We start from the raw sequence: 112811 nt of genomic DNA on the forward strand, positions 1-112811 counted from the left end.
TGTTGCTGCTTTTCTCTTTGGAGCTGCTTTGCGTGTTGCTGCTTTTCTCTTTGGAGCTGCTTTGCGTGTTGCTGCTTTTCTCTTTGGAGCTGCTTTGCGTGTTGCTGCTTTTCTCTTTGGAGCTGCTGCTGCTTTTAGTGCTGCTGCTGCATTCCTCTTTCGAGTTCTTGCTGCTTTTTTAGCTGCTTCAACTCTTTTGGCTTTTGATGTTACCATAACTTTTTTCAAAAATCATCCATGTTATGTAGTAAAAGTCATACATTACTATGCAAACTCTAATAAAATTTGACACGTTTTTGAATTTTCGATCAACAATTTCTAATACACATAACAACTGTATCTGTTGTTAATAGATCTTTTTGTGGTCGGATAATTATTTTGTATTGTTTTTCTTCGTCAAATGGAATATCAAACTGTGTTGTTCTCTCAATTGGTTTGTTTGGCTCTAGAGTAGGGCAATTTTACATTGTTGATGACAAAGAACAAAAACATGAAGCAGTATTTGGAGAATTTTCATCAAAAGATTTGTTTTTAGCTCCTGAAATGATTGTTTTTTCATTACTGATGTTTTTTGCAGTAATTCCTATTTTTACAAATGTGTTTTCTGGTGGAACTTCTTTACTTCCTTTATGAGTTCCTTCAAAAGTAATAGTGTACTCGACTGGTCCTACGATGACTGGCTTTCCTCCGACAGCTTCAATATAGTTTGTTGTATATTGTGTATACATGTAATTTGCAAAAACTATTGATGCTATTATGGCCCCAATCACAATAATTATACCCATTCCTGCCATGAATCAGCTGATTTTTTTTGGTATATAGTTGAAACGGCAGCATTATGCACAAATTTTTGCTCAAAACCCTTCATATTTTGATGAAATATGAAGATAAATTTGAAATCATTACCTATGTCATTATAATAATTTCTATGAGAAAAATCATCCTATTCATTGCGTCAAACTTGGATAGATACATTACAAAAAATAATGGTAATGTAGGTTGGCTTCAAGTAACCACATCTTCTGGATATTGGTGATTTTTACAAATCCATAGACACTGTAATCATTGGTAAAATGACATACGAGCAAATGCTAACATTTGGTACATACCAATATCATGATAAGAAACAATATGTATTCCCTCAAAAAATGATCAAAAAAAGATGAAAATGTACTGTTTGTAAATGATTTTGAGATATTAGTAAAAGATCTTATTTCTAATACTGGAAAGGGATTTTGTTGGTTGGTGGTTCAAAAATAACTTCTAATTTTCTGAATATTGGATTAGTGAATGAAATAATCATCACTATAATCTCAGTTGTCCTTGGTACAGGGACTCCACTATCCATGAATATACCAAAAGAAACAAAATTTGAACTGATCAAAACAACGGATTATAGTATTTAATTGAATTATATTATAAAATTTTGAAATAAATTCTTCAAATAATTTGATAATTTTTTATTGAAATACAACTCTTTTGATCAATTTTTAGGGGGTTTAGCTTTTACGCATGATAAAAATAGTTTAGATGTGTTTAGCTGGGAGATCTTGGTGGTTTGATGTTTGCATTTTATATCTAGGCACAAGTGTTACACCCCCCCCTAAAACAACTGTTTTTGAAAATATCACATTATGCCTAAAGACCATAATTTTGATGGGGGGTTTAACTTCTAGGCTCATTTTTGTAACATTGTTCAGTTTGGAAGATTCTACAATTAATGTAATCTAATCAAAAATTTCAAAAAAATAAACTTAATGTAAACAATCTAAATTTTTCAAATAGCCTATTTGAAACTCAAATGATTTATTTTTTAAGATTTATCTATCTGCAAAACAACATGTCTTACATTCTATTTTGGAAATATTGTGATTAACAATATTTGTAATGTATGACTTAAATTTCACACAGATGAATATTACCTATAAAAGACATGTTTATGATATCTGATGGGCATTATTTAACAAATAACTCTCTCAGCATGTGATTATCTGTTGTTTATGCTCACTGTTGCTTCAATTCTTTTTGAACTGTTTTCACAATGAAATGCACTGCCAATGCTAGTCCCATCACCTTGAAGAAATTATTCATGTGTCTGGACCTCTTTTTTGTCGTATGTGTCGAGAATCTCATCTATTATTTTGATGATGTTCAATTTCTAATTACCTCGAATTTTGTAGTTGTATCTTCTAGTCTGAGTTTGTTAACATTGATGCTAACCCTAATCTCAAAATTCTTTGTCGCATGCCTGAATAAAATATTGCAGAAATTCATTTCACAAACACCATCAAAGTTGCAATCATTGTCAAAACAAAGACTTTGTTTTTTGAAGCTTTGAATTTGAGAGTTTGGTTTTCAATGAAACTTGTTTTTGTTGTAATTTTTATTGTTTTCATATTCTGTGATAGTGAATTTTCGATATAAGGTCCGCGTAGAACTGATAAATCATCTATTTTTCTTAAAATGTTTTCAACAAAAATCTAGCTGTTTTGTCGTGTTTCTCAGATACACTATTAAGAGCATCTAACATTGTTTGTTGGTTGATGTTCTCCTTATCATCTAATACTACATAAACACCAACTTTTTGTTTTCCATCTTCCGTGATTATCTTACTAATTGCTTGAATTGAATAGCAAAAATCTGACACTTTTTTTCCAAATTTCTCTTTTTCACCATCATTAAATCCCATATACCTTGCAATTTGATTATTTTTCATAATTACTTTGGAACCTAGTACTAGAATTCCCATTTGTGCTTTTGGTTCAAATATCTCTACTGGAACTCCAAACTTCCCTGCATGTTTTACTAATATCTGAAATACATTTTCGTCACTCTTGACTCCTTCAAACGATAACCCCTCATGAATTAACCATCTTTCAACATTATCTCTCATTTTTGATGGAGCCATATTTGAATTCTCAAATTAGTTCTATATGATTCTAAATTCAAAAGATCGTACCTCTAAATTTCTATTATTTCTAAATTCGAATTTAGAAATAATAGAAATTGTTATCTGAAAAACAAGAATGTCTGAGCTAAATATTGACATTGAAACCTGAATCTATACCTGGAAAAGATGTGGAAACCAATACGTTTACAATTATTCCTATAATCATAAACATAATGCCTAGATAAAGACAATTTCTTGCTTTGCGTTGGTCGTCATGACGTAATACAAAGTAGGCAATTATTCCACCTATTATTCCAAAAAATATGGGCAACAAAAACCATGCATTACTTCTTGATTTTTCTGAATATGTCATTGCTCACCATATTATTGTTTTACAGTCATTGCTTTTTTCTGTAACTGTGTTATTTCAATTTCTACTGTTTCTAATGGATCCTCTACTTGATTGCGTCTAATTGAGAACATTTTTGGTTTTTCAAAGTCTTCTGTACAATCAGGGCATGCATAAACAAGTACTCTATGCTCGTTAGGAGCCTTTGGATTAGATAATCTAGGATAATACACTAATCTTGCACCACAATCAACACAATACCTATTGGCCCTTCTAGTTCTGACCAATGTAAACCACCTGCATTATTCTAAATATACGATCATCTATTAGATCTATGTTGTCTAATAGAGTAAACCAGTTACTATCAACCGATCAATATTTCTAAATTCGAATTTAGAAATATTATAAACTCAATATGTGTATTACTAAATTTCTTTGATATTATGATATTTCAAAATATGCTTACACATAGTATGCGCCTCCCATCAGACTTGAACTGATGACCATCCGATTAACAGTCGGATGCTCTACCACGCTGAGCTAGGGAGGCACAAGATTTTACCTTGATAAAAGTGATTTAATCCTTGCTGTATATTCACAAAATAGAATAATCGTTATGCTGGCACTGATAAATCTAACATCCAGATATTCCACTCGTAGGTATTTTTCAATCAAAATTTCCAACTAATCTATCCAGACATGGATCTGTATATGAAGAGAGGGTTGATTCATGAGCAGCACCTTTTGATTCCCATCTTTTGTGATCGTCTTGTCCATTGCTTGAATCGAATCACAAAAAGACCATTAAATAAATTTGACAAATTTGGATTGTTTATAGTGTAATTCTATTTAAAAAAAAATAATTCCTTTGAGCATAAAATAAGCAACATATCTAGTCAAACACTGGACAAAAATAATAGCCATCAAATTTCTAAGATTGTGGTAGTGGAGGTGTTGTATTTTCTTAAAAAAAGATAAATCTGTTTTACCATACAATAACCCTAAAAACAATAATTCTTACACAATGTGTATTGGAATCTAATACCATCAATCCAAAGATTTTGTTATTAATTTTGTCACTGGCAATTACATTTCAAATCATGCTTTGGCTAAATTTTGACATTAATGATGAATTTGACATGATTGATTTGTTATATCTTTTGGGCCTGATCTCTTGTTTTACGGCAAGTTTTGCAGTTTCAAAAAAATTTGGAAGCTCAAAGATTTTTGGGAAGGCATATATGATTTTGGGGTTAGCGTTTGTATCCTTTTTCGTTGGAGAAACACTCTATTTGTATTTGAATATGCTAGGAGAAACTCCATATCCTGCTATTCATGTTGATTTATTTTTTTTTATGTTTTACCCATTGGTTACATTATACTTGATCATAAACATAAGATTCTTCAGACCCACGCTAAGTTTGAAACACAAGATTTTGCTAGTGATAATTTTTCCTAGCTCTGTTCTTTTCTATTCTTATATCACTTATTCTGCTGATGCAATAGATTCCTTTGAATATTTTTATGGTTTGATTTTTATGATCTTTGCATCAGTCCCACTCTCTTTTTCAATATTGGGTGCAACCATTTTCAATCAGACAGTACTGAGTTCAATTTGGCGACTTTTGACACTAGGGATTGCAATAAGCACAATTGCTGATATTTTATATTATTCTCTAGAAATTATTGGAGAATATGATAGCATGCATCCTGTCAATACACTTTGGATGATTTCATACATGATAATATTTTATGCTCTGTACAAACATATCAAAACGTTCTAAAAAATCTTGATGCCACTTTCAATTATGTTATTATATTATTTTTGAAAATTCATTATCTGCTACTTTTATTTTTCATACGATCTTGATTTTGTCACTTTTCTACAAAATTCATGTACATTGGGTGGTTCTGAATGATTTGACTTTGCTTTAAAAAGTCATTGTTTATTTGTACTTTGAGATCTAATTTCCCTCCAACTACGTTAACCTGCATGTTCTCAAATAATGAAACATATTTGTTCATCTTTCGCCCATCACTTGTAAGAGAATATCCTATCTCAGTTAGCAATCCGTTATTTGTTAATTCTTTGATCATTCTATATCCTGTAGATTTTGTTAAATTACACATTTTCACAATATCGCTAATCAGAGTTGGTTCTTTTAGTAGTAAATTATTCAGAATTTTACGCTTATCAGAGTCTGAAAACGATGCCATTATAAGATTAGCAAGTGACTGATCATGAATTGTTATCCATGTTTTATTTTTTGATGGTGCTGGTTCTATTGATATAAAATTATTCAGAAATTTTTTTTCGATCTCATCTGCCCCTTCTTGAAAGAGCTCTCTTAGCGTAGCATCCATCTTGCTAAAATCACGTATAGATTCTAAGACTGTAATTTTGTATCTGTCTTGTAATCTACTCTCAATCTTTTTGTATACTGGCTCGCCAAGATTATCTTTGATTACTGAATGTAAGGAATCTGCAAGTAAATTATCAAGTCCAGACGACAACAAATTAATTAGACGTTTCTTACTAATATACCATTATGAGAATACCGTTTACGTATTGAATAAATTATTATAATGTTGTTCTTACCCTGTGACAATATATACGTCTTAATATATTTAAGATACTATAATTTATAGCAAAAATGATCAAATTTTAATCAAAATGATAGATCATCTTTTATATTAGTTAGTCACTATTCTTACAGAATGAGAACAGTAAATGATTATTGTGAACAGATACGTGAAGAAATTATCAATGTTAGTATAAAACGTGGTATGAAACGTCAATGCACTGAAATGGGATGCAGAGTAAACTTTAGGGATGATCCTGGGTTTGATGTTAAATTACTTTTCAAAGATCTTTCAAAACATAATGCTCTGAATTGGAAAGACGTGGCAGGGTTACCCTGGATATTTGATGAGGACTGGTGAGATTGGCAAAAAAATATCAACTAGTTGCACGATATGATGATCATATTGTTGTGATGGACAAAAAAGGAATTCCTGTTGCAATGGATAAAGATGGACACATCATATAACAACTGCTTTAAATGATTTTTTAATACTTTGAATTTGAAGCCTGGTTTATATGGATTCAAGTATCAGAAGGAGTAAAATCCAATGCAGGTTGATAAAAAACGATCACATATGGAAATCAAAAAAATTTACTACATTGTGATTTACCAATTAAATTAACCACTGTTTTAATTTCTCAATTTTTTGTACCGGTGAATCTCATTGTTGCATTAATAATTAACATTTATGATGACGTTCTAAAGTTCGGAGAAACTCATTTTTTTGTATTTTTATATATTTTTTACATTTTTACTGAATTATATCTTCAACTCTAGATCCATCAGAACAAATTCTACGTATTAGATCTTTCATTATAATTTTAGATTAGATATTTTATAAGCAATCACCAATTATACATATCCATACTTTTGGAAATTTAATGAATTGGCTATAATCATTATGAAATGATTTTGATTTTTCATTTATTGAATTTAGCAAAAAATTCTCTAATTTCTTTTGAATGACTCTCAACAAGTTCTATAATTTCAAGATGCTCCTCTGCTGTAGGTTCTCTTTGATGGACAATTTGAAACGCGCTAAGTGCGGAACCAACCATCTCTCCTACAAAAAAACCGCATAGAAAATCTCCAATGTTTTCACAATTCCAAGTTTCTCCAATTCTTGGAGAAGCCCCTGCTGATTTATACAACTTTAATGTTTGTTCTATTAAATCAGTAGTTTGTTTTGAAAATTCAGGATCAAGAGTCATTAGAGAATAGAAATCTTATTTTTCTAATCCCTTTTTCTTATCAAAGGTATATACCCCATCTAAAAATACTCTATGATCTTTGTTTTTGACTTTAGTTTTTAGTTCAATATTCGCAGCTGTTTGTGTGATGTCTGTCCATACTTCTCCGGTAAGTATGACGTCTTCTCCTTTTGGAACCACTTTAGTATTTCCAACAATATGTGTTACTCTTGATGCACGCTCTCCTTGGAAATTCTCAATCAAAATTTTCTTTCCTTCAACTTTTACTGTAATTGGAAAGTGAGCATACACAACTTTCATTTTAATTGTATATCCATCAATTAGACCTTCACAAAGATTTCTAATGATTGATCTTGCAGTGTGTAAAATCGCATAATCTTTTTTTCTATTCCCAATTGATTTTAACAACACTTTACCTTCTACTATCTCTATGTTGACTGGAATATTGCGGAAACTTTTGTGAGTTTTGCCTAAGGGACCAACAAACATCAACATATGTTTGTTCAATGTGATTGTTACACCTTCTGGTATTGCTACCTCGTCTTGAAATTTCTCGAGTTGATTAGTAGACATATCCTATCAAAAATCCTCCAATTCCTTTTTCTGCCGCTTCATGGTGAGACATTACTCCTTGATTTGTCGTAACAAGAAGCATTCCTCTATCATATGCTGGCAAGTATTGTTGCTCCCAATTATTATATTCATCATTTTTCACTTTAAATCTTGGTGAAATTGCTCCACATTTTGTAACTTTAGCCAATAATTTGATTTTAAATTTTCCACCTCTTTTGTCGTCAATATGCTCAAATTCTCCAATATACCCTGACTTTTGGAGTGTTTTTAATACCTCAATTCCAAGTTTTGATGTTGGAAGGATTATACATTCTTGTTTTCTTCGTGCTTCATTGTTGTAAATTGTGACAAATAGATTTGCTAAAATGTTAGTTGCTGGCATGATATCTCAATTATTTTTCCTGAACCCTAAAGATGTTGCTACTTCTCTGAAGCATCGTCTACATAACATTAAATCATATTTTTGAATAACTGCAGTATAATCTCCGCATCTTTTACACCATTTTGATCCTCTGCCGAAATCATGTTTTTTTCTTCCCGTAACCTCATATGATCTGTCTTTTGCCATTATGTTACTGTCACTCCAAACTCTTTTGTTAGATAATCTTTTGCTTCTTTACTTGAAATGACATGTGTTTTACCAACTCTTGCTTTATGTTTACTTCTACTTCTAATGTTATACCCAGGTCTGGTTAGTGTTATTGAAATTCCTAATCCTAGTATTCCTATTTGGGGATCATATTTTACACCTGGAATATCTATGTGTTCTTTTATGCCAAATGAAAAGTTTCCAAAATTATCGAATGATTTACCGTTGACTGTGTTTCCTTTAGCTTCTAGTAATCTTTTCAATAATGCAACTGCATCATCTCCACGAATTGTGACTGCTACTCCTATTGGCTCTCCTTTTCTTACTCCCCAGTCTCTCTGTGTCTCTTTTGCATTACGTGCAGAAGATTTTTTTCCTGAAATCTCATCTAGTGCTTTTCTTGCAATATTTATGACATCTCCAGATTTTCCAACACCCATGTTGAGAACAACTTTGTCTAATGATATTTTTTTCATAGAGGATTCTGTTACTTGAGACATATTATCACTTTAATTGAATTATTGGTTCCTCTTTACCTATTGGCATTATGATGTCAGCTGGGATTTCGATTTTTTTATCACTTAGAGCAAGAATTATTCTTTTTGGAAGGTTAAATGTTCCTTCTTCTATGGTTTCTATTTTGCCAATCTGACCTGCATTATTACCTCGTGTAACTAACCCTTGACTACCTTCTTCTAATTTTATTATTTCAAGAATTTTTACATCTGGAATTCGTATCAAACATGTATCACCAACATTGACTTTATTTTCTGAAATTATTGAACGACCATCATGGAACCCTATTTGTAATCTTCCTTTGTTGATTGTAGTCTTACTAACAACCCTAACTAGTTTTTTTAATTTTTCTGATTCTTTAATCTTTATTGGTTTTAGAAGCTTTTCTTCTGTTGGAACTAGACGATAAATATCTGAAACATTTTCTAATTCAATAACATCCATTAATCCAATTGCATGGTGAAGTGATTTCCTTACTACTCCGTCAATCTTTACTTTACCTGTGTAAATTGTACTTTTTGCTTCTCTAAGACTTGTTACAATTTTTAACATATCTCTTAGAAATACTGCTGCTGGTACGGCATGACTCTTTTTGTGTGGGCCTGGTTTTACTGTAATTACAAATCGTTTATCTTTTCTGGTGATTCCCCAGAACTGTGGTGCCATTTGGCGTTTGAGTTTTTTACTTCCTGCGATACTTACCATTATTTATTTACCTCATTCTTGTCTTTATCTATAGCTTTTGTCTGTTTTGTTGGATCTTTTCGTTCTAATCTTGAAATTCGCCATTTGTCATCTGTGTTTAGTGACGTAACTACTAAATTAGATGTATGAATATGTACATCAAATTTATCCCCTTTAGTTTTTTCTTTCTTTACTCCTTCTATTGCAACACTGTTTTTCTGTGTTGATACTTTAGATACTTTACCTTCCACTCCTTTGAATTCACCTCTAAGTATCTTTACACTATCGCCCTCAATTACACGTATACTTCTTTTTCCATATTTTTTATAAAGTTCTTTTGATAACGCACTACCTAATTGTTTACTTCGTGTTTGGAAAGTTGCTTGATAAATCAAATTGTTACGCATTTTTGTTGGCTTCATTTTTTATACCACCATTGATGCCAAGTTAGCTACTCTTGGCCATTTTTCTGAAGCTTCTGCAGCAACTGGTCCTTTAATGTCTGTTCCTTTAGTTTCTCCTTCTGGTGTAATCAAAACTGCTGCATTATCCTCAAAACAAACTCTCACGCCATTTAGTCTTCTAACTGCATATTTTTGTCTAATTATTACTGCACCATAAACCTGTTTTCTAAGCTCTGCTGGTCCTTTCTTGACTACAACATTACAAAAGTCGCCTACTGATGCAGCAGCCAATCTTGATGTTCTAGTGTGATGTCTTGGAACATTGATTATTTCTAAAATTTTAGCCCCTGAATTATCGGCACACACTATGTTTGCGCCTATTGGAATTGATCTTGTCACATATGGTCTAAATTCTTCTACTCCTTTACCTGCCTGCTTTGCCATTATACTTTAACCTCCACAACTACATATGACACTGATTTTGATATTGGTCTGCATTCTGCAGTCAATACATGATCTCCCGACTCAACATCTATGCAACCTGGAACATGTGCGTGAATTGTACTTGTACCTCTTGCATATCTTTTGAACTTACTAAAATAGATTGGTGAATCTTTCTCTAATGTAATAGTCTGCCTTGCTTTATTTCCAGTTACTTTACCGTCAAAAAGTTTACCTCTTATTGATAGACCGCCATGGAATGGACAATGTTTGTCCTCGCATTCTCTTGATGGTTCTTTAACCTTTAACCCTATATCTCTAGTCATGTCTTACTCCAATCCTGTCAAATGGCCTTTTTGTAATTTTGGAACCATTTACAACTACGTCATTTCCATCTATTGAAAACTTCCAATTGTTGGTCTCTTTTGCAATTAATTTTATTCCCTTTTGTGTATTTATTGTAAACATTGATTTTGTTTCGTTGATGATTCTTCCATTTAATCCTATGACTTGAGGATTAGTTGACTTTACGATCTCTGTGTTCAATCCTATGAATTCATGTGCTGTAATGTTATCTGCTGTGATCATTTTTGCTTGCTCATCTCGTTAATTCTAGTTAGCATTCTTGCGATGTCACGACGTAATGGTTTTAGTTTACCGCTTTCTTTTCTTAATGTTCCTTTGGCTGCATCTACTCTAAGCTTTGTGAGTTCACCACGTGTATCTTGAACTTTCTTCTTTAGATCTTTTTCATTTAATTGTTTGATTGTTTTCATACTAATCCTGGTCATTTGAATCTAGCCTCTTCTTCTTCCATTGTTTCAAGCTCTTTCATTTTTTCAGCTTCAATTGCAATTTGTTCTGATTCTGTTCTTGCCTTTACCTCTGCTGCTGTTTCATCTCTCATTTTACCTGTATCTTTATCTTTGATTTGCTTCAATTTCTTTACTTTTGCTACTTTCATTTCAAATTCTGGAACCAATTTTTCATTCCTTGCAATTCTAATTCTAATCCCAATTAACCCCATAGCAGTTTTAACATGTGCAATATCTTCGTCCACAATTACTTCCGCATGATGCCCTGCTCTTGGTAAAATTCCTGCGGTATGTTTTTCAAACGCCGAACGATCCCCTCTAAGTTTTCCAGAGATTGTTATTTGAACTCCCATTGCACCACCTTCCATTATTTGTTTTAATGTCCACATTGTTGCTCTTCTAAATGCAGTACCTCTTTCTAGATGTGATGCCATTCTATTACACATTACGCTAGGAGCTAATTCGGGTTTATCAATTTCAACTACTGATATCTGGGGATTTTTTAATCCAAAGTCTGTTGTAAGTTTATCTGTAAGAGATCTGATTCCAGAACCTTTTCTTCCGATTACAATCCCTGGTCGTGTTACATGTAATGCAACTCTTGTTCCAACTGGTGTTTTTGAAATCTCTGCATGTGAGAAACCTGCATCTTTGATTGCTTCTCTGAGATAATCTCTAAGTAACATCATATTGTAGTTATCTTTAATTACATTTTTGACTGCTGACATTACTAAATCTCCTGTGCCACCAATTCTAAGTGTGTTAAAACATTATTCTTGGGTGTTGCTCTGCCCATTGCCCTTGGTGTAAATCTTTTTACAATCACACCTTTGTGAACTGTTGCATTAATGATTCTTAATCTATCTAAATCCATTCCTTTGTATTCTGCATTTGATTCTAAATTGTCTAAAACCTTGATGAATTCTTTTGCTGTCTTTTGTGGATAACGTCCAGACATCATACCTGGATCTGATTTATGTCCTACTTGGTTTTTATATCTTCTAAATGCAACAGCTCTTCTTTTGTTGATTACTGCATGAAGATAATCTCTTGCTTTTTCAATATGAAGTCCTTTAATTGATACAGCTACTTCACGTGCATGTTTATGTGAAATATTCTTCTCTCTCACTGAAGAGCGTACATGACGAGTTGTATCATAGTTTTGGAATGCATAATTGAATCTACCCATAATGATCACTTTAGTGGCACATAGAGACTGGATCTTGATGCACCTACACCTGGTGCACCATGTGAAACTCTCTTGTTTGTTATGACATATTCTCCCAGATAATGCCCAATCATTTCTGATGTAATTGCAACTGGACGAAATTCTTTTCCTGAGAAAACATTTACCGTAACACCTACCATGTATGGCAGAACTATCAAATCTCTTACATGTGTTTTGATAGGATTTTTTACTTTACCTGCTTTTGCAGATTTTATTTCTTCAATCAATTTTCTTTTTCCATCATTAATCCCTCTAGTAAGTGATCTTCTTTGTCTTGAATTGAATAATAAGAATAACTTCTCTAATGATAAACTATCTAATTCCTCTTTTGGAATACCTCTGTATAAAAATTCTTTAACCATTTCTCTTCTTCTCCTTTAATGTACTTCGAGTTTTATGGTCCATATTATAGCATTCCTATCTTAGTTGCTAAGTCTCTTGCTTTTTCTGTATTCTCAAACTGAACAAATGCTTTTTTGCCGTAAATTGTTCTTGCTGTGTTTACTTTGATTACTTTTTCTTTGTATAATGTACTCACTGCTTCTGCAATTTCTGGCTTTTTCGCTGAAATTTCTACAATAAAACAAATTTTACTCTCGTTTTCTACCATCGCAAATGTCTTCTCTGTGATATATGGTTTGACTATGATCTTCATTGCTTGATCTATATTCATTTTGTTTTCACCATAACTTCTAGATGTGTTGACTTAATTTTTCCAATTTCTTCTAGTGCAGATTTGGAATATACGGTTAATCTAATTGGATGCGAACCTGGGGCAAGATCCAATACACTCAGATCTTTTGCATTCTTGACTTCCACTCCTGGAATTGCACCTATTGCTTTGTTTAATTTTGAAGAATCTGATGTTACAAATAAAACGCTTTTTCCAACTTTCTTACTTCGTCCTCTCAATCTTGATTGCCCTGAACGTGATTTTCTAGATTCTAATCTGTTAATGTCTTGTGTTAATTTTAAAGATTCTAATATTTTAAACATTTCACTTGTTTTTGAAATTGATTCTATATCATTGGATATTATAATCGGGAATGATTCTATGCCCTCTATTTTGTGGCCTCTTAATTCTATTAGCTCTTTTGATGCTGTTGCTGCAATTGCAGAACATAATGCTAACTTGTTTTCTTTTCTGTTTAATTTTTTATGAATTACTTTATCTACAATTGGTGGATGTGCTTGTCTTCCTCCTCTAGTTGATGCAACCTCTGCACCTTGACCTTGTCTTCCACCACCACCACCACGCATTCTAGCAACACGTGAAACACCTTGACCTGTTGGTGGATCATTAGAGTCTGCCACTACATCCATACCGGCATTTGGTTTTCTTCCTTGTGGTTGAAATTTATGTGATGTTAAATTAGTGAATGCTTTATGAATTAAATCTCTTCTAAACGGTGTTGCAAATATTTGTGGGAGTTCTATTTCGCCATCTTTTGTTCCAGTTGTTGTGTATACTGACGCTTTCATTAGATAACTACCTCTAAAATATTTGGTTTAGTAATTTTTGCTGGTGCATTCCTGATTTGACTCCTAAGTTTAATTAATCTTCTATATGTTCCAGGAACTGAACCCTTTAAAATAATGAAATCTCCTTTAACTAATCCGAAGTGCTTGTATCCGCCATCGGGGTTAATTTTGATTTCACTGTTATCTGTATTTCCCATCACCATGATTCTTTTATCATATTCTGTTCTTTGATGGAATCCCATTTGTCCTGCTCTTGGTACTGTATACATGACACTTTGTGGAGATATTGGACCAAGTGAACCAACCTCTCTTACTGTCTTTCTTGATTTATGTTGTTTCTTTTTTACACCCCACCTTTGAATTACACCTTGCCATCCTTTACCTTTAGTAATTGCTGCTACATCAACTGTTGTGCCAGTTTCAAAAATCTGATCAATTTTGATTTCTTTTCCAAGTAATTCTTTTACATGAGTGAATTGTTTTTGAATATTTCCACCACTTACTAAAGCTTCAAAAATATATGGTTTTTTCTGTGCTAATCCTGCTGCGCGTGGTGATACTGCAACTATTGCAAATATCTCTTTAATTTTGCTCAATCTTTTTTCTGCATTTTCAATTGAACCTTCTATGTTTTTAATTGTAATTTCTTTTGCAATGTTTTTTGGAATATCTTCTGCATAGACATTAAATTCTGCATGTGCACCGTAATGGTCTTTTGAATATCCTCTTACTCCTAAAATTAGTACAGGTGGTGTTACTAAGACAGTACCTAGACTCACAAGTTGTTTTCCTGCATTAGGTACTTTGTCACGATCATCAATGGTTACCAATTGAACACATCCTGCTTTGAATCCACAATGTGCTAAAATTTTTGGCTCTTCTACATCTAGTTTTGGCCATGATCTAATTCTTGCTTCCATACTCTTTGCACGTATTCTAGGAGAATATGCAAGACTTCCTCTACGTGGTTGATGATATTTTCTAGCACCCATGAATAAAATCGAACACCGATTTCCCTCTATTAAACTATGTGAGACATCGTTAACCTCTAAAAAAATACTAGTTAACCATCTATCTCTAATTTATCAAGGATTTGTAAATTCTGAAATTGAATCCCAAATTGTTATTGCACCAAGGATGATTCCAAAAACACCAAGACCAATAGCAAATAGTAGGAAATTTTTTTTTTCTTGCATATTATGATGTATTTTGAGCATTAATAATTGCTAATGTTCCAAGTAAAGCTTCTTCTAAACGAACAGTTTCAGTAGCCTGATTGGGGAAAAAATTTAATGTTTTTGCGTTTTGTATGTTTCTCATTTTCCCTCCAATAATTTCATGGACTCCTTTCTCAGGAGATCCAAATACTATCAGTACTGGTTGATCTGACTTTGTATATTTGGCAATCTGTTCCTTCGTTGCAGTTTTTCCTTTTCTAGATGTGATTATTATACTTCCTTTCCAATCTGCTAAAATGGAATATAGGTTTGATCTCTCTTTAACTACATACCCCCAATATTTTGGAGCTTCATTCCTGTCAATTTCTTTTACTGATAATTTGGGATATCCTTCTTTGAATTGCAATGTAACTCTTTTTCCAATTGGAGTTTTGCCAAAAAATGGTATGAGTTGATTAATTCCAACATCAACAAATTTTTTCCCTTTTATGCTTATCACAATTCCTTCTCTAACATCTCCTGCGATAATTTTTTTTGGATTTGCTGGAGTGATATGGCTAGGAATTTTTAGTGGATGTAATACTCCTGCAAATTTTAAATCATTCATCTTTGTAAATAATCGTCTTCTCAAAAATTGTGGCGTTTCTAAATATTTTAAAATCATAACCATTAAACTTCCATCATTTTTGTTACTCCCTTCTTGATACACATAGATTGTATCGATTTTAAAAATTGCACAAGATCTAGCAAGAACTGAAATTTTTCTTGTCTTATCTATCTTTAGTGATTCATCTGATAATGCAGAATCAGGAATAGCTACAGATAATTTCAATGTAATTTAATCTCCTTAAACACTCCACGATTATTTTTTATCGTGTGGGTATTTTTCTTGCGCAGATTTTGCATATTTTATAATCTGTTCATTTGGAACTAATTCATACAAACCTGTTTCTATTTTGATATGTGCCATTCGGATATGGCTTGTTCCTTCTTTATCCTCACTTGAAAGATAAATTCCACCAGCAGCTAATATTCCAGCATCATCCAATGAAAGATCATTTTTATAATTTTTTTCTAAAAAGTCAGTCACTTGATCAGAGCCCGAACCGATTGCTATGGCATTATATGAAATGTATGTTCCACTAGGATCAGTTAGATACAATTGGGGTGTTTTGTTTATGACTCCCCCAAGAATTAATGCTACACCATAAGGTCTCACTCCAGCATATTGTGTGTATTGTTGGCATTGATCAGCTAAGTGCTTTGCAATTGTTTCAACTTCAACTGGTTCATCATAAATCATTTTGTTACTTTGAGAAAAGAATCGTGCATTGTCTACTTGACTCCTTGCATCTGGTATGTATCCTGCTGCTGCAACTCCAACATGATCATCAATTTGGAAAATCTTTTGAGCATTATCTGAGATTTGTAATTTTCTTGGTTTCTCTTCAACTGCTATTACAATTCCTTCTTTACATTTGATCCCTACTGCAATCGTTCCTCTTCTAACTGTCTCTATTGCATACTCAACTTGGTATAGTCTCCCATCTGGTGAGAATACAGTAATTGCTCTATCGTAACCTTGTTGTGCAGGAAGCATGTGATTCCAATGCTTTGAAAGTTTAATTTAAGTCTAGCCTATCAAACTTGCTATGAGATTCGAAATTCAATTTTCAGGACATGAAAATATCAGATCAAATCATCAAAAAACTATAGAGATTACAAAAAAGTCTCATTTGACCCCTCAAGGTGATTGTATCGTAGGTGTGAATGCTAGCGCAAGCTGTTTTGATTTGCCTCAAGTATTGAAAGACAAACTTAAAAACTCTGATTCAAAAATAACCTTTTCAATTTCTGTGCAAAACCATGAATTTATCATAGAAGGTAATGGACATCAAGATCTTATTCTTACACATGAAGAAGATATCGTAATTAGAAAAAGTGATTTTATATGTCCTAGAACTTTGGCAGTTAAATGTGATAAAGCATCTGATCTATTACCACGAAGTATGGTTACATTATTACGTGATCCTGATACTAGGGGTATTTTTAGTATCATTGTTGATTAACAATGTGACAATTTTATAGATCTTTGATGTTGGTATATCTTATGGGGTTTAAAACTAATATTTTTATTTTAATTCCTTTGGTGCTATTTGCGGTTGTAATATTTGGGTTTGGAATGTATAATACACTATGTAAAAATGTAAACATCCCTTTACCCTGTTGAAATTGTTCAAATCATTTCTAGTAATTACCTATTTTAGTTAATTCTGATTTAGCATGAATCTCTTAAAGTATGTCTGATTAAGTTATTCATGATAAAATCTACCATAGAACTACCTGTTTCTAAATCGCCTACTGATACCGAACTGAAAAAACTAAAAGAATATTTTAAAGAGATGCCAATCGAAGATATTCTTTCTGGATTAAAATTTGCTAAAAACAGATGGTCAGCAAAAGATGCTGGAACTCTCAAAGTAGGTAGAAAAAGCATCATTCAAAAAGAAGTTCATTCTGTTACTGCTGAGCAAGCTCAGTGGAGATTAAAAAACTGGAAGATGATGATTGCAAATTATCGTCGTCGTGGGTATAGCTACCCTACAATTTCAAGAATAAAGAAAATTTTAATTCAAAAAAGCAAAAATAAATTCAAATCTATTTGATGATGATAATGCCTTTCATATCATTTCTAGATTAAAACATCTGTTCTTCTTTCAACTATTTGATGTTTGAGTGAATCTGGAACATCCGGAATTGTTGATTTTGTACGACCTGCAATTACACCATGTGCTTCTTCAAGAATTGCTAATGTGTCTGCATTGGTAGTACTTCCTATGTCCAGACTCTCTCCCATATCCATTGATGAGCCAGTCATCACATCTCCCAGTATTTGTGATAAATCTTGCATTGATGCGTTTGCTTCTGGCATGATGCCATTTAATGATGGGCTTAATCCCTTGATAATTGACATGCATGGGCTAAGTGTTACTACAACATCTCCCAATTCAGAAACCGTATCTAATCTTAGTTTAACTTGTTCCATTGATAATTTTGCACCACTTACCATGTTCTTCATTTTTCTAACTTGAGATAATTCACCTGCATAAGCTTGTGCATAACTTGGTTTATTGTTTCTTTGAGCATTTACAATCTTTTCAAAGATTGTATCATGTTTTTTCTTTAATTTTTCATCAATTACTTCTAATTTTGAAATTTGAAATTGTAATTTTTTTTGCGCAAAATCAATTTTGTTTTTAAGTGGTTCATCGGGTCTTACCTTGCCCATTACTCTCTGTGCTATACTTTCTCCTTCTGCTTTATTCCAAGAATTACTGATCATACCTTAACTTCCTCAAACTTGATTGATTTTTTTGTTTTAAACTGATTTGTCACTTCAAGTTGTGTAACTCCAGTTACACAAGTGCGTGGTTACACTAACCAAAGGTAAATGTAAATATTTGGAATCCTTTACCTGACACTTTGATTTCTATTATATGTGATGAACTATTTTCATTACTTATGATGTTATACAATCCTGCTTTGGATACTTTGAGTGTGCCGTCTGATGAGATGTCTCTTCCAGCATATTTTGCAGGTAGTATTTGCCCATCTAAAAATATCTCTAGTTCTGCATTATTCTCAGTTACGATGTTTACTTCTTTTGCATTGTAAAGTAATTTTATAGAACCTGTATCTGAATCTAATTTCATACTGTCTTCATAATTTTTCCAATATCCTATTGGATAGAATTTATGTAACTCTATGTTTGTTGGTTCTGAATATGAAATAGTTTTTTCAGGGTGGAACCCTTCTTCACTTCCTAGTTGATTTCTATTCTGTGCAAATTTATATCCAAAATACAATTCGGGTGTTCTGAACATCGAATGTTCAAACTCTTTGATATCCACAAGTGATTGGCTAGTTGTTGTTTGAATTCCTAATGATGCTGCTCTTTCTTCTAAAAGATTCTGAATAACTTTCTCCGTTTCTTTATATCCTCCCTCTCCAATATGATCATATCTTAGATATCCTTCATGATCGGCAATGTATTTTCTTGGCCAATATCTATTTTCAAATGCTTTCCATGTTTTCATGTCATTATCTAATACTATGGGATAACTAATCCCGTATTTTGCAATTGCCATCTTCACATTTTCAGGATCTTTTTCAAATTCAAATTCAGGTGAATGAACTCCTATGATTAATAATCCCTGATCTAAATATTTTGCATTCCATTCAGTAATGTATGGAAGTGTTCTGATACAATTTATGCAGCTGTAAGTCCAAAAATCATAAAGAATAACCTTGCCTTTGATCTCTTTTGATAATTCTTCAGGAGTAGTATTTAGATAGTATGCTATTCCAACCAAATCAGGTGCCATTTTAAATCCAGATTTATTGATTTTCTCAAATGAGTTCATTTCAAATGATTTGTCTGATGATTGTGTATGCATGTCGAGTGTGGACAACACAATGCTAATTGTGCTTATACCTATGACGATTATTATTGTTAAGATTAACGCTGTCTTAATTTCTGTTTTCATTTAATCACCCTAAGAGTAACAATTCGTTAAGAAGTGGAAAATTTGCTATATATGCTAATTGATTTGTAAAAACCAAAATTCCTAAAATTATGATGAATGATCCTAAAAATACATTGTAATATCTGAGATGTTTACTCATAGAACGAATAATTTTAGTCGCCCTTGAATAAAACACTCCCATCAAGATAAATGGAATTCCTAACCCTAATGAATATGCTAATAATAAATTAAAAGCAATAGATGGAGTTGTTGCTGCAAGTGTAAGTATAGTTCCTAAAATTGGACCTACACATGGTGTCCAACCCACAGCAAAAGCCAAACCAAAAACAAATGACATTGGGTAACTTGCACTTGATCTTTTTGGAATAATTTTTTTTTCCATGTTTAGCTTATTGAACTTCATTGAAAGTAGAAGAAAAATTCCAAATCCTATGATTATCACTCCGCCAATTTGATTTAACCCACCTACTAATTCACTTGCTGATGTTGCAAGAACACTGTTGATAATTACACCTAATGTCGAAAATATTACTGAAAATCCCAAAACAAAAAATACTGAATTTAAAATAATGTTGGTCCTGTTGATAGATAGTGTATTGGAGCCTCTGTTTTGGCTTAACTCTGATAATGTAGTACCAGAAATATATGCTAAAAATGCTGGAATCATTGGTAAAATACATGGTGCAACAAATGATCCCATTCCTGCTATTACTGCAACTGCAAGCGTGATCTCTACCATGAATTAAAAATGCAATTTTTACTTTAAAGGATTATTCCATATTGTTCTCATGATATAATACACTCCCTTTTTAACTGGGATTTTGGAATTTTTAACATGAACAAACGTTTCATAATCGTCGGAATAGTTTTAGGTATTGTAATTACTTTAGCCGTAATTATTGGCTCGCCAGCATTAGGTGGCTTTGATTCAATGCGTTAATTACATGAATTTCTTATATGCCTTATCTAAAATATTAAGCGTTTTTTCAATATCTGGATATGATAGCCATGCAGTAACTGAAATTCGTAATCTGGCTTGATTTTTTGGAACTGTAGGGTATCTGATTGGTTGTACAAATAATCCATTATTAAATAATAAATCTCCGAACTTCATTGCTGCTTTCTCATTCCCAATTATGATTGGTATGATATGCGTCTTGGAGTTTATCTCATACCCAATCTGTTTTAGTCCTTTAGAAAGATGGGTGATATTATTTTCCAATTTTTTTTTATATTTTTCTCTATTTGATTCAAATCTTTTTAGAGAATACGCCACCAAGAATGAAGGGAGTGCAGATGTGTAAATAAATGATCTTGATTTGTTTATGCATAAATCAATTACGTTATTCTGTGATGCAACATATCCTCCAAATGATCCTAAACCCTTACTAAGACTGCTAATATACAAATCAATTTTTTTTGCAATACCGAAATGATTTGGAGTCCCACTTCCATCTTTTCCTACCACAAAATCCCCATGTGCATCATCTACAATAGTAATCGCATTTGCTTTTTCCGATATCTCTACAATTTGCTTCAGTGAAGCAAAATCCCCATCCATACTGAATACTCCCTCTGTAATTACAAATTTGTTCTTTCCATTTTGTTTTATTTTATTTTTTAAATCATCCATATCATTATGTTTGTAAATCAAAACTTTAGCATCTGATAATTTGCATGATTCTATGATGCTTGCATGATTTAATTCGTCACTTAGAATTAAATCTCCTTTTTTTGCAATGGCGGAAATTGCTCCCAGATTTGCCATGTAGCCTGTAGGGTAAACCAAACTGCTTTTTTGCGATTTATGTTTTGCAAGAATATCTTCTAATTTTTTGTATGATTCATCATTTCCAGATACAAGTCTTGAACTTGATTGAAGTTGTTTGATTTGTATTTTTGTTGTTGGTATTCCTAGATAGTCATTAGAGCATAAATTGAGAAGTTTTTTATTATTAATTGTAATATTAGCTCCATCTGCATACCCATATCGTAATTTTCTGTATAGGTTATTTTGTTTTATTCTTTCTAATTCTGCATCAATAAACTGCAGTTTATGTTTCAAGACCAATTTTTTTAATCATTTCTAAGTCTCTCTCAGCCTCGTTTCCCCCCATTGTTAGATACCCTGCAGTGATAATTCCGTTTGCACCGCTTTGTAGCAATTCTTCTCCTGAATCATCCAGATTTGTTTCTCTTCCACCAGAAATCTTGATCACTGATTCTGGTAAGAGAAATCGGATTACAGAAAATATTCTAATGATTTCTGAATTAGGAAGTTCTGTTTGCAATTCAAGAGGGGTCCCTGGAACTGGAACTAGTATGTTTATTGTTACCTCCTCTGGATATATTCTAGCTAATTCTAATGTTAATTCTAATCTCTGTTTTCTTGTTTCTCCAAGACCTATTATCCCACCAGTACATAATTCAAGTCCTGCATTTCTTGCGATTTCTAATGTTTTTAACCTATCTTCATATGTATGTGTTGTACATATTTCTGAGAATTTAGATTTTGAAGTTTCTAGATTGTGGTTGTATCTTTTTACATTAAGATCTTTTAGTTTTGTAGCTTGTTCTTTAGTTAAAAAACCTAAACTACACTCAACACTAATTCCAACTTTTTTGTTGATCTCATTAATAATATTACAAACTTTATCAAAATCTCTTGCAGAAGGTTCTCTCCATGCAGCTACAAGACAATATGATTCTGCCCCTTGTTCTTTTGCACTTTGAGCTTTAGCCACTACTTCTTCTGGAGATGGCAACTGGTATGTTTCAATTCCTGTATCAAAAAACGCTGATTGTCCACAAAAAGTACAATCCTCACTACAAGCATTTTTTTTAATATTGTTTAATTGCTCTACATCTACTTTGTTTCCGTTAAAATCTCGGGTAATCTTGTTTGCGCATTGTGCTAAATATTTTAAATCATCATTTGGAATATTAAATAATTTGTCTGCTTCGTCGGCTGATATTTGTATTCCTGAAAATACTTTTTCCTGACACTCTTTGATGAATTTCTTGCTCATAACTAGATGATCTTATATTCCATTTATAACAATACTGGAAAATCTAATCCTGTATGTATAGTGGATCAACACTCAGATAAAATGGTGTTTTGCAGCCTGAATAGTCTTTATTGTATTGTTTAGCAGTAAGTCTAGATCTTTTTCTGAAATTGCAAGTGGTGGTACAAGCATGACTATATTTCCAAGAGTTCTAAGATAGATTTTATTCTTTTTTCCTTCCTCAAAAAATATCTTATTGATTGATTTTATTGATTGGATTGGTGTTTTTTTAGTTTTATTTGATACTAGTTCTATTCCCATTAACATTCCTTTATGTCTGATGTCCCCTACAATATCAATATCTAAGATCTGTGTGTAGTATTTCTCAAAAATTCTTGCAGTTTTCTGAATTTTTTTAATAAGATGATTCTTTTGATACATTTCGATGTTTTTGTTTGCAACTGCAGCTGCTATCGGGTTTCCTGTATAGGTATGACCATGAAACAAATGTTTCCAATCATTAAATTTCCCCAAAAATGAGTTATAGATTTTCTTATTTGTCAGAGTTGCAGCCATTGTTAGATATCCTCCTGTCAACATCTTTCCATATGCTACAATGTCTGGAATACTTTTTTGCTCCTCATACTGTAGCATGGAGCCCATCCTGCCAAATCCTGTTGCAATTTCATCTAAAACCAATAATACTTCATGTTTTTTACATAATTGGCTTATTTTTCTTTGAAATCCTTTTGGATAAATAATCACTCCGCCCGCAACTTGTGCACCACTCTCCATCACAAAAGCTGCAATGTTGTTATTTTTTGATAATCTATTTTCAATTTTTTCTAAACAATAATTCTGGTAATCTAAAAATGTAAATCCTTTTGGAATTCGGTATTTGTTTGGCACTGGAAATTGTATTGTTGAAAATAATTGCTTTTTGAATTTACTGAAAAATTTGGGAACATACCCTACCGACATTGCACCAAATGTATCTCCATGATATCCGTTTGTTATTGTAGCAATTTCTGTTTTCTTTTTCTCTCCTATGTTTTTCCAATACTGTAATGCAAGTTTTATGGAAATCTCCATTGCAGATGAACCGTTATCTGAATAAAATACTTTATTCATTCCTGGTGAGATTTTAATCAAATTAACTGCTAATTTTTCTGAAGGCTCATTTGTAAGATTGAACATTGATGAATGCTGTAGTTTTCTGCTTTGACTTCTAATCATATTTACTAATTCTGGATTTGAATGTCCCCAGACATTACACCACATTGATCCTACTGCATCAATCATCTTATTGCCTTTAGAATCAGTTAACCATACCCCTTTTCCACTTTTTATTTGTGTAAATGAATCCCATTCACTCATCTGTGTATTTGGATGCCAAACAAAACTAGTATTCTTCAACTGGTAATAGTGATGTACTTGTTCTTAATAATTAAACGATTGATTTAGAGATATTCTCTTTTTCTTCTATAAGCCCCACATTTATGACATGGTTTTTTTTTCTGACCTTTAAGAGTTAATTCCAAAGGTGTTCCACAATCAAGACATGACTCTGTTGGATTTATTGACATGGTTTTTCTGAAATTATGTAAACTTAAGCGTATTGGTATGTTTGCTGTTGTTTTTGATATTTTTAGTCTATTTTTATTACATCTGTTACCGAGTTTGAATTTTTTTACTAATTTTTTAGATTATATTTACAATATTTCTATTTTTTGAACATATAATGGACATACAGATAATTTAAAATCTATACTTTTGGCAAATTCCCTGTCTTATCTAAATTTGATTTACAAACTTTACAATATAATCTAATTTCGGCTGATGGAAATTCTGCCCCACAGTTCTTACAAGTATAAAATTCTGTTTTTTCCACAACCTTATTTGATAGTTTTATGAACTTAAGCATATTGCTAATCTCCAAACTCAAATATGGTTTTGAGTTTACAACTAGACATGTTATAAATTATATAAAATATGATACATGTGTGACTGATTACAAAGTAAAAAATCTAAAAGTTTGTAGTCGATACTTTTGAAATTCTTATAATAATTGTATTACGAAATATGTTTATTCAATTCTATTTTAAATATAAATCTGAACTTTTTCAAATATGTCTAATCATTCAAGTTAGAAAGTATTCTTTCAAGATCTTGTTTTTCATATCTAAGACTTTTTACAGTAATCCCTTCTTGTAATGTTAGAGCAAATTTTTCCAACATTGATTTATTTTTTTCAGAAATCTCAGATGCATGAATAGCTTCATTTAGGTTATTTGTTTGATTAAAGAGATTTTTTGAATTTACCTGTTCTGAATTTCCCTCCAAAGAGATTAGCATAGTTAACTCCTTTTTGATCTCATTTAGAATCTTGGTTATGGTATTAAGATTTGTAGACATACAATATTAGTCATTTACTTGTTAATTAACCTAAAACAAATCAGAATTATCACATATAAAATGAAATTCTTACTCATAACCCGTTTATGGGTTTACTTGAATAACAAGATTAATCAATCGCAAATTAAGAAGCAATTTACTGAAATCTCTATTCATATCTGGCACTGATACTGATGTTGGAAAAACATATGTTACTGCAGGCTTAGCAGTCACACTTCGAAGAATGGGAGTTGATATAGGTGTAATGAAACCATTTGCTGCAGGCAAGGCACAAAAAAAAGGTTTCAAGTCTGAGGATGTAGAAATTCTTGCAAATGCTGCACAGGTAAATGATTCTGAAAAATTGTTAAACCCACAATTTTTCCCAATTGCAGCATCACCATACACTGCTTGGATGAATCTTAAGATAAAACCTAGAATCAATTTCACTCTTTCGAGTTTCAAAACTCTTTCAAAAATACATTCTATGATGTTAGTTGAAGGAATAGGTGGTATTATGACTCCTATTCTTAAAAATTATTTTGTTATTGATTTGATCAAAGATATGAAAATCCCAGCAGTTCTTGTAACTCGTACCAAAGTTGGCACAGTTAATCATACTATAATGACTGTACAAATGTGTCAAAAATACAAAATTCCTCTTAAAGGGATAATCATCAATGATTTTGATTCTGATGGATATAAAATCCGAGAACTTACTCGCGATTTGAAATCACTGACACGGTTACCAATTTTAGGCTCAATCCCGTTTATCAAAGACATGAGTGATGAATCCATGTACCGTGTGTTCAAAAAAAATCTAAATCTAAAACTGTTTTTATAATAATTTGTCTATACTCTTAAAATTTTAAATTTATTTGCTCCACCTACATTTGTAAATTGGGCAATTTCAAATATAATTTTTGAAAATGTATTGTTTTTTTTAGATAAGATAAAGGATTTCTTTCCAACTGGAATATTTTTAGATAATACTAACCAAATGTTTTCTTTTTCAGGTTGAATCTTTTCCATTTGAGTAATTTTTTGATTAATTACTTGAATGTCTGACGTTTTGGGTATGCAAATTAAAAGTGTTCTTTTTGGATCTTTTTCTAATGTTTTCAAATCTGGAACAATAATATCAATTTCAACTCCATTATGATTTATCTTTCTTTGACTTGCAATTAGAGACTCAGTAAGAAGATAATGTAATAATCCTGTCGCTAACATTCCTATGCTTTTATCTTTTTCATCCATTGAAATTATTTGATCATAACAATTAGATGTGATTTCTTCAATTATCTCGTCAAACTTTTTGTCTGCTCTTAGTTTAGGAATTGTCTGTGAATTTTTTATATATTCAAACAAATGATCTTTGATTGGATTTATCTCTTCTTCCATCCGTTACTTTTCTTAATTTTTTGATATGATAATGTTTCGCCATACAAAACGCTTAAGTTGATATAACAATTTCAATTATGTATTATGAAAATAACTGTACAAGAAGGTTGGAGTGGAAAAAGCAAAATGGCAATTGTAGCTATGACGGTAAGTTTGCTTACCATTATGGCAATTATTTTATTTGACTAATCTTTTTTGATTTTCAGTCTTTTCTTAAATTAAGATTTTATTGACATTAATCGTGTCTAATCTTTCGTTACTGATGATTCTTTTCTAGATGTGAACAATATCACATCGTCTTGATTTAAAATAAAAAATAATTATCATTCAACATTATTGATAGTAAATCTACAATGACTGCATGAATCATGGTCTTTTACAGAATAGGTTAAACCACAGTTTGCACAAACAACAAAATCCGCCATGCCATCTAGGTTAATTCATACTATATGTATGATTGGTATGTATTGACACAATGTGATTTTTTTTAAGAATTGCAATCTATTGTAATATTGAGAAATTTCTTTGATTAATCATTTGAATATGTGCTATGTATTCAAGGCTATAAGATATTTTTTGAGTTAATATCAGATTTTGTTCTAGTATAGTGTATCATAATAATCTTAGATTAAAAAACACCTGAAAATGTTTATAATGATTTCTTGGAATCAAAAAATTTGAGAACTACACTATTCGTTAAAGATGTATCGTCTTTCGCCTCTAGTTTCAGTTTTGGTCTGTACATCTACTAGAACAAATTCTTTTTTTGAATGTAACATTGATTCTTCAGGTGAAAGTTTGTTCTCGTGTAATTCTTCATACTCATCCCACGTAAGTTTTCTTCTTTTTCCTATCTCTATTTCTAAATTCATATTCTTTACCATTTGTTCGTACTCTGCTTGGATCACTCCGCTAAATACCATTGCACTGCTTCCACTACCATATGATCCAAACCCAACTCTTTTTCCTGCCAAATCAATTCCTTTTTGATATTCAAATTCCAAACTACTTCTAAATCCTAAATATAATGATGCAGTATACAGATTACCAATCATACTTGATGCAATAAGCGAACTTGAGAGTTTTGATTCATAAACTTCTTGGTATTCTTTAGTTTTAGTAAAAAGTTTTGTAAACTCATGATCTTTTGCCATAAATTCTTCGTCTGCTAAAACAGACTCAATTGTTCCACGTGGATCTTTAGGCTTAGGTTCATCCATTCCTATGCTCTCCAAAATTTTTTTCCATCGTGGAAGCTGTCTCCATTCATGTCTCACAAGATATGCTAATGCTTTTTTACCCATGTTACTGTATGGTAGGTGCATGTTGATGTAATCCATATGATCTAAAATTGTTTCATCGGATTTTAATTTGATTAGTCCTGATGAAATTACTTTTTTCTTGTATGATTCAAGTGCTTTTCTTACTTGAATCATATATAATAAATTTGAATATTGTCCATGAACTATCGGTGTCTCTTTTCCAAATGGTCTGTAAAAATCATATTCATCTTTAATTGATGTAGCTGTAACTTTAGGATCAAATGCTAATAATCTTGGGTCATCATTAAGCAACATTGCAACTGAACCTGCGCCTTGTGTCATTTCACCGCTAGAACCCAGGTCATATTTTGCAATATCTGATACAACTACTAGAGCATGTTGTCCTTCAGCTTCTCCAGCTCTAATCCAGTTTGCATTATCATATAATGCATATGAACCACTAACACAAGCAAATTTGGTTTCAACTCCCCCGCAGTGCTCAAATGCACCCTGACCATATACTTGCTCTAACATTCCAATAACGTATGAGTTCATTGCTTTTGACTCATCAAACGCAGATTCAGTCGACACGTATAACCGCCCAATGTCGTCTGGAGACAATTTATTTTTCTGCATAATTGTTAAACATGCATTGGCTGCTAGACATGCAGGATCTTGATTCGCATCTACAATTGCCATTTGAGATATTCCTAGACCCTTTTGTAATTTGATTGGATCTAAACCTCGTGCATTGGCAAAATCTGCTGCATCAATATACAATCGTGGTATGTATATCGCAATGTCATCTATTCCAGCTGCCATAAGCTTGCCTGAAATATTTCACTAATAAGGATATTGTGTAAATTCTAACTATCTAGGAATAAAATTTTAGTACTTTTTTTATGCTTTAAGTAGGTTTTTGATCGGTATTTATTATTTTTTTAATTCCGCTTCAAAAATATTCTCAAATACTTCAAATGGTTGGGCTCCAAAAATTTTTGTTGTTTTTCCATCTGGACCAATAATGAAAAATGCCGGCGTTCCAGTCAATCCAAGAGATTTTGCATCGTTATTACTTGCCAAAATTACTTGTGAGTGATTTGCACCAACCATGCACTCCGTCCATTCATTCATGTCTAATCCGATCTCTTGTGCAAACTTTGCAAGATTTTCAGATGATGCCCATCCATTATTCTCACCAGTCCAATTTGTATACAAAATATCATGATATTCCCAAAATAACTTCTGATCATTAGCACAATGTGTTCCATGTGATGCATTAATTGAATCTGGACCTATGATGTTAAAGTCTTTGAATATCATTCTAACTTTTCCAGTTTCAATATAATTTTTTAAAATACTGTCTTCAGTTGAATGGAAGAATACATTACAAAAATGACATTGATAATCCCCAAATTCAACTAGGGTTACAGGTGCATTTGGATTGCCAAGTATTGGTGAACCGTTATCTAAGAATGTATTCATTGTGATTTTTGGAGGTCCAGCTTCTTGAATAGTTGGAGTCTGTTCAATTGTCAACTCCTGCTGATTTGTAATTTCTTGAAATCCAAAAAATGCAATGATGATTACTAATGATGCAATTCCTGCGCCTATTCCAAGAGAAGGTGCATGTATCAATACTTTGTAAAATTATTTAATACATTTAGTCTTTTGTGATGTTCTGGTGATTTCTCATTATTTGGTATTTTATCAATACTAAATACCCGTATATTTTTTAGATTTTAAAACTTTATTCTATACTATGACCATACCAGTGAGATTCATCTTTTTGGATTATCTCGAGTAAGATATTTTATTGGGCAGTTTTTATTCATTTCTACTTGTATTAATGAAAAACTTGTTCATTTCTGATATTACTTGGATGACTACCTTGATAGCATATCCAATTTTTAATTACAATTATTGAATTTTTTTTGTCATCGGACATATGTTTGAACGTGTACTAATGTTGATTTTGGATATACTTGTAAAATACAGGTCATTGATATGATACACTTGAGTCTATACCGTACAAGTAGTATCGTAATAGAAATAATTGTAACCTAGCAATTTTTTAATTTAACAAACTAAGATCTGAATCTAATCCTATGATACGCACTAATAAAAAAGTCATCACATCACGTTTTTGTTTATAATTACTATAGAGTATGTGTATAATTTCTTGCTTATTATAGATGATTTCCAATAACGCTTATTCAGAATCTAAATAAATAGGTGAAATATATGAAATCTATGAAAAAAGTTTTTGTTAATGGGTATGGCTCTATAGGCAGTAGGATCACCGCATTTCTCAAAGATGATCCTGAAATCACGGTAGTTGGAATTGGTAAGTATTCACCAGATGAAAAAGTAGAAACTGCTATTTCTAGAGGTCTTAAGGTATACGTTCCCGAAAAAAAATTGGGCGATTTTTCAAATTATGATATTTCTGGAACTATTGAATCTGTACTTGATGACTGCGATTTGGTAATTGATGCCGCACCTGGAGGGCACGGATACAAAAATAAAAAAAGTCTTTATGAGCCAAAAAACATTCCTGCAATATATCAGGGTGGAGAATCCACTATGGGTTCAGAGGCGGTTTCAGATTTACTGTTTAACTCCAGAGCAAATTACGACCAAGCAATAGGCAAAAATCACGTCATGCAAGGAAGTTGTAATGTAACTGGAATGGGCAGAATTTTAGAGCCACTACGCGACAAGTTTGGTGACAAATTAATTCGATTCGATGTTACTCTTGTTAGAAGATGGGCAGATATTGAACAAACTGAAAAAAAGATCACAGACACTATAGAAATGACAGAATCACCGCATCATGGTGATGATGTAAAATTGTATTTTGGAAAAGATGCGCCACTTTATGTACGCGCAATTAAAGTGCCTACAAGACAAATGCATTTGCATATTATGGATATTCGATTCAAGGATGTTGCCCCTAAACCTTCTGAAATTCATGATATTTTTACAAATGAATTTGGAGTAGCTACTTTGTGGACTGCAAAGAGCACTAAAGATGTAAGAGATTGTGCTCAAAACATGGGCTTTAATTTTACAGATACTAACATGATTCACATTCACGCAAACATGACTACATCTATTGGAGACACGGTCCAAATGATGTATTCTGATGATCAAACAGGAATTGTAATCCCTGAAAACCACATGCTTATGCAAGCAATGTTGTTTGAAAAATCGTACAAAGAATCATTTACTCATACTGAATCTATTTTTCATATGAATGAAAAAAAGCAAAAGTTACAAGAGTTCTTTGCTAAAAAATAATTTTAATCATAATATTAATCGATAAGATTTTTTTATTGTTGATAGTTTTCTTTTCTATATGTTTCCAGTGTATAATTTACTAGTCTTATAATCCACGAACTTCTTGAACTGCCTTTCTGATACTTTATCATGATATGTATAAGGTATGAATGGATTAATTGGTTTTTTATTTTAGTACTTCAATTTATATCAGGAATTTTCCACTCTTCAAAGTTCAACTCAACGTTTCTAGCATATTGTTCCACAATGGGTTTCTCATTTAGTAACGTATGAGACATTGAAAAAGAATCAAAACAAGGCCCTAAAAGTAATGCATCGCAAGATGCATAAGTATTAGGAATACCCAAGGATAAAATAATTACAGTGATGATGATGAGTGAAAGTATAGTTTTCATTTTCTAATTTTCCCATATTCAAGTTTTGAAATATCTGTGATAAAAAATCTTCAATCAAATGACAAATACGACCATCATCAATTTTGACATAATGTTCTACATCTGATGTCTCATAGTAAAAACAGGCGAAATCTTTATCATGACGTTGAACTGTTTTCCAGACGGGATTTTTAATGCATGCACATTCCAGTATTAAGCAAATTTGTAATGCAATTATATCGTTGATTTTAACTAGACTGTAACCAAATACTGGACTCCACCCAATCTATCTCCCACAATCAGGAAATTGTCTTAAATTCTATCTTTGTAGGTTGCACCCCTAACAAGATAATTTTTACCATATGTGGAATTGACTTTTACATCAAATCCAATACAAGTTTTTGATGAATGTCTAATGCCATTCCAGTCAATTACTCCTTGTGAAATATCGGATACTCTTGAATCTTCTGAGATGATTTATTATGACACCCTGATTGTTCATCTGTTTATTTTTGTTCTGATTCTTCAAATATGTTTGATAATGGAAAAATACAATATATGGTGTTGCTAATATTTAGAACATAATATGACAGTTTTAAGTACAAAACATATACAAGAACTAGAAACAGCCTGTCAAGAATTATCCAAAGAGGACCAAGTAAGACATGTTGGAGTGATTAATTCATTAGGAAATCTTGTGGCTGGAGGTTTCAAAAAAGGTATTACCCGTTACTGGATGATGGAAATATGGACATGTTGTACATGCAGATGCAATTAGACTTTAAGATGAGAAAGGAACTTGATGATCTGCTAGGATCCGTGGATTATATTGCATCTAGAAGAACAAAAAATTTGGTTATCAGCGTACCTATAGGAGAAAACTTGGTTTTGATAACTGCAGAGCCTGGTGCTGATGATAAATCAATTATTAAAAAGGCAGAAGAATTATTTGATGAAATTACAATATCTACGATTTAGAACTCTCTGGGTTCCATCTTTTTCTGCTTAGATCTATTCTGAGTTTATTTTTATGGATTTATTGTGGAAGAACACATGATTTTATTCAGTCTTCAGTTAGCAGTCATCTTTGTTAGATATGACTCTAGTGTGGGATCTTTGTTTCCATTCTGCAATAGAGATTAAATTCTCAAAATAATAGATGTTTTTATATTTATTTGATATTTTTACTCTATGTTTTCCTAAAGATATTTTTTTATGTTTTCAAAAATTTGCCATGAATCTTAAAATCCTCATAAATCATAATTTTCACATTTGAATGAGTTTAAAAGTTTCATTATTTGTATCGTATAAAATTATTTGTTAATTCTTTCTATTCTAACTTTTTCTGGAATGTTTTTCCTTACTTCCTCAACTACAATTCTTAAATTGTCAATTTCTAGTTTGTCTCCTTCTTGTGGAATGTCTTGTAATCGTTCATGAAGTAGACCGTTAAGAGTACTATAATCATCACCTTCTGGTAACTCTACTTTAAAAATTTCATTAATTCGTTCTATTTCTATCTCACCATTTGTTTCAATTGTATTTTTATCTATGACATAATGATCATCTTTTGGAGATGCATCTGTTTCGTCTTCGATGTCCCCGATAATCTCCTCGATTAGATCTTCTAAAGTAACTAACCCTTCAACTCCACTATGCTCATCTATAACTATAGCCAAATGTGTTTTTCTTCCCTTCATCTCTTTTAGTAATGAACTCACCATCTTCTCTTGAGATACAAATACTGGTTCTCTTGAAACTTGTTCTAATGTCTTCATTTTATTGTCTGATTCTAATTCTTTTAGAACATCTTTAACATGAATAAATCCAATAATGTCATCATTTGTATCTCCAAAAATAGGGATTCGTGAATGGACATTTTGATTAATTAACGGTAATGCCTCAAACAATAGCATTTTCGCAGGAAGGGTGAACATTTTTGTTCTTGGAGTCATTACAGCTCGAATTACTGTATCATCAAACTCTAATGCACTGTGAACAAGATCACTCTCATCTTTTTCTAGTGCCTTATCTGCTAATCCTTGTTCTACAATACCTTTGATCTCTTCTTCTGTGATTGGAGGTGCATGATAACTACTTCCAGTTAATTTTACCATACTTCTGCTGATAATTTCAAATAATTTTACAAGTGGCCAAAAGATATAGCTAAAAATAAGTAAAACACCTGCAAATCTTAAGCTAATCTTTGTAGCATTTGCATTACAATATGTTTTTGGAGTTATTTCACCAAAAACCAAAATTAAAAATGTCATAATTCCAACTGCAATTCCTAAACCTTCATCTCCAAAAATTCTTAATGCAATACTGGTGGCAAATGCTGATGAACCTACATTGACAAGATTATTTCCAAGATTTACACTGGACATCATCCATCCTGGGTTATGTTTTAATTTGTAGAGTGCTTCAGAACCTTTTATTCTCTGTTTTCTTAACTGATTAACTTTGGAGTTTCTTGTACCAACCAAAGCTACTTCTAAACCGCTAAAGAAACCAGACAACCCAATTAGCACAGATAATATTAAAATTTCAATCCAAAGATCTACCATGATCTTCTCCAAGAAATTTTCTTAACATAAAAATAATTTTTCATTTAGTATTTTTGCACCATCTTTTGGTTGTAATGTTTTTACAAATCTTGAATTTAACTCTTAATGTCTTAAAAATATTTAAAATCAATCATGTCTAAAATCATGACTAAGTTTTTGGAGGAATTGCAAATTTGTTTTGTGGGTTCTGGTGATATTCTACTGGTAATAGGGCATCTTTTTGTCTACCCGTAAGAATTCCTACCACAACCTCATCCTTCTTTATAATACCCTCGTTCATTAATTTCCTAATTCCTGCAACAGATGCTCCTGATGCCATCTCACAATCAAACCCATTCAAACCTACAACAGACATACCATCCAACATTTCTGAATCTGAAACCGTAGTTACAATGCCATTAGTAAAGTCTAATGCGCGTAGACCCTTCAAAATATTGGCAGGTCTGCCGATTTGAATTGCAGTTGCTTTAGTTTTTGGCTTCAAACCTTTTTTATCCAAATGATCATAGTATCTTGAAATTAATTCTGTATTGGGATTTCCTTTATTCCATCTAAGTTTTTCACCTTCAAATGCACCATTATACAAATCAGACAATGTACTTGCACCTTCAGAATTTATGACTGCAATTCTCGGGATTTTTTTAATCCATCCCCATTCATATAATTCTGTTAATGCTTTACCACAACTTGAAATGTTTCCCAAAGCCCCTCCTGGATAAATAATCCAATCTGGTACTTCCCAGTTAAGATACTCTAATGCTCTAAATGGAATTGTTTTCTGTCCTTCAATTCTAAATGGATTAACAGAGTTTACTGTGTATCCTTCATGATTTTGTGCATCATCTAATGATTGTTTTAGTGCATCATCAAAATTCCCATCAACTTGTATTATTTGAGCTCCAAACTGATATGCTTGACTAAGTTTTCCTGGAGCGATTTGTCCTGCAGGGATATACACATCACAGTTTATTCCTTCATTTGCTGCAAACATACCTGCTGATGCCGAAGTATTTCCTGTTGATGCACAAACAATTTTTTTTACTCCAATCATTTTTGCATGTGTAACTGCTGTTGCCATACCGTTATCCTTGAAAGATCCACTTGGATTGTATCCTTCAGGTTGTAACCATAAATTATTATTTGGAATCCCTATAAATCCTGCAACTTTTGACATTTGGTATGGCTTTGATTGCCTTCCTTCTGCACCATCTAATGATACAAGATATCTTGAACACTCTTCAAGATTCTCCGTGTCAATTTGACAAAAATTTAATAATTCTCTAAATCTCCAAACTCCACTTTCATTGAAAATACTACCTTGAGGATTTCTCCTACTGTAAAATACTTCTTTTAGAGTTACTGGAGGTTTATTCTTATATTTTACATCTAATAGATGACCCTTTTCGCATTGTACGTTTGTACTTTCAATCGAATATTCTAACCCACATTGAGGTTCAATACACTTTAGATAAGCATCACCTTGCATTGTCATTATGTCTAATATGTGATAATTTAAAGCAAATGTGCAATTTTTCCACAAGCCATCCTGCTCTTCCTAAACTTTAGATTAGATAAATCATAAAAAAACTTCATGATTACTCATAATGAACATCTTAAAAATATCCTTTCACACGTATTAGTTTCTTATAACAATCTTAAAGAAATTAAAGATAAACCGGGAGATCTTGAAATTATTAAGAAAGAATTGCTAAAAATCAATGGATTCATCAAAGTAATGACTAATAATATGAATTCCAAAAATATTCAATCCTTTGATTTTGAGTCATTAAAATCTAAATTCAAACATTATTTAGAAAATTATTTATTTGAAAAAGAGATCGAAACAATGGCTCCTTTATATTCAAATGATCTACATAGGGTAAAAAATATGCGGTTAAAGATACTTGAATCATTAGAGGATAAAAAAATGATGGAAAGTGTTGGAGAATTGTTTGAAAAAATATGACTGGTGAGAAAAAATGTATCTTGTGCGGGTGTAAAGATCATAAGTTATTTGGTTGCTCTAGACACATTTCAAAAAAGTGTACTTGTTATGATCAAAACAAATGATTTCTTAAAATTATTTTCGTTTAGGGCCTGATCTCACATGGAAATTTAGACAGCATTTGCATTCTTTTTCCAAACACTCTGATTCATTATGATGGCCACAAATTCCACACTGACAGTTTTTTGACATGATACTATTAATCTCATTTAGAATATAATTTATCCCTAAATTTTTTATGAGTTTAAGGTCAAATGATGCTTATTTTTTAGATTTTGGCTTTAATTTTTTTAACGGCTTTTCTTTTGTTTCTAATTCTTTTTTAATTTCATCTGCTTTATTCTCTACTGCTTTAATGATCACTTGAATTATACCGTCAAGATCACTATCTTCAGCTTTAGGTTCTAAAGTACTAGCAATTTCATTGATAGTAGTTGAAATTTCTGAACTTACATCCTCAAAACTCTCCGGATCTTCATATGCTGCATTATATAGATCTTTTAAATTATTAACATGGCTAATTACTTGATCAGTTAACACTATTTTGTAATTAGTACCATTTACGTCAAATTCTTTTGAACTCATACCTGTTTTTGAATTTCTTTTGTTTATAATGTTTTTCAGAATTTATTTATCTTATATGTGGAAAACCAATTTTCCTCAATGTCGAAAAAAATTCTTCATAATTTTCTTTTCGTTGATGTGTAAAAAGAAAAAAAGCATGATTTTAAATAACACTGATAAATCAAGTGTGTCTCTACTTAAAATTGGATATAGTCTAACGCTGAAGCATCACTGATTAATCTTGTATGCTTCGATCCAACAACATATCCATTTTTTATGTCTCCTGCAGGAATCCATCTATTAGTTGATGAATAATGTCGTTTTTCGGCTAATTCTCTTTCAATGGATTCTATGTCAAATTCAGCCTCTTCTACTTCTTGAGTTGTAAGGTGCTTTATTGTTACAAGAATTTTTGTAACTTTTACTCTATCCCCGAATTTCCATTTTAATACAGGATTCTCATCTGAGACCTCTAATACCTTGATCTTCATCTGTTTTTTACCAAATGCATCATGACTTATCAATACCCGTTCATCGGTAAATTCTTCAAAACTTCTTCTAGAATTAACCTCTGCATCTGAAACTGTCTCCAATAATGATTCTACATTTTTGTCAATTGATTCTGTGTTAACATTGTCTTCAGACATAATTATCAGCTGTTCTTATCCTTAAAAAACAATTTGAATTTTTGATTTAGTTAGGCATTATGTCGTTGTTTTGTCTTAAATGGCATTACGCATTCTTTAAGTAAAATTTCTTTTCTTGTTCCGTTAATTTTTGCAAAAAATTTACCCTCGTAGGTACAAACACAGTTTGTAATTTCTAATGACTCATCCCATATTTTGAAAAACTCTCTTAATTCTCTACCCTCATATTCTCCTATACCTATCCTTTTTTTTGAAAGAAACTTAAATGCTAAAATTACATTTCTCTTTTCATAAATATCGAACGTCTTAATCCATGACAGGCATCGTTCTATTTGATCTGCCGGTACAGGAAGGGATGTACTAGTACCAGATTTTGCTTCAATTGTAAATATTGTGCTATTCTCTGTATTCACTGCCAATATATCGGGTAGTGCAATACTTGGAGATCCTAATCTAAATGCCTTCCAATTATTTGTACTATTGAATCGTTTAACTATGGTATCTTCCCATTGATACCCTCTCTGCCTTCTTGTCCTGGCAGCCTTTTGATTGTTGGTTTTAATTTTCTCTGTAATCTTTGCCTTTGATATTACTAAAGACCTAGTTCTTGCTTTCAATGATTACCCGCCAACGTATCCGTTATAGGAAGTGGGTAATTATACAATAACTCTCTATAAAGATTGACATATCCATTTTTTATTACTGATAAATAAGAAATTATTTTAATAGTTTTTAGAATTGTATCACTTCAAGACCCATCTTGAAATTTATCTAAGGGATGATTTAAAATGAAAATAGAATATCATCTGCTTTAATTGGAACTAAATTACTAAAACAATTCTGATTCTATTTTTTCAAATGATTCTGTTCTATTTGCTTTACTTAACAAAGATGTTGTTTCTACTCCTTTGACATAAAAATAATACACATACATATTCAAAATCAATTTTTTTTTATCAAGTTCAGAAATTGGTTTGTTGGTAGCTATTTACGAGTAATACTTTCAAAAGATTTTGGATTTGTTTTCACACATTCTGTGATTTTTTTTATATAAATTCTAAATTAACCATCAAATTTGAAACAAAAAAAGCATCACTACAACCCTCTGCCTAATTGTGGGTAAAAATAGATAAAAAAAAGATTGTCAAGGTAAAGGTCCAACTAAAAACCAAAAATAAGATGTTCTTTCTTTAATTTGACCACGGGTAGATAGGGAAATCCATGCTGAAAAACATCTGTAAATTGAACTGGAATTCCTTTGTGACCTGAGTATTTTATGAATGGTTTATCCGGTTCTTTGTCCAACTCTACATAATAAAAACAATAAATAGTTTCGAGTAATTCAATTTCTGTCATATATCCTACAATCCATTTTTTTCCTTTTGGAAAACACAATAGGGTCACATTAGGATCGGCTGGCCACTTAGGATCATATGTCAATCTTGCAAGATTTCCCAGATCTTGAACTTTGGAAGTTTTGAATTTATCCGAAATTTTCTTGTATTGCTTAATTGAAAATGGTAATGAATCTAAATGAACTATTGGTGCATGATCCGATGGTGATCGTATTGAAGAGACAACTTGTGCTGTTTCTTTACCTCCTTTTGGATCATATTCAATATATCTTCCATCTTGATAATCTGTATAAAATGCGAGGATCGAATTTGACAAAATGATTTTACTTGACAATACCATCCTACCATGCAGTTTATGTGCATAAACTCTCAATGGATACTCTCGAAAGGCACATACAAATCGTGCAAAATCCAGAAAACTATCAACCTCAACGAAATGAATTTGTACCAAACGTAGTTTCTTCTTTTTTTTAAACTAATTTAGTTTTGTCGAATCAACACAAATTTATGATTATGTTATTGATTATCAAGCATCATAACGCAACATCATATTTGAAAATAGTCATATGTAGATCTACCACGTTTTTGACATAATTAGAATAGTAGATTTTAATTTAGAAATGAATTTTGATGGTTGTTGTTAATTCAATAATTCTGACATCATTAAACGATACCCTCCAAACCCATAAAATAGATGTATTCTATTGGATACATTATTGGATGAAATAATTATTGAAAAATTGATGGCTAGACGTGATTTTCATCTTTATACATTGAAACATCTTGATTTTCAAATTTTGACTGAATCTGTTTTAGAAGATAATAATGACTGTGAGAGATTGAAAATATCTACAATTTTGGAATTAAAAAAAATAGAACAAGAAATTGCTTTTCTTTTATCTAAAAAAGAATCTTAGTTGGCAATGAGTTTATCAAACCCATTTAATTGATAATTTTCATGTTTGAGGAACTTGTTACTAATTTGGTAAATATAAAACAAAAATTTGCAAAAAATTATTCTGGTAATGCTCACATTCAAGAGGTAATCCCATCAGTTATTTCAGAAAAATTCCCAATCAATGAGAATCATTTACAATTATTACATAATTTTGCTCAGAAAAATCCTATCTACTTTAATTCATTTGAAGAAGTTATTTCTGGAGTTTCATGTATTGTTTATGAGGGTGACATAAACGAATATTGGCTAAATAGTATAAAACATGGCTCTAGTTGTCAACCGTTTTATCCTACGTGGATAATGTCTGCATATGTGATGACATTAATTGCAAAAACGTTGGGCTATGATGAATTAATAGATATTGGTTCTGGTGATGGCCGAATTGCATTCTGTGGGAATGTTCAGGGATTTTATTCACATAGTATTGAAATCGATGAAGGTCTTGTAGAACTACAAAATAACATCTGTAAAAAAACTGAACAAAACTTTGATCCTATTTGTACAGACGCATTGGAATATGATTACAACAGTCTAGAATTAAAACATCCAATTTTCTTTATAGGTGGATTAGCTCAAATGGGCGGAGATATCTTGGCAACCAATATTATTGATAAAATAAATTCAATTTCAAATCTAAAACACAAAACGGGTATAGTGTTTGCAGGAACAAATTCAAAAAGAAATCTTTCAAGTAATTTAACTAACGGGGGTTGGAGTAATTTGATTGAAGAACATGATCTAAAAGTGATAAACACAGTTTCCTTGCCAACTATTTGGACATTTGATCAACAAGATGATACTCCCTATATTTATACAAAATTTAACTAACTTGGAAAAAATAATCTCCTTTAGAAATTCCACATTTTGACATTTTAACTTTTTTGCCAATTTCTGGAACGTCTAAAGTTTTTGCCAATATTCTAACATGTTTTTCAAATTCAACAAGACAAAAATATTCACTGTTTTGTTTTGAAAATTCTATAATTTTACCATCAAATTCTCCTTTTTTTAGAATTACTGAGCCAAAACATTGATCACAATATTCTGATGGAGGCCAAACGATTTTACCACATGATTTACATTCAGGGATAGAAAATATTCCTTTTTTTAACTCTGATTCAAAATTCATTTTTCTAAAACCAATACAGTTGAAGATGTTGCTGCTGCGGACATGTTATGAACTAGGCCCGTTTGTACATTATCTAATTGTCGTTTACCTGCATTTGACTGAAGTTGTTGAGTAATTTCTATAGTCTGGGCAATACCCGTTGCACCAAGTGGGTGACCACATCCAATTAATCCTCCACGGGGATTAATTTTAAAGTCATTTGTGGCATAAAGATCTTTTATCATGTCAGTACCTTCACCTGGTTTAGAAAAATTTAGTGCTTCTAACGCCATTGGCTCACATACTGAAAAGGCATCATGAATTTCTGCAACATCTACATCTGCAATATTTTTATTTGCCATTTTTAAAGCAGTCTTTCCTGCAATAGCAGTTGATTCCATTGAATTTAGTGATAAATTTTTTGTAAAGCTTGCTGATGTTGTTTTTTGTCCAATACCTGTTATCCATACAGGCATGTCTGTTGTCTTTTTTGTAATTTCTTCAGACGCAAGGATAATTGATGAACCTCCAGTACAAGGTCTTGAACAATCCAGTAATCTTAAATCATCTGTTAGTTTTTTAGAATTAATCACATCCTCTACAGTGTATGTTTTATTTGATAGTGCATTTGGATTTTCTTTAGCTTGCATGTGGTTTTTTACAGAAACCAATGCTAATTGTTCGTCTGATATTTGAAATTCTCTTTTATATGATTTTGAAAAAATTGAAGCCCAAAATACGGGATGTTTAAATTCACCTCTGGAATTATCCCATTCCAGTATCTGTCCGGGACTATCATATCTCTCAGCTCCTGCGACAAGAACCATATTTGCTAATCCTGATACAATGTATGAATAAGCTGAAACTATTGAGTTTGTACCAGAATTGCACAAGCTTTCAACAGAATGAGCAATTTTTGGCTGAATCCCCATCATTTCAGATAATATAGGAGATAGGTATTTTGAGTTATTGTTTGTAGATATTAGAACTGCATCAATGTCATTTTTTTGGATTTTGGTATTATCTAAGAAAAGTTTTTTTGAAGAATTTATTAAAACTGATTCTATTTTTTGATCATTTTTTGTAAACGGAATAATACCACATGCAATTATTCCAACTTTACTCATGTTATTCCTCTAAAAATGTTTTTTTGAATAATTTGAATGATTCCAAGGTATTTCCAACAGGATTGAACTGAATAATCGGCAAATCTATTCCCACTTCAATGAATTTTTTAAATTGTTTTTTACATTCATCTGCTGTTCCAGATATTACAAGTGAGCGTAACATATTATCTGTGATAAGTTCATGATTTGATTTGAATCCTGATTTTTTAAATTCATTTAAAATATTTTCAGTTTCTTTCTTGAATCCATTTTTCGCCAAAAAATCACGATAAACTTTTCCAACAGAAATGTAAAAAGCAACGGTTTTCTTTGCACGCTGAATCGCAATCTCTGAATCTTCAGATACACAGGTAATCAATTGACAGGTAACATCTATTTTTCTTGCTGATTGCATTTTATTGATTGTTTTTTTCATTTCATTTATTGGTCTCAAATAAAAAATTACACCATCGCCAATTTCCCATGCTAGATTAACCATTTTTTGATTAACTGCTGCTAAATAAATTGGAATGTGATTTCTTTTTGGTTTTATTAATAATGTGAAATTTTTTAAATTAAAAATCTCTCCATTGTAATTAACTTGCTTTCCAGTTAATGTTAATTTTATTATTTCTACATATTCTTTCATTCTTTGTAGTGGATTTTCAAATTTGTATCCATGAAAAGTTTCGACTATTGGTAAACTACTGGTCCCAAGACCTAAAACCAATCTCCCATTTGATAATATATCTATAGTTGCAGCTCCCATTGCTATCGTAGATGGACTTCTTGAATAGATATTGATAATAGATGAACCTATTTTTTGAGTGGTTGTTTTGCTTGAAATTGCACTTAACATTGAAAAATTTTCCATGCCCCACGTCTCAGGAATCCAAATCATATCTACATTAGTTCTTGAAAGAATTTCTGAACAAGATATCACTTCATTTACAGAAAGAAGTGAGCCTAAACTACATGCTATACGCATAAAAAATCTATGTATACTCTATATTCTAGTGTTCTGTTTTAGTAATAAGTTAATTTTGATTGAGGCTGAGTATTATCAGATCAAATGACAAATATATTGCATGAGTGAGCAAGAATTCTCAAAATTGGTTACAGAGATGTTTTGGAATAATGCAACAAAATACACTTTATTTACTAAAGATGAATCATTTGTTGAAGAAGTGGCATATATGATGGTCACCTTACACAGAACAGGAGCATAAAACTTACTTTATTATCTTATCAATTTCTGATGCGCAGTCCTCTATATCTTTGAAGGAATCAATTGAATACCATTTCACATTTTTAAATTTCACCGTTTGTAGTTTTCTTTTCTTGGCATAATCTGGAAAAACTGTTTTTTCAATGTCTCCTTTATTTGGCATGTCTTTTAACATTTCTTGGTTTAAATAATATATTCCAGCATTCATCCATAAATCAGAAATCTCTTTTTTTTCTTTAAATTTTATAATTTTACTACCTTTTGTTTCTAAAATTCCAAATTTTGTTCGTAATTCAATTGCGGCCACCGAATTTTCCAATTTGATTAGTTTTTTCAAATCTAAGTTAGTAATTGTATCTCCATTTAGAACAAAAAATGATTTATCATCAATCATCTTCCCTGCTTTTTTAATTGCACCTCCAGTTCCTAAAGGTAATTTCTCAATTGAATATTTTATCTCTAGTCCTAATTTTCTTGTAACTAAATAATTTTCAATCATCTCCTGCTTATATCCTGTACAGATAATTATTTCGTTAATCCCAAATCTTTTCAAATATTTTATTTGCCATTCAATAATAGGGATATTTTTTATTAGTACGAGTGGTTTTGGAACGTCATCTGTAATGGGTTTTAGTCTTTTACCTCTACCGCCTGCCAAAATTATAGCTTTCATCTATTTGGTACTGGATTTTTCATGTTTTATGTTTTCACTCTACTATGTCTTCCATCTTTTTTGCAAATTCATTATAGATATGCTCTAGATCCTTTAATGGCATTTCAATACCTAGTAATTTCATTGTTTTATTCCAAGATTCGATATACTTTTCATCATCAAGACCTTTTCCGAGAGTTTCTGCAATAGAGTGAACACCCTCAGTTTTCCCTAGGGCGTAAATCGCAATATCTCTATCAGTTAACAAAATTGTTCACTTTCTGTAAGGTGGTAGTCCAAATCCTCTCACGATCTGCATTTCATAAAATAGTCTATATAAAGAAATAGAAATGCTTATTCAGATTTAATATCTTTGTCATAATAATATAATTCAGTATAGCAATCAAGACAATATGGAGAATCAATTTTAGTTTTTTTCATGTTAGCAACTGCTTTCTTCAGTTAAATTGTAATGTAGTTCTTGATAGCACTCAACACAATAATTTTTAAATTCAGTATGATCACAATCATACACCTTGTTTACATCATTTTCACATTTTGCACAAGTAGTCATGCTAATCGTTTAAGATTTTTTTATCTTAATTGCACCTAATGCAATTTGTAAAATTGCTGGAGCAAATAACATTATTGGGTTTCTCTCCACACCTTCTGGGGCGGGAGTTCCAACCATTGCAAGACCTCCAACTAGAATTAAAACTCCTGATACTATTATTAGCCCACCTAACTTCTTGGATTGCTGTTTAAATGATATGAAAAATGCAATTATTGGTAAAATAATTGCTGGACCTCCTAACCCTGCACCTCGTTGCATATCATCTAATGGTAAAAAACCATCGCGGTTGTCGTTCCCCATTGCAACGGCAACATCTGCACCATACAAAACAAGTAATCCAATAGAAATTGCTGATAATATAATAGATATTGCAACAAGCATGTTTCCATTTGCTATTTACAACTAATAAATCTAATCAGATGCTTTGACAACTGTTTTTGGTTTTATAATTTCTAATTTTTTTAACAACTCGTCAATTGACTCACCTTCCATACCCACGATGTTAACGTGCCCTAATTTTCGCAGGGGTTTTGAGATTTTTTTACCATACATTTTCAAAAAGACTCCTGGTTCTGATATCTTTACAGGGACGTATTCTCCTGTAAAACCACTAGCGCCCAAAATATTGTACATAATAGAATTATATTTTAGTTTGGTACTTCCTAATTCCATACCTAGAATTGCTCTTAGGTGTTGTTCAAATTGAGATGTTTCACTAGATTGTAATGTATGATGTCCAGAATTATGAACTCTGGGAGCTATTTCATTAATCATTACTTCATCATCATTAGTTACAAACATCTCTATGCCAAATATCCCTGCCCCCTTTAGTACGGACATTGTTTTTTCAGCTATTTTTTCTGCCTTGACTGAAATATTTTTAGAAACTCTGGCAGGTGCTATTGTTTCTCGTAAAATACTATGTTCGTGGATATTTTCAACCAGTGGATATGTTATGATTTGACCTTTGGTGTTTCTTGAAGCAATGACAGATACTTCCATACTAAATGGTACAAATTTTTCTAAAAGAAGGGGTTTTCCTTTAAAATAGTCTGATGCTTTTTGAACTTCATTTTCAGAGTTAATTTTAAAATTACCTCGTCCATCATATGCATCCCTCCGAGCTTTTAGCATTGAAGGAAGTCCAAATTTTTCTAACCCTCTTTTGATGTCATCAATATCATTTATTTCAATAAATTCTGGGACTGGAATGTCGTTTTCCTTTAGAAATGATTTTTGTAATAATTTATCTTGAATGATTTTCAAAGTTTCAGGAGATGGATTGATTTGAGATTTGTTCTCAACTGATTTTAAGACATCGCTATCCCCTGATTCGATTTCATATGTGATGATGTCTGATTTATTTGCCAATTCAATAATGGCATCCCTGTTTTTAAAATCTGCAATAATTTGAGTTGCTCCTACTTGGGATGCAGGACAGTTTTCAGTAGGATCTAATACGATAATTTCAGATATTTCGTTAGGCATTTTTTTAGCTGCCTCCGCAATCATCATTCCTAATTGACCCCCGCCAATAATTCCAAGAATTTTTGCCATTATGGGATTATTTTTTTTGGATTAAAAATATCTAATGCATTTGGAATGATATTTTTTAATATTTCTTAATAGAATTGTTAATTACTATCTAGTTTTTTCTATTATCATGACATATTCAAAAAAACCATTGGTAGGAATAATCATGGGATCAAGTTCTGACAGTAGAATTATGCAGAGTGCTGCAGAGATTTTAGATCAGTATAAAATTAAACATGAGGATCAAATAATATCCGCACACAGAACTCCTGATAGATTATCAGAGTATGCCAAACACGCTGAAAAAATGGGTTTTAAAATAATTATTGCTGGCGCTGGTGGAGCAGCACACTTGCCTGGGATGATTGCATCTCATACAGTTATCCCAGTAATTGGAATTCCAATTATGGTCTATAATGATAAATATCTTAAAAAAATAGATAGTCCAAAATTTTCAGCGTTTGGCGGATTAGATTCTTTGTTATCTATTACTGAAATGCCTTCAGGTTCACCAGTAGTTGCAGTGGGAATTAACAAAGCTGTTAACGCCGGAATCTATGCCATGAAAATACTTGCAATCGAGTTTCCAGAATTAAAAAAGAAACTTAAACAACATAAACTAAACCAACATAATTCTGTTATCAAGGAATCTGAACAATTAAAAAAAGAGGGGTTAACAAAATTTGCCAAAAAAAAATTCAAATAATTTAGGTTAATAATGAAAATTGGATATTCTTTTGTCTTAATGCTTCAATCAACAATGATGCCTGTTCTTTGCCTTGAGTTTCAAGACTCAACGTTACTCCTGCAGAACCTGCATTGATGTTAGAACTCAATCTATCATGAACCACTTCTACGATATTTGCATTTGCAAAAGTTATCTCATCAACAATTTCTTTAAACGCCCCAGGCCTATCTGGCAATATAATAGATAATTTCAATAATCTTCCCATTGCAGCTAGGCCTTTATCTACTATTTGACCTAAAAGATACATGTCAACATTACCACCTGCAAGAATAGCTATTACTTTTTTTCCTGGGGATGGTTTTTTTGAAATTAGATATGCTAAACTAACAGCCCCAGCAGGTTCAACTACAAATTTCATACGTTCCATTAGTAGAAACATTGCTTTTGTAATCTCAATATCGTCAACTAATACAATCTCATCTATCAGTTCTTTAATTATTGCAAATGGGAGTTTCCCAGGAACTTTTACAGAAATGCCATCTGCTATTGTTCTCCCCCCACCACTTGCAATTACAGAACCTTTCTTAACTGATTCATACATTGATGGGAATGATCTTGATTGTACTCCTACGACTCTTATTTTTGGATTTTTTTCTTTTATTGCAATTAAAGTACCAGCAGCTAAACCGCCACCTCCAATTGGAACATACACCTCATCCACATCTGGTAAATCTTCCAAGATCTCAAGACCTATGACTCCTTGTGCTGCGATGATTTGAGAATCATCGAAAGCATGTATCATAGTAGCACCTGTTTCTTGAGATATTTCTTTTGCCTTAGCGGATGATTCATCATAATTTACCCCTTCTAATATTACATTTGCTCCATATCCTCTTGTTGCAGCAACTTTTGCAGGTGATGCATTTTTTGGCATCACAATAGTACATGGAATTTTTTCTAATGATGATGCATATGCTACTCCCTGTGCATGATTCCCTGCAGATGCAGCAACTACACCATATTTTTTTTCATTATCAGATAATAATTTAATTTTATAATAAGCCCCTCTAATTTTAAATGAACCTGTTTTTTGTCTAAATTCTGCTTTTAAATACACATCTGATCCTGAAATGTCGCTAAATGTAGGTGAATGAATAAGAGGAGTTTTTTTTATCTCTTCACCTCGCAATAAATTTGCCTTTACTATTTCATCATATGTTGGGTTCATTGGAAGTGTTGCTAGTTTTGCTGTATTTCAGTTCTTCTATACAAAAATTATATTTTTAGTCAAAAAGTATACTTACTATCAGAATGAGACATAAATCATGTTAAAAATTTGCTTATCCGCGGGAGACCTAATGAATGAAAACATATCCAACTATAAAATTTTAGTTTTATTATTTGAATATTGATTCTAATTCATCTAGTCTTTTCACAATTCTATCTTTTGTAGAATTAGATATTTTTCTAGGATCAAACAATCCTTCACGGTTGTTATTTTTTATAAACTCCAAATCTAACGTAAGCAGACATCCTTCTTCACCTGTCACAAGTCTAGTATCATCAATTAAAACAGGTGATGTTTGATATGTTTCAACTAGTAATGAGTCAAGTTCTTGAAGCAACTTTGTTTTTTTCTCAGATAATTCTTTAAAATTAACACTAGAACCTTTTTGTATTTCTTGAAAAATTTTTTCGCTAAATTCATCATTTTTGTAAAATACTTCAAATAGTTTCTGATGATCAAAATCTTTAAAACCACTCTCTTTCAGTTTGTTTAAAACAAATTGATCACTATTGTCTGATATCTGTTCTTCCTCATTTTTTGTTAAATCTACAATTTCAGATAATTCTTTTTGGCAATCCATTACTCTTTGATCTGGTTTGTAATATAGCAATACATGAAATTGTAACGAAATATGCCCGGATATCAAATAACTCCCCTCTGTTATCTCAAACTTTGTAAATATTCGTCTTAAATCTTCATGATTTGTAACTGATACTGATTGTAATGACCATTCTTTAAGTGATTGACTGATTTTTTGAAAATAATCTATTACTTGTTTTGGTTCAAATGTTTTTTGTTCCGTGATCGTTGAGTCTCCTAACATTACTTTGACATCGATCATTTTTGTCAAATCTATCATTTTTGATAGATACAGTTTTTGAATGGTTTCATTTTTCTGATTTAATACCTGAAAAAAGTCATTCGGGGATCTTGTACCTAATCTCACAAGAAATAGCAAACAATCACTCGCCTTAAACCTTCATCAACCTCTAAATAGATAAAATCATAATTCTGACTATGAGTAAATCTCAAATTTATTGCGAATATTGTGCAGAATTTATAGTAGAATATTATCACGAAGGTTATAAGGGAAAACGGGGCAAATGTACTAAATGTGGGATAGATTTTCCATTAGAATAAGATTGAGATTAAATGACTGAAAATAAAGAGGATATCAAATACTCACAAAAATCAGACTCAAGCAGCATGGTTGACATGCTTCTTAGTAAAAACAGTCAAGAAACACTTGATTCAGATACAATGATTTTGGAAACTCAAAAACGAGTTTGGGGAGCTCTGAAAAAAGGTTATGAATACTCTGGTTCCATTAATGAATCAGAACAATTTCTGAGAAAAAATGTCTTTTCAAAATTAGATATGGTTGTGCTTTATGTTGATTTAGTTGGCTCCACTACAATGACATTGGAAATGCCTGAAGAAAAAATTGCGATTATTATAAGTTCATTTTCTCAAGAGATGGCAGTAGTGATAAGACAGTATCATGGATATGTGTTAAAGTTTGTAGGTGATGCGGTGATTGGGTATTTTGTGACAGAGGAGAACGGGTTACTTGCAGCAGATAATGCTGTTAATTGCGCAAAATCTATGATTTCAGTTATTCAAAAAGGAATCAATCCAATTTTGAATCAATATGACTATCCAGATCTAATGGTAAAAATTGGAGTTGATTTTGGAAAAAACATAGTAGTGCGTTATGGTGCAGATGTAAAGAATTCCCATGTGGATTTAATGGGGCCTGCAATGAACATTGCAGCTAAAATTCAAAATGTTGCAAAGCCCAATCAGATTTTAATTGGAAATGATGTCTATCAAAGAATTCATCCTGCTACTAGACAAGAATTCTCACAAATTGTTTGGAAGAACAATGAATGGAAGTACAGATCAAGACTGACAGGTGAAATTTATAACATTTATGAATTCAAAGGATAGGTATTGAGTTAATCAGACTGTAAATTTGTCTGGACACTCAACATGTTCATAATGGTGTTCAGTGAATTTTTCTCGAATTACATATATCACAATTTTGTGCAATTCTTTCTCCTGAATTTCTTTTTTACACTTAAAACATGATTTTTTTAGTTCTTCCATGCGTACTAGCGATCAAATTTAGGAATCTATAAGGATCTGCAATCAACTCAATTTGAGCAAAAACGCCTCAGAATTAACTAACCAGTATATCAAACGACTACGGTAAGCCACAAATATGGCAAATAATGATGATATATGTGGATAATTTAGTTAGAAAACATCTTGAAGACCTTTATGGATTAAACCCAAATATCCCACATATTGCATTCCAATTTCCTAGATTGCCTCCAGGATTACCAAATCCAATGTTTGGAACGCATCAAAACCCAATGAAAGAGCAGTTCTTAAGAAATGCGGATACAATTAATCAAAAATTACAAGGATTTCAACAAACGTATCAATTGTATGCATCAGGATTACTCTCAATGAGTTCAATAGTTGTTCCTCCTGGACACCCATTATATTCAAGACAAAACTCTGTTCAAATGCTTCAATCTGAAAAAGACCAACTACTAAAAGAAAATCTAGAATTAAAGAAAAAATTAGAAAAAGAGTCAAAGATTAAAAACCATTGAGATATAATTGTCTAAAATGATACATTATGAATCCTTATTAGTTTCAAAAAATTATTTTATTCATGGTAAAAACTCCCTCTGATAAGTGGAAAGACGCGGTAATTAAATATAGAAAACAATGTCAAAGTATCCTCCAACTATCTGAAAGTATCAGATATGTGGGAGTCATTAATGCCTACGGTAGAACTTTAACTGGAATTGTAAAACCTGATCTAAAACCTCTTTTAAAATCGGAACAAGTAAAAAATGAGTTTTTCATTATTTCCACTTTAATGTCTTTAAGAAAAGATACAATTGTGACAGTTGGTAAATTAGAACATGTAATTTTACAACATGAAAAAGTAATAATCATAATATTGCAGAAAAATAATGTAACATTCTATATTTCTATAGATAGAAAAGAAAAAGACTTGGAGAAGATTATCTCTTTAATTAAGAAGACAATCTAGGCCGGTGTAAATCCCTGATATCCGCCAGTTTGTTGAGCTTTGTCATCAAATATTGGTTCGAATAAAGAAATTAGATAGTCATCAGGATCTAAAATCACTGCATTCTTACCTACATCTTTTTCAATAATGTCTCGATAAATGGTGACTCCTTTTGTTCGTAGTTCATCTACTGCAGATTTGACATCTCCAACAAGAAATCCTATCGTTATCCCATTCTCAATAGAACTACCAATATGTTGTGCTGTTATTGATGCTGGATGTAAACTCAGTATTGCACCAGTAGTACCCAAATCCACCCAAGATCTTCTTTGATTTTTAATAGGAAGACCTATGATTTCATGGTAAAACTGTAGGGATTTGTCTATGTCTTTAACCGCTAAAATGACATTTCCTACTTTTTTGATGTTCACAATTATACTAACTAGAAGTTCTTTAAATCCATTGTTATTGAACTTAGGAGAGAGTTAATTGATTTGGTAGGCGATATTGTTATTTTTACTGAACTTCAACCATTGTTTCAGTTCTGTCTACCCCTCTAATCTTTTGAATCTGGTTTGCTACTTCTTTTATCTGGACTAATTCATTTACCTCTATTATGGCCACTGCATCAAATTGACCACTTGTTGGAAAAGAGTCAATTACATATGGTGTTTTTCTCAATTTAGCAGCTATGAGTTTTTTTGGCGATTTTACCAAAATTATTGCTTTTACCATCCCAAATTTACCTCTACTTCAATTAGCGTTTCGGTAGTAACAATATCTTTAATTTTTTTAAAATCAATAACCATATTGTTAATCTCATCCATGTTTCCTTGTAGTATGGTACTGATATCCGCCCTTCCTGTAACAATCATTACCTGTTTTACAATTTTACGTTTTTTTTTCAAAATTTCAACGACAGTATCAACCTTTCCAGGTTTAACGGTGATAAGACATAATGCTCTCATGAATTGTATAGGTCATAGGATCGGATAAAGATTCCTAATCATATGCTTCCTGCGATCTTGCTTCTTCAAGATATGCGCGTCTTTCTTCATTAATTTTTTCTTGATCTATGTGTATATCGTCATCCACTATGACAATTCCTATATCAGCATTAGAATCATCAGCAGTTTTTTTGGTTTTAGGTTTTGTTACACTGCTAGATTTAACCTGTTTAGTTTTATCAGATTTAACTTTGGGTGCCCTTTTTGGAGGCATTTTTTTTATTGTCTTTTTTTGATCTTTTTTTATTTTTTTTTCAACCATTAATGTCGAAAATCAAGAGTTGGGGTGACTTTTAAAGATTATGCAAAATAATTTTGGATTGAATCTTGATGTGATTTATTGGCAATAATAAAAATACACAACTTGTTATTTTGGGGTTTTCATATATTTATGAATAAATCTAGGGAATAATCAAAAAGATCGATGCCAGGGGCGAGATTTGAACGCGCGACAGCCCGGTCTTCAGCCGAGTGCTCTCCCAGGCTGAGCTACCCTGGCACTTAGAAAAATGCATTCTGTTGAGGAATTAAAGTTTGTCTATTTAGATCTTCCAGATGATGTCGTCTCTTTTTTTTCTTTTGTTGATCAAACGTCCCATCACAAAAAATAAGTCTGATAACCTGTTTAAATATTTAATACAATTCAAGTTGATTTCATCTTTTTCACTCAATTGAACTACTAGAGTTTCTGCACGTCTCACTATAGTTCTAACATAATGTAATTGGGCAGCTTCTGGAACTCCTCCTGGCAATATAAAATTAGTAAGGGCAGGCAGGTCTAATTCAAATTTGTCAATGTATTTTTCTAATTTTTCAATCATATCCAAAGACACTCTGTTTCTAATATTATCAAGGTTAGAGTTTGAAAGATCTGCCCCAACCAAAAAAAGATCGTTTTGAATACCCGTTAAAACTTTGACAATATCTTCATCTAATGAATTTGCCAAAACCATACCTAAAGCAGCATTTATTTCATCAACAGCACCATATGCAGAAATTCTAGGATGAGATTTTGATATTCTAAAATTTCCTTGTAATCCAGTATTCCCATCATCACCTGTTTTTGTATAAATTTTCATCAATTTATCATTTCATGATTAACTATTATGTTAATCGGAATTAAAAATGTGAAAATTCATTAGTAGAAATATGTTGAAAAACGTATGATTTTAGATTTTTTTAAGACAGCTGCAAATCTTAAAAATATCCCAAGACAGGGTTGGATAGATAAACTATCGATACATAATCCTGAATCTGTAGCGGATCATTCATACTCCATGGCCATAATCGGAATGGTGATATCGGATCTTGAAAACCATGACTCTGAAAAAATTCTTAAAATGATACTGCTACATGATTTGGCTGAATCAAGAGTTGGTGATTTAACTCCAGGACAATTAAGCAAAGAAAGAAAAATAGATTTAGAAAATAATGCATTCAATCAAATTACAGAAAGACTACCAGAGACAATCAAATCCCAATACCTAAAAATTTGGAATGAATATCAAGAAAGGGCATCACCAGAATCAAAATTAGTGCATGAAATAGATAAATTAGAGATGGTACTCCAAGCAAAATCGTATCAAAATGATGGATATGCCTATGTAAAATTAGAATCTTTTTTTAAATCAGCTAAAACAGACATTACAAATCCCAAATTAAAAGAAATATTTACAGAGATCGTAGATGATTCTTAAAATATGTCTGATAACAAAGATGAATTAATTGATGCGCAAAAACAAATAATTGGAATTTTGTTTGAAGTGATTAAGAGGCTACAAGCAAATAATGACTTAGATGATGAATATTTTCAAATTATTGCAAATAATGAAAAAAATGAAATTCGCCTAAAAGAAATTTTAGATGAAAGAACCGAAAATGCAAAAATTGTTGGTCGGTTACTGGAACAGTTACAAATTTAGCTACAACCACAATCATCATCATCCGAAAGAATTTTCAGATGAGCTGTTTGCTGATATTTGTCTTGAAGATAGTTTGCAAGATTGGTAATTCTAACACGTGGTTCTTTTTTATGCCAACTACCTTCATTCTCAAACCAGAATTCAATCTCATCTACATCATACCGCTCATTATTTTCAATGAGGTTTTTAAAAATAGATTTTATAATATCTATGTCTGATTCAGAAAGTTTTGACTTGTCTTCAACCATGCTTGTTATTTCATTTAATTTGATTATTACATTATTTGTTAAAGGCATAGTTAAATGGAAGTTTAGATTCTATAACAATCTTTTGTGTTACTGTCTAAAAACAAATTTGCAGATATGTTAAGGTATGGAAAAAATATGCTTTGATTCATTATGTGAATAAAAAGACATGTTTTTTAGCATCTGGGCATTATTTGGTCATTTGTTTGGTGTTTGTTTTCTAAATATTGATGTAAAACGTATTATTTCTGAATGAATATTGGTATCTATCACACTTTGCAAAGGGGAAAAATCTGAAGATTTCTATCTTACCTTGTATAGAAATTGTTTTTATAAGAACTGAAATATTTCTCAGGTATGCAGTATTTTCAGGCTCTAAAATTAGGACAAAAAAGAGTTGCAGCAGCAAGGGAGTATCTTAACAAATTAACTAACGGTAAGGCAATGCCTGCATTGGCATTAATTGACACTAAATCAAATGTTTGGGAGCCTGTTGGAGAAGAAAACCTATACGCGTTTGTTGACGAATCAGCTGGTTTTGTTTTGACTGATAATAGTGGTTATATTCTTGCATTGGTAGATAAAACAGGATCATCCAAGACAATTGTTCAAGGTGTAACAAAACAACAAAAAGAAAATCTTGAAAAAATATTTGAAAATAACAATATCCCAAAATTTGAAGGTAAAGTGATTCTACCTGTATAGCCACAAAATAAAACGTAAAGCTTTAGTTATCATAATTGATACGATAATAAAATGAGTAAATTTTCACAAGAGATTGAGGTCAGCGGTCACTTGATTGATTCGTCTATTCTTACTAAAATCTTTGACGAAATAATGGATCTTCAAGGGGAATTTAACGTACAAGAAATTAAAATTGGAAAAAAGAAAAAAGATCAGTCATATGCAAGATTACTTGTTAAAGGAAAAAACCAAGAACATCTAAATAAAATTTTAAAAACAATTTATCGCGAAGGTGCAACATCGAAAATTCAAAAAGAAATAACCTTGAAAAGTTCTCCAAAAAACAATGTAATGCCTGATGAGTTTTACAGTACAACAAACAACCACACACAAGTATTTCATAAAGGAGAATGGATTCAGGTGGAAAATATGATGATGGATAAATGTATTGTAGTAAAAAATGGCAAGGCATTTTGTGTACCAATAAGAGATATCAAGAAAGGAGATCAGATAATTGTGGGTGACGAAGGAATCAAGATCACCCCTCCTGAACGTCCAAGAGAAGGAGTTAATGTTTTTGAATTTATGGGTAGTTCAAGCTCAAGTGAGAGACCAACTCAACACATTGCAAAAAAAGTAGCCGAAGATATTTTTAATACTAAAAAGAAAGGAGGTAGAATTATCCTCGTAGGTGGTCCTGCAATAGTACATACAGGAGCAGATGACGCAGTATCAGAATTAATTCGATTAGGATACATTGATGGAGTATTGGCAGGTAACGCACTTGCAGTTCATGATATTGAATATGCCACTTTAGGTACTTCTCTTGGAATGAATGTTCATGATGCAACTTTAGCTTATCATGGGCATCGAAACCATATGGATACAATTAATGCAGTATTCAAAGCAGGCTCTATTGCAAAAATGGTAAAGATAAAAAAATTAACAAAGGGAATAATGTATGAATGTGTAAGAAACGAGATACCATTTGTCTTGGCAGGCTCAATTCGGGATGATGGACCACTGCCTGATGTGATTACAGATGTGGCTCAAGCTCAAAAAGAATACAAAAAAATTCTAAAAGATGCAAGCATGGTAATCATGATTTCAACTATGCTTCATTCCATTGCTACAGGAAATATGCTTCCCGCAAATGTCAAAGTGATTGTGGTTGATATCAACCAACCAACCGTTACTAAACTTATGGATAGAGGTACATGGCAAGCATTAGGAATTGTCTCTGATGTTGGGGCGTTTTTACCAATGGTTGTGCAACAAATTAGAAAAAAGAAATAATCATGATTTTAATCTAAGATAAGTGAATTGATCCTATAAGAATTTGCTATACATGTTTAACTGAACAACCTTCTATCAAATACACCGTGAAAAATAATCCATTCAATAACATACTCAAATGATATAGAAATCATTCAAGCCAAATTAGTTCAGAAGAATATCAGTGTTAAGAAATTAAAAAATATAATTAATTAACTTGGAGTCATCATAGAACTAGATTTTGTATGAGAATTTTTAATCGCATTATTTCTAACATCTTCAAAAAATCTCTTAATCATTTCAATCCCTGCAACAATCCTTGGAGCAGATTTTTTTGCAAATTCTTGTTTGTCTGCACTTGATTTAGGTTTATTGTTTATGTAATCTTGATATACTTTGGCACCATCGTAATCAACATATGCAATTCTTGCACTAAAATCAGTTCTCTCCAAAACAAGACTGTCTCCACCAACTATTGCTGTATGATATGGATGTACCATTAATGATTCTGATAATTTTTGAGAAGTGTAAATTTTTGCTGTTTGTAAATCCGAAGCAAACACATTGAAATCTGCAAGAAGATAAAATGTTGCATCAGGTTTTGTTACCTTTATTCCATCTATTGCAGATAATGAATGATATGTGTACTCCCCCATAATTTGATGTATGCTTCTTGTCACTTCAAAATATTCATCAAGTTCGGGGCTAATTTCAAATCCTGCAACGGCCGCATGTTGAATTGGTGTAGATACTGCAGTATATTCAGTTGCAAGTATTTTTTTGAATTGTATTTTTAGTTCATTTGCATGTTGTGGAAAAACGACATACCCAAGTCTATATCCACCAGCAGCATGTGATTTAGACAAACCATTTGTGACAAATGTACCTTCGGGATAAATTTTTCCCATACTCATAAATTTTGAAAAATCATATGTAGTCTGAGCATAAATCTCATCAGAAAGAACAATAATATTTTGCTCTCTGCAAACATCTGCAATTTCTTCTAATTCTAATCTATCATAAAGTAATCCTGTAGGATTGTTAGGATTATTTAAAATTAGAATCTTTTGCCTGTCTTGTAATCGTAACGCTAATCTTCTCAAATCATTTGGAGCAATTTTTTTATTTGCACGTGTTGGCAACATATGATAATTTTTTTTCAAAAATCTAATCTGTGGAAGATAACCCAACCACGCAGGAGTTGGTAAAATTACTGTCCCATGTAAAATCTCTAAAAGATTAAAAAGTAATTCCTTTGTTCCAGGACCAACATAAATTCTATCAGGGGTGACATCCATATCAAAATAATGCTTATTATATTTGGATATTGCATTACGTAATTCAGGAATTCCTGAGATGGGAGCATATGCTCCCTTTGATGAATTTTTTATTAATGCATCCTGAACAGGTTTTGGAACAGGGAATGGGGATTGCCCAAACGCAAATCCGTAATAGCCAAAACTGCATTCATGTGAAGAACAATCAGAATGAAATTCTTGCAAAAATGTGTTTAATTTAAGATTTTCAGGCATCTCAATATCTTGAACTTGTTGATCAACTATGAACTTCATGACTTTGCTTAATCTGGATTAAATTTAGACTTATCTCGTAAAACATAAGCTGTTCTTTACGTTGATTAAATTAACAGATCCGTTGAATTTCATCTAGAACATGAGGGTTTTCAAGTGATGACAAATCTCCCAGATTTTCACCTAATAGTTTTGATTTTAATAACCTACGCATAATTTTACCTGTTCTAGTTTTTGGCAAATCAGACAATTGAAAAACATGTTTAGGGCGTGCAATCTTACCAATTTTTTCTGAGATATAATCAGAAACAACATATTTTAAATTTTTGTCAAGTGAACCATCTGCAACAAAAAAGATCACAATTGCCTCACCTGTAAGATCATCAGAAATTGCAATAGATGCAGCATCGGATATTTTAGGATGAGATATTATGGCATGCTCTATTTCAGCAGTACTCATCCGATGTCCTGAGACATTAATTACATCATCGGTTCTACCCTGCATATACCAAAGACCATCATCATCAACATAGACATAATCTCCATGGAACCAGACATTCTCAAATCTAGACCAGTAGGTTTCAAGATATCTTTCATCATCATTTAGCAACCCTCTAGTCATTGCAGGCCATGGTGATTTTATTACAAGATATCCATTCTGATTTTGTACTGAATTTCCTGCATCATCAAAAATATCAAGATTCATTCCAGGTACTGGAATACCTACAGTGCTTGGCTTTAACTTCATTCCAGGAAATACAGATAACATTGCACCGCCAATTTCTGTACCTCCAGATAAATTCATTATAGGGATTTTCCTATTTCCAACTTTTTCATACAACCACCACCATGAATCTTCATCAAGAGGCTCACCTGTTGTTGGAATATTTTTAATTTTATCTAAAGAGATCAATTTTCTCGGTTCAACATTGTTTTTTTTAAATAATCTTACTGCAGTTGGAGATATTCCAAAAATCGTTGCCTGATATCCTGATAGCATTTTCCAGATTCTATCCGATGTCGGAAAATCTAGTGTTCCATCATAAATGACAGCAGATGCACCCATCATCAATAACCCATAAACATTCCAAACTAAACCTGTAATCCAACCAATATCTGCAGGCCAGAACAACGTATCATTTTCATGTGTATCGATAAGATATGCAGCCTGGTGTCCTGCAAAAACAGAGAAACCTCCATGGGTATGAACTACACCTTTAGGTTTGCCTGTTGTTCCTGATGTATATAAAATAAACAATGGATCTTCGGAAGTCATGGATTCTGTATAAGATTGATTGTTTTGTGATTTTATCAAATCATTATAAAAAATATTTTTTTTAGATTCAACATAATTATCAATTCCCTTGTATGGAACAACAATAATTTTTTCAACATTAGTATTAACTACTGCAGTCTCAGAAGCCTGTTTTTGTGATATTTGTTTTCCTTTTCTATAGAAACCATCTGAGATGATGAGAATCTTTGCATTACAATCTTTTAATCGTACATGGAGTGATTCTGAACTATATCCAGAAAAAATCACCGTTTGAATTGCTCCAATTTTAGCGGCTGCAAGAATAGATAAAATTGCTTCTTCAATCATTGGCAAATAAATTGCAATTACATCTCCTTTTTTTACCCCTAATGATCTTAAACCATTTGCAAGTTTAGATATCTTGGAATCCAATTCAGAATAAGATATTTTTGATTTAATCCCATCTTCAGATTCAAAATAATATGCAATCTTTTGAGGCTTTTTATTTGTAAATTTTTCAACCGTTGATTTGTAGATATTTGTTTTTCCTCCAACAAACCATTTAGGCCATGCAATACCTTTGGAGATATCAAGTGTTTTTGTATAAGGGGCATCCCAAACTATGCCAATATCTTTGTCTACTGATTCCCAAAACCATTCCAAATCATCTATTGCTTTTTTAGATAATTCCTCAAAAGAGGATATGCCATGTTTTTTCATGAATCTAAAAATATTTGAATTCTGGATTTGGTTTTCTGTTGGGATAAATACAAAATCAGACAAGTTACAATTCTTCAAAACTTATAGAGTGTTAAAAGATTTTTTAATTTATGAGATATCTATTCCAAGGCGTCTAGCACATGCAATTGCAGACTTTCCATCATCTTCAGTAATTCCGGCTTTTAGGAACTTTTTAGTCAATTCTTTACCCATATTCATGGTATTTTCACGATAATATGCCCTTAGAATGACCCCTATTTGTTCATCCAATTTTTTCTTAGTAGCATCATTCATTCCCATTTGAAGTATAGATGCATCAGAGTTTGAAAGTATTTTGATAAATTCAATATCCTCCAATGAGAGCTCAGTCATTAGATATCAATCTACTCTTTAGTAAATTCAGAGTCAAGGCAGGATCTGCTTTACCTTTAGTTTTTTGCATTACCTTACCTACCAAATAGTTTATTGCTTTAGGATTTGATTTTGCCTGTTCCACTGCTTGTGGTTCTTCAGATATTATTTCCTCAATAATATGAGATAATTCAGACTCATTTGAGACATTACCTAGATCCAATTCAGATATTATTTGTGATAAGCTCTTTCCAGTTTGTACAATTTCATATAATGCATTTTTTGCAGAATTTCTAGAAATTCTTCCTGATTGAATTGAATCTGCTAAATCCTTAAGATGTGTAGCAGTAAATTTTGAATCTTTACGTTTTTCCCTTGTGTCCACTAATCCCATTAAATCTGTTGTAATGATGTTTGCAATCTCCTTTGCATTCTCTACAGTATGAGATTCTTCAAAAAGATCAGAATAAAATTTATCTGAAGACAACACATCTGCAACCTGTACTGGGATTTGATATTTTGAAACATATCTTTCTTTTTTTGAGCTAATACTCTCAGGCATTTTTGATTTTAACTCATTTCGGATTTCGGGGCTAATTGACACCCAAGGTATATCCCCTTCAAGAAAGTAACGATAGTCATGGTCTTCTTCTTTTGAACGAGATGAAACAGTAATTTTTCGTTGGTCATCCCAATGACGTGTTTCTTGAGTTATTGGTATTTCTCTAGAATGCAAGCTTTCTTGACGAGTGATTTCAAAGTGAACAGCTTTTTCTAAATCATGAAATGAACCAATATTTTTTATTTCCACTTTATTTCCACCTTCGATGGATACATTTGCATCTGCCCTCATTGCACCCTCTAAACTAGGATCAGAGACTCCTAGATTTTCTAAGAAATCAGATAAAATATTTAAAAAATCTCTCACCTGTTTTGGATTCTCAAAGTCTGGCTCCGTAACAATTTCAACCAAGGGAGTACCTGCACGGTTATAATCAACCAAAGTTATTTGATTTTTAGATGAACTACCCTCATAAATAATTCTACCAGGATCTTCTTCAAGCTGGATTCGGGTGATTCTGATTTTTTTATTACCTACCATAATTTCACCGGCACCCCCAACACTAGTATCACCATAAATGTTAAGTTGAGTTATTTGGAAATTTTTAGGTAAATCTGGATAAAAGTAATTTTTTCTAAAAAAAGCAATTTTTTCAGGAGTTTTACAGTTTAGTGCCATTGCAATAATTGTTGCTTTTTTTACCGCCTCTTGGTTTAATCTAGGTAAACTACCTGGCAAGCCCATACACACTGGACAGATGTTTTCATTTATTTGAAATTCTCTGTAATTTGCCTTACATGAACAAAATAATTTACTCTTCAAGTTTGTTAGTTGACAATGAATTTCCAAACCAATTTTTGTCATATTGGAACCTCTGGCAGTGTAACAGTATTTTCTAATGCATAGGCAGCTTGGAGTAATAATTTATCATTCATAGAATCTGCCATCAATTGAATTCCTACTGGAAGCCCGTTTGTAATTGCAAATGGAATTGATATTGCAGGCTTTCCAGTAAGATTTGCAGTAACAGTATTGATATCAACTAAAAACAAAGAAACAGGATCATCAATTTTTTCACCAATTTTAAATGGAAGTATTGGAACCGTTGGAGATATCAAAAGATCAAACTTCTTAAATGCTTCATTAATTTCTTTGGTAAGTTTACTTTTTACTTTCATTGCCTTTAGGAAATATTTGCCTGCATGTCCAGCGGATGGAACAAATCCTCCAATCATCATCCTTCTTTTCACTTCAGGTCCAAAATTTCTACGAGCCTTTGAAATGTATGAGTTAAACTCATAACCTTCAACAGGAAAATCATATCCATATCTTATATTGTCATATCTTGCAAGATTGCTTCCAGCCTCTGTTGCAGTAATTGTATAGTATGCAGCGACCGAATATTTTACCATGTTAAGGGATACTTCCTCGCATGTTGCACCTAAACTTTCTAGTTTCGATATTGCATCTTTTGTAGCAGATAAAACACTGGGATCAATACCGTCCCCGATCATCTCCTTGATTATGCCTATCTTTTTGCCTTCTATCCCAACATCAATATCTGAAAGATAGTTTGTATTTTTGTTATCTATTGTAGTATTATCATTTTCATCCAAACCCGAGATAATGTTAAGTATGAATGCTGTATCTTTAACAGTTCTAGTAAGAGGACCAATTTGCTCTATACTGTTTGCATATGAAATTAAACCATATCTACTAATTAACCCATATGTTGGCTTGTATCCAACCGTAGAACAAAAGCTTCCAGGATTTCTAACAGAACCCCCAGTGTCCGAACCAAGAGATGCAATACATTCAAATGCACTTACAGAAACTGCACTTCCTCCAGATGAACCACCTGGAACATATTCGATATTCCAGGGATTTTTACTTGGGCCAAATGCACTAAACTCAGTAGTTAACCCCATCGCAAATTCATCAAGATTTACTTTTCCAACAAATATTGCATCTTGTTCTTTTAGTTTAGTTATTGCTGTTGCATCATATGGTGCTATAAAATTTTCAAGCATTTTTGAGGCACAAGTCGTTTTTGAATTTTTTATACATATGTTATCCTTGATGGATATTGGCATTCCAAAGCACGAACCTACTTTAACTCCTGATTTTATTTTTTTATCAATCTCATGAGCTTGATCAACTGCATCTTCATTAACACTCAAGAAAGCATGAAGTTTATCATCAACATCAGATATTCTTTCCAGAGTTTTTGCCATAAAATCTTCAGATGATATGTTTCCATTTTTAACTTCTTGAACATATTCAAGTGCAGATATTTTTAGATTCATGATGACATCTTTGGTGCGTGGATATAGGTCCCTTTGTAGTGATTTATTTTTTCAATCAGTTTATCTGAAAATGGAATATGTTTATCTTCTCTAAGAGATGATATTTGAATTTCAGGCATTGAGATTTCTTCAGATTCAACTCCAGCAGAATCTAGAACATCAAAATATCCTATCATTTTTTTTACTTTATCAACATATTCTCTATGATCATCTATCTCTATTTTCATTAATTTAGAAACACGTGTGATCTCTTCTTGAGTAACCATTTAATCAATCAACCCATTGTGTTAATCTATCAATACCTAGCATTATTGGGTATCTTCTTGATATACAACGTATACTTTCAGGCATTATAGCCCAATAATTATCTAGCATTACGATCATAAATTGTGGGTATTTTTTTATATTATTAAACTATCATTTAATCCAAACATGATTTAACAACATCTCTGCGATATAATGGATAAATTAACCACAAATCACCATCTAGAACCCATGACAAAGAAATATAGATCCATAACAAAAAATAATGAGGCGATACCCAAATTCTTAAAAATAAATAGGTAGACGGTAATTATTGAATTTCAACTGTGTATTCCCATCTTGTAATTACAGACGTAATGACATTGAAGAAGACGAATTTCTAAAGCATTTGAGAGAAGAGCATCAAAATGAAATAATAGACATTTCGAAAAAAGAGAATATTCAAATTAAAATAGCAGAGATGATGACAGTATCGAACTCAAAAGTATTCATTAATTTGTAAATTCTAAATTTCAATACGCTTAAGTTAATAATTATTACAAAAGATTCATGAGTTTTAGAGCAAGTGTATTTTCATCAAAAGAATTAGCAGTAATCATAGGCATCTCAATCATCATTTCATCAATACTGTATATCACTTATGTTACAAGTAGGTAATTAGATTAGAACCTATAGATATGTGAAATACATAAAAACAAAATTGATTGCTAACTCAAAGAACTAGATAAGAATTGAATTAGGTTTAGTTGGTAAAATCGTTATTATTGCTACACTTTTTAATTAATTTATTCCTTGTTTTTGAATGTTTTAAATCTGAAAAATTGTTTTATTCATTATTTAATTAATGTTGTTTGCTAGCAGTTTAGATCAATAATTCTAACCATTAAAAAAACTTGATGTATAAAACTAAGGATCTAGGGATTCATTGAGATTTCTGCAAGTATGTAATATAATTTTTAAAATTCAAATACAAATTTTGTATTGATATTACTACACATGTTTAAATTCTATCCAATATTTTTTTCTTTTTTTCATTGAATTCTTTGTCAGTGATAATTCCTAATTCTTTGAGATTAGCTAGTTTTTCTAAAATTTCAAGACTTGATGTACCATACTGTGTACCAAGTTTGATTCGTCCTATAAGTAACTCAAAAAAATAAAAAAAGGCATTTATGAATTTTTTATAAAATTTTGGACCTTTCTTTTTTAACATACTTTTCTGCTCTAAGCCTTTTTCCATAATTTTTAGTGAATTAGATTTTATTTTTTTCAGATATTCTTTGGATTTAAGAAAGTCAGCAGTACTATTAGTAACTTCATTTATCTTCAACATGGATTCTTTCCCAAGTTGTTTTCCATGTTCTACTGTTTGGACATAATTTTTTGTAATATCTCCTAGAACATTCTCTTGTTTTTTCTTAATTATTTTTTTAAAATTTTCTGGTTTTTCTTTGTCATCAGTCAAGTAGTTAATCCTCAAAACTATAACCAAACAGGATTATTTTAACATCTTCATTATCAGAGCAAATTAAGAATTGGGAGGTTTAGCCTTTGATGGTGATTTTATCTCCAATTCCAATAATTTTATCAGATGGAATAATTTTTGTTTTAAAGTATGATTTCATCTCAAGAGATTCAATTTTGTTTGTTTCATAATTGAGATTTATCTTGATTACCTTACCTATTTTTTTCCCTTCCACATTTACAATCCTATCATGTGGTTTTATTGGGATTGAGTTTAATTTAAGAGATGATTCACCCAAGGTTTCAAAATATGCAACAGATATGAAATACTCTGTAGTTAGTCTCTTTTTTACCATGATTCCAGAAATTGAGAAAGTTTGAGGATCTATACAGAGAGAGTGTATTTTGCCGCAGTTATTTCCTTTACTGTCAAAAACAGATATTCCGACAAATTGTTGAGCAGACCAATATTTTGTCATGAAATTACTTTGACTATTCATATCTTAAGTAAGTGAGATCCATTTTACATGTTTTTTTGGCCAATTAATCATATACAAATAAAGCAATTCATTTTCACATGTTCTAAACATACTGCTAAAGAATGATAAAATCAGATAATGAGAAATAGAATCAAACAAAATTGACATTTCAGATATTGTATAGTATGTTATTTTAGCATCTTTTCTTAGATTTATTGAAATACAACTTAGTATGTTGAAATTAATATTTATAATCTCTGTAATATATTGGCATTGCTTATTGTCAAGTGAACATTGAAGGTTAGAGTATGTCTTGAATTCTTTTTAACCTGAATAGATATGATAACAACTTGGGATTGTCTGCAAGAATTGCTGATTTTATGGTGTCAATCGGTCAACATCTCTTGGATAAAATGTTACGTCCCGTATGTTTTCAGTGCCTGTAAGAGCCATTAATAGTCGTTCAAGTCCTATACCACATCCTGCGTGTGGTGGTACACCATAATCAAATGCCCCAAGATGATACTCAAATGAATCAATGTTCATTCCTTTGTTCTTCATTCTTTCTGCCAACTCATCACGTTTTTCAATTCTTGTACTGCCTGAAGATAATTCTAAATCTCCAAACATTAAATCAAATGATTCAGAAACTTTGGGATTGGATTTACTGCCCTTTACGTAAAATGGTTTTGGTGCAAGTGGCCAATCTTTGATAAAATAAAATCCCTCAAGACCAACTTTTTTGAGGTTTGACGGATACAAATCATCACCCCATTCGGTCTTTGCACCTGCTTTCTGCATTTTCTCTACTAATTCATCATAAGAATATCGTGGAATTTTTTCAGGAGTTTGAGGTGTAGTAAATCCTGCATCAGGATTATCTTTAAGGTAATCTTTGACTGCTTTAATTGAAATTTTTATTATGTCTTCAATTCTATTCATTACATCATTATAATCTACAAAAGCTTCCTCCAAATCAATTGAAATAGCCTCTGCAAGATGGCGATTTGTTCTAGATGCCTCTGCCCTAAAGATAGGTGCAATTTCAAAGACTTTTTCAAAGCTCATTGTTAGTTGTTCTTTATACAATTGGGGGCTTTGAGCTAGGAAGGCTTCCTTGTTGTAATAAAATATTGGAAATAGTGCAGCACCACCTTCAGTGGCAGTTGCAATCATTTTAGGAGTGTTAATCTCTACAAATGTTTGATCATTAAAATATGCTCTAATTGATTTTAACACTGCGTTCCTAGTCTTGAAAATATGTTGAAGTATGCTGCGTCTGAGATCAATAGGTCTTACCTCTAGTCTTGTGTCTATATTTTTTACAGTTTTTGCAGTAGGCTCAAAAGGAGGTATTTTTTCAACTTGTGAAAATACCCTCAACTCAGTAGGAATTATCTCAAACCCACCAGGTGCTTTTTTGGAGGATTTCACTTTTCCAACAACACCAATTGAAGAGTGTGCCTTCAGAGAAGATATTTTTTCACGAATTTCGTCTGGACAATCTCCTTTCTTTGCAACAATTGAAATGTCTCCATTTTTGTCGCAAATAGTAACAAAACTAATGTTTCCATGTCCACGAACCGTCAAAACCCAACCCATTACAGTAACGATTGTTCCATCCATAGAGGAATTGATTTCATCGGAATAGTGAGATCTGCGTAAAGACCCTAACTCAGTTTCTATCATAATTTACTTTCTTCTATGTTATGGTGTAATTAATTTTTAGGAATAGAATTTGGCGTAAACACTAAAAATCACCAAAATCAGACAAAAAGACGTTCAAAAAAGCCTCTTTCACGCTTTAATCTACCATTATTATTTTTCATTTTGTGTTTTGTAAAACCAGGTAAGCCATATGAAATTGTAAAAACAATCAAAAATGTCAAAAAATTTCTCAATGTAAATAATTTATGGTCCTGCAATACTACATCTGTTTGGTCCTAACTCCAGATCAGGAATATCCTTTTGGACAAATGGGAGTGAACCTTTGTTTATTTGAATTATTTTTCTATAGTTCATAGGTCTTGGTGGAGTCATTCCAACTACTTTCTTTACAAATTCTTCTTTGGAGAGTTGTAAAATCTCATGCTTACTTGCCTTTTCGATAGTGGTAAAGAACACACCATTTTCGGGTTTTACGGATATACCGTGATGTGCAGGAAAAACTATTGTATTGGACGGTAACTTTAACAGATTATTATGAAGTGAATTGTATAATTCTCCTGCAAACTCTTGTGCATTGTCTCGAAGATCTGGTCTACCTATACTTTCTATAAACAATATATCACCAGTAAACACATATTTTTCATCTACAACATATGACAAACTTCCTGGAGTGTGTCCAGGAGTATGAATGACTCGAAGTTTTGCTTTCCCAAATTCAAGTGAATCATCATCTTTTAGGAATTTGGATTCTCTTTCCCATTGTTCTAATCCACTTTCATAACAAGTAGAATTGGTAATCTTGGCTAGGTTCCAGGCAGATGATAGATGATCGGCATGTTGATGAGTGTCAATTATCTTGATAATCTTGGCATCATTTTGAATTGCTATCTCTTGGTATTTTTCAGCAGGAAAGAGAGGATCAATTACAATTGCTTGCTCTTCAGATATCAATAGGTAGGAAAGGCAGCCTTTGCCAATTTTCTCAACCTGAATTATCTTAGGATTTTGTTCAACTGCTGTTACTGGATTTATAACTTGACTCCATCCAGCAAGTCCCCCCACAAGTATATGTGATTTAATTCCATTTCTTGCGAGAGCAAATGTGGCCACCGTTGCTCTGTTGCCATGAGGACATATTGTGACAATCTCCTTGTCTTTTGGAATCTTTGATAAATTTTCTTCTTTGAAAATATCTTGCAGTGGGATGTTAACGCTTCCTGAGATCTTAAAATCAGAAAATTCATCAACGTCTCTTACATCAAGCAAAAATAGATCTTTGGAATCTTGTATCTTTTTCCACAAACTGTTTGAGTTAATAGATGATGATGGACTACCCTTGACAATCTCCCTATTCCATCCTTTCATACCCTTCTTCAAATAGTATGCGTTTAATCCAAATGATCGCATCATCTTTGCAGTTTTACTGGCAATTAAGCCATCAATATCCACTAGAACCACCTTTACATTTTTTGGAATTTTTGGCATAATAGTCTCTTTTGCCTTAGCGTCACAGATTGCATGAACTGCACCTGCGATGTGTCCGTTCTTATAGTCATATTCTAATCTTAAATCAAAAAGTAATAGAGGATCGTTCTTTTGTAATAACTCATATAATTCCTCTACTGTAACATCAAAGTTGTCTGGCACGAATTGATTTTTCATTAAACCAATATCAATATTACATAGAATTTTCATAATTGATTTTCATTTTTGGAAACTATGGTAGGAAATTGTCTGTGTTTGTAATATAATATAGTGTGAGATTATTAATATGAATAAAAACTCTATAGTTGGAATTGTCGTTGGTCTTATGATAGCAACTTCTTCTGTTTACTTTGTTGAAACTTCTGAGGAGATATTTGAAGAACAAGAATGATAAAAGGTCCGTTCTTTTTGGCAGTATCTATAACATACATTTCAGTTGTATTTTGAATGTTAAAGAATCCTAACAGTTCTGCACCGTATGTTGTGACCTAGCTGGAACTGTTGGGATAATCGTGCTGTATGGAATAACCAGAACAGATTTGGTAATCGTATTCGGATTGGATGCAGGAAATGTAAGCCATTTTGGAATGGTAACAAAGATAGTTCAAGTTGGAGTTGTAATTGGCTCTATTTGAGTACTAATTCAAACTAAGAAAGAAAAATGGTTACAAACCGAAGACATACCCAATGTGAGAAAACAATGAAGGTACTCACATTGGATTTATTTTTATCTCTTTCATTTTCAGTTTGCCCATTATTGTATTAGGAGGAGATGTGGCTAGGCGACTGACTATTTAGAGCTTGACTGTAAAATAGATACTGATTCTTGTTCAGATTCTGCAAAGATAAGATTTGAAAATAGAAGGAACAAATTAACAAAATTGGTAAAAAAATCCCGGAATTCAGTTCAAAAATCTGATGTGTCTTACAAATTTGAAAAATGGGTGATGAGTCATCATGGTGTGTTCATAAGGAATTCTAATCTTAGTATCCTAATACTGAAAAATATGTATTAAAGTATCTCGTGAATGAACACAAGGATTAAATTCAGAATTGGAAGACCAGTGTTTTTAGTTTGGAAATGGTGTTTATCCCAGTTCAGTTTTGATTGTTATTGTTATGCAAAATTACGCACAAATTTACTAATTTTCATAATGCTTATAGTATGTAGATATTTTAGTTCAAAACGACATGAATTTTCTAATTCTTTTGGTAATTGCAATATTCATCATTACTGCAGGTTATGTAGGGTATCATGCATCACAAGATCAACCGGTTGAGAAGATAAAAGGGCATTGGATTGAATTGGAGGCACCCAGTATAGTAACAAATTCGATTCAATCTCTACAAAATCTCAAACTGGAAATAACAACTACCTAAAAGCCGGATTTATATTAAATCAAGATCACTTTTCATAACGTTATGACGTTATCAGATAAGGAGAAAATAATTGCAATCATCTCAAATGGTATTACTGTTTTTTCACTTTTACAAGAAAGAGATGATCTGCCAAAAAATACTACAATGTATGATTTTGTCATGAAGGTGATTCCTGAAAATATCAAGGCGGAGTTAAATGTAGAGTTAATTGATGAGGTGTTTCAGTATGTTTCATCCGCACATAATTCATGGCGTGGATAAACACAGTTTATAATCACATATGAAAATACATTGTATTAATTTTCTGAAAGTGGTATGAGAGGATCATTTTTTATCTATTCATATTGAAATTATCAAACTTCCACCAAATGAGAAGAGATTCAAATACCTAAGAAACTAATTTGAAAGGTATGGCAAAAAATGAAAGAATAATTGCACAAGACTTGGCTGAACTAAAACATGTAATACAAACTCAAAACATTACCAAAATCACAGAGTCATGTAAAATATTGTCAAGAGATATTAAAAAATATCCTGTGAAACCAGAACTCGTTACCAGGTTAAAGCATATGTCTAGTTATTCAGAAATGTCAACATCAAATAAATCATTAGACGAAGAGATAAAAGAGATAAGCATTATTATCGACATTCTGATAAAGTCAATTTAAGTAAAAACATGCTTGAATGTTTTTTGCAAAATAACAATTTGTTTCATAGTGATCTCAATTCAAAAATAAATGAAATCAAAACTTTTGCCATGTCATTATCAATTATGATGTAATTTTAGAACCATTATAAAAATTGAATATTCCTCTTTAGATTGAATGTTATTGAGAAGAGAAAGATCAAGAGTTTGATATTTGTGTATGATCAACATTATTATCACATTATTTTTTAATCCGCCCTTAGTATCTATTTTTGATAACTGGATTTAGACATACCATAAATATTAACAAAAAATATCAAGATATGAACAATTAGTACTTACTGATAAATTGCTCATAGGGGTTTTAAACAAATTTTGAAAAGTACTCTCATGGATGAGTTTCATTACAAACAAACTCACTTTGTGAAATTAACCTGTGGTTATTTACTTCATAAAGATTCAGAGGAGCTGTATGAGAAATGCCTGCAACATGAGTAAGCACATTTCATGCAATAATCATTTCTTTTTCCAACACAAACCATGATTCTGCCTTGGTTCTAAGAAATAATATTGGTTTAGCAAATTAAATTACCATTTAATCTTGTGAAAAGACAGTTAAACAGACAAAAGAATCTTGACTTTCAAGCAAAATATTTTCCTACTCAACAATGATTAACTCTAATTAAATTCCACCATTTGCAATGAGAGTAAAATTTAAAATTAACAGGACAAAAAAAGAATTCAGTACGGAGCTTCCCTATGTACCTCAGGTAGGAGAAACGATGACAATTCACGAGGTAATACCAGGCACATATAAAATAAAATCAGTGGATCACGAGATCAAGGGAGGCTTTTACAATGCAAACATAGTCTTGTCATCTATAAATAAAAAGTCATAACCCAAATTCATTATTTCAAGGGTAATTTTATGTAAGATCCAAATAAGGTGTTAAAATTTTAATGGATCCATGGAGGATTGTATTTTGAATCAAATAGAACTAAGATGATTTATGCATATTTATAATGAGATTAATGTTTAATTCATAAAGTACAAGATTTAACTTACATTATCAAAATGACTGCAATAGCTACATTAGGATCACATTGCTCTTTGCAGGTTTTAAAAGGTGCAAAAGATGAAGGTTTAAAAACAATTCTTGTTTGTGAAAAAAAACGCGAACGACTTTATCGTAGGTTTCCATTTATTGATGAACTGATAATGGTTGATTCTTTCAAAGAAATTCTTGAAGAAAGATGCCAAATGATTCTTGAACAAAACAATGCTGTTTTGATTCCACATGGAACACTAATTGCACAAATGAGTTCTGAAGAAATTGAATCTATTAAAACTCCAATTTTTGGCAACAAGTGGATTCTAAGATGGGAATCAGACAGAGAGATGAAAGAAAAGTTAATGAGAGAAGCAAATCTACCAGTTCCAAAACCAGTAACAGATCCTAAAGACATTGACAAGTTGGTAATCGTAAAAAGACAAGGGGCTGCAGGAGGAAAAGGGTATTTCATGGCAGCTAACGAAGACGATTATAACAAAAAGAGAGATCAGTTAATTTTAGAAGGTACGATTTCTAAAGATGAAACCCTTTACATTCAGGAATATGCAGCAGGTGTTTTAGCATATTTACAATTCTTTTACTCGCCATTAAAAGAAGAATTGGAATTCTTTGGAGTTGATCAAAGACATGAATCAGACATAGAAGGATTGGCCAGAATTCCATCAGAACAGCAGTTAAAATCAAACAAAATTCCATCATTTAACGTCATTGGAAATAGTCCGCTTGTTTTACGAGAATCATTGTTAGACGAAGTGTATGTCATGGGAGAGAATTTTGTAAAAGCTTCTAAAAGAATAGTTTCCCCTGGAATGAATGGTCCATTTTGTATTGAAGGGGTATATGATGAAAATGCTAAATTCACGTCTTTTGAATTTTCAGCAAGAATCGTTGCTGGAAGCAACATCTACATGGATGGCTCCCCCTACTATTCACTTTTGTTTAATGAGTCTATGAGTATGGGAAAGCGAATAGCAAGAGAAGTAAAAACAAGTGTAGAAAGTAATCAACTAGATAAAATTACAACTTAAAATATTAACAAGATTATTTTGTAATAACTTCCATTCCATGCTGAGACTTTACTATGTATTTGTCTCTAATTTTTACACTTATCCAATCAATAACTAATACAGTCACCAACACAACCAGCATGAAAATTGCAGCTTTGCCATACTCAAAGAATTTGATATAATTAATTATGTAAAATCCAATTCCACCTGCACCAACTAATCCCAAAATACTAGTTTGACGAACATTATAATCAAACATGTAAAGCATTTGGCCCAGAAGATGCGATGCAGATTCAGGAATTACAACATACCGAATTAGCTGTAATTTTGAAACGCCAATTGAATTTACTGCATCCATGGGATCAGAGTCAATTGTTTCAATCACCTCATATTGCAATTTACCAATAAATCCTATAGTATACATAATAATTGCCAAAACACCTGCAAATGGTCCCAAACCAACCATGATTACAAATAAGATAGCCCATAAAATTGATGGAAATGTACGAATAGCTGCAAGCAATGCACGTGTTGGACCATAAATGTACTTGTTGTTTAGATTTCTGGCAGCAAGCATACTAAGTGGTAATGCTATTGCAACACCTACAACAGTTCCAATAAATGCCATCTGAATAGTTTCAAGCATTGCCCAAAAAGCTGTGGGGATATACTTTGGTTCAACAAGAACCATTTCCTCAACAATAACAGCAAGATTTGGTAACCCTTCAACAAAATCAATAGGATTTGCATCTACATTGTAAGATGCAATTACTAACAGAGCAATAATAATTCCAATGATGATGTTATTTTTAGGAGTCATTAGCGTACATCTCCATTATTTCGTCATTATTCATATCGCCGGTTTGAAAATCGACTATTGTATCTCCTTCAACACCTATTTCTAGAATTTTTTGGCCTTCTTTGATTACTGCAACTCTATTAGCATATTCTAAAGCTAATTCAATATCATGATGAACCATTATTGCGGTAAGATTCATTCTTTTTTGTGCACCAGTGATCAATTTCATTATCTCATGAGCAGTAACATGATCTAATTCTGAGACAATCTCATCAGCTAACAGTATAGTGGGTTTTTGCATTAATGCTCTAGCAATTGCCACTCTTCGTTTTTCACCCCCACTTAACATGTAGGCCTTTCTATTTTCCTTACCTGATAATCCAACTTGGGAGATAATTTTTTTGGCCTCTTGAATTTCATGTTCAGGAAATTTTTTTAATAATGATTCTAATTTTCCAAGTCTAGGCAATGCACCAATTAAAATATTTTCGAGAACAGTAATGTTTTTCACCAAACCTAAACTTTGTGGGATGTATCCAATCGTATGCATCATATTTTTGAATTTTTTATCATTCATGTTTGGTGTAACATAATCAATTTTGATTATTCCTTTACTTGGAATCATCATACCATTCATTAATTTGAGTAAAGTTGATTTTCCGGAACCTGATTGTCCAACAATTGCATAATTAGCACCTCTATCAATTGATAAATTAATACTCTCTAATGCAAAATTTTTTGAATCATATGATGTCCATACATCATTCATCTGAATAATCTTTTTTGTAGAAATTAATGAAAAAGAAGGTTTTTGAGACATTTGAATTTATTTTACTTCAAAAATCCCAGTTTTTATTTGCTCTTGTTACCTGCATCAAGAATTTTTTGATCAAGTCCAGTCAATGCATCAATATAATCCCCAAAATCACCAATATGCATAGTGGTGGTTGTCGGAACTAGTGCATCTGCACCATACAAATCCTTCAAAACGGAGTTGTTTTCATCATAGTTGAGTTCAACTAATGCATCAACTAATGCATCACGGGTGAATTCTGACATATCAGAACTAACCATAAATACATGTGATGGTACAGGTCCAATTGTTGCAACTGGACGCAATTTTAATTGATCTTCTAACTCAAGATACTTTTGCGGAGCAATATCTGAACCAAATGCCACATCTACATTTTCATTGAGGAGTAATTCTAAAGCAGCTTTGTACCCTCCTGCAAAAGTATAACTTTTAAAACTATTAGATAATGCAGATTCCAAAGCAACAATATCATCACCTTCAATTGTAATGTAGTCCTGTGTAACTAAAGCACCCATAGGTCGGATAAACCCTGAGGAGCCAGTTATGCTTGTAAATGCAACTCTTTTGTCAACTGTATCTTCTAACGAATGAATAGAATCGTTGCTAGCCAAAGTCCAAACCGTTGCCTGATAATTTACTTTACCTGCAACAATTTCAGCCAGTACTGCTTCTGCACCTGTACGTTGATGTGTAATCCACGCAGGACCAGTATCCATGAAAGCAGCGTCAATGTGACCAAATCGCATTCCCTCAATAATTGACTCATAGTTTGTAGGTACTACTATCTTAACATCGACACCAAGTTTATTTTCTAAGAATTTTTCCAGTGCTTGAGCTTTTGGTGTTAATTCATCAGATTTTTCAACTGGGATAAACCCAATAGTTATGGTATCAACATCAATTAGTTTGGGTTCAGATGAAACGGTAACGATGTCATTTTCAATCAGATATTTTATTCCGTTTAGAAATGTTGCATCATCTAGAGCGCCTTCAGCCCACCATCCAGCATTTTTTTTAATCCAATCAGGAACTAAACTCTCTGCTTGTACATGTTGAACCAAAGGAACGGACATAACGCCAAGTACTGCCATAGCAGTAAATAGTGTTAAAATTATTTGTCGTTTCATAACTATTGTTTCTTAGGATAAGCTAATTATTTAAAGCAAGATTTCATTCCAAGGGTATAGAATGGGGATAGAGATTAAAAATAATTTTTAACTACCATGTATTAAAAAGGGGAACATGTTTAATCGTAGTTATTTTTTACTAATTCGTAGATTAAACATTAGATCTAGGATTTACAGTGTTAGAATATAAATTCAGACTTGGCTCTAAATCATCTATAGTAATTTCAACTTTTCCAATTCTACTACGATATAATTTAATTTTTTTTCCTTCAGAGGAGATCACAAATTTGTCAACTTCAGCAAGAGCTAAATCTTCTAAAATTGAGAGTGTTTTGTAAACTGTTGAAAGTGAAATCTTTAATTCATTAGCAATTTGGGTTGCATCTTTTGATTCATTTTTTACTGAAAACAGTACAGATCTTGTACATATGTTACTAAGTGACTCAATAATTTTCTGCGTAATATCAAACTCAGATAATTGGATGATGTTTGGTTTTGTCAATCAAAATCACTCAATTAGGAATCAATGTAAGAACCGGATCAGGTTTCCTAATCGAGATATCTGCTTTGCTGATTCTGCTTCGATAAACTTTAAATTTTCTTCCTTTGTCAGAAAGTACCCATTTTTCTATTTCAATTAATGTTAGTTCTTCAAGATCTGTTAATTTTTTATAAACTGAACTTAGCGGAATCTTTAGCTTAACCGAAAGTTCTGATGCCGTATTTCCCTTTTTTATGATAGAAAATAAGATAGCTCGAGATTCTGAATCTGCTAAAGCTTCTATAACCTTTTGTGTTATATCATATTTTTTTAATTGTGGTAGTGTTAGTTTTCTTGACATTCAAGTTTTGTTAATTTCGTACGGATATTTAAACGAGGCGTGATAATTCTTATTCTATAGATTAAGAATGATTATGGATATGTTGGATATTTTTTAGAAAATTCCAGACGATTCCAGAAATAACCAAGAATTATTCCAATTGAAACCCAAAAGGAAGACACGCCAAATATTGACATTAATCTAAATTCATTCACCAAATTCATCGGTGCAATAATTTCATCAGGATTATCGGGCATCATAACAAATGAAATGGATATAAAAGTACCGTATCCGATTAGCGCAACAAGTTTTTGCTTGTTTTTAAATATTTTTGAAAGTTTGTAAAAACTAAATGCCGCGAATCCAGAAATTGCAATAAACGATAGATACAATACTGCTCGAAAAATCACAGTTTCACTATCACCAACAGTAGGGGGATTTGCAGGATATTTTAAGAAAGGAATCAAGTAAAGAGTGACCCACATAATTCCAGATAAAATAAGTGCCTTTTTGATATTGTTGATTCCATGCAATGAGTTTTTAGACAAGATAAACACAATTCCAAATAGAGAACCAACAGATATTCCCAAAATTACTCCGGCAAGAGTCTGGCCACTTTTTTGCCATGATCTATACCCCTCATAATTTATCCAGAAATCAGGAGTATCATTTTCATCACCTGAATCAAAGAGATTCTGATTTTCAATACCGATGGCTTGATTAAGATATGGTTCAACAATTGCAAAATTCACAATTCCATGAACAAGACCAGCAGATGAACCAGAAACTAAGGATGTATTAATTAATACACTAAAACCTAAAGAAGGAGATATAGTGATAATCACATCATCAGATGATAAATTTATTGCAGAAATTTCTGCAATCAATACGGCACTATGGACATTAGGAAATGAAAAAAATTAATCCTTAGTGACAAGGAAATCCTGCTGCATGTCGCATATCATGAGTAAGCTCATGGAGATAAAGATCAGTGAATGCTTGGTCACCATAAACTAGACTAAAGATATGCCCCTGATCAAATCCAACAACAAATAACCCCGCTACAAAAATAATTGCCAGTGCTATTATTGCAAGTTTTGGTACATCAGTTTTCGAGACATTAATTTGTCTTGTTTGAGACATGAGAATGATGTTTCTGTGAATATATTTAAGCTCTTGGATGATTGCAAACACATTAGAAAATGAAGATAGGTCACAAAAAAGATGATATTTTATGATCTAACAACAGATATTTTTGATGGGTATAATTAGTAAAAAATCATAAGGCGTGTAATTTATGAATAAAAATCAACAAGGATAAGTCAGATAGCCAGATTTCAGACATAATTAAGTATAATTAATTGATCTTTATAGATCGAAAAAATCTAAGTCATTACACAGATAATAAAAAAAATTCTGAAAAAAGGCTTTTCGTTTCAAATTTGAATCCATTTTCAGATTTGATTCAATGTAAATACAAACATAATGAAATAATTCAGCTAATGTATCAACCAAACTAAGATGAGTGATAACAATAGTAGGAAATCATTTTTCTATAGTGATGAACCTACAGAAAACCAATACGATTTTTGAAGGATTAAAAAATAAACATAAAGTAATAGGAAGAAATTAGAAAAAATATCAGAGACTATGACGATGATACAAAATAAAATTTAAAAATATCACTAATGTTTTGTAGTTCAATTTAAGAAGATATTTACTTGAAACAAACTTTCTCAAATTATGGCAAAATTATACTTATTGACAATTCCAATCATAATTGGAATTGCCACTGCAATGTTTTTGGTATCTTATTCTGAATCCGATAATGATTCACTTACATCGTCAAAATTAATTGGTAAAGGATCACCATTCCTAGGAGATGCAAATGCGCCAATCACAGTTTTAGAATGGGGGGATTATCAATGTACTTTTTGTTACAAATTCCATCAAAATACATTAGATGTTATTCTTGAAGATTATATCAAAACAGGAAAAGTAAAACTTGTCTTCAGAGATTTTCCGCTAAACGGTCAAGATTCTATTCTAGCAGCGGAGGCGTCATACTGTGCAGATGAACAAGAGAAGTATTGGCAATATCATGACGAATTATACAAAAATTGGGGTGGTGAGAGAACAGGATGGATAACAAGAGAATCACTGAACGTATTTGCAACTAGCGTTGATTTAGATTTGGATGAATTCAACAAATGTATTGATAGCCACAAATATCAAAATATAGTAAATACCAATTATGAATTTGGAAAAGAGATAGGAATTGATGCAACACCATCATTTTTAGTCTTCAATGATCAGAAAATTATCAAAATTAGAGGTAACCAACCATTAGAAGTATTTCTAAAATCATTTGATGAGTTATGATTTTAGAGAAATAGAAGTGAATCAATTAATATTCGCATAATGAGGAGAAAGTACAAATGAATAAGAAGATAGATGTTGAAAAGCAAGATTCAGTTAAAATCTATAAAATTAGAAAAATATTAGAAGAATTATCTCAAAAAACAGGGAGAGGTACAGAACTAATCTCGGTTTACATTCCAAAGGGAAAACAACTTCATGAAATTATTAGTTCACTTCAACAAGAACAAGGAACAGCAGACAATATCAAATCAGACTTGACAAGATCACATGTAGTTGATTCACTAGGTAAAGTAGTTCAGAGATTAAAAATGTACAAAAAAACACCAGAACGAGGATTAGTAGTATTTTGCGGAGCATTACCGCCAGAAGGTGGAGGCCCTTTAGGAAGTGAAGCCGTCACTGTTTGGGAAATTGATCCTCCAAAAGACTTGAATCAGTACCTGTATCGATGTGATGATCATTTTCATGTAGACATTCTAAAAGACATGCTAAAAGATGACAATCTGATTGGATTTTTAGCAATAGATGCAAAAGATGCAGGATGGGGATTGTTACATGGAGACAAGATTGAAGTGTTAAGTCAAACAGGTTCAGGAGTTGCAGGAAAACATAGACAGGGAGGACAATCTGCAAAAAGATTTCAGAAGCTCAGAGAGATGGAATTGACATATTATTTCAATAGAGTAGCAGAGACTACACGCGAATATTTTATCGATATTTATCCAATCAAAGGATTGGTAATTTCAGGACCAGGCCCTACAAAAGAAGATTTCATTAATGGTAATTATCTAGAATACAGACTACAAAACATGATAATCAATACAATTGATGCATCATATTCAGGCGCAGAGGGGATCAGAGAAGCATTTGCAAAGTCAGCAGATATTTTAGGAGATTTTAGAATGGTTGAAGAGAAAAAACTTGTAGAAGATTTGTTTAGAGAAATTAACTCCAATTCAGGTAAAGGCTCATACGGGTTACAAGAGGTCATAGATTATCTCAAAAACAATGTTGTCAAAACACTGATCATCACAGACAATACAAATCTTCACAGAGTTGAAGCCAAGTGTAAGCGATGCAAACATCTTCAAGAAGTGATTATTGAGAGACCAGAAGTAATTCCAAAAAAAACAGAATTTACAAGTACACCATGTCCATCGTGTAATGCTATGGATACAGAAGTTTTTGAACAGGATATTGTTGATTATCTAGAAATTCTTGCCGCAAAGACAGGTTCTCAGTTAGAGGTTATTTCTGGAAGCGCAGAACATGGAAACATGCTTGCAAGCCTAGGAAAAATTGGGGCAATTTTGAGATACAATCCAGGTCATACTAAGTAATAAAACTGCGAATTTTTATTGCAAGTTTTAAAAGTTCGTCATCATCTGAGATTTGTCGTTTTGTCCATACAGTTCCTTTGCTGTTATATCTTGGAATAATATGAATATGAACATGTGGGATAATTTGTTTTGCGGCTCTGCCGTTATTTTGACCCAAACTAAACGCATCGGCTCCAGTTGCATTTAATATTGCCTTTGCAATTTTTGGTACAACTGAGAAAACATTTCCAACATCAATAGAATCCATATCAGTAATTTTTTCATGATGCTTCCTTGGAACAACTAAACTGTGACCTACATCTATTGGATATTTATCTAAAAAGGCTACATGGTATTTGTCTTCATAAAGAAAATGTCCATCTCTTTTTCCATTTAGAATATCACAAAAAATACAATCCATACAGAACAATTATTTCTGATTTTATTTATTATTTTATGGAATAAATCATGTGAAATTGAATTAAACTGTCGAATGGTTAATTAGGGCAAATTTAAGACTCTGACTATCTAATGGGCCGAAAAGAGAGAAGAGAACGTGAAGAAAAACGTGAAAATTATGCCACGAAACATTCAGCAGCTAAAAGAAAACAAACCCTAATTGCTGTAGGAGTTTTGACCGGTATCGCATTAATTGTAGGTTATGCAGGATGGCTATTTGTTAACATGTCAGACAATGTTCCAGGCGGTCCAGAAAATGCAGGAGCCTTAGGTAGTGAGCATTCACATGCAGCATTACTAGTAAAAATATTTGGAGATAAATTTGATTTTTCAGCTCCTGCATATCAGATCAAATCAAGTTGGATTCATTTTGAAGGAAGAGATGGTTCTACAATACATAAACACGCCACAGGTGTTACTTTGGGATATCTTTTTGAGACATTACAACTTGGTCTTGACGATCAATGCTTTGTATTCCAAGATGGCAGAAGCTTCTGTACAAATGAGGATTATTCATTGGTATTTTACATAAATGGAAAACAGGTTCCAGACATCAGAGACTATGAAATCCAAGAAGATGACAGAATTCTGATTTCATACGGTGCTGAAACTCCTGAAGAGTTGCAATCACAACTACTAGAATTAGATAACCAAGATCTCATCAAATAGAATTTTCAGATTCTTCCTTTGTAGTAAATTGTGCCATCTTGTCAAAGAACATATAGTAACCACATCGGATACATCGAAGAACAGTTAGTTCAGTGGTAAGGAATTCTTTATCCTCAAATCTACCATTTAATTTTACATTCTCTCCTGCAATTTCAGCCTTGTTGCTTTTACATACGGGGCACTCTAGTGATTTTTGCTCCACAGTATCTGGACAAAATATTAGAATTTAAACTCAATGAAATATTTTGAAGTCTAAATTATTATCAAAAATAACCTATCATGTAGTTAATTTAAAATCCAAAAGTTTTTGTTAATTTTGTATGTCGAATCTTAAGATAGATTGTTTTCTAGTCACCCAAACTATTATCGATATTGATAAAAACAAAATAACTATTGCTAATCCTGCAAATTCTGGAATTATAGTAGTTCCATTTATGGTAATTAATTTGGCATAAGAAGGAATTTGGTTAATTATTAGTACAGTAGTTTCACTATCAAATTCCTGGGAAAATTCTTCTGTCATGACGCCATCAATAGATACAGAAGATATTCCACTGATCAGTGCAGACGGTAAAAACAATGTTAATGTATTGTCATCATTTATTGTGTTTCCCTTTAATTCAAGAGAAATTGATTTTGTGTTTTTATCAATGCTGACATGATCTACCAATCGGTTGAATTTATACTCTAAATCAAAGGTATTTGTACCATCTCCAAAATCCGAGCCAACATTTGGCAAAATGCTATAACCGCTACTTACGCTTACAAGACCTGTTTTCCAGGGATGAAGTGTGCAGTAATATGGAAATTCTCCTATCTCTGTGAATTTTTGCACAAATGATTTTCCCAGACCAATCTTGCCACTGTCAAAAATTCCATCAGGGCCTAACCTAGGTGTTCCAGAAGTCACTGTATGTGAAGTGGTGTCCCCATTTTTCCAAAAAATTGTATCATTTACTATAATTTCAATAAATCCTGATGCATCTCCATCCTTTTCACTTGACCAATGAAATGGAGCTGACATATCAGCTGAACCAGAAGGGATATTGATATCATAAACTGATTCTGCAAGTACTGAAGAAGAAGATAATAATGGAAGAATTATCAAAGAAGTCATTACAATCCAAATTAATTTTTTCAATTACAGTGTTTTGGAACTTTTTGGATTTAAAGTTATTCTGAATCAAACTTTTTGATGTCAAAAATCATTCTGAGTTACCAAATTTTTTTTATGCAAAAATTTTCAAGATTGTTTAAGGCTACTTTATATCCCACCTGTATCCCCTCATTTTTTGAAGTGATTTTAATTATAAATGAATTATATGAATATACAAGTTTAACAATTATGCCTTTACATGGTGAGAAAGTATTAAACTTAAACTTTGGAGTGTGAGTATATGCGCATACTACAACTACACTGTGATAGTATAGAGTATACTCCTACAAAAAAAGAGATAAAATCAGCTGAAGATATTGAGAATCCTCAAACTCAAAAACTAGAAGAGATCGTGGTTGTTTTTGTCGCAATGGAAGAAGGTGATGACTCTTCAGTTGCAAAAAATGCAATGTCACAGATAAAAAAGTCTATGGAAAAAATTGGTTGTAAAAAATTACTGTTATATCCATACGCTCATCTTAGTTCCAATTTAGCAAAACCTTCTACTGCCATGATGTTGCTCAAAGAGATGGAAAATAGCGCATCTGGTCTTGAAGTATCCCATTCACCATTTGGATGGACCAAATCATACAAATTACAAGTAAAGGGGCATCCTCTAGCTGAGAGTTCTAAAATCATCACAAAAGATTCCACAAGTTCAAAAGATGATGAGATTACATCTGAGGCCCTAAAAGGTGAATCTAAAATTCGCTCAATTTGGAAGATTATGACTCCTGATGGAGTAATGACAAATATTGGAGATTTTAATTTTTCAAAAAATAAAAATCTAGAGATTTTAGCAAAATACGAAGCAGCAAAACAACGACGTGTAGATGAGCCACCACCACATGTTGCATTAATGAAGAAGATGGGAATAGCTGATTACGAACCTGCGTCAGACTCTGGCAACATGAGATTTTATCCTAATGGACGTTTAATAAAATCATTAATTGAACGCTATGTTACTGATAGAGTTAAGGAATATGGCGGGTATGAAGTTGAAACACCAATTATGTATGATTCAGAACATCCAAGTATGATCAGCTATTTTAATAGGTTTCCTGCGCGACAATACAATATTAATTCAGAAGGGAAAAAATTATTTTTGAGGTTTGCTGCATGCTTTGGTCAATTCTTAATGGCAAATCAATATCAATTATCTTACAGAAACTTACCGTACAGACTATACGAGTTAACACGGTATAGTTTTAGACGTGAACAATCTGGCGAGTTAGTTGGTCTGAGACGATTAAGAGCATTTACAATGCCTGATTGTCATGCATTTTGTAAGGACATCGATCAAGCCATAGATGAGATAAAGACAAGATTTGATTTATCTCAAAGTGTTCTTCATGAACTTGGAATTGAAGGATCAGATTATGATATGGCGATTCGTTTTACTGAAGACTTTTACAATGAAAATAAATCTGCAATTGAAGAGATAGTAAAGAAACATGGTAGACCGGTACTAGTTGAAATGTGGAAAGAGAAATTCTTTTACTTTGTTTTAAAATGGGAGTTTAACTTTATTGATAATCTTGGAAAGGCATCTGCTTTATCCACTGATCAGATTGATGTTGAAAATGGCAATAGATACAATATTGATTTTGTGGATGAACATAATCAAAAGCAAAATCCAATCATTTTGCATAATTCCCCCAGTGGTGCAATAGAGAGAATAATTTATGCTTTATTGGAAAAAGCAGCCAAAAAGATTAAGGAAGGACAAAAGCCACAATTCCCATTATGGTTAGCTCCAACACAGGTTAGAGTAATTCCATTAAAACAAGAGTTTAATAATTTTTGCGAAAGTTTAGTTGATAAAATTTCATCAAACGACATCCGCATTGACATTGACGATAGAAATGAGAGTATAGGAAAGAGAATTCGTGAAGCAGAAAAAGAATGGATTAGATACATTTTGGTAATTGGTGAAAAGGAAACAAATTCACAAAATCTAAGTATACGAGATCGGAAAACAGGAAATGTCAGAGAAGTATCTTTTGATGATTTTCTAAATGAGATCAAAGAACAAACGGATGGAAAACCATTCACGGGTTTGAATTTGCCGAAACATCTATCAAAGAGACCCCAATTGATGGTGTAAAATGAGCTTTCTGGACTTGTACATGAATAGAAACCCACTGATCACTGCATCAGATGATGATTCTGAACCTGTTGCAACCATTTTTGGTGTTCCATTTGATGCAACACACTCTTACAAGCCAGGTTGTAGATTTGGCCCCGATGTAATTCGTGATTCATTTAACAATATCGAGATTTTTCACCCTGATCTTCAAGTAGATTTGGAAGCAGCCAACATCGAGGATTTGGGAAACACTAGACATACTGTTGTGGCATCAGAAATGATTGATATGATAAAAAAAATTACCACTGAACTTGTTGCAAAAAAAAGACAGTTATTCATTTTGGGAGGTGAACATTCTATCACATATGGAACTTACACCAGTTTTCCAAAAGAGACGGGATATGTTGTGTTTGATGCTCATTATGACTTGCGAGATGAATTTGCAGACATTAAATTAAGCCATGCATCATATCTTCGAAGAATTGTAGAAGAAAGAGGTGCTGAAAATATCCTACATGTTGGTGCCAGGGCTTTTGTAAAAGAAGAACTAGTGTTTCTTAAGGAGAATAACATCAAAACTATTACCGATAGACAGATTAGAGATGGAGACGGACCACGCCTCCTAAAAGATTACGTATCTACATTTGATACAATTTATTCGAGTTTTGATCTGGATGTACTAGATCCTGCATATGCACCAGGTGTTGGAAATCCTGAAGCTGTAGGAATAACTTCAAGGGAATTGTTTGACATGATCCATACATTTGAAGAAACAAAAATTGTGGGAGTAGACATTGTGGAACTAAACCCTTATCATGATAACGGTGCAACTGCATCGTTAGCTGCAAAAATAATTTCTAACTTGATTGCCATTAACTTGTCTCAACTTAAATAATTTAGTACATCGTCTACCAAAGAAATAGATTGTTCCAATTGGAATTAAATTTCAATTACGATCACAGATAAAATCATAATTTGGAGGATGCTCATAAAATAGCATCATATTTTCATCATTTTTTTATACTGATCCTTCTAATCTATGCCTAATCTTACAAATATTGACTCTGGTTTTTCATGGATTTATCCTCATCACTTTATTAGATGGGAAAATTGGGAATATCACATGCTAAACAATTTGCGTGAGTCACTTCGACCTGCACTTGAAAAAATAGGTAGGGGATTTGCATTAACGGGTTTATCTCCTGATTTTTGGACTTTTGTAGGTCTTTTGTTTGCCATAACATCTGCAGTTGTTTATGGCTTGGGAATTGAATATGGGTTAATCATTGGTGGTGTTTTGTTACTTGTTTCAGGATTCTTTGACATGGTTGATGGTCAAGTTGCGCGAGTTACAGGCAAGACTTCGGTTAAGGGTTCATACCTTGATTCAATGTTTGATAAAATTGCAGAAGTAGCAATATTTTTAGGAATTTTGATTGGAGGATATGCTGAACCATATCTTGTGTTGCTTGCAATAACTTTGTCTTTATTGGTAAGTTATGCACGAGCAAAATCTGATGCAATAAACATAAAGTTGCAAGGAATTGGCATAGGTGAAAGAGCAGAAAGATTATTGGTAATTGCGATAATTGGAATTATTGGATTTATTGAATATGCAGTGATCATAGTTGTGATAATTGCAGGGATCACTTTAATTCAAAGAATGATTGTCACAGTAAAAAACATTCAAGAAAAAGACTAACGTAATTTTCCGCGTTTTCTTCTACTATCTTCTGATCTAATTTTCAGAATTTTAAAATGAATTGCACATGAAATACAATAGTGTTTCAAGACTGTTGGTGACGCAATATATGCTCCCTGCGCACGTAGTTCTTTTGCCAATGTATGTTCAACAAGATTTAATCGAGATGTAACTTTTTTTGCCTTGTCCTTAGGAACTGTTTGTCCACAGTTTGTACATTGTACTGTACCCGAGGATCCCTTTCCTCCTTTTGTACGACCTCTACTTGCACGCTTAAGTGGCATGAACCTGAACAAATTTGCCTACTTATATTCTTGATGCCTGTTTTTTGTAGATTATGACAAAGATGACTACAGATATGATGATGACAAAGATGACGATAATGACAAGTCAGAAAGAGAAGAGAGAAAATCAGATTGTATGAAAAAATAACAAAATTCTTTTTTTAATCATACAACTTTTTACAAAGTTCTTAACTCAATCGTCTCCAATAATAATATGCAACACTACCAATGCTGTAAGTAATATCACAAGACCGAACTGGCCATGAAGCAACTTGCCAAATATTTTGGAGTTTCGAGATGATGTGTACTTTAGCAATAATCCACTTACCATCATCACACTCATCACTATGGCCAAAGATAGAGAAATTGAATCCAGATGCCTGAATAACATCAGACCATGAGTCATTCCCGCAAAATATCCAATAGAATTGAGCATTATGTGAAAATTTAGAACTGGTTTGTAGACAGTTCTGATCTGTTTTGCGATCTGTATTGTCGAACTGCTTGTCTTAAGTGCATATCTTCGGATTTTATTCATTGCAATAAAAGGTACGTTTGCCATTATTCCAGCTCCAACTGCAACCCATCCTAGGTTTTCTACAATGTCTTCTGCATCGTCATCATTGTCACCGGCATATGTTAGAGTTGGAGGAATCACCAGTAATATCAGTACTGTCAAAAACACAACAAGTTTCAGACCATTTTTTTTATTTGTCATGATTTTAGATGTGATTTTCTTTTTGAGGATGTGATCTTAAACGCAGTGTAAACTACTGATACTCCAATTGCTGCAATAGTGCCATACAGGATAACATTACCTATGTCTGTACCTAAAGGAATTCCTTCATCATGATGTTCTCTTTCTCGTTTCATTTCTCCATAACCCTCTCTATCATCATCTTCCTCTTCGGCATATACAGTTGGAATTATGTATGTCGTCGATAACATAACAAACAGTACAAACACAAACAAAATAGGTTTCATATGTGGTCGTGATTTAAGATTTACAGATTTAAAGAAAGTATATTATTTTCAGATATGGAAATCAAATTCAAAAATCAATAACGGGAATCTGGAAATCAATTATATTCGATTATCTCTTACTTGGAACAGTTTGCAAAACCAAATCTTTGTTATCACGGTAATTTTATCTGTTTTACTTTTGATTCCTACTGGTGTCTATGCAGAAAATATTTTCAGGGAAACAGAGGCTTTTGGACAGTATCCTGATATTGGACAGATTATGGCAGAAAAGATTACCTTTGAGTTTGGGGACGATATGTTTGATATTTATTATGGATACAAGGGAAGTCTTGACTCCATGGGATCTAAATATGAAGAACCAATATTGTTTTCTATGACAATCAACGAGGAAAGAAAATCAATTGAAATCATCATGGAAGATGTTCCTGAGAAAACTGATTTTTGGGTAAGAATACCACCTGAAGTGCTTTATGCAGAAGGTGAAAAATTCACTGTTCTGGTAGATGGTGTGAATACTGGATATGATCTGATCATTTTTCCAAATGATTATGCGATTGGATTTATCATTTCAGAAACCACCGAAAATATTGAAATCGTCGGAACTAGGGTTATTCCTGAATTTGGATCTTTTTCAATCATGATTCTAGGAATTTCAATAGTGGGTTTGGTTTATTTTATTCAACAAACATCATTTGGTAGAGTTCGGATAAGAAACAATCCCAGTAAATAATAAAGAACAAGACAAATCTAGATATAATTTTTGAAATTAAACCAATCTTGAAGGATATTGGATTAAACTCAAGATAATGAATTTAAATTAATGTCAGAGTGCAAAATAAATCGCCCTAACTGTATCTCCTGACATGTTGTACTTTCATCATAATTTGAACCAAAATGTGGCTCCAGACGGTTAATCGTGACCCTACTTAACATCACACTACAAATGGAAATCACACTAATGGCTAATGTTCAACACGATAAATGTATTACAAGAAGATGAAGTCCATTATTCAACAATCAGTATAACTCTTAGAATAATGGGAAAACTACAAAAGCATCAAAAACAATCTTTATTTTTTAATCAAAAATTGAAGAATGTTCAAACCGTGGGTACTGGCATTTTACAAGGAGAAGATATCTTTTGATCCTCTAAACCTAGATAGATTCCCATAAAGACCAAGATTCAAGAATGTCCTTTCACTTGGAAGTATCCTTGTCAAGGATTCTAACTAAAATCAATTTAAGCAGTAATTGTTGTAATGCTTCATATCGTATTATTTTTGAATAAGTAGGTTTTTCGTGCATTGTACTCTTGTAGGATGCTAGTAAATAATATCTATTTTATGCCTGAGATGTGCCAAAAATTACCATATCTTTTAATCTTAGATCTAATTATTCTATATGTTATCAGATGCACGGTCTTTGTCATAATTGCTTTACATCTGGGACTAAAATTGAAGTAATTAAGGGCAGAATTCTTTGCAAAAAATGTATTGAAAAAAACAATGCAAAAAACTAAATCACGATTCAGTAAATGAAATGAAATGAAATTAGCTATTTTTTCTCACTGTACAATAGATTCTATAAATCTTAAAGATCAAACCTATGAACAAATTGGAGGATCTGCTTGCTATTGCGGACTTACGGCACGAGAATTCAAGTTTGATGTGGACTTGTTTACAAAAATTGGTCCTGACTTTCCAAAACAGTATCTTACTCAAAATAAAATCAAATTCACAAATGCTGAATCTAAAAAAAATACTACAAAATTCAGCATCTCAATTACAGGATCTGACAGAGTCCTAAAACTTGAAAATGAATGTGAGCCTATAGAGTATTCGAGGGTTAATGCTGATGGTCATCTTGTTAGCCCAATATATCATGAGATAACTGATGATACTTTTAAAAAAATAAATGATGATTCAAATTTTCTTTTTGTAGATCCTCAAGGTTTTCTGAGAAGAAAAGATTCACAAAACAATATTTTTTTAGAAAAGACTAATCTTGATTTATCTGGTGTTGATGCAATAAAGGTTAATCCTGAAGAATCTCAACAAATTGTTAGTGGTACTCATGATGAAATGATGTTAGCATTACAGAAAAAAGGAGCTAAGTATGTTTTATTGACAAACAAAGAAAATGTTTCTCTTTTGGTAAAAGATAAGGTATACTCTATAATTCTTCCAAATAAGCAAATTCATGACACCACAGGGATAGGTGATATTTTCTGTGCTACATTTGTATGTACGATGCTCAAAGAAAAAGACTTTTTGTGGGCATTGTGTTTTGCAGGAGGTGCTGCCCAAGCTGCACTTGATTCAAAAAATCTAGGTTTGCAAAAAATTCCTTCAAAAGGAACAGTTCAAACAAATGCCTCATATTTTTATAATTTGGTAAAATTTAGAGACATATAATCATCATTCTTTTATTGAACATGATTGATTGATTCTTCTATGCAAATAGGAATTTATGGTTCAGGAACTACTGAATCAGCGGCAAGGACGATAAAGAAAATACTTGACGATTCAGGAATCAAGTCGTTTCCAATTGGTAAATCTAAAAACAAGGAATCGGACTGTGTCATTGTTTTAGGTGGGGATAAGGGGGTTAGAAATTATTTTCATAGGACATTTGATTCCATCTCTCCAGTACTAGGAGTGAGTGAAGGTGAGGCAAGTGGTTTTTTAGCTCAAGTTGAACTTAGAGAATTTTCGGCATATGTTAGTATTTTAAAAAGACAAAATTACGTTGTAGAAGAGGTTCCACGATTAGGAGTAAAGATTGATGGAAAAAATGTTTACCCAGTTCTAAATGATGTTGCAGTATTTTCATCAAAGAGTGCAATGTTGATGGAGCATACACTTCGAGTAAATGGCGATGAAGTATGGCACGATAACAGTGACGGGGTAATTATATCAACCCCAATTGGATCTTCAGCTTACTCAATGTCTGCAGGTGGTCCTGTACTGTTTCAAGATTCTGCGGTATTTGAAATAATTTCTGTAAACTCACTGGATGTTACAAGAAGGCCAATTATTGTTTCTAACAAAAGTTCAATTGAAATTGATGACATCTCTGCAAGGTTACACTGTGAAGTTATTCTTGATGGTTTGGATAGATACAAGGTAAGTAAGATTGTTGAGTGTTCTCAATTCCTTCCACCTGCAAAAATTATCAGACTTAAAAAAGACTCGACAGCAATTTCTGCGTTGGCAAAAAAAGTACATCTTGCAGGAGAATTACTTAGTATGCCTCCAAGCTCAAAATTACTATTGAAGACATTAGAATATGAGGGTGCATTGACCCAAAAAGATTTGGCAAATAAAACATTACTTCCAGATAGAACTGTCAGATTAGCCTTGAGTCATTTGCTGAAAAAGGGATATGTGAAGAAAAAGGTATCAATTAGAGATGCTAGACAGAAAATTTATGAAATATCTAGAATAGAATAATCTCTTTGATGTTATTTTTTAGGAAATTTACTGATATATGATTAGTCATTTTGCCTAGATATACCAACATTTTGAATATTTTTCAAGACACTTCTGTAAATAAAATTCATTTATCCAACATCATTTTACTGCCACATACATTACAATTTGTTATCATTCTTTTTTTAAAATTTTTTTAACGCATATAATTTATCAAGTTTTAAATAATCATCATCTAATATTGAGTTTATTTTTCTGCAGATGCCTTTACAAATGCTTCAAAAATTTCTTCTGGGAATCCAGGTCGACTATTAAATTCTGGATGGAATTGAACACCTAGATAAAATTTATGTGATGGTATCTCAAGCATCTCCATTCTTTTTCCATTATCACTTTCAGCTGAAAATATCAACCCATTTTTTTCAAATTCTGGAAGGTATTTTTTATTAATTTCATATCGGTGTCTGTGACGCTTGTTAATTATGGTTCTATGGTAAATTTTTTGTGCCTTTGTGTTGTCTTTAATGAATATTTCATTTGCACCTAATCTAAGGGATCCTCCTATATCTGAAATATCTTTTTGATCTGGAAGTAAATCTACAATTGGATTTATTGCATCACTTTTGATCTCTGTAGAATTTGCATCTTCTAACTTTAGGACATTTCTTCCAAATGCCACTGCTGCCAATTGAAATCCAAAGCATATTCCAAGATAGGGTATGTTTTTCTCACGAGCAAAGTTTGCAGTTTGAATAATCCCCTCTGATCCTCTTATACCAAATCCTCCTGGAACTAGGATTCCATCATATTTTGATAAAATGTTATAGTCTGTAATTGATTCTGAATCAATCCAATCTATATCAATTGAATTACCTATTTTTGCTCCTGCATGTTTCAGTGCATGGTTTACACTAACATAACTGTCTGCAAGTGTAACATATTTTCCAACCATTGCAATCTTTATCTTCTGGCCTTCATGGTTCACCATGTTTTCTGTAATCTTATTCCATTGGTCCCATTTGGTAGATGTATTGACCATACCAACCTTTCCAAATTTTGTAAATATCGAATCCATAATTCCTTGATCATGAAGCATCTGTGGGACTTTGAAAATGGACTTTGCATCATGACATGATAAAACGTCTTTTGGTGTGACATTTGTAAACATTGCAATCTTTTTCTTGGTTTTCTCTTCTAGTGGAAGAGTACATCTTACTGCCAAAAAATCTGGCTGAATACCTATTCTTCTGAGTTCCTGAACACTGTGCTGAGTCGGTTTTGTTTTTTGTTCTCCTACTACATCAAGCGATGGTGCTAATGTCACATGAACAAAAATCACACCTTGGGGGCCTTCTTCAACTTTCATCTGTCTTAGTGCCTCTAAGAAGGGTAACGATTCTATGTCCCCCACAGTACCCCCACATTCTACAATCAAAAAGTCTAATTTTTCATCTTCTGCAATTTTTCTAATTCTATTTTTTATCTCATCAGTCACATGCGGGATAATCTGAACACATGCTCCTAAATAGTCTCCTTTTCTTTCGGCCTCAATTACAGAAGAGTAAACTTGAGCCGTTGTAATGTTATGACTTTTAAGAATATTTTGATTTAGAAATCGCTCATAATTTCCAATGTCCATATCACATTCACCACCATCTTCAGTAACAAAGACTTCTCCGTGAGCGACGGGATTCATTGTACCTGCATCATAGTTAAGATATGGATCTATTTTGACACATGATACTTTTTGATCTACTAACTGTAATAATTTTGCAATTGAGGAAGTAGTTACACCTTTTCCAAGACCTGACATTACACCTCCTGTCACAAAAATAAACTTCGTCTGCACATCAATGAAACAAGCATCTGGTTTTTGTATGTTTTGTCGATCTTGAATAGTTGAAATACCAGATTATATACATCAATAATATGAGAGTAGACTTTTTTGCTTTATCGCTATTCATGTTATTTAGTATAGGATTTGGGAGTTTGGCCTTTGCTGAAACATATAATATTAAAATTCCATCAGGTGCAGCAGATCCTAATGCTCCTTATTTTTGGTCTGAAAAATCAACAGGCGTAACTACAGGTAAAATCACGATATATCCAGGGGATTCAGTTACTTGGAGTAATGCAGACACTGCATTTCACACAATTACTTCAGTTACTAAAGATGGTCAAGTAGATGGTCTCTTTGACAGTGGTTTTTTCACTGCTGGAAAACATTACACTAGACAATTTAATGACATTGGCGATTTTTACTACTTTTGTAGCATACACCCTTACATGAATGGAGTAGTTCATGTAGTGAATAATCCTGGAAGCGTTAGATCAATTGATGGTGTAGCTTCTGGATACACCGATGACGGTTTAGGATTTAAGATCAAATACATTTTAGACACCAATCTCCAAAAGGAGGTTCATGTAGATCCTAAAGGAAATACATTAACATTTACTATTTCTGGCGATACATTAAATGAACAAATCATATTAATTTTGCCTTCAAATCTTATTGATGAACCAAACACCGCTTTAGTAGATGGAAACATGGTGGATTTTACAAGTGAAGAATCATCTACTGGAACCAAATTAACAATTCCAATAGAACCACATTCTAGAGAGATTAAAATTATTGGCACCCATGTAATCCCTGAATTTGGATTCTTGGCAATTAGTATACTAAGTATTGGTTTATTTTCTACTTTATTTATGGCTCGCTCTAAATTTTCTTTATTCAAATAGTTACGATCTTTACAAGTGTATAAAAAAAATTCTTTTTTTTAATAAATTTTTGTTTTTTTTACCATAGTTTTTTTATTTTTCTTTGAGCTAAATTCCTTGAGAACATCTGGTATGGCAGTCAAAACTGGAAATAACAATCCCTTCAACCAGTTTGTGTACGACTGCCACACTTTTGACGGATTAGAGAATGGTTTGTTTTTTGAGACTCTTAGTAAACTGCGAAATTTTTAATTCTAGTTTATCCTGTGATGTATTATTAATTAATTTCAGGTATGCGCTACCAACAATTATTGCATCAGCACCTGCCTTTACATACGTTTTAACGTCTTCAGGAGTTGACACACCAAATCCTATACCAAGTGGAATGATTCCTTTCGTCTGTTTTTTTACATTCTTAATTGCATCTAGTGTGTAACTTTTAATTCCTGTTTTGACTCCTGTTGTACCAAAAACTGCAACGAGATACAAAAAGCCAGTTGATGCTTTGGAAATTTTCTGTATTCTGGTTTTACTGGTATTGGGGGATATTAGAAAGATAGTATCCGTGTTATTTTTTGCTGCTTGAATATACTCTTTTGATTCCTCAATTGACATATCAGGAAGAATAAATCCATCAATTCCTGCCTTTTTAGCTTCTGCAATAAACCTTGGATACCCTGTGTGAAATAAGATATTGGTATACGTCATCATTACAAGTGGAATGTCGGTCATTTTTCGGATCTTCTTAATAATTTTAAAATATTTGGAAATTGTGGTTCCATTTTGAAGTGACACATTACTTGCGTTTTGGATAACAGGTCCATCAGCTAGTGGATCTGAAAATGGAAATCCTAATTCGATAATATCTACGCCACCAGTTACTAATCCTCGTACAACTGCAATTGTTGCTTTTTCATTTGGGAATCCAACCATAATGTATGCAATTAATGCCCTTTGATTCTTTGCAGCAAGATCTGCAAACTTTTCTTTAATCTTTGACATGTTTATCCAAATAGTTTTGTACTTCTTCTACATCTTTATCTCCTCTACCAGATAATGTAACTACGATTGATTCTGATTTTTTTCCTTTTCTTGCAACCTTCATCGCTTCAGCAATTGCGTGAGACGATTCAAGGGCAGGTATAATTCCTTCAGTTCTTGTTAATATTAAGAATGCATCTATTACTTCTTTATCTGTAGCAGAATGATATTTGATACGTTTTGTATCCTTATAGTATGAATGCTCTGGTCCTACTCCAGGATAATCCAATCCTGCTGAAATGCTATGCGTTTCTGTAATTTGACCTTCTTTATCTTGAAGCAAATATGTCATCATCCCATGCAACACTCCTTTGCTTCCAGCAGATAATGTTGCAGAATGCATTTTTGATTTTAATCCTTGACCTGCAGCTTCTACCCCAATAATTTCTGCATTGGTATCTACCAGAGGATAAAAGGTTCCAATTGCATTAGAACCACCACCCACACATGCTATTACATAATCTGGTGCCTTGTTGTTAATTTTTTTCATTTGTGATTTAATTTCTTTACCAATCACGCTTTGGAAATCTCTGACCATTACTGGGTATGGATGAGGACCTACTGCTGAGCCTAGAAGATAATATGTCGTCTCCACATTAGTAATCCAATCTCTAATTGCTTCGTTAATTGCGTCTTTTAGTGTCATGGAACCTGATTTTACTGGATGTACTTTGGAGCCAAGCATATTCATCCTATACACATTAAGTTTTTGTCTCATCGTATCTTTGTAACCCATATACACTTCAGATTTCATTCCCAAAGATGCACATGCCATTGCAGTTGCGACCCCGTGTTGTCCTGCACCTGTTTCTGCAATGATTCTTTTTTTATTCATTCTTTTTGCAAGAATTGCCTGACCCAATGTATTGTTGATTTTATGAGCCCCTCCATGCAGCAGATCTTCTCTTTTTAGATAAATTTTTGCCCCGCCAATTTTTTCTGACAAATTTTTTGCGTAGTACAATGGCGTTGGTCTTCCTGCATAGACTTTGAGATAATAATCGAGTTCTTTTTTGAAACTGCTGTCATTTTTGAATTTAAGATAATTTTCTTCCAGTTCTTCAATCGCAGGAACTAGAGTTTCTGGTATGTATTTCCCACCAAACTCACCGAATCGACCATTTATAGGATATTTCAATATGCATTCACCAATTTTTTAACTTGTTCTTCAATGTTGTCACTTTTCATTATACTTGAACCTATCAAAAATGCATCCGCTCCACACTTTTTTAAATATTGAATATCTTCAGGAGTATCAATACCACTTTCTGAAAGAATTAGTCTTTTCTTTTCAAACCCTAAAAGAATTTTCTCTGTTGTTTTTAGATCAATTTCCAGTGTGTCAAGATTTCTGTTGTTAATTCCAATAAGATCTGCGTTTGTCTTTAGTGCATTTTGAAACTCTTGGTTAGTGTGAACTTCAAGTAAAATTTCCAATCCTTGTTTGTGTCCATAACCTATAAACTCATCAATTTCAGATAAAAATCTCTGATCAAAAAGGGACTGAATAAGTAGCATAAAATCAGCCCCAATTTTTTTTGCAGTATCAATCTGAACTTTGTCGATAATAATATCTTTCATTAACATTGGAACATCCACTGTCTGCCTTACATTCATGAAGTACTCCGGTGAACCATTAAACAAGTGTGGCTGAGTTAATACTGAAAGTGCTTTTGAACCTCCAGCAATCATCTGAGATGCAATACTTACAGGATCCGCCAATGTTCTAATTTTACCTAATGAGGGAGATGAGAATTTAATCTCAGTTAGCAATGTTGCGTGGGGATTCATCTTGATAATTTGTTTAAAATCTTTGGTTGATTTTTTCAAATTGACATCTATTTCGTAAATACCATCATTGATCGCCATCTGTGAGTTATTCACAAGTTTTCTCAAAATATTTTCAGCCATCAGTGATCTCCTTTAGCTTTGAAATGTCACCTGTCTCTTGAACAAAATTTTTCAACAATGAAAATGCTTTCCCGCTCTTTATCGTGTCTAATGCAATTTGTATTGCTTCCTCAAAGTTTTCACATATGTTTCCAACAATTAACCCACCTGCTGCATTAAGTGCAGTAGTCTCAATCATAGATTGGTTTGCAGTGTTATTTAATACGCCAACAAATGATTTGATTGCAGCCTCTTTAGAATTAACTTGTATGTCCTGTAATGATGATTTGTGTAAACCTAGTACTTCTGGATCAATTGCATTCATTGTTACTTTGTTGTTTTTTAAGATACATAGACGGTTAACTGAACTTGTAGAAAACTCATCCATGCCATCATCTGAACGAACTGTCATAATGTTTTTGCCACCTCTCTTTTGGAGGATTAATGGTAGTCTTTCTAAATAATCCGTAGAAAAAACCCCTACTAGTTGGTTTGTCACACCAGCTGGATTTGATAGAGGGCCTAGAAGATTAAATGCGGTTCTTTTTCCCAGATTCTTTCTTGCAGTAGACACATGTCTCATTGCAGGATGAAACTTTTGTGCAAACATAAAGCAGATGTTATGTTTTTGTAATATGTCTGCAATCTTTGCAGGCTCTAAATCCAAGTCATATCCAAAATATTCGAAAATATCGGCACTGCCAGAAATTCCTGAGCTTGAGCGATTTCCATGTTTTGCCACAATACCGCCAGCAGCTGCAACAACAAAGGATGCAGTAGTGGATATGTTAAATGTCTGGAGTCTATCTCCTCCAGTTCCACACATATCAATTATGATTCCGTTGTTTTTAGGCTCTACCTTAACTGAGAATTCTTGCATTTTATCTAACATTCCAAGTAATTCATCATCAGTCTCCCCCTTATCTGCCAGGTATGATAAAAAATCGGCATTTTGAGAGTCATTTGTTTTACCAGATAGAATATAGGTCATTACATGGTTCATCTGATCATATGTGAGATCTGACTTTTCCTGTAATTTTGAGATCATCTCTGAAATCATTTCTTTTTCTCCTTTACTTGTTTGATAAAATTTTCAAGAATCTTTTTTCCATCTTCAGTCATTATTGATTCTGGATGAAACTGTACTCCTTGAATTAGATACTTTTTGTGTTGTATTGCCATCACTTCTCCATCATCAGCTGCTACTGCAGTGACTTGCAGTATATCTGGTATCACTGTTTTGTCTCCAACTAAACTATGATAACGCGTAGCTCTAAATGGATTATTCACGCCTTTGAATAGTTTTGAATTCGTATGGTCAACTGGACTCGTCTTACCGTGTCGTACACATCCTGCATTTACCACTTTACCACCAAACGCATCAATAATTCCTTGATGTCCTAGACATACTCCTAGTATCGGTATTTGAGGTCCTAATTTTTTTATCACATCACTGCAGATTCCAAAGTATTTTTTATCTTCAGGAGTGCCAGGACCTGGAGAGATTATTATTGCATCATAATCTCTTTTTTTGATTTCATCTAGAGTAATCTTGTTATTTCTGATTACATCGCACTCTACTTGTAACTCTCCCAGATACTGTGCAATGTTGTACACAAATGAATCATAATTATCAATTATTAGAAATTTCAACTTGATGCCTCATTTAATGCCTGAAGCATAGCTCCTGCTTTGTGTTCTGTTTCTTTGAATTCGTTTTGGGCAATAGAATCTGACACTATGCCTGCCCCTGATTGCACAAATCCCTTGTTGTCTTTGATGAATATGCTTCTAATTGCAATTGCAAAATCACAGCATCCGTTGTAAGAAAAATAACCAACTGCTCCCGCATAGGGTCCTCTTGCTTCTGTTTCCAATTCATCGATTATCTCCATGGCTCGAACCTTTGGAGCCCCAGATACTGTTCCTGCTGGAAATACTGCCTGAAATGCATCAAACATGTCGTTTTCAGGTGCTAAATTACCTACAACATGACTAACAATATGCTGAACGTGACTAAATCGTTTAATTTCCATTAGAGACTCGGGGTGAACTGTTCCATACTTGCATACTCTTCCAATATCATTTCTACCCAAGTCTACAAGCATGGTGTGTTCCGCCAATTCTTTTTCATCATGAATTAGATCCTCAGCTAGCAAACTATTTTTCTCCTCATCATCAGTGATTTTTCTAGTTCCCGCAATTGGGAATGTTTCTACTTTATCATCTGTTATTCTAACTAACATTTCAGGGGATGCACCGATAATTGTTTTGTCATGTTGTTTTAGATGATACATGTAAGGCGATGGATTTAGATTTCGTAATGTTTTATACAATGTTAAAGAATCTCCACTGACATCAAATGCAAATTTTCTAGACAATACTACTTGAAAAATGTCACCATCGTGAATGTATTTTTTTGCCTTGTTTACAATTTCAGAGAATTTTTTTTCGTCCATGTTTGGTCTCACCTCACTTGAATGAAACTCTCCAAAAGAGTAATTGCTAATGATTAATTTGTCAAATCGATTCTCATCATGATAAAAATAAAATAATTTTTTGTGCAAATTATCATACAATATACCATCATCATAAATTCCAAACTCCATTAATGGTTGTGGTGAATTGTGAGAGTCTTTGATATTTTCAACCAGTCTTATTGCATCATAATTTACAACCCCTACTGCACCACCGAGATATCGATAACTTTGATCATCTGACTTACCCAACAATTTCTTTAACTCTTCAAAAGGGTCTGTGGTTTGGATGATCTTTAGATTATTGTTTTGAGTTATTTCCACTCTGTCTGAAAATCCCTTGAAGATTATTTTTGGATCAAAACCCATCACTGATGTTTCAGCTAGAACTTCTGGACCAGTAAGCGATTCAAAGAGAAATGAATGTGAATAATTTCTTGAAATTTTATTGTAAATTTGAAATTGGTTTTCAGGAAAATCTAGTGGTATTACTTTTGCATGAGTCTTTCCAAAGGTGTCCACCCATAAACAAGATTATAGAGGTTTATTATTTAAATTGGTGATTTGACTTTGCATAGATCACTTTGGTCTGAAATTATTGATTTATCAGGCATAAAACGATTACGGTATAGTACGGTACCTTTATAGGATAGTTGATCGTAATATAATCACCATGCAAGGAGTAAAACAAACAATCGTGCATACACTAAACATACCTACCTCGGTAAGCAGGGTAGAATGTTATATTTGTGGAAAAGGATTAGAAGACGGTCATTCCATATCAGCTAAAACCTTGCCAAACGGAATAGTTCTATTTTGCGATGTTCATTATTCATTACAATGATTGGTGATTTTACATTATTTACTGTAATGTTAGCAGACTCAGATAGGAAATAACAGTAATCTAATAATTTTAATATCTTTTCAATAACACACTACAAACATTCTGAATGTGCATGTGATCAGCTGAATATTTTTATCATGTTTAGATTTATTTTATCAGATTATTTATCTTGGTGTTTTCGTGATACAGAATAAACTATATCATACCCATATTTTTCCATCATTTCTTCTGACTCTTTTTTGCTACCTTCTTTCTTGACTTGTCTGCTGCCTTGAAACCATACTTTGCAACTTTTATTTTCTTTATAATTTTTAATGCTTTGAGTATTTTTATTCCAGAAAATACTGGGATAAGAATCACCATAGTGACATCAAACCAATATTTTTTTAAAAACAGTTTCCAATCTCTAATCTTCATATATTTTAATAATAACTCAAATGAAAGCAACCCAAGCATCACATACAATACAACTTCATTAATCTGCTTTAACTGCTGTGGAATTTCAATTATTGGAGTCTCCAAGCCAAGTGTTTTGTATTCAGAGAAAAACAACACAACAAAATAAAAAATTACAAGAGACAAAATCAAATACTCTAATGATAAGACAAACCTCCTGTCAGGGTTTTTCAGAAAACTAAAAATCATGATTTTATCATATCTTTGGTGTATTATAATAAAAATGAAAAAAAGACAATTCCTAGATGTGTGATACTAGGAATGCTCCTATGCCCATGCCCATCACTACACCGATTCCCATGCAGATGAGATCGAATTTTACTACTTTTTTAAATGGTGCATGAACCATTTTGTCCCAATTGCTCATTGGTTTTTGTATTTGATTTGCTTTCATGATAATACTATGATGTTGACGTTCATAGAGCATAGTCTCAGGTTAGGCTTACAGGTAAGCTTAACAGCTGACCACCTTTTATACCTGTACAGTATCATGAACAATGATGACCAGTACGATAAAGCCAATCTGGTATATCGTTATTGGTGTAATAATTGGCGTAGGTTCTGCATCATTTTATTTTATTGACATGGCAAATTCCAACATAATTATTCAGGCAGAGGATCAACAGATTCATGCCGCAGGAATAACTGAAAATGACATTTATCCAAGGGCTGATAATCCAAATCCGCAAAAACGAAACTATACCTTAATTGCACAAGATGCAGAAATTGAGGTATCAAAGGGAGTCAAGGCAATGGTCTGGACATACAACGGAACAGTTCCTGCACCAACATTGAGATTTGATGAGGGTGATGAGGTTGAGGTCAAATTCGTAAATGATACACCATATGCACACACTATTCACTTTCATGGAACTCACAACTCTGCAAATGATGGAGTGTTCCCAATGATCAATCCAGGAGAAGAGTACACTTACTCCTTCAAGGCACATGAGGCAGGATTCTTTATGTATCATTGTCATGCGTTTCCTACAACAGAACATGTAAGAATGGGAATGTTCGGAGCAATGATAATTGATCCAGTTCATCACGACATGGAGCCTGCAAGAGAATACCTCTTTGTATTAAGTGAGTTTGATCCAGATGATCCACTTGCAACGTTCACAAAATTTTATCCTATCAACGGGTATGCAAACCAGTACATGGATAATCCGATTCAGGTAGTAGAAGATGAGCTTGCTCGATTCTACGTTATGGGAATAGGTGGCGTTTTGCAATCCCCATTCCATGTTCATAGCACAATCTTCAAGGTCTGGCCTTCAGGTATTCTTTGGAACGAGCCGTATTATGCACAGACTCATTTGATTGGAAACGGTGACACTGCAATAATTGAGGCCAAGTGGTCCGAATCTGGCAGGTATCTCTTCCACGTTCATGGAATACAAGAAGAGCGTGGCTCCATGGCAATGCTTGACGTGCTAGAAGATGATTCTAAACTAGTATCAATAGAGCAGCCTAGCAATATTCCTGGAAGCAAGTCGATGATTCCATGGCAAGAAGATTTACTGTACAAATTAGAAGATCCTCAAATCATTACATATGATGATTTGGGGTCTGCAGGAGTGCCCATTTCAACGCATGGTGCTGTATCTGCAGACAAGGTATCAATTGTCAAGGATTCTTGGAATCCAGAGATTACAGAATCCTATGCACCAATTGCAGTAAAGGTGGAACCTGGCACCACGATAACTTGGACTAATGATGATATTGTTATCCATACTGTAACTGAGCAGGAATCTACATTATTTGATTCAGGATTTATTCAGGCAGGTGCAGACTGGGACCATACATTTAACGAGTCTGGCGAATACAACTATTACTGTACGCTTCATCCTTGGATGAAAGGTGCAGTTCTAGTTATTTAGAATTATACTTCTTTTTTGCTTCCAAAATTGCACATAAAATGAAAGAACATTATTCCTTAAGCTTGCTTTCCTTGAAAATATCTGAACCATACCAGCAGTATCTAAAATAGTCAAGACACCACTCATTAAACATAGGATCATCACTGTAGAACATTTCACTTATGTCTGATTCTCCGTTCTTGTCTGGAAACAAGACACAGGACTCCTTTTCACTTAGAACCAGAACAGTCTGGACATTATCTGTCATCTTTCGTTCAACCAATCCTTTTTCCATCAGTATATCAAAACCAAGTTTTTTTAGAAGTGACTTGCGACCTTCTGGAACAATTGCAGATTCGGAGAATATGTAATTGAACTTTATACCTTTTTTGATGCGATTGACCAGAGGTTCAATAAGGTCAAGTGGAACTTCGGACAGAATTTCATAGACATATTCATCTGCATTTTTGTAAATGGACTTCCACTTTTCAATAACCTTGGAGAATCCTTTGATGTGTTGACCGTTTGCAAGCTGGCCGCATCGGATTTTGAACTTGTGCGGAATGTCTCCCATATTATGTCCTTCAAAATACTTTCTGTTTTGTGAGAGAAATACAAGGGTCGGCACCTGGGTGCATACGATCTCGCCAAACGTTGTTAGACAGTACTTACTATCATTGTTTTTTTTTAATTAGACCACTTTCAGCTAATCTTGTAAAATTTCGGTGGACCTCCTGTTTTGTAGAGTTTATCTCTTTTGCAATCTGAGTTGGGGTTGAATCTTTTTCAAGTAGTTTGAATAAGATTGCAAGTCGTTGAGGGCTGGCAAGATCTAGAACATAATTTGCAGTCTCGTCAATCAGATCATTCATGAGAAATTGTTATCCAATCTGCTATTTAAAAATCAGATGGGAATAAGATTGTACTAGTGACATAGTAAAACGAAAGAAATCATTCTATGACTTCGATTAGTTCCTTGAGTTTTCGTCTTGACTTTGGAGGCCTTTTCTTGTCAGGATATCCAATGCAAAGAATCGACGAGGGTCTTAGATCAGTTCCAAGAATCGACTTTACCTTTTCCTCATCAATCATTCCTATCCATATTGAGCTCAAACCCAATCCTGCAGCAGCAATCTGCGCATATGATGCTGCAAGTGTTGCATCCTGCATCGAAAACTTTTCCAAGATATTTGGAGGAAACTTTAGTTTGACTCTAGATGGATCCATACAGAACACCAATACTACAGGAGCATTGACGTATGGCTGCTTGTTTGCAGCCTCAACTAGTGCCTCCTTAGTAGTATTGTTTTTGACATAGTATATCTTCAAACCTTGAAAGTTTCCTGCAGTTGGTGCAGTGTCAGCTGCTGCAAGTATCTTATCAATTTTCCAGTCTTCTATCTTGGTCTTGGTAAATTTTCTTGTGGATCGTCTTGATGCAAATATCCTGAACACGTCAGATTCTGAATGTGATTCTTCTTTCTTTTCGGGGTTTGAATTCAGGATAGCATGCACCAAAGATTGATGGGTTATTTGTTTTCCAGAAATATCAGACGACGATTTTTTTTCTTTTTTATCCTTATTTTCTCTGATCCAAACAGATGGATAGAATTGTTTTGAGCTAATGTAGACGTATTGCGGCTCATGTGGGATTTTGGCGTATTCCAGGATTTGTTTTTGGAGCTCAAACGTGTCAGCCTCAAGCAGTGTGTGTCCCTGTAATGTAAACAGAGTAACATCTGAATTTACAAGAATGGTGCTGACTTGATCTTCAAGTGTAACTGTTCCTGTTGTATCTTCTTTTAAAATCTCAACAAGAGAATCCAAATCCTCTTTGTTAAGTATTATGGTATCAGAATCATCTTCATCAGTTCCTTTCCATATCAATCTACATCCTTGTTTTGAGGTATAAGCTGGTTCTACTGTAGTAAATTTCATCATCATCTTGTTTGCAACCAATTGTAATAAAAAAGATAAGGTCTAGAAGCAACATATATTCCTGTAATAAGGAGGATTTCAATGCCCGGACTTGTAATCAAAATGGGCCATACAAAACAAATCAAACTTTACGACTTTTTAACAACTCTCTTAGGAAGAATAAATCAATAAAACTCCCACTTTTTAAATTTGTTCATGTTTTATTAATAAAAGAAGTCATAAAATTCTCTTTTTTCAATATCAAAATTCCTAAAACAGTTATTACAATTCCAGGAGTGTTTAGTATTCATCAAATTGTAAAAAAGAACACATTTAGTGTAATGAAAGTATTTTCTAAAATATCAGGGTTTGTCATGGATACCCAAAAAACATGTTAGAAAATAGATAAAAAATTAAAAAAGCCACACCATAACTTAAAATCAATAATTAATTGAGGACAATCCAATTTATTTCTGCAAAGCTACAATATGGATGTACAACAGATGAAGACTAGTGTGGTATTGCTAGTTGCATACAGAGCACAAGGAAGAAATCAGAAACCAAACCATATCACGTATAATACTTGTCACCCAAATTTATAAAATAACTTAACTGAGTATCTATTCTGTTCTAATACATATCTTCTGTTTATTCCAAACAGTTTGGATTACACTTACAATGAATTCCTACAGCAGATGTTTTTAATAAATAATAGAAAGTTATGAATTTAAAAATATTTGAGACATGCAGTGAATTATTGATTATAATGAACAAAGATACAGATATCATTGCATGTTGAATCTAAAATAGACATAAAGATGTTAGAATCCCACGATATATCAAGTATTGAGAAGATCAATAAACTTTTAGACAAAAATCCAAAGGGGGTTTTGATTCATATCACTGATACTTATTTCATAGAAGAATCAAGCGTGAATGGGATTATAGATCTTCCGGGATTTGCAAGATTTCTTTCTATGATAGACAACATAAGATCAAATCCTACCATTAAAAAAAATAAAACCCCTGTACTTGTTTTACATGGAGGTGATTTTTTGTATCCCTCACTCATGAGTCTTTATTTTCAAGGAAGTCAGATGATAGATGTTTTGAATCTATGCAGATTTAATTACTGCACTTTGGGCAATCATGACTTTGAGGGAGGTACAAATGTACTGAAAACAAGAATGTCTGAAGCATTATTTGAAATCATATGTGTAAACATAAAGAATCCAAAAAATAAAAAAATTCTGGAAATTTCAGATTATGTAACAGCTGAGAATAATCGAGCAAAACCATTTGCAGCAATAACAGGCGTTGCTGGAAAAGCCACACTTAGAAAAGCAAAGCAAAATGGTTTTGTAACAACCACTGCAAAAACATCACTAAAGCAAACAATATCCAAGATCAAAAAAAATCATCCTGAAGTTAATTATTTAATTATTTTATCGCATATGAGTAACAAAGAAGATGTCAACCTAGAAAGATGGCTTGCCAAAAACTGGGATGGTTATCTATACTTGCTTGGAGGTCATGATCACAACGAAATCTTAAGATATGACAAAGAAAATCCAAAATCAATTCTTTTGAAGGGACAATCAAATTGTAGAACAGTACAGATTATCGGAATTCCTAGAGTTTCTGATCTTAAAAAAACAGATCAGTTATCAAGACAAGTAGTTGTAATAAGTTCTGCAGAATTGTCAAAATTTCATCCTGAAGCAAAAATGCAAAAAAAAATAATGCAATGGGAGTCAGATCTTGAGAGACATATAGATAAAATAAAATCCAAATTGATCATCAAGCAATTCAAAACAGATGTAATTCTTGATGCAACAGAACTACAATTAAGAAAAGGTTCCACAAATTTTGGCAATTTTGTTGCAGATTGTATATTGAAGTTTACAGACTCAGACATTGTGTTTATCAATTCTGGTCATTTCAGAGGAGACCGAAAAATAGGAAATGTCATTCGGATGCTGGATCTTTATCGAGTGTTTGTCTTGGACAAAAAAGATTCACTTGTGAAAATAGCCATGACTCGAACAGAATGTATTAAATTTCTAAGACATGCATATTCAGAAGAAGGACGTGGAAAGATACTACAAGTATCAAAAAACACATACAAAATTTTGCAAGAATCAAAATCCGAAGAGAAATTATCAGTCACAATGTTGTGGGATATGATAAAAACAAATGATGATGGTTTTACAACACTTTTGGCCAAAAGTAGGAAAACTACCATTGAGAACATCATTACCAAACTTGAAAAAAACATAATTCCAAACTCTTCTCTTTTTGAAGTTATAAAAAAATCATCAAAATACGTAGAATATGATCCTAGTATGAGAATTTCTTTAGAAAAGATCAGACTTTTGAAGAATTAAATGTTAATATCTTCTCATCATCTATTAATTATTAAGATACAATAAGAATCAATTTTATGAGTTCTAAGATTATTTGTCAATATACAGAATGCAGTTGTCTGGAAAAATTTGTAACCATCTAGACTGAAGAATTACTCAATCTAATTTAGTACAGGCAATTAAATCATAAAGAAATTTTATGTCTAAAGACCATGTAGGAAGTAAATTGTGCAAACAATGTTTTGTTAAATCATACAAATAGATTCTAAATTCTAACATGGTTAAAAGTATACAAAATTCATTAAAGAATTAAACAAATATTCATCCTTGAAATAATCTACTTTTATTTCAGTAGACCATATTTCTGATATGGTCATTGTTAGATGTAATGAATGTGGGTTTGATTGTGATTATGCCGCAACAGGAAATATTGAAAAAATAATATTTGATTATTGGGATCACATGAATAAAGAACATGGGATTGAGTATTCTCTAGAGACCCTAGAAAAATACATAAAAAAGAAAATCCCAGCTCAAATTCCAGCTAATTAGAGAAAGGAATTTTATTATTTATTTTTATTTTAGATGTTTCTTGATCTAAATTATGATATGACTGATTCTTGCAAGAAATTGATAAAAGGATTCACTTATGTTACATTTTACGGATTAAAAATATAGTAACCCAGTTAATCTCAATTAGTCCAGTACAAAATAGAATATTTTACTCATATTGCATACTGTCTCGAATCAGCCCCAATGTATCTAAAAAATGTACAAAAGGGCTATTTCAATACAGCAAGTACTAAATCTTTGATTAATGTAAAAATCTTAATTATATCAATATGCTTAAGTTTAATATTATTGAATATTTATCATGGCAAAGATTTGTAAAAAATGTAACGTTGAGATGAATGTTAAAAATGTAAAAGTAAAAAGACGAGGTAATGAAACAAAGAACATGTCTGTAGAACATTATTGTCCAAAATGTGACCATTCCGAGTAAGACAATGATTGAGATCTAATCCAAAAATATTCTTAAGTTTGTCTTAACTTTACAGAATTCATGAATTGTTTTGTATGTGGCAAAAAGAAAGAAGATTATCAAGTATGGACAAACAAAATTGTAATTGGTGCAACGTATGATTCAGTATTTCAAGATCATGATATTATTCGTAACTTATCAGATAAATCTGTAATATGTCATGAATGCATCAAGTCACTAGAAGAAGAAGTTGATCAAAAGAGAAAATAGACGGTTGTGCTGACAAAATTGAGTTTTTTAATACTAGAAATAACATAACTAATGATATCAAAGTCCAGGTAATTATTATTCGTTGAAGAATATTTACAATCAATTTAATAAATTCACCAAGAAGAATACTTTCTGTCACTGCAATTAATTAAGAAGTTTAAATCTTGACTCAGTGATTTCATATATTTCGCACTTACCAAGACCACTTTAGATTTGTGATCATCAGCTCTCCAATTTTTATGTCATCATGATCTTTAATATGGCTTTTTACTATATCAAACATAGTTTTGTCAAGTAAAATTTGATTTGGTAAAAGCACATTTTTCAATTCTAGAACAAAGATCTACAGTTATACCATAGATATCAATATCACGGTTTATTCTTGCTTCTTCAATTACACCGTATGTGATTGCGGTTTTTGAAGAGAATTCACAAATATCAGTAGCAACTTGAACGTTAATTGCAAAAAGACATACTGAAAACGGTAACATTATACAAAATTATAATTGTAGTAAAAGTATAACGATTTCCTGTAACATATCAAGTTACTAGAGAAATTGTAATAAATGATAAAAACGATAAATGAGTGTCTTGGCAAGAGATTTAAGATATGTTTCCATAAATTAGGAAAATATTATTATGATATAAAATCATGATTTCTATAGAAATACTTATTTTATTTAGTTACAATATTAGTTATGCAAAATATATGTAAATTGATTGCAGAAAATTCAGACCTTATTAATGGCACAAACGATTTTCATGTAGAAGGATTAGAAGATTTTGCAAGTGCATCCACATCAGTTGATGAGATTATTAATGGTGATAGACCATATACGGCAAATGGAATAAACCTGTTATCACATATGGAATCAAAAATAACAGGGCGCATCTTACCGATGGTCAAGTACGCAAAGCAGTTAATTGGTCACTTACTGCATTTGACTTTTTAATTGAAAATGAACTGAAATTTATAACAGATTTTGAAAATGCTGATTTTACATATGAGTTTAGAGCAACAAATGAAGATCCTGATCTTAATTCAACAACCCTTGCATATGCTGGATACCCTTCTGCACCTGAGAACTATCGTAAAATCATAGTTATTAACACTGATTTTCCATGGACCCCCAATGGAGATTCTATTTAAGGACGGGAATTAGAAAAGATGGGATTCCATGTACAAAACCTAGATTTTTTGTATAAGACATGGGATCTTGATCAGGTTCTTAGACATGAAAATGGTCACAAGCTTGGATTACCCCATTCACCTAACAATCAACGTTTGATGAGTGGTAATTACGAAGTAATGAATGAGTGGATAGATGAAGAGACAGAAGAAAGATTATTGGCAAAATATAACAAAAGAAATCTTACAAGCAAGGATCTAGTCAGACTAATTGCACTTTCCAGAAGAAGAACCGAAACGTATTAAAAATTAAAAGTATTTCTTGTTTTAGATCCTGCATTCCTCCTGTTTTTCATAATATTTAATTTAACCAAAATGATTTCAGCTAGCTTGATGTTATAGATCTATGCAGTATACTCCACTTGGCATCAGCTATAAAACTAAAGAGTTCTAGTTGACCCATTAGATGATGATCAAATTGCAGAGGCCTTGTATGAAACTCAGAGTATACCCAAATAATAAAAAATACATTTGAATATAGAATTTATGGATCCCTTTGGACCAGTTTTATTCCAAATAATTAATGTAGGATAATAGACTAAATTCAACGCACCATGTGGACGACTTTAAAATATTATAGTAATATAATTATTCTAAAATAGTGATTATCGATGGTTCATTTTGCAATATTCTTGGTCTCTCTAGACATTTCTAACATTTTTTTGTATTTATCTTATTCAAAAAAAATAACTCTCTACATGTAGAGCCTACACCATTATTTCCCAGATACAAATGTGGTACCTAGTTATGTAGATGTGAAAATATAGAAAAAAACTCCAAAGCACCGTTTTTTGTTAATTCCTTATTTTTAGTCTGACAATAATTTGTGGTAAAAGTACATTTCGGACACCCTCCCCAAATTTCTCCTTGTTCAACTAACTTTCTTTGTTTAGGGTCAGATGGACAATCACAGTCAGAAAGCAGTGAATTGCATGTGACAAGAATCTTCTCAAAATTATCATAGACTATTTTACTGTATCCGTTGAACCCATCTGATGAGTTGTCATACAGGTATATTGTTCCATTTTCATAATACGAATCAATATCACTTGATTCAGATTTTGTGATAATTTTTGCTGCATTGATAAGCACATGGGCCATAGTATGAATTCTGGAGTCAGATGATAATTGCTCAGAGCCACCCGTTTTTAAAACAAACTCTGAAGGGATGGTAATACTTACTGCTGAATGCTTTGACTTCCAATTAAAATTCCTCCATGACGAAATATTGGCACCATTATATGCCTCAAAGTTTTCAGTTGACTCATTATAGTTTCCTTTAAGATATCCAGTTATTGTTCTACTTAATTCAATTACTCCATAGCGTAGTAGAATTTTCCTAGATTTTACAACAATTTCTTGCCGTACAGCATTTTTCTCTGATGTTTGAATTATTGATGTTCTAACTATGGGCATGGTTCTTTTTTGTCTTTCATTTGATTTTTTTAGATATGCCCTTGCACCATTTTGGGATTTTATTAGAGATGTAACCTCGTAATTTTCTTTATTAAAGTGATACAACGCATTTTGATGTAACTGATAATATCCTATCGGGACTGCTCGCGTACCAATCTTTTTTGAATTGTAATATATTGAAATCTCTCCAGATGATCCCCTAAGATTCACACTATTTGCAAAATCAAAGAATTTGGATTTATCATTAGTTGTAAATGCTTCTTTTTCAATTTCAATTGACTCCATATGTTTATCGGATATGATATGATTTTTCTTATTAATTGGTATAATGTGATCTTGTGTTAAATATTCATCAATATGTCGTGCAAAATAATGACATACAGCATCATCTGGATCAAAAACACATATGGCATAAGACTTCTGTCCCATTCTTCCGGCACGACCTATTCTTTGCACAAAAGAATCATACTCATTTTTAAACGCAGAGATAACAACATCAACATGACCAATATCAATCCCCAACTCCAACGTAGGAGTACACGATAAGGCATCTAATTCGCCTGCTTTCATCTGAGATTCGTGTAATTTTCTATTATTTTGATCTAATCCACCACGATGTATCTGAATTCTAATTCCATCGTTTGCCTCCTCTATATTAGATGCAAGAAATTCTGCATCATTGTGAGAGTTGCTAAAGATCAATTGTGTTGATTTATTTTTAAAACATATGGATGAAATCATCTCCATTGTAATCCTTTGTCCATATTTTCTTGGCATTACAAAAAACATGTGCATGTTATGCTTTCGACGAATCTCACTTTTGATGTATGCAAATGATTCTTCAGGTAAATCAAACATGTTTGAAAAAAATTCCTTAGAATTATCAAGGGTTGCAGATGATCCTACATATTGAACCTTTCCCATGTATCTCTTCATTCTATTTAATACATGGTAGACATTAGACCCATGAAAACTAGAATAAGAATGGGCCTCATCCATTACAATTATTTTTGCATTCTTAAATAACTCATTCCATTTTTTGTCTTGTAGAATTAAATGATAATTGATAAAATCAAAATTTGTTGCAATAATTAATGATTTTTTACTTGAATCTGCAATAATCATATCTTTGTATTCAGAACTTTGTCCGCCATGAATTGAGTAAACTGAAACCTTATTTTTTAATCCACATTTGTCTATTAGATTAGATATCTTAGATACTTGATCATCAATTAGTGCATTAAGCGGATAAACAAATAACGCAAATACTCCAGGAACCTCATCTTGTGAGATTTTTTGCAATATTGGGATACTAAATGCTTCAGTTTTGCCGGAACCCGTAGGTGCAGAAATAATGCAATTGTCTCCTTTTATGATGGAACGAATTGACTGCTCTTGAAATGGTAAAAACCCTGAAAATCCGTATTTTTTAATTCCGTTCAAAATATTGCCTGACAATACATCATCAAGGCTGTCTACTGAGATTTTATTTGGCTCCGGGGATTTAATATTCTCATAGTATACAATTCCTAAAGTTTCATCCTTATGACCTTGAACTAGTTCATGAATTATTAGATCATCCTCAATCAGTGATTTTGGAATTCTGCTTATGTCAAAGAGAATTTCTGCAGGTAAGGGAATTTTAGGCTTTGAAACGATATCTTTTGGCTTTGAATACTCTTTGATCTTGTCTGGAAAATATTCGGTAGGTTCTACTATATCACATCTATGTGGCTCATCAGTTCTTGCGTCAATTGGGATAAATTTTCCACTTTCTGACTTGAATGCATCATCCCAATAAATTTGAGCACCGCATCCTTTAGAGCAGGACTTTGTTCTACCAGAATAATTCATTCCATATGTAGGTCTTTTTGGCATTACTTTTTCAGGATGACACTTTGGGCAAACCCATGGGCCTCCAACATCATCTATATTTTGTGAAAGCTTAGTGTTACAATCAAAACAAAATTTCATGATTATTTTTTTGATTTAATTTAATATTAATGAATTTAGCACAACCAAAACTTAATCATAATCTACATGAATTTTACTGAACCCTCTCTTTATGAAACTAAGACTTCGAATCTTTCTTTGAATTCTGAAAAATGTTCTAATGTTCCTTATAACATAGAAAGATCGGAGTATCGGTATTAGCTAGTAAATGTACTCTCATAGTGTAGGTAATTATTACAAACTTTTCAACTAGGATGTAATTTTACTAAAGATGATTTTAAAAATTATTGGATACAATTAACAACACTGACAAAATTTTCTATCTGATAACTTTAGTTTTCTTTTCAAATACCTCGATCATTTTGTTTACAATATTCTCCATCATGCATCTTATATTCTACTAATATTTTCTTCACTTTGTTCATTGTGGTATTAGTAACTTGTAGTTGTGATATCCAAATGTTTTCCAAATAAACAAATCACAATAAACCCAGATTTGGTAATTCATTAGCAATCCTGGATATCCAAATGTTGTTGTAAGTAATGAAAATAGAATAGTTACACAGTGAAATAAAACTAGTTTTCATTTTGCTTAGTTTTTAAAAATATTTAGATTAATGCAAGAAATTATCTATGTACAAACATTTAGATTGTCAATCTAACAGTTTTACTAGATCAAATCATTTTTTATCAGAAAGTCAAGAAAAATCTTGTACCCGTAGATATGCAAGAATTTCAATAAATACAATCCTAATTATTGTCAACAAAAATATTATTTTTATATGATCTAAATCATGTTAGAAAGCTCATAAAAAATTCTATGGATGTGATTTTTATTCATTTTTGACATTTTCACATTTTCACATTTTATTTTACCATCAATTTAATAACAGGGTTTATGTTCCTGTGGAATGCTCAGACAATACAGAATTGATAACTATAAGAAAACCAAAATGACTTTTCTGATATATTGTCTAAACTTTCTGAAAGATATCAAAAGAATCATCTGATCGGAGGAGTTCCAAATAATGATCTCAAGATTTGATTTACAGTAGATTATCATTTTGTGTAGTAATATTTAATACTGAATTTTCGGTCAATGATGATCATAATGAGCAAAGTATTGGCAATACTTGTACTCCTGTTTACTTTTGGCGTTGGTCTTGCATATGCAGAACCACTTGATGATACAAATGTCGCCATACTCAATCTCAATGGGACCTCTACTACTGTTGAAATGACATGGAATCATGATGATGAGGTGGCAAAATATAAAATAGGATGTGTAAGCTGCATGCCAAACATCACTGAATTTACATCTGAGAATAGCATCACAATGGATGGTATCACTTCTTTTCCAAACACTACAAACGCAATGCTGTACATAATTGCATATGATGTTAATGATGAAATAATTCACGCAAAGCAGTTACTTGTTAGTCTTGAACAATAAATAATTATTTTCTACGCTGTCCAGACATATTCGGACTTTTTATCTAATTATATTTTA

General features: G+C 32.4%; 139 protein-coding genes, 2 tRNA genes and 2 pseudogenes. 45 read left to right on the plus strand and 98 right to left on the minus strand.

Features of this window, described 5'->3' with window-relative positions; all coding sequences use genetic code 11:
• Both OEM44_00005 and OEM44_00010 read right to left on the minus strand, forming a co-directional pair.
• On the minus strand, positions 1-216 hold a 216-nt coding region (locus tag OEM44_00005; GenBank protein ID MDH3515182.1), incomplete at its 3' end, for a hypothetical protein.
• Positions 217-308: 92 nt separating this feature from the next.
• Positions 309-794, minus strand: a pseudogene (locus OEM44_00010) (DUF4352 domain-containing protein).
• Positions 795-874: 80 nt separating this feature from the next.
• On the opposite strand from OEM44_00010, the gene OEM44_00015 reads away from it, so the two are divergent.
• Positions 875-1036 (plus strand): hypothetical protein, encoded by a 162-nt coding sequence (locus tag OEM44_00015; GenBank protein ID MDH3515183.1) that lies wholly within the window; start codon positions 875-877, stop codon positions 1034-1036.
• A 1234-nt stretch (positions 1037-2270) separates the two neighbouring features.
• Here the strand turns inward: OEM44_00015 and OEM44_00020 are convergent.
• The 5 genes from OEM44_00020 to OEM44_00040 form a co-directional block, all read right to left on the minus strand.
• On the minus strand, positions 2271-2396 hold the full coding sequence (locus OEM44_00020) for a hypothetical protein (protein MDH3515184.1): 126 nt from the start codon (positions 2394-2396) through the stop codon (positions 2271-2273).
• A gap of 62 nt (positions 2397-2458) precedes the next feature.
• Positions 2459-2908, minus strand: coding sequence for a DUF2299 domain-containing protein (locus tag OEM44_00025; protein ID MDH3515185.1), 450 nt, complete (start codon positions 2906-2908; stop codon positions 2459-2461).
• Positions 2909-3035: 127 nt separating this feature from the next.
• The gene (locus OEM44_00030) at positions 3036-3263 is read right to left on the minus strand and encodes a hypothetical protein (GenBank protein ID MDH3515186.1); all 228 of its coding nucleotides are present in this window, start codon (positions 3261-3263) and stop codon (positions 3036-3038) included.
• An 11-nt stretch (positions 3264-3274) separates the two neighbouring features.
• On the minus strand, positions 3275-3526 hold the full coding sequence (locus OEM44_00035; GenBank protein ID MDH3515187.1) for a hypothetical protein: 252 nt from the start codon (positions 3524-3526) through the stop codon (positions 3275-3277).
• Positions 3527-3715: 189 nt separating this feature from the next.
• A tRNA-Asn gene (locus tag OEM44_00040) sits at positions 3716-3789 on the minus strand.
• A 481-nt stretch (positions 3790-4270) separates the two neighbouring features.
• On the opposite strand from OEM44_00040, the gene OEM44_00045 reads away from it, so the two are divergent.
• A complete protein-coding gene (locus tag OEM44_00045) occupies positions 4271-5023 on the plus strand; it encodes a hypothetical protein (GenBank protein MDH3515188.1) in 753 nt (250 codons plus the stop codon).
• Between the two features lie 91 nt (positions 5024-5114).
• Here OEM44_00045 and OEM44_00050 read toward each other — a convergent pair whose 3' ends face one another.
• The gene (locus OEM44_00050; GenBank protein ID MDH3515189.1) at positions 5115-5753 is read right to left on the minus strand and encodes a hypothetical protein; all 639 of its coding nucleotides are present in this window, start codon (positions 5751-5753) and stop codon (positions 5115-5117) included.
• A gap of 204 nt (positions 5754-5957) precedes the next feature.
• Between OEM44_00050 and OEM44_00055 the strand changes: the two genes are divergently transcribed.
• Positions 5958-6182, plus strand: a complete 225-nt coding sequence (locus tag OEM44_00055) for a hypothetical protein (protein MDH3515190.1) — start codon at positions 5958-5960, stop codon at positions 6180-6182.
• Between the two features lie 562 nt (positions 6183-6744).
• Here OEM44_00055 and OEM44_00060 read toward each other — a convergent pair.
• The 19 genes from OEM44_00060 to OEM44_00150 form a co-directional block, all read right to left on the minus strand.
• Positions 6745-7035: a hypothetical protein gene (locus OEM44_00060; GenBank protein ID MDH3515191.1), complete on the minus strand. Its 291-nt coding sequence runs from the start codon at positions 7033-7035 to the stop codon at positions 6745-6747.
• A 15-nt stretch (positions 7036-7050) separates the two neighbouring features.
• Entirely contained in the window at positions 7051-7608 is a 558-nt protein-coding gene (locus tag OEM44_00065; protein ID MDH3515192.1) for a 50S ribosomal protein L6, read from the minus strand.
• Entirely contained in the window at positions 7598-7990 is a 393-nt protein-coding gene (locus tag OEM44_00070) for a 30S ribosomal protein S8 (GenBank protein ID MDH3515193.1), read from the minus strand. The genes OEM44_00065 and OEM44_00070 overlap by 11 nt, the downstream gene beginning before the upstream one ends.
• Positions 7991-7996: 6 nt before the next feature.
• Positions 7997-8176 (minus strand): 30S ribosomal protein S14, encoded by a 180-nt coding sequence (locus OEM44_00075; GenBank protein MDH3515194.1) that lies wholly within the window; start codon positions 8174-8176, stop codon positions 7997-7999.
• Positions 8176-8697: a 50S ribosomal protein L5 gene (locus OEM44_00080; protein ID MDH3515195.1), complete on the minus strand. Its 522-nt coding sequence runs from the start codon at positions 8695-8697 to the stop codon at positions 8176-8178. Before OEM44_00080 ends, OEM44_00075 begins: the two co-directional genes overlap by 1 nt.
• A gap of 4 nt (positions 8698-8701) precedes the next feature.
• Positions 8702-9418: a 30S ribosomal protein S4e gene (locus tag OEM44_00085; protein ID MDH3515196.1), complete on the minus strand. Its 717-nt coding sequence runs from the start codon at positions 9416-9418 to the stop codon at positions 8702-8704.
• On the minus strand, positions 9418-9819 hold the full coding sequence (gene rplX / locus OEM44_00090; protein MDH3515197.1) for a 50S ribosomal protein L24: 402 nt from the start codon (positions 9817-9819) through the stop codon (positions 9418-9420). The genes OEM44_00085 and rplX overlap by 1 nt, the downstream gene beginning before the upstream one ends.
• Before the next feature lie 3 nt (positions 9820-9822).
• Positions 9823-10245: a 50S ribosomal protein L14 gene (locus OEM44_00095; GenBank protein ID MDH3515198.1), complete on the minus strand. Its 423-nt coding sequence runs from the start codon at positions 10243-10245 to the stop codon at positions 9823-9825.
• Complete coding sequence (locus tag OEM44_00100) at positions 10245-10568, minus strand: 30S ribosomal protein S17 (protein MDH3515199.1); 324 nt, start codon at positions 10566-10568, stop codon at positions 10245-10247. The genes OEM44_00095 and OEM44_00100 overlap by 1 nt, the downstream gene beginning before the upstream one ends.
• Positions 10561-10830 carry a ribonuclease P protein subunit gene (locus OEM44_00105; GenBank protein MDH3515200.1) on the minus strand — a complete coding sequence of 90 codons (270 nt, stop codon included), beginning with the start codon at positions 10828-10830 and terminating at the stop codon, positions 10561-10563. The genes OEM44_00100 and OEM44_00105 overlap by 8 nt, the downstream gene beginning before the upstream one ends.
• Positions 10827-11033 (minus strand): 50S ribosomal protein L29, encoded by a 207-nt coding sequence (gene rpmC, locus OEM44_00110; GenBank protein ID MDH3515201.1) that lies wholly within the window; start codon positions 11031-11033, stop codon positions 10827-10829. The genes OEM44_00105 and rpmC overlap by 4 nt, the downstream gene beginning before the upstream one ends.
• The gene (locus OEM44_00115; protein ID MDH3515202.1) at positions 11030-11785 is read right to left on the minus strand and encodes a 30S ribosomal protein S3; all 756 of its coding nucleotides are present in this window, start codon (positions 11783-11785) and stop codon (positions 11030-11032) included. Before OEM44_00115 ends, rpmC begins: the two co-directional genes overlap by 4 nt.
• 2 nt (positions 11786-11787) lie before the next feature.
• Positions 11788-12246: a 50S ribosomal protein L22 gene (locus OEM44_00120; protein ID MDH3515203.1), complete on the minus strand. Its 459-nt coding sequence runs from the start codon at positions 12244-12246 to the stop codon at positions 11788-11790.
• Between the two features lie 5 nt (positions 12247-12251).
• On the minus strand, positions 12252-12647 hold the full coding sequence (locus tag OEM44_00125; GenBank protein MDH3515204.1) for a 30S ribosomal protein S19: 396 nt from the start codon (positions 12645-12647) through the stop codon (positions 12252-12254).
• Positions 12648-12691: 44 nt separating this feature from the next.
• Complete coding sequence (locus tag OEM44_00130; protein MDH3515205.1) at positions 12692-12958, minus strand: 50S ribosomal protein L23; 267 nt, start codon at positions 12956-12958, stop codon at positions 12692-12694.
• Complete coding sequence (gene rpl4p / locus OEM44_00135; protein ID MDH3515206.1) at positions 12955-13767, minus strand: 50S ribosomal protein L4; 813 nt, start codon at positions 13765-13767, stop codon at positions 12955-12957. Before rpl4p ends, OEM44_00130 begins: the two co-directional genes overlap by 4 nt.
• Complete coding sequence (locus tag OEM44_00140; protein MDH3515207.1) at positions 13767-14759, minus strand: 50S ribosomal protein L3; 993 nt, start codon at positions 14757-14759, stop codon at positions 13767-13769. Before OEM44_00140 ends, rpl4p begins: the two co-directional genes overlap by 1 nt.
• A 205-nt stretch (positions 14760-14964) precedes the next feature.
• Positions 14965-15777: a hypothetical protein gene (locus OEM44_00145; GenBank protein ID MDH3515208.1), complete on the minus strand. Its 813-nt coding sequence runs from the start codon at positions 15775-15777 to the stop codon at positions 14965-14967.
• A 30-nt stretch (positions 15778-15807) separates the two neighbouring features.
• Positions 15808-16545, minus strand: coding sequence for an archaeal proteasome endopeptidase complex subunit alpha (locus tag OEM44_00150; protein MDH3515209.1), 738 nt, complete (start codon positions 16543-16545; stop codon positions 15808-15810).
• Positions 16546-16597: 52 nt separating this feature from the next.
• Between OEM44_00150 and OEM44_00155 the strand changes: the two genes are divergently transcribed.
• Both OEM44_00155 and OEM44_00160 read left to right on the plus strand, forming a co-directional pair.
• Positions 16598-17014 (plus strand): DUF371 domain-containing protein, encoded by a 417-nt coding sequence (locus OEM44_00155; protein ID MDH3515210.1) that lies wholly within the window; start codon positions 16598-16600, stop codon positions 17012-17014.
• Positions 17015-17263: 249 nt separating this feature from the next.
• Complete coding sequence (locus OEM44_00160) at positions 17264-17611, plus strand: hypothetical protein (protein MDH3515211.1); 348 nt, start codon at positions 17264-17266, stop codon at positions 17609-17611.
• A 26-nt stretch (positions 17612-17637) separates the two neighbouring features.
• Here OEM44_00160 and OEM44_00165 read toward each other — a convergent pair whose 3' ends face one another.
• From OEM44_00165 to OEM44_00205, 9 genes are all read right to left on the minus strand, one after another.
• Positions 17638-18288 carry a hypothetical protein gene (locus tag OEM44_00165; protein MDH3515212.1) on the minus strand — a complete coding sequence of 217 codons (651 nt, stop codon included), beginning with the start codon at positions 18286-18288 and terminating at the stop codon, positions 17638-17640.
• Positions 18289-18382: 94 nt separating this feature from the next.
• Entirely contained in the window at positions 18383-19492 is a 1110-nt protein-coding gene (locus tag OEM44_00170) for a thioredoxin family protein (GenBank protein ID MDH3515213.1), read from the minus strand.
• 4 nt (positions 19493-19496) lie between these two features.
• A complete protein-coding gene (locus tag OEM44_00175) occupies positions 19497-20231 on the minus strand; it encodes a cytochrome c biogenesis protein CcdA (GenBank protein MDH3515214.1) in 735 nt (244 codons plus the stop codon).
• A 201-nt stretch (positions 20232-20432) separates the two neighbouring features.
• On the minus strand, positions 20433-21557 hold the full coding sequence (locus OEM44_00180) for a pyridoxal phosphate-dependent aminotransferase family protein (protein MDH3515215.1): 1125 nt from the start codon (positions 21555-21557) through the stop codon (positions 20433-20435).
• Positions 21547-22521, minus strand: coding sequence for a biotin synthase BioB (bioB, locus tag OEM44_00185; GenBank protein ID MDH3515216.1), 975 nt, complete (start codon positions 22519-22521; stop codon positions 21547-21549). The genes OEM44_00180 and bioB overlap by 11 nt, the downstream gene beginning before the upstream one ends.
• Positions 22522-22593: 72 nt before the next feature.
• A complete protein-coding gene (bioA, locus tag OEM44_00190) occupies positions 22594-23916 on the minus strand; it encodes an adenosylmethionine--8-amino-7-oxononanoate transaminase (GenBank protein ID MDH3515217.1) in 1323 nt (440 codons plus the stop codon).
• A 44-nt stretch (positions 23917-23960) separates the two neighbouring features.
• On the minus strand, positions 23961-24086 hold the full coding sequence (locus tag OEM44_00195; protein MDH3515218.1) for a hypothetical protein: 126 nt from the start codon (positions 24084-24086) through the stop codon (positions 23961-23963).
• A gap of 179 nt (positions 24087-24265) precedes the next feature.
• Positions 24266-24424: a hypothetical protein gene (locus OEM44_00200; GenBank protein MDH3515219.1), complete on the minus strand. Its 159-nt coding sequence runs from the start codon at positions 24422-24424 to the stop codon at positions 24266-24268.
• A 209-nt stretch (positions 24425-24633) separates the two neighbouring features.
• A complete protein-coding gene (locus OEM44_00205) occupies positions 24634-24915 on the minus strand; it encodes a hypothetical protein (protein MDH3515220.1) in 282 nt (93 codons plus the stop codon).
• A gap of 139 nt (positions 24916-25054) precedes the next feature.
• Here OEM44_00205 and bioD point away from each other — a divergent pair, with 139 nt between their 5' ends.
• Positions 25055-25738 carry a dethiobiotin synthase gene (gene bioD / locus OEM44_00210; GenBank protein MDH3515221.1) on the plus strand — a complete coding sequence of 228 codons (684 nt, stop codon included), beginning with the start codon at positions 25055-25057 and terminating at the stop codon, positions 25736-25738.
• Positions 25739-25746: 8 nt separating this feature from the next.
• Here bioD and OEM44_00215 read toward each other — a convergent pair whose 3' ends face one another.
• From OEM44_00215 to OEM44_00225, 3 genes are all read right to left on the minus strand, one after another.
• Positions 25747-26295: a hypothetical protein gene (locus tag OEM44_00215; protein ID MDH3515222.1), complete on the minus strand. Its 549-nt coding sequence runs from the start codon at positions 26293-26295 to the stop codon at positions 25747-25749.
• 689 nt (positions 26296-26984) lie between these two features.
• On the minus strand, positions 26985-28379 hold the full coding sequence (locus OEM44_00220; protein MDH3515223.1) for a 3-hydroxy-3-methylglutaryl-CoA synthase: 1395 nt from the start codon (positions 28377-28379) through the stop codon (positions 26985-26987).
• A gap of 111 nt (positions 28380-28490) precedes the next feature.
• On the minus strand, positions 28491-29195 hold the full coding sequence (locus OEM44_00225) for a DsbA family protein (protein ID MDH3515224.1): 705 nt from the start codon (positions 29193-29195) through the stop codon (positions 28491-28493).
• A 615-nt stretch (positions 29196-29810) separates the two neighbouring features.
• On the opposite strand from OEM44_00225, the gene OEM44_00230 reads away from it, so the two are divergent.
• Complete coding sequence (locus OEM44_00230; GenBank protein MDH3515225.1) at positions 29811-30860, plus strand: type II glyceraldehyde-3-phosphate dehydrogenase; 1050 nt, start codon at positions 29811-29813, stop codon at positions 30858-30860.
• Positions 30861-31039: 179 nt separating this feature from the next.
• Here the strand turns inward: OEM44_00230 and OEM44_00235 are convergent, their stop codons facing one another.
• Entirely contained in the window at positions 31040-31255 is a 216-nt protein-coding gene (locus OEM44_00235; GenBank protein ID MDH3515226.1) for a hypothetical protein, read from the minus strand.
• Positions 31256-31820: 565 nt separating this feature from the next.
• On the opposite strand from OEM44_00235, the gene OEM44_00240 reads away from it, so the two are divergent.
• Together OEM44_00240 and OEM44_00245 are read left to right on the plus strand one after the other, a co-directional pair.
• Entirely contained in the window at positions 31821-32012 is a 192-nt protein-coding gene (locus OEM44_00240; GenBank protein MDH3515227.1) for a hypothetical protein, read from the plus strand.
• A complete protein-coding gene (locus OEM44_00245; protein ID MDH3515228.1) occupies positions 31997-32212 on the plus strand; it encodes a hypothetical protein in 216 nt (71 codons plus the stop codon). Before OEM44_00240 ends, OEM44_00245 begins: the two co-directional genes overlap by 16 nt.
• 335 nt (positions 32213-32547) lie before the next feature.
• Here OEM44_00245 and OEM44_00250 read toward each other — a convergent pair whose 3' ends face one another.
• Both OEM44_00250 and thrC read right to left on the minus strand, forming a co-directional pair.
• Positions 32548-33801: a hemolysin family protein gene (locus OEM44_00250; protein MDH3515229.1), complete on the minus strand. Its 1254-nt coding sequence runs from the start codon at positions 33799-33801 to the stop codon at positions 32548-32550.
• A 148-nt stretch (positions 33802-33949) separates the two neighbouring features.
• Positions 33950-35287 carry a threonine synthase gene (thrC, locus tag OEM44_00255; protein ID MDH3515230.1) on the minus strand — a complete coding sequence of 446 codons (1338 nt, stop codon included), beginning with the start codon at positions 35285-35287 and terminating at the stop codon, positions 33950-33952.
• A 105-nt stretch (positions 35288-35392) separates the two neighbouring features.
• On the opposite strand from thrC, the gene OEM44_00260 reads away from it, so the two are divergent.
• Positions 35393-35767 carry a hypothetical protein gene (locus OEM44_00260; GenBank protein MDH3515231.1) on the plus strand — a complete coding sequence of 125 codons (375 nt, stop codon included), beginning with the start codon at positions 35393-35395 and terminating at the stop codon, positions 35765-35767.
• Positions 35768-36067: 300 nt separating this feature from the next.
• On the opposite strand, the gene OEM44_00265 is transcribed toward OEM44_00260, so the two are convergent.
• The 4 genes from OEM44_00265 to OEM44_00280 all read right to left on the minus strand — a co-directional run bounded on the left by OEM44_00265 (position 36068) and on the right by OEM44_00280 (position 38712).
• On the minus strand, positions 36068-36391 hold the full coding sequence (locus OEM44_00265) for a hypothetical protein (GenBank protein MDH3515232.1): 324 nt from the start codon (positions 36389-36391) through the stop codon (positions 36068-36070).
• Positions 36392-36567: 176 nt separating this feature from the next.
• Positions 36568-37017: a hypothetical protein gene (locus tag OEM44_00270; protein MDH3515233.1), complete on the minus strand. Its 450-nt coding sequence runs from the start codon at positions 37015-37017 to the stop codon at positions 36568-36570.
• 50 nt (positions 37018-37067) lie between these two features.
• Positions 37068-37634 (minus strand): resolvase, encoded by a 567-nt coding sequence (locus OEM44_00275; GenBank protein MDH3515234.1) that lies wholly within the window; start codon positions 37632-37634, stop codon positions 37068-37070.
• A 544-nt stretch (positions 37635-38178) separates the two neighbouring features.
• Entirely contained in the window at positions 38179-38712 is a 534-nt protein-coding gene (locus OEM44_00280) for a hypothetical protein (GenBank protein ID MDH3515235.1), read from the minus strand.
• Positions 38713-39088: 376 nt separating this feature from the next.
• On the opposite strand from OEM44_00280, the gene OEM44_00285 reads away from it, so the two are divergent.
• Positions 39089-39289, plus strand: a complete 201-nt coding sequence (locus OEM44_00285; GenBank protein MDH3515236.1) for a hypothetical protein — start codon at positions 39089-39091, stop codon at positions 39287-39289.
• Between the two features lie 41 nt (positions 39290-39330).
• Positions 39331-40158 carry a hypothetical protein gene (locus tag OEM44_00290; GenBank protein ID MDH3515237.1) on the plus strand — a complete coding sequence of 276 codons (828 nt, stop codon included), beginning with the start codon at positions 39331-39333 and terminating at the stop codon, positions 40156-40158.
• Here the strand turns inward: OEM44_00290 and OEM44_00295 are convergent.
• Genes OEM44_00295 through OEM44_00305 form a run of 3 tightly spaced genes read right to left on the minus strand, consistent with a single transcriptional unit; the run spans position 40151 to position 42532 of the window.
• A complete protein-coding gene (locus OEM44_00295) occupies positions 40151-40459 on the minus strand; it encodes a zinc ribbon domain-containing protein (GenBank protein ID MDH3515238.1) in 309 nt (102 codons plus the stop codon). The two genes, OEM44_00290 and OEM44_00295, sit on opposite strands and share 8 nt — an antisense overlap.
• On the minus strand, positions 40456-41565 hold the full coding sequence (locus OEM44_00300; protein MDH3515239.1) for a thiolase family protein: 1110 nt from the start codon (positions 41563-41565) through the stop codon (positions 40456-40458). The genes OEM44_00295 and OEM44_00300 overlap by 4 nt, the downstream gene beginning before the upstream one ends.
• Position 41566: 1 nt before the next feature.
• On the minus strand, positions 41567-42532 hold the full coding sequence (locus OEM44_00305) for an LLM class flavin-dependent oxidoreductase (GenBank protein MDH3515240.1): 966 nt from the start codon (positions 42530-42532) through the stop codon (positions 41567-41569).
• Between the two features lie 100 nt (positions 42533-42632).
• Between OEM44_00305 and OEM44_00310 the strand changes: the two genes are divergently transcribed.
• The gene (locus OEM44_00310; GenBank protein ID MDH3515241.1) at positions 42633-42773 is read left to right on the plus strand and encodes a hypothetical protein; all 141 of its coding nucleotides are present in this window, start codon (positions 42633-42635) and stop codon (positions 42771-42773) included.
• A gap of 3 nt (positions 42774-42776) precedes the next feature.
• Here the strand turns inward: OEM44_00310 and OEM44_00315 are convergent, their stop codons facing one another.
• From OEM44_00315 to OEM44_00330, 4 genes are all read right to left on the minus strand, one after another.
• Positions 42777-43445 (minus strand): nucleotidyltransferase family protein, encoded by a 669-nt coding sequence (locus tag OEM44_00315; GenBank protein ID MDH3515242.1) that lies wholly within the window; start codon positions 43443-43445, stop codon positions 42777-42779.
• Between the two features lie 34 nt (positions 43446-43479).
• Positions 43480-43692 (minus strand): hypothetical protein, encoded by a 213-nt coding sequence (locus OEM44_00320; protein ID MDH3515243.1) that lies wholly within the window; start codon positions 43690-43692, stop codon positions 43480-43482.
• Between the two features lie 315 nt (positions 43693-44007).
• Complete coding sequence (locus OEM44_00325) at positions 44008-44379, minus strand: hypothetical protein (protein MDH3515244.1); 372 nt, start codon at positions 44377-44379, stop codon at positions 44008-44010.
• Between the two features lie 30 nt (positions 44380-44409).
• The gene (locus OEM44_00330) at positions 44410-45555 is read right to left on the minus strand and encodes a 5-(carboxyamino)imidazole ribonucleotide synthase (protein ID MDH3515245.1); all 1146 of its coding nucleotides are present in this window, start codon (positions 45553-45555) and stop codon (positions 44410-44412) included.
• Positions 45556-45661: 106 nt separating this feature from the next.
• Between OEM44_00330 and purE the strand changes: the two genes are divergently transcribed.
• Positions 45662-46237, plus strand: coding sequence for a 5-(carboxyamino)imidazole ribonucleotide mutase (gene purE, locus OEM44_00335; protein ID MDH3515246.1), 576 nt, complete (start codon positions 45662-45664; stop codon positions 46235-46237).
• A gap of 1 nt (position 46238) precedes the next feature.
• Here purE and ilvA read toward each other — a convergent pair whose 3' ends face one another.
• Together ilvA and OEM44_00345 are read right to left on the minus strand one after the other, a co-directional pair.
• Complete coding sequence (gene ilvA, locus OEM44_00340; protein ID MDH3515247.1) at positions 46239-47447, minus strand: threonine ammonia-lyase; 1209 nt, start codon at positions 47445-47447, stop codon at positions 46239-46241.
• A 169-nt stretch (positions 47448-47616) separates the two neighbouring features.
• Positions 47617-48366 (minus strand): hypothetical protein, encoded by a 750-nt coding sequence (locus tag OEM44_00345; protein ID MDH3515248.1) that lies wholly within the window; start codon positions 48364-48366, stop codon positions 47617-47619.
• A gap of 293 nt (positions 48367-48659) precedes the next feature.
• On the opposite strand from OEM44_00345, the gene OEM44_00350 reads away from it, so the two are divergent.
• From OEM44_00350 to OEM44_00360, 3 genes are all read left to right on the plus strand, one after another.
• Positions 48660-49457, plus strand: coding sequence for an adenylate/guanylate cyclase domain-containing protein (locus tag OEM44_00350; protein MDH3515249.1), 798 nt, complete (start codon positions 48660-48662; stop codon positions 49455-49457).
• A 287-nt stretch (positions 49458-49744) separates the two neighbouring features.
• Positions 49745-50131, plus strand: a complete 387-nt coding sequence (locus OEM44_00355; GenBank protein ID MDH3515250.1) for a hypothetical protein — start codon at positions 49745-49747, stop codon at positions 50129-50131.
• 62 nt (positions 50132-50193) lie between these two features.
• Entirely contained in the window at positions 50194-50580 is a 387-nt protein-coding gene (locus OEM44_00360) for a hypothetical protein (GenBank protein MDH3515251.1), read from the plus strand.
• On the opposite strand, the gene OEM44_00365 is transcribed toward OEM44_00360, so the two are convergent.
• The 6 genes from OEM44_00365 to OEM44_00390 all read right to left on the minus strand — a co-directional run bounded on the left by OEM44_00365 (position 50577) and on the right by OEM44_00390 (position 52645).
• Complete coding sequence (locus tag OEM44_00365; GenBank protein MDH3515252.1) at positions 50577-50990, minus strand: VOC family protein; 414 nt, start codon at positions 50988-50990, stop codon at positions 50577-50579. The two genes, OEM44_00360 and OEM44_00365, sit on opposite strands and share 4 nt — an antisense overlap.
• Before the next feature lie 85 nt (positions 50991-51075).
• A complete protein-coding gene (locus tag OEM44_00370) occupies positions 51076-51294 on the minus strand; it encodes an Lrp/AsnC ligand binding domain-containing protein (GenBank protein ID MDH3515253.1) in 219 nt (72 codons plus the stop codon).
• Positions 51288-51527: a hypothetical protein gene (locus OEM44_00375; protein MDH3515254.1), complete on the minus strand. Its 240-nt coding sequence runs from the start codon at positions 51525-51527 to the stop codon at positions 51288-51290. Before OEM44_00375 ends, OEM44_00370 begins: the two co-directional genes overlap by 7 nt.
• Before the next feature lie 34 nt (positions 51528-51561).
• Positions 51562-51828 (minus strand): hypothetical protein, encoded by a 267-nt coding sequence (locus tag OEM44_00380; protein ID MDH3515255.1) that lies wholly within the window; start codon positions 51826-51828, stop codon positions 51562-51564.
• A gap of 163 nt (positions 51829-51991) precedes the next feature.
• Positions 51992-52065: transfer RNA gene (locus tag OEM44_00385), tRNA-Phe, on the minus strand.
• A gap of 43 nt (positions 52066-52108) precedes the next feature.
• Entirely contained in the window at positions 52109-52645 is a 537-nt protein-coding gene (locus OEM44_00390; protein MDH3515256.1) for a cob(I)yrinic acid a,c-diamide adenosyltransferase, read from the minus strand.
• Between the two features lie 84 nt (positions 52646-52729).
• On the opposite strand from OEM44_00390, the gene OEM44_00395 reads away from it, so the two are divergent.
• On the plus strand, positions 52730-53263 hold the full coding sequence (locus tag OEM44_00395; GenBank protein MDH3515257.1) for an HD domain-containing protein: 534 nt from the start codon (positions 52730-52732) through the stop codon (positions 53261-53263).
• A gap of 3 nt (positions 53264-53266) precedes the next feature.
• Complete coding sequence (locus OEM44_00400) at positions 53267-53488, plus strand: hydrolase (GenBank protein ID MDH3515258.1); 222 nt, start codon at positions 53267-53269, stop codon at positions 53486-53488.
• Here the strand turns inward: OEM44_00400 and OEM44_00405 are convergent.
• Positions 53485-53784, minus strand: a complete 300-nt coding sequence (locus OEM44_00405; GenBank protein MDH3515259.1) for a hypothetical protein — start codon at positions 53782-53784, stop codon at positions 53485-53487. The genes OEM44_00400 and OEM44_00405 overlap by 4 nt on opposite strands.
• A gap of 306 nt (positions 53785-54090) precedes the next feature.
• On the opposite strand from OEM44_00405, the gene OEM44_00410 reads away from it, so the two are divergent.
• Both OEM44_00410 and OEM44_00415 read left to right on the plus strand, forming a co-directional pair.
• A complete protein-coding gene (locus tag OEM44_00410) occupies positions 54091-54438 on the plus strand; it encodes a hypothetical protein (protein MDH3515260.1) in 348 nt (115 codons plus the stop codon).
• Between the two features lie 51 nt (positions 54439-54489).
• Complete coding sequence (locus OEM44_00415) at positions 54490-55713, plus strand: TIGR00300 family protein (protein MDH3515261.1); 1224 nt, start codon at positions 54490-54492, stop codon at positions 55711-55713.
• Between the two features lie 191 nt (positions 55714-55904).
• On the opposite strand, the gene OEM44_00420 is transcribed toward OEM44_00415, so the two are convergent.
• From OEM44_00420 to OEM44_00445, 6 genes are all read right to left on the minus strand, one after another.
• On the minus strand, positions 55905-57263 hold the full coding sequence (locus tag OEM44_00420) for a pyridoxal phosphate-dependent aminotransferase (GenBank protein MDH3515262.1): 1359 nt from the start codon (positions 57261-57263) through the stop codon (positions 55905-55907).
• 70 nt (positions 57264-57333) lie between these two features.
• Complete coding sequence (locus OEM44_00425) at positions 57334-59259, minus strand: AMP-binding protein (GenBank protein ID MDH3515263.1); 1926 nt, start codon at positions 59257-59259, stop codon at positions 57334-57336.
• Between the two features lie 45 nt (positions 59260-59304).
• Positions 59305-59568, minus strand: coding sequence for a hypothetical protein (locus tag OEM44_00430; GenBank protein MDH3515264.1), 264 nt, complete (start codon positions 59566-59568; stop codon positions 59305-59307).
• Positions 59561-60973 carry an Asp-tRNA(Asn)/Glu-tRNA(Gln) amidotransferase subunit GatB gene (gene gatB / locus OEM44_00435; GenBank protein ID MDH3515265.1) on the minus strand — a complete coding sequence of 471 codons (1413 nt, stop codon included), beginning with the start codon at positions 60971-60973 and terminating at the stop codon, positions 59561-59563. Before gatB ends, OEM44_00430 begins: the two co-directional genes overlap by 8 nt.
• Entirely contained in the window at positions 60970-62415 is a 1446-nt protein-coding gene (gene gatA, locus OEM44_00440; GenBank protein ID MDH3515266.1) for an Asp-tRNA(Asn)/Glu-tRNA(Gln) amidotransferase subunit GatA, read from the minus strand. Before gatA ends, gatB begins: the two co-directional genes overlap by 4 nt.
• Positions 62412-62681 carry a hypothetical protein gene (locus tag OEM44_00445; protein ID MDH3515267.1) on the minus strand — a complete coding sequence of 90 codons (270 nt, stop codon included), beginning with the start codon at positions 62679-62681 and terminating at the stop codon, positions 62412-62414. The genes gatA and OEM44_00445 overlap by 4 nt, the downstream gene beginning before the upstream one ends.
• Positions 62682-62992: 311 nt before the next feature.
• Between OEM44_00445 and OEM44_00450 the strand changes: the two genes are divergently transcribed.
• Positions 62993-63181: a hypothetical protein gene (locus OEM44_00450; GenBank protein MDH3515268.1), complete on the plus strand. Its 189-nt coding sequence runs from the start codon at positions 62993-62995 to the stop codon at positions 63179-63181.
• Between the two features lie 498 nt (positions 63182-63679).
• On the opposite strand, the gene OEM44_00455 is transcribed toward OEM44_00450, so the two are convergent.
• From OEM44_00455 to OEM44_00470, 4 genes are all read right to left on the minus strand, one after another.
• Positions 63680-64144, minus strand: coding sequence for an SHOCT domain-containing protein (locus OEM44_00455; GenBank protein MDH3515269.1), 465 nt, complete (start codon positions 64142-64144; stop codon positions 63680-63682).
• A gap of 79 nt (positions 64145-64223) precedes the next feature.
• The gene (locus OEM44_00460; protein MDH3515270.1) at positions 64224-64622 is read right to left on the minus strand and encodes a hypothetical protein; all 399 of its coding nucleotides are present in this window, start codon (positions 64620-64622) and stop codon (positions 64224-64226) included.
• A gap of 378 nt (positions 64623-65000) precedes the next feature.
• Positions 65001-66311, minus strand: a complete 1311-nt coding sequence (gene aspS, locus OEM44_00465) for an aspartate--tRNA(Asn) ligase (protein MDH3515271.1) — start codon at positions 66309-66311, stop codon at positions 65001-65003.
• Between the two features lie 222 nt (positions 66312-66533).
• On the minus strand, positions 66534-67985 hold the full coding sequence (locus OEM44_00470; GenBank protein MDH3515272.1) for a rhodanese-like domain-containing protein: 1452 nt from the start codon (positions 67983-67985) through the stop codon (positions 66534-66536).
• A 981-nt stretch (positions 67986-68966) separates the two neighbouring features.
• On the opposite strand from OEM44_00470, the gene OEM44_00475 reads away from it, so the two are divergent.
• From OEM44_00475 to OEM44_00490, 4 genes are all read left to right on the plus strand, one after another.
• Positions 68967-69155, plus strand: coding sequence for a hypothetical protein (locus tag OEM44_00475; GenBank protein MDH3515273.1), 189 nt, complete (start codon positions 68967-68969; stop codon positions 69153-69155).
• Between the two features lie 42 nt (positions 69156-69197).
• The gene (locus OEM44_00480) at positions 69198-69416 is read left to right on the plus strand and encodes a hypothetical protein (protein MDH3515274.1); all 219 of its coding nucleotides are present in this window, start codon (positions 69198-69200) and stop codon (positions 69414-69416) included.
• A 149-nt stretch (positions 69417-69565) separates the two neighbouring features.
• A complete protein-coding gene (locus OEM44_00485) occupies positions 69566-69823 on the plus strand; it encodes a hypothetical protein (GenBank protein MDH3515275.1) in 258 nt (85 codons plus the stop codon).
• A 1053-nt stretch (positions 69824-70876) separates the two neighbouring features.
• Positions 70877-71902: a formate--phosphoribosylaminoimidazolecarboxamide ligase gene (locus tag OEM44_00490; protein MDH3515276.1), complete on the plus strand. Its 1026-nt coding sequence runs from the start codon at positions 70877-70879 to the stop codon at positions 71900-71902.
• 13 nt (positions 71903-71915) lie between these two features.
• Here OEM44_00490 and phnE read toward each other — a convergent pair whose 3' ends face one another.
• The 7 genes from phnE to OEM44_00525 all read right to left on the minus strand — a co-directional run bounded on the left by phnE (position 71916) and on the right by OEM44_00525 (position 76585).
• Complete coding sequence (phnE, locus tag OEM44_00495) at positions 71916-72701, minus strand: phosphonate ABC transporter, permease protein PhnE (protein ID MDH3515277.1); 786 nt, start codon at positions 72699-72701, stop codon at positions 71916-71918.
• Positions 72691-73500, minus strand: coding sequence for an ATP-binding cassette domain-containing protein (locus OEM44_00500; protein ID MDH3515278.1), 810 nt, complete (start codon positions 73498-73500; stop codon positions 72691-72693). Before OEM44_00500 ends, phnE begins: the two co-directional genes overlap by 11 nt.
• Positions 73501-73532: 32 nt before the next feature.
• Positions 73533-74621: a phosphate/phosphite/phosphonate ABC transporter substrate-binding protein gene (locus OEM44_00505; GenBank protein ID MDH3515279.1), complete on the minus strand. Its 1089-nt coding sequence runs from the start codon at positions 74619-74621 to the stop codon at positions 73533-73535.
• 151 nt (positions 74622-74772) lie between these two features.
• Positions 74773-75123, minus strand: coding sequence for an ArsR family transcriptional regulator (locus OEM44_00510; GenBank protein ID MDH3515280.1), 351 nt, complete (start codon positions 75121-75123; stop codon positions 74773-74775).
• A 10-nt stretch (positions 75124-75133) separates the two neighbouring features.
• The gene (locus OEM44_00515) at positions 75134-75463 is read right to left on the minus strand and encodes a helix-turn-helix domain-containing protein (GenBank protein MDH3515281.1); all 330 of its coding nucleotides are present in this window, start codon (positions 75461-75463) and stop codon (positions 75134-75136) included.
• 71 nt (positions 75464-75534) lie between these two features.
• Positions 75535-76245 (minus strand): CbtA family protein, encoded by a 711-nt coding sequence (locus OEM44_00520; GenBank protein ID MDH3515282.1) that lies wholly within the window; start codon positions 76243-76245, stop codon positions 75535-75537.
• A gap of 124 nt (positions 76246-76369) precedes the next feature.
• Complete coding sequence (locus OEM44_00525; GenBank protein MDH3515283.1) at positions 76370-76585, minus strand: CbtB-domain containing protein; 216 nt, start codon at positions 76583-76585, stop codon at positions 76370-76372.
• Between the two features lie 600 nt (positions 76586-77185).
• On the opposite strand from OEM44_00525, the gene OEM44_00530 reads away from it, so the two are divergent.
• Both OEM44_00530 and prf1 read left to right on the plus strand, forming a co-directional pair.
• Positions 77186-77824 carry a DsbA family protein gene (locus OEM44_00530; GenBank protein ID MDH3515284.1) on the plus strand — a complete coding sequence of 213 codons (639 nt, stop codon included), beginning with the start codon at positions 77186-77188 and terminating at the stop codon, positions 77822-77824.
• 56 nt (positions 77825-77880) lie between these two features.
• Positions 77881-79164, plus strand: a complete 1284-nt coding sequence (gene prf1 / locus OEM44_00535; protein MDH3515285.1) for a peptide chain release factor aRF-1 — start codon at positions 77881-77883, stop codon at positions 79162-79164.
• Here prf1 and OEM44_00540 read toward each other — a convergent pair.
• Positions 79157-79564: an HIT domain-containing protein gene (locus OEM44_00540; protein ID MDH3515286.1), complete on the minus strand. Its 408-nt coding sequence runs from the start codon at positions 79562-79564 to the stop codon at positions 79157-79159. The genes prf1 and OEM44_00540 overlap by 8 nt on opposite strands.
• Before the next feature lie 110 nt (positions 79565-79674).
• Here OEM44_00540 and OEM44_00545 point away from each other — a divergent pair, with 110 nt between their 5' ends.
• Positions 79675-80271, plus strand: a complete 597-nt coding sequence (locus tag OEM44_00545; protein ID MDH3515287.1) for a protein-disulfide isomerase — start codon at positions 79675-79677, stop codon at positions 80269-80271.
• Here OEM44_00545 and OEM44_00550 read toward each other — a convergent pair.
• Positions 80264-80473: a hypothetical protein gene (locus OEM44_00550; GenBank protein MDH3515288.1), complete on the minus strand. Its 210-nt coding sequence runs from the start codon at positions 80471-80473 to the stop codon at positions 80264-80266. The two genes, OEM44_00545 and OEM44_00550, sit on opposite strands and share 8 nt — an antisense overlap.
• 108 nt (positions 80474-80581) lie before the next feature.
• The gene (locus tag OEM44_00555) at positions 80582-81412 is read right to left on the minus strand and encodes a PEFG-CTERM sorting domain-containing protein (protein MDH3515289.1); all 831 of its coding nucleotides are present in this window, start codon (positions 81410-81412) and stop codon (positions 80582-80584) included.
• A gap of 256 nt (positions 81413-81668) precedes the next feature.
• On the opposite strand from OEM44_00555, the gene OEM44_00560 reads away from it, so the two are divergent.
• The 3 genes from OEM44_00560 to OEM44_00570 all read left to right on the plus strand — a co-directional run bounded on the left by OEM44_00560 (position 81669) and on the right by OEM44_00570 (position 85218).
• Positions 81669-83534, plus strand: a complete 1866-nt coding sequence (locus tag OEM44_00560; GenBank protein ID MDH3515290.1) for a threonine--tRNA ligase — start codon at positions 81669-81671, stop codon at positions 83532-83534.
• 1 nt (position 83535) lies between these two features.
• Positions 83536-84411, plus strand: coding sequence for an agmatinase (speB, locus tag OEM44_00565; GenBank protein MDH3515291.1), 876 nt, complete (start codon positions 83536-83538; stop codon positions 84409-84411).
• Positions 84412-84639: 228 nt separating this feature from the next.
• Positions 84640-85218: a CDP-alcohol phosphatidyltransferase family protein gene (locus tag OEM44_00570; protein MDH3515292.1), complete on the plus strand. Its 579-nt coding sequence runs from the start codon at positions 84640-84642 to the stop codon at positions 85216-85218.
• On the opposite strand, the gene OEM44_00575 is transcribed toward OEM44_00570, so the two are convergent.
• The 3 genes from OEM44_00575 to OEM44_00585 all read right to left on the minus strand — a co-directional run bounded on the left by OEM44_00575 (position 85215) and on the right by OEM44_00585 (position 86486).
• Positions 85215-85502, minus strand: a complete 288-nt coding sequence (locus OEM44_00575; protein MDH3515293.1) for a 30S ribosomal protein S26e — start codon at positions 85500-85502, stop codon at positions 85215-85217. The genes OEM44_00570 and OEM44_00575 overlap by 4 nt on opposite strands.
• Positions 85503-85695: 193 nt before the next feature.
• Positions 85696-86220 carry a hypothetical protein gene (locus OEM44_00580; GenBank protein ID MDH3515294.1) on the minus strand — a complete coding sequence of 175 codons (525 nt, stop codon included), beginning with the start codon at positions 86218-86220 and terminating at the stop codon, positions 85696-85698.
• Complete coding sequence (locus OEM44_00585) at positions 86217-86486, minus strand: hypothetical protein (GenBank protein ID MDH3515295.1); 270 nt, start codon at positions 86484-86486, stop codon at positions 86217-86219. Before OEM44_00585 ends, OEM44_00580 begins: the two co-directional genes overlap by 4 nt.
• Before the next feature lie 130 nt (positions 86487-86616).
• On the opposite strand from OEM44_00585, the gene OEM44_00590 reads away from it, so the two are divergent.
• The 3 genes from OEM44_00590 (at position 86617) to OEM44_00600 (ending at position 89938) form a co-directional block, all read left to right on the plus strand.
• Positions 86617-87216, plus strand: a complete 600-nt coding sequence (locus OEM44_00590; GenBank protein MDH3515296.1) for a PEFG-CTERM sorting domain-containing protein — start codon at positions 86617-86619, stop codon at positions 87214-87216.
• 814 nt (positions 87217-88030) lie between these two features.
• Positions 88031-88900 (plus strand): PfkB family carbohydrate kinase, encoded by an 870-nt coding sequence (locus OEM44_00595; protein ID MDH3515297.1) that lies wholly within the window; start codon positions 88031-88033, stop codon positions 88898-88900.
• A gap of 39 nt (positions 88901-88939) precedes the next feature.
• Entirely contained in the window at positions 88940-89938 is a 999-nt protein-coding gene (locus OEM44_00600; GenBank protein ID MDH3515298.1) for a sugar kinase, read from the plus strand.
• A gap of 226 nt (positions 89939-90164) precedes the next feature.
• Here OEM44_00600 and pyrG read toward each other — a convergent pair whose 3' ends face one another.
• Positions 90165-91766: a CTP synthase (glutamine hydrolyzing) gene (pyrG, locus tag OEM44_00605; protein ID MDH3515299.1), complete on the minus strand. Its 1602-nt coding sequence runs from the start codon at positions 91764-91766 to the stop codon at positions 90165-90167.
• Between the two features lie 80 nt (positions 91767-91846).
• Here pyrG and OEM44_00610 point away from each other — a divergent pair, with 80 nt between their 5' ends.
• Positions 91847-92659: a copper-binding protein gene (locus OEM44_00610; protein ID MDH3515300.1), complete on the plus strand. Its 813-nt coding sequence runs from the start codon at positions 91847-91849 to the stop codon at positions 92657-92659.
• 180 nt (positions 92660-92839) lie between these two features.
• Here OEM44_00610 and trpA read toward each other — a convergent pair whose 3' ends face one another.
• Genes trpA through OEM44_00640 form a run of 6 tightly spaced genes read right to left on the minus strand, consistent with a single transcriptional unit; the run spans position 92840 to position 98568 of the window.
• Positions 92840-93640 (minus strand): tryptophan synthase subunit alpha, encoded by an 801-nt coding sequence (trpA, locus tag OEM44_00615; protein MDH3515301.1) that lies wholly within the window; start codon positions 93638-93640, stop codon positions 92840-92842.
• Positions 93627-94817 carry a tryptophan synthase subunit beta gene (gene trpB / locus OEM44_00620; protein ID MDH3515302.1) on the minus strand — a complete coding sequence of 397 codons (1191 nt, stop codon included), beginning with the start codon at positions 94815-94817 and terminating at the stop codon, positions 93627-93629. The genes trpA and trpB overlap by 14 nt, the downstream gene beginning before the upstream one ends.
• Complete coding sequence (locus tag OEM44_00625) at positions 94814-95590, minus strand: indole-3-glycerol-phosphate synthase (GenBank protein ID MDH3515303.1); 777 nt, start codon at positions 95588-95590, stop codon at positions 94814-94816. Before OEM44_00625 ends, trpB begins: the two co-directional genes overlap by 4 nt.
• On the minus strand, positions 95583-96629 hold the full coding sequence (gene trpD / locus OEM44_00630) for an anthranilate phosphoribosyltransferase (protein MDH3515304.1): 1047 nt from the start codon (positions 96627-96629) through the stop codon (positions 95583-95585). Before trpD ends, OEM44_00625 begins: the two co-directional genes overlap by 8 nt.
• Complete coding sequence (locus OEM44_00635) at positions 96626-97222, minus strand: aminodeoxychorismate/anthranilate synthase component II (protein ID MDH3515305.1); 597 nt, start codon at positions 97220-97222, stop codon at positions 96626-96628. The genes trpD and OEM44_00635 overlap by 4 nt, the downstream gene beginning before the upstream one ends.
• A complete protein-coding gene (locus tag OEM44_00640; protein ID MDH3515306.1) occupies positions 97219-98568 on the minus strand; it encodes an anthranilate synthase component I family protein in 1350 nt (449 codons plus the stop codon). The genes OEM44_00635 and OEM44_00640 overlap by 4 nt, the downstream gene beginning before the upstream one ends.
• Positions 98569-98719: 151 nt before the next feature.
• On the opposite strand from OEM44_00640, the gene OEM44_00645 reads away from it, so the two are divergent.
• Entirely contained in the window at positions 98720-98890 is a 171-nt protein-coding gene (locus OEM44_00645; GenBank protein MDH3515307.1) for a hypothetical protein, read from the plus strand.
• 219 nt (positions 98891-99109) lie between these two features.
• On the opposite strand, the gene OEM44_00650 is transcribed toward OEM44_00645, so the two are convergent.
• Together OEM44_00650 and OEM44_00655 are read right to left on the minus strand one after the other, a co-directional pair.
• Positions 99110-99472, minus strand: a complete 363-nt coding sequence (locus OEM44_00650; protein MDH3515308.1) for a hypothetical protein — start codon at positions 99470-99472, stop codon at positions 99110-99112.
• 115 nt (positions 99473-99587) lie between these two features.
• On the minus strand, positions 99588-99740 hold the full coding sequence (locus tag OEM44_00655; protein MDH3515309.1) for a hypothetical protein: 153 nt from the start codon (positions 99738-99740) through the stop codon (positions 99588-99590).
• 106 nt (positions 99741-99846) lie between these two features.
• Between OEM44_00655 and OEM44_00660 the strand changes: the two genes are divergently transcribed.
• Positions 99847-101229, plus strand: a complete 1383-nt coding sequence (locus tag OEM44_00660) for a multicopper oxidase domain-containing protein (GenBank protein MDH3515310.1) — start codon at positions 99847-99849, stop codon at positions 101227-101229.
• A gap of 49 nt (positions 101230-101278) precedes the next feature.
• On the opposite strand, the pseudogene OEM44_00665 reads toward OEM44_00660, so the two are convergent.
• A pseudogene (locus OEM44_00665) lies at positions 101279-102080 on the minus strand (transcriptional regulator).
• 79 nt (positions 102081-102159) lie between these two features.
• Entirely contained in the window at positions 102160-103146 is a 987-nt protein-coding gene (locus tag OEM44_00670; protein ID MDH3515311.1) for a nitroreductase family protein, read from the minus strand.
• A 767-nt stretch (positions 103147-103913) separates the two neighbouring features.
• Between OEM44_00670 and OEM44_00675 the strand changes: the two genes are divergently transcribed.
• The 4 genes from OEM44_00675 to OEM44_00690 all read left to right on the plus strand — a co-directional run bounded on the left by OEM44_00675 (position 103914) and on the right by OEM44_00690 (position 106743).
• Positions 103914-105512 (plus strand): bifunctional metallophosphatase/5'-nucleotidase, encoded by a 1599-nt coding sequence (locus tag OEM44_00675; protein ID MDH3515312.1) that lies wholly within the window; start codon positions 103914-103916, stop codon positions 105510-105512.
• Between the two features lie 348 nt (positions 105513-105860).
• Positions 105861-106043 (plus strand): DUF1059 domain-containing protein, encoded by a 183-nt coding sequence (locus OEM44_00680; GenBank protein ID MDH3515313.1) that lies wholly within the window; start codon positions 105861-105863, stop codon positions 106041-106043.
• Between the two features lie 322 nt (positions 106044-106365).
• Positions 106366-106494, plus strand: a complete 129-nt coding sequence (locus OEM44_00685) for a hypothetical protein (GenBank protein MDH3515314.1) — start codon at positions 106366-106368, stop codon at positions 106492-106494.
• A 60-nt stretch (positions 106495-106554) separates the two neighbouring features.
• Positions 106555-106743, plus strand: a complete 189-nt coding sequence (locus tag OEM44_00690) for a hypothetical protein (GenBank protein MDH3515315.1) — start codon at positions 106555-106557, stop codon at positions 106741-106743.
• 290 nt (positions 106744-107033) lie between these two features.
• Here the strand turns inward: OEM44_00690 and OEM44_00695 are convergent, their stop codons facing one another.
• Positions 107034-107234 carry a hypothetical protein gene (locus OEM44_00695; GenBank protein MDH3515316.1) on the minus strand — a complete coding sequence of 67 codons (201 nt, stop codon included), beginning with the start codon at positions 107232-107234 and terminating at the stop codon, positions 107034-107036.
• A gap of 207 nt (positions 107235-107441) precedes the next feature.
• Between OEM44_00695 and OEM44_00700 the strand changes: the two genes are divergently transcribed.
• Both OEM44_00700 and OEM44_00705 read left to right on the plus strand, forming a co-directional pair.
• The gene (locus tag OEM44_00700; protein ID MDH3515317.1) at positions 107442-107696 is read left to right on the plus strand and encodes a hypothetical protein; all 255 of its coding nucleotides are present in this window, start codon (positions 107442-107444) and stop codon (positions 107694-107696) included.
• A 215-nt stretch (positions 107697-107911) separates the two neighbouring features.
• The gene (locus OEM44_00705; GenBank protein ID MDH3515318.1) at positions 107912-108178 is read left to right on the plus strand and encodes a M10 family metallopeptidase domain-containing protein; all 267 of its coding nucleotides are present in this window, start codon (positions 107912-107914) and stop codon (positions 108176-108178) included.
• A gap of 495 nt (positions 108179-108673) precedes the next feature.
• On the opposite strand, the gene OEM44_00710 is transcribed toward OEM44_00705, so the two are convergent.
• Complete coding sequence (locus OEM44_00710) at positions 108674-111322, minus strand: DEAD/DEAH box helicase (GenBank protein MDH3515319.1); 2649 nt, start codon at positions 111320-111322, stop codon at positions 108674-108676.
• A 1090-nt stretch (positions 111323-112412) separates the two neighbouring features.
• On the opposite strand from OEM44_00710, the gene OEM44_00715 reads away from it, so the two are divergent.
• Complete coding sequence (locus OEM44_00715) at positions 112413-112754, plus strand: hypothetical protein (protein ID MDH3515320.1); 342 nt, start codon at positions 112413-112415, stop codon at positions 112752-112754.
• Positions 112755-112811: the final 57 nt, after the last annotated feature.

The organism is Nitrosopumilus sp. (genome assembly GCA_029862745.1).
In the GTDB taxonomy this organism is placed as follows: Archaea; Thermoproteota; Nitrososphaeria; order Nitrososphaerales; family Nitrosopumilaceae; genus Nitrosopumilus.

What these genes read in the sequence shown, in the direction of transcription:
- OEM44_00015 (MDH3515183.1), top strand. Translation starts at nt 875, where the DNA reads ATGAAATATGAAGATAAATTTGAAATCATTACCTATGTCATTATAATA.
- OEM44_00020 (MDH3515184.1), bottom strand. Translation starts at nt 2,396, where the DNA reads ATGAAAACAATAAAAATTACAACAAAAACAAGTTTCATTGAAAACCAA.
- OEM44_00025 (MDH3515185.1), bottom strand. Translation starts at nt 2,908, where the DNA reads ATGGCTCCATCAAAAATGAGAGATAATGTTGAAAGATGGTTAATTCAT.
- OEM44_00030 (MDH3515186.1), bottom strand. Translation starts at nt 3,263, where the DNA reads ATGACATATTCAGAAAAATCAAGAAGTAATGCATGGTTTTTGTTGCCC.
- OEM44_00055 (MDH3515190.1), top strand. Translation starts at nt 5,958, where the DNA reads ATGAGAACAGTAAATGATTATTGTGAACAGATACGTGAAGAAATTATC.
- OEM44_00060 (MDH3515191.1), bottom strand. Translation starts at nt 7,035, where the DNA reads ATGACTCTTGATCCTGAATTTTCAAAACAAACTACTGATTTAATAGAA.
- OEM44_00065 (MDH3515192.1), bottom strand. Translation starts at nt 7,608, where the DNA reads ATGTCTACTAATCAACTCGAGAAATTTCAAGACGAGGTAGCAATACCA.
- OEM44_00070 (MDH3515193.1), bottom strand. Translation starts at nt 7,990, where the DNA reads ATGCCAGCAACTAACATTTTAGCAAATCTATTTGTCACAATTTACAAC.
- OEM44_00075 (MDH3515194.1), bottom strand. Translation starts at nt 8,176, where the DNA reads ATGGCAAAAGACAGATCATATGAGGTTACGGGAAGAAAAAAACATGAT.
- OEM44_00080 (MDH3515195.1), bottom strand. Translation starts at nt 8,697, where the DNA reads ATGTCTCAAGTAACAGAATCCTCTATGAAAAAAATATCATTAGACAAA.
- OEM44_00085 (MDH3515196.1), bottom strand. Translation starts at nt 9,418, where the DNA reads ATGGTAAGTATCGCAGGAAGTAAAAAACTCAAACGCCAAATGGCACCA.
- rplX (MDH3515197.1), bottom strand. Translation starts at nt 9,819, where the DNA reads ATGAAGCCAACAAAAATGCGTAACAATTTGATTTATCAAGCAACTTTC.
- OEM44_00095 (MDH3515198.1), bottom strand. Translation starts at nt 10,245, where the DNA reads ATGGCAAAGCAGGCAGGTAAAGGAGTAGAAGAATTTAGACCATATGTG.
- OEM44_00100 (MDH3515199.1), bottom strand. Translation starts at nt 10,568, where the DNA reads ATGACTAGAGATATAGGGTTAAAGGTTAAAGAACCATCAAGAGAATGC.
- OEM44_00105 (MDH3515200.1), bottom strand. Translation starts at nt 10,830, where the DNA reads ATGATCACAGCAGATAACATTACAGCACATGAATTCATAGGATTGAAC.
- rpmC (MDH3515201.1), bottom strand. Translation starts at nt 11,033, where the DNA reads ATGACCAGGATTAGTATGAAAACAATCAAACAATTAAATGAAAAAGAT.
- OEM44_00115 (MDH3515202.1), bottom strand. Translation starts at nt 11,785, where the DNA reads ATGTCAGCAGTCAAAAATGTAATTAAAGATAACTACAATATGATGTTA.
- OEM44_00120 (MDH3515203.1), bottom strand. Translation starts at nt 12,246, where the DNA reads ATGGGTAGATTCAATTATGCATTCCAAAACTATGATACAACTCGTCAT.
- OEM44_00125 (MDH3515204.1), bottom strand. Translation starts at nt 12,647, where the DNA reads ATGGTTAAAGAATTTTTATACAGAGGTATTCCAAAAGAGGAATTAGAT.
- OEM44_00130 (MDH3515205.1), bottom strand. Translation starts at nt 12,958, where the DNA reads ATGAATATAGATCAAGCAATGAAGATCATAGTCAAACCATATATCACA.
- rpl4p (MDH3515206.1), bottom strand. Translation starts at nt 13,767, where the DNA reads ATGAAAGCGTCAGTATACACAACAACTGGAACAAAAGATGGCGAAATA.
- OEM44_00140 (MDH3515207.1), bottom strand. Translation starts at nt 14,759, where the DNA reads ATGGGTGCTAGAAAATATCATCAACCACGTAGAGGAAGTCTTGCATAT.
- OEM44_00150 (MDH3515209.1), bottom strand. Translation starts at nt 16,545, where the DNA reads ATGCTTCCTGCACAACAAGGTTACGATAGAGCAATTACTGTATTCTCA.
- OEM44_00155 (MDH3515210.1), top strand. Translation starts at nt 16,598, where the DNA reads ATGAGATTCGAAATTCAATTTTCAGGACATGAAAATATCAGATCAAAT.
- OEM44_00160 (MDH3515211.1), top strand. Translation starts at nt 17,264, where the DNA reads ATGATAAAATCTACCATAGAACTACCTGTTTCTAAATCGCCTACTGAT.
- OEM44_00165 (MDH3515212.1), bottom strand. Translation starts at nt 18,288, where the DNA reads ATGATCAGTAATTCTTGGAATAAAGCAGAAGGAGAAAGTATAGCACAG.
- OEM44_00170 (MDH3515213.1), bottom strand. Translation starts at nt 19,492, where the DNA reads ATGAAAACAGAAATTAAGACAGCGTTAATCTTAACAATAATAATCGTC.
- OEM44_00175 (MDH3515214.1), bottom strand. Translation starts at nt 20,231, where the DNA reads ATGGTAGAGATCACGCTTGCAGTTGCAGTAATAGCAGGAATGGGATCA.
- bioB (MDH3515216.1), bottom strand. Translation starts at nt 22,521, where the DNA reads ATGAGCAAGAAATTCATCAAAGAGTGTCAGGAAAAAGTATTTTCAGGA.
- OEM44_00195 (MDH3515218.1), bottom strand. Translation starts at nt 24,086, where the DNA reads ATGTCAATAAATCCAACAGAGTCATGTCTTGATTGTGGAACACCTTTG.
- OEM44_00200 (MDH3515219.1), bottom strand. Translation starts at nt 24,424, where the DNA reads ATGCTTAAGTTCATAAAACTATCAAATAAGGTTGTGGAAAAAACAGAA.
- OEM44_00205 (MDH3515220.1), bottom strand. Translation starts at nt 24,915, where the DNA reads ATGTCTACAAATCTTAATACCATAACCAAGATTCTAAATGAGATCAAA.
- OEM44_00215 (MDH3515222.1), bottom strand. Translation starts at nt 26,295, where the DNA reads ATGGAAGAAGAGATAAATCCAATCAAAGATCATTTGTTTGAATATATA.
- OEM44_00220 (MDH3515223.1), bottom strand. Translation starts at nt 28,379, where the DNA reads ATGGCAGCTGGAATAGATGACATTGCGATATACATACCACGATTGTAT.
- OEM44_00230 (MDH3515225.1), top strand. Translation starts at nt 29,811, where the DNA reads ATGAAAAAAGTTTTTGTTAATGGGTATGGCTCTATAGGCAGTAGGATC.
- OEM44_00235 (MDH3515226.1), bottom strand. Translation starts at nt 31,255, where the DNA reads ATGAAAACTATACTTTCACTCATCATCATCACTGTAATTATTTTATCC.
- OEM44_00240 (MDH3515227.1), top strand. Translation starts at nt 31,821, where the DNA reads ATGACAGTTTTAAGTACAAAACATATACAAGAACTAGAAACAGCCTGT.
- OEM44_00245 (MDH3515228.1), top strand. Translation starts at nt 31,997, where the DNA reads ATGCAGATGCAATTAGACTTTAAGATGAGAAAGGAACTTGATGATCTG.
- OEM44_00250 (MDH3515229.1), bottom strand. Translation starts at nt 33,801, where the DNA reads ATGGTAGATCTTTGGATTGAAATTTTAATATTATCTGTGCTAATTGGG.
- thrC (MDH3515230.1), bottom strand. Translation starts at nt 35,287, where the DNA reads ATGCAAGGTGATGCTTATCTAAAGTGTATTGAACCTCAATGTGGGTTA.
- OEM44_00260 (MDH3515231.1), top strand. Translation starts at nt 35,393, where the DNA reads ATGATTACTCATAATGAACATCTTAAAAATATCCTTTCACACGTATTA.
- OEM44_00265 (MDH3515232.1), bottom strand. Translation starts at nt 36,391, where the DNA reads ATGAGTTCAAAAGAATTTGACGTAAATGGTACTAATTACAAAATAGTG.
- OEM44_00270 (MDH3515233.1), bottom strand. Translation starts at nt 37,017, where the DNA reads ATGTCTGAAGACAATGTTAACACAGAATCAATTGACAAAAATGTAGAA.
- OEM44_00280 (MDH3515235.1), bottom strand. Translation starts at nt 38,712, where the DNA reads ATGGTATTGTCAAGTAAAATCATTTTGTCAAATTCGATCCTCGCATTT.
- OEM44_00290 (MDH3515237.1), top strand. Translation starts at nt 39,331, where the DNA reads ATGTTTGAGGAACTTGTTACTAATTTGGTAAATATAAAACAAAAATTT.
- OEM44_00295 (MDH3515238.1), bottom strand. Translation starts at nt 40,459, where the DNA reads ATGAATTTTGAATCAGAGTTAAAAAAAGGAATATTTTCTATCCCTGAA.
- OEM44_00300 (MDH3515239.1), bottom strand. Translation starts at nt 41,565, where the DNA reads ATGAGTAAAGTTGGAATAATTGCATGTGGTATTATTCCGTTTACAAAA.
- OEM44_00305 (MDH3515240.1), bottom strand. Translation starts at nt 42,532, where the DNA reads ATGCGTATAGCATGTAGTTTAGGCTCACTTCTTTCTGTAAATGAAGTG.
- OEM44_00310 (MDH3515241.1), top strand. Translation starts at nt 42,633, where the DNA reads ATGAGTGAGCAAGAATTCTCAAAATTGGTTACAGAGATGTTTTGGAAT.
- OEM44_00315 (MDH3515242.1), bottom strand. Translation starts at nt 43,445, where the DNA reads ATGAAAGCTATAATTTTGGCAGGCGGTAGAGGTAAAAGACTAAAACCC.
- OEM44_00325 (MDH3515244.1), bottom strand. Translation starts at nt 44,379, where the DNA reads ATGCTTGTTGCAATATCTATTATATTATCAGCAATTTCTATTGGATTA.
- OEM44_00330 (MDH3515245.1), bottom strand. Translation starts at nt 45,555, where the DNA reads ATGGCAAAAATTCTTGGAATTATTGGCGGGGGTCAATTAGGAATGATG.
- purE (MDH3515246.1), top strand. Translation starts at nt 45,662, where the DNA reads ATGACATATTCAAAAAAACCATTGGTAGGAATAATCATGGGATCAAGT.
- ilvA (MDH3515247.1), bottom strand. Translation starts at nt 47,447, where the DNA reads ATGAACCCAACATATGATGAAATAGTAAAGGCAAATTTATTGCGAGGT.
- OEM44_00345 (MDH3515248.1), bottom strand. Translation starts at nt 48,366, where the DNA reads ATGATAGATTTGACAAAAATGATCGATGTCAAAGTAATGTTAGGAGAC.
- OEM44_00350 (MDH3515249.1), top strand. Translation starts at nt 48,660, where the DNA reads ATGACTGAAAATAAAGAGGATATCAAATACTCACAAAAATCAGACTCA.
- OEM44_00355 (MDH3515250.1), top strand. Translation starts at nt 49,745, where the DNA reads ATGATATATGTGGATAATTTAGTTAGAAAACATCTTGAAGACCTTTAT.
- OEM44_00360 (MDH3515251.1), top strand. Translation starts at nt 50,194, where the DNA reads ATGGTAAAAACTCCCTCTGATAAGTGGAAAGACGCGGTAATTAAATAT.
- OEM44_00370 (MDH3515253.1), bottom strand. Translation starts at nt 51,294, where the DNA reads ATGGTAAAAGCAATAATTTTGGTAAAATCGCCAAAAAAACTCATAGCT.
- OEM44_00375 (MDH3515254.1), bottom strand. Translation starts at nt 51,527, where the DNA reads ATGAGAGCATTATGTCTTATCACCGTTAAACCTGGAAAGGTTGATACT.
- OEM44_00380 (MDH3515255.1), bottom strand. Translation starts at nt 51,828, where the DNA reads ATGGTTGAAAAAAAAATAAAAAAAGATCAAAAAAAGACAATAAAAAAA.
- OEM44_00390 (MDH3515256.1), bottom strand. Translation starts at nt 52,645, where the DNA reads ATGAAAATTTATACAAAAACAGGTGATGATGGGAATACTGGATTACAA.
- OEM44_00395 (MDH3515257.1), top strand. Translation starts at nt 52,730, where the DNA reads ATGATTTTAGATTTTTTTAAGACAGCTGCAAATCTTAAAAATATCCCA.
- OEM44_00400 (MDH3515258.1), top strand. Translation starts at nt 53,267, where the DNA reads ATGTCTGATAACAAAGATGAATTAATTGATGCGCAAAAACAAATAATT.
- OEM44_00405 (MDH3515259.1), bottom strand. Translation starts at nt 53,784, where the DNA reads ATGCCTTTAACAAATAATGTAATAATCAAATTAAATGAAATAACAAGC.
- OEM44_00410 (MDH3515260.1), top strand. Translation starts at nt 54,091, where the DNA reads ATGCAGTATTTTCAGGCTCTAAAATTAGGACAAAAAAGAGTTGCAGCA.
- OEM44_00415 (MDH3515261.1), top strand. Translation starts at nt 54,490, where the DNA reads ATGAGTAAATTTTCACAAGAGATTGAGGTCAGCGGTCACTTGATTGAT.
- OEM44_00420 (MDH3515262.1), bottom strand. Translation starts at nt 57,263, where the DNA reads ATGAAGTTCATAGTTGATCAACAAGTTCAAGATATTGAGATGCCTGAA.
- OEM44_00430 (MDH3515264.1), bottom strand. Translation starts at nt 59,568, where the DNA reads ATGACTGAGCTCTCATTGGAGGATATTGAATTTATCAAAATACTTTCA.
- gatB (MDH3515265.1), bottom strand. Translation starts at nt 60,973, where the DNA reads ATGACAAAAATTGGTTTGGAAATTCATTGTCAACTAACAAACTTGAAG.
- gatA (MDH3515266.1), bottom strand. Translation starts at nt 62,415, where the DNA reads ATGAATCTAAAAATATCTGCACTTGAATATGTTCAAGAAGTTAAAAAT.
- OEM44_00445 (MDH3515267.1), bottom strand. Translation starts at nt 62,681, where the DNA reads ATGGTTACTCAAGAAGAGATCACACGTGTTTCTAAATTAATGAAAATA.
- OEM44_00460 (MDH3515270.1), bottom strand. Translation starts at nt 64,622, where the DNA reads ATGACAAAATATTGGTCTGCTCAACAATTTGTCGGAATATCTGTTTTT.
- aspS (MDH3515271.1), bottom strand. Translation starts at nt 66,311, where the DNA reads ATGATAGAAACTGAGTTAGGGTCTTTACGCAGATCTCACTATTCCGAT.
- OEM44_00470 (MDH3515272.1), bottom strand. Translation starts at nt 67,985, where the DNA reads ATGAAAATTCTATGTAATATTGATATTGGTTTAATGAAAAATCAATTC.
- OEM44_00475 (MDH3515273.1), top strand. Translation starts at nt 68,967, where the DNA reads ATGAATTTTCTAATTCTTTTGGTAATTGCAATATTCATCATTACTGCA.
- OEM44_00480 (MDH3515274.1), top strand. Translation starts at nt 69,198, where the DNA reads ATGACGTTATCAGATAAGGAGAAAATAATTGCAATCATCTCAAATGGT.
- OEM44_00485 (MDH3515275.1), top strand. Translation starts at nt 69,566, where the DNA reads ATGGCAAAAAATGAAAGAATAATTGCACAAGACTTGGCTGAACTAAAA.
- OEM44_00490 (MDH3515276.1), top strand. Translation starts at nt 70,877, where the DNA reads ATGACTGCAATAGCTACATTAGGATCACATTGCTCTTTGCAGGTTTTA.
- phnE (MDH3515277.1), bottom strand. Translation starts at nt 72,701, where the DNA reads ATGACTCCTAAAAATAACATCATCATTGGAATTATTATTGCTCTGTTA.
- OEM44_00500 (MDH3515278.1), bottom strand. Translation starts at nt 73,500, where the DNA reads ATGTCTCAAAAACCTTCTTTTTCATTAATTTCTACAAAAAAGATTATT.
- OEM44_00505 (MDH3515279.1), bottom strand. Translation starts at nt 74,621, where the DNA reads ATGAAACGACAAATAATTTTAACACTATTTACTGCTATGGCAGTACTT.
- OEM44_00515 (MDH3515281.1), bottom strand. Translation starts at nt 75,463, where the DNA reads ATGTCAAGAAAACTAACACTACCACAATTAAAAAAATATGATATAACA.
- OEM44_00525 (MDH3515283.1), bottom strand. Translation starts at nt 76,585, where the DNA reads ATGTCTCAAACAAGACAAATTAATGTCTCGAAAACTGATGTACCAAAA.
- OEM44_00530 (MDH3515284.1), top strand. Translation starts at nt 77,186, where the DNA reads ATGGCAAAATTATACTTATTGACAATTCCAATCATAATTGGAATTGCC.
- prf1 (MDH3515285.1), top strand. Translation starts at nt 77,881, where the DNA reads ATGAATAAGAAGATAGATGTTGAAAAGCAAGATTCAGTTAAAATCTAT.
- OEM44_00540 (MDH3515286.1), bottom strand. Translation starts at nt 79,564, where the DNA reads ATGGATTGTATTTTTTGTGATATTCTAAATGGAAAAAGAGATGGACAT.
- OEM44_00545 (MDH3515287.1), top strand. Translation starts at nt 79,675, where the DNA reads ATGGGCCGAAAAGAGAGAAGAGAACGTGAAGAAAAACGTGAAAATTAT.
- OEM44_00560 (MDH3515290.1), top strand. Translation starts at nt 81,669, where the DNA reads ATGCGCATACTACAACTACACTGTGATAGTATAGAGTATACTCCTACA.
- speB (MDH3515291.1), top strand. Translation starts at nt 83,536, where the DNA reads ATGAGCTTTCTGGACTTGTACATGAATAGAAACCCACTGATCACTGCA.
- OEM44_00570 (MDH3515292.1), top strand. Translation starts at nt 84,640, where the DNA reads ATGCTAAACAATTTGCGTGAGTCACTTCGACCTGCACTTGAAAAAATA.
- OEM44_00575 (MDH3515293.1), bottom strand. Translation starts at nt 85,502, where the DNA reads ATGCCACTTAAGCGTGCAAGTAGAGGTCGTACAAAAGGAGGAAAGGGA.
- OEM44_00580 (MDH3515294.1), bottom strand. Translation starts at nt 86,220, where the DNA reads ATGACAAATAAAAAAAATGGTCTGAAACTTGTTGTGTTTTTGACAGTA.
- OEM44_00585 (MDH3515295.1), bottom strand. Translation starts at nt 86,486, where the DNA reads ATGAAACCTATTTTGTTTGTGTTTGTACTGTTTGTTATGTTATCGACG.
- OEM44_00595 (MDH3515297.1), top strand. Translation starts at nt 88,031, where the DNA reads ATGAAATTAGCTATTTTTTCTCACTGTACAATAGATTCTATAAATCTT.
- OEM44_00600 (MDH3515298.1), top strand. Translation starts at nt 88,940, where the DNA reads ATGCAAATAGGAATTTATGGTTCAGGAACTACTGAATCAGCGGCAAGG.
- OEM44_00610 (MDH3515300.1), top strand. Translation starts at nt 91,847, where the DNA reads ATGAGAGTAGACTTTTTTGCTTTATCGCTATTCATGTTATTTAGTATA.
- trpA (MDH3515301.1), bottom strand. Translation starts at nt 93,640, where the DNA reads ATGTCAAAGATTAAAGAAAAGTTTGCAGATCTTGCTGCAAAGAATCAA.
- OEM44_00625 (MDH3515303.1), bottom strand. Translation starts at nt 95,590, where the DNA reads ATGGCTGAAAATATTTTGAGAAAACTTGTGAATAACTCACAGATGGCG.
- trpD (MDH3515304.1), bottom strand. Translation starts at nt 96,629, where the DNA reads ATGATTTCAGAGATGATCTCAAAATTACAGGAAAAGTCAGATCTCACA.
- OEM44_00645 (MDH3515307.1), top strand. Translation starts at nt 98,720, where the DNA reads ATGCAAGGAGTAAAACAAACAATCGTGCATACACTAAACATACCTACC.
- OEM44_00655 (MDH3515309.1), bottom strand. Translation starts at nt 99,740, where the DNA reads ATGAAAGCAAATCAAATACAAAAACCAATGAGCAATTGGGACAAAATG.
- OEM44_00660 (MDH3515310.1), top strand. Translation starts at nt 99,847, where the DNA reads ATGACCAGTACGATAAAGCCAATCTGGTATATCGTTATTGGTGTAATA.
- OEM44_00670 (MDH3515311.1), bottom strand. Translation starts at nt 103,146, where the DNA reads ATGAAATTTACTACAGTAGAACCAGCTTATACCTCAAAACAAGGATGT.
- OEM44_00680 (MDH3515313.1), top strand. Translation starts at nt 105,861, where the DNA reads ATGGTCATTGTTAGATGTAATGAATGTGGGTTTGATTGTGATTATGCC.
- OEM44_00685 (MDH3515314.1), top strand. Translation starts at nt 106,366, where the DNA reads ATGGCAAAGATTTGTAAAAAATGTAACGTTGAGATGAATGTTAAAAAT.
- OEM44_00690 (MDH3515315.1), top strand. Translation starts at nt 106,555, where the DNA reads ATGAATTGTTTTGTATGTGGCAAAAAGAAAGAAGATTATCAAGTATGG.
- OEM44_00695 (MDH3515316.1), bottom strand. Translation starts at nt 107,234, where the DNA reads ATGTTACCGTTTTCAGTATGTCTTTTTGCAATTAACGTTCAAGTTGCT.
- OEM44_00700 (MDH3515317.1), top strand. Translation starts at nt 107,442, where the DNA reads ATGCAAAATATATGTAAATTGATTGCAGAAAATTCAGACCTTATTAAT.
- OEM44_00705 (MDH3515318.1), top strand. Translation starts at nt 107,912, where the DNA reads ATGGGATTCCATGTACAAAACCTAGATTTTTTGTATAAGACATGGGAT.
- OEM44_00710 (MDH3515319.1), bottom strand. Translation starts at nt 111,322, where the DNA reads ATGAAATTTTGTTTTGATTGTAACACTAAGCTTTCACAAAATATAGAT.
- OEM44_00715 (MDH3515320.1), top strand. Translation starts at nt 112,413, where the DNA reads ATGAGCAAAGTATTGGCAATACTTGTACTCCTGTTTACTTTTGGCGTT.